Raw genomic sequence first — 110,694 nt, 5'->3', positions numbered from 1 at the left:
GCAATTGGCCTTCCTGCAAATGCAACCACTACGCAACAAGACAATGCCATGAACAGGGCGGTAGCTCTTCGGCAAACCGGAACCGGTGGTTATGATCCTGGTGCTGCATTTGTGCTGCATCTGGCAAATACCTCTGGTAAAAAAAATATACAGTTAGCGTTTGAATGGCAATCGCTCGATCAGAATAGTACCCGAACCTCTAATTGGGTAATTGAATATGCTTTGGGTGAAAATCCAACCATATTTAATACAATTACCTCAACCGGATCGCTTCAGTCAGGTAATGGTCAGTTTGGATCACAGCCTATTCAGGTAAATTTTGGTTCGCTGCTCAACAATATTCCTACAGAAGTTTGGATACGAGTTGTTTCTAAAACGGCCACTTCGGGTACAGGAAGCAGACCGGTAACAGCATTAGATGATCTGAAATTGAGTTGGGAATAAATGCTAATGCTTGTCAGCTTGTCAGTTCAACCTCTTTTGGTATTTAATTTGTCTACATTAAACAGGCTTTTATTTTCGATGGAAACAGGTGATGCATCTTCCATTTAGAACGCAAAAGCCTGTCAAAATTTCAATTCCAAAGTTTTCAAATACAATTGTTATGCAAAAAGGACAAATTAGGGTACAAACCGAAAACATCTTCCCAATTATTAAGAAATTTCTTTACAGTGATCATGAAATTTTTCTTCGGGAATTGGTAAGTAATGCAGTTGATGCCGTTCAAAAGTTAAAAACACTGGCCTCTATCGGAGAATTTAAAGGTGAATTGGGCGATTTGAAAATAGAAGTTGAACTGGATGCAAAAGAAAAAACCATTACCATTACCGATACTGGTGTGGGTATGACCAAAGAAGAAGTAGATAAATACCTGAATCAGGTAGCTTTTAGCGGCGCGGAAGAATTTTTGGCTAAATATAAAGATGCCAACATTATTGGACATTTTGGTTTGGGTTTTTACAGCTCATTTATGGTGGCTGAAAAAGTAGAATTGTTAACCCAAAGCTATACTGCCGAAGCGCCAACCGTTTATTGGAGTTGTGATGGTAGCCCGGAATTTGAATTGTATGAAGTTGAAAAAAGGAATCGGGGAACAAAAATTATATTACATGTAGGGGAAGATAGTAAAGAATTTTTGGATGCATACAGGTTAAAAGGAATACTTGAAAAATTCTGTAAATTTTTACCGGTACCCATTTATTTTAATGATGTTGCTGCCGAAAAGAAAGAAGATGAGGAAATAAAACCTATTAATAATACAGCACCTATTTGGACCAAAAAGCCAAATGAATTAAATAAAGAAGATTACGAAAAATTTTATAAGGAATTATATCCTTTTGGTGAAACGCCATTGTTCTGGATACACCTGAATGTAGATTATCCGTTTAATTTAACCGGCATTTTATACTTTCCGAAAATTAAGCAGAGTTACGAAATACAAAAAGACAAAATACAGTTGTATAGCAATCAGGTATTTGTAACCGATGAGGTGAAAGATATTGTTCCCGAATTTTTAATGTTACTGCATGGTGTAATTGATAGCCCGGATATTCCATTAAACGTAAGCCGCAGTTATTTACAAGGCGATCCGAATGTTCGAAAAATAAACAACCACATTACCAAGAAAGTGGCCGATAAGTTAGAAGAAATTTTTAATAATGATCGTGCTTCATTTGAAGAGAAGTGGGAAAGCCTTGGCTTATTTGTGAAGTATGGTATGATGACGGATGATAAGTTTTTAGAGAAGGCCAATCGTTTCCTCATTATGGAAGAGGCAGTGTTAGAAGATACCGCAAAAAGCGAAGCAGAAAAAACAAAAGCTAAATTTTATACTTTAGAGGAATACAAGAATGCAACGAATGCATTACAAAAAAATAAAGATGGTAAAAATGTAATTTTATACACTACCCAACCGGTACAGCAACACGCTTTTATTAAAGCCTGTGCAGATAAAGGCTATGTAGTAGTTAAAATGGAAACATTGGTAGATGCGGCTTTCATTAATACAATGGAAATGAAATGGGAAAATGTACATTTTGTGAGAGTGGACGCAGATATTGTAGATAATTTGATTGATAAACAGGAACACAATGAAATGGTACTTTCAAAAGATGAGCAGGAAAATCTGAAAAATCTCTTTAGTTTTCCCATCAACGATTTACATGTTACAGTAGAGCTAAAAGGGTTAAGTCCACAAAGTAAACCCGTTGTAGCTACCAGGCCCGAATTTATGCGTCGTATGAAAGATATGGGTGCTGTTGGCGGTGGTATGGCATCATTCTATGCGCAAATGCCCGATGAAGTTACACTTACCGTTAATGGTAATCATCCAATTTTTCAACATATTTTGAAGTTGGATGATAAAGAAAAACAGGAAAAGCAGGTAAGAAATCTGGCAGATTTAGCGCTATTATCGCAAGGCTTGTTAAAAGGAAATTATTTAACCGGATTTATTGATCGTAATATTGAACTCATGCATCAGCAGACAGAGGCTTCTGCATAAAACTTTGTATTTTTTTCAGGGAGGCTGTATCAAAAGTGCTATGCAGCCTCTTTTTATTCGGTAAGGGGATGGAGAAAATTTTCGTTTATGCAAATCTCAGCCCCTTCTTTTTGCTTTAGATACATCCTCTTTTTTTAGAATACTGATTTCCATATATTTCTGAATTCGTTGATGGAATGTTTCAGTATACCCTTTTTCAAGAAATAAATTTTTGTGCATGGGGGTTATGTAGATAACTTCAATAGATCGTGGATGTTCGAGCAGACTTTTATCGATATTCAAAACAACCTGCTGCATAATCATTTTATCAAAAGGATTGTAAAAGAATAAGCAATTTGCGGTAGATGGGATTGGAGTGTAAAAGGCATCGTTATTTATCAAATGAAAATTTACATGCGGAAACAAATGTTGCGTTACGGCAATATTATTTTGCGCATCCTTATACAATTGCGGTGATAGTTCAATTCCGGTAATGTTGTTGAAACCAAAATGAGCTGCAACACATAAGGCTCTTCCTTTGCCACATCCAAAATCTATGAAATGCAAATGTGGTAACTGTAATTGTTGAAATCCGGTTTCTAAAAGTGTAAAATCGGCGGGCATATAAATACTTGCGTGCTCTATGTCTACATCAGTAAGTGCTAAATGTTTTAATTCATCATAGCCGGTTGAATGAATGCTATATTTTTTTTCTCCGCGCCGTTCGTTTCTAACAATATACCAGGCAATTCTAGTATTCCAGTTAATGGCAATGTACCAGAAATAAGATATGTATTGCAATATTTTCATCTGCAAATATTTTTGGTGTGAACACAGGAACAATGCTGTTTTTGAATAAAGTTTCTCAAATGTTCTATTTAAAATTGTGAAAAAATAATACTACTTTTTTACTGCGATGTACAATTTATTTTGACGGTCTAATATCCATTACCCGTAATTGTAATTTTTTTTCTCCCATATATTCATTCAGGTCAATTGTGCAAACAACATCTATAGGCTGTTGTGCTTCTAATAAAGAAAAAAAATGCGCCATATTAAAGCCAATGCCGGTAATAGTACTATTATTTTGTTTTAATACAAAGCGAATGTGTTCCTCTTTTATAATTTTAGAGTAGCCGGTATCAGTAAGTTTTTCTATCATAAAAACAGGTTGCATGTTTTCCGGTCCAAAAGGCTCCATTTGGCAAATGATATTATAGAACCCCATTGTAATATCATTGAGTGTAATCACCGCATCAACTATAATTTCGGGGGTAAGCAGATCTGGATCAATGGTTTCATTTACAATGGCTTCAAATGCATTGCTGAATGTAATTAAGTTTTCGGGTTTTAAAGTTAATCCTGCAGCGGCAAAATGGCCGCCATAACCAATTAAATAATCCCTGCAGGCATGAATGGCTTCATACAGGTTAAAACCGGCCACACTTCTTGCACTGCCGGTAAGGTATTCGCCACTTTTGGTTAGTACAATTGTGGGGCGATAATGTTTTTCAATTAATCTGCTTGCCACAATGCCTACTACTCCTTTATGCCAGTGTTCCTGATATACTACGGTCGTTTTTTTATGTGTGTGATTTGCATCATCCTGAATTAATGCCAGTGCTTCTGCTGTAATAGTGGTATCTGCTTCTTTTCGGTCAGTATTGTCGTTGTGCAACATTTCTGCTAATTGCAATGCTGCTTGCATATCCTGTTCAATGAATAACTGAACGGCTTTTTTAGCATCATCCATTCTACCGGCTGCATTTACTCTTGGAGCAATAATGAAAACAAGATTATTAATATGTAGTTCTTTTTGCATGCCGGCAAGTTGCAACAGGGCTTTAACGCCTATACAAGGGTTTTCATTTACTTTTTTTAATCCAAAATAAGCCAGTGTTCTGTTTTCCCCTGTAAGGGGCACAATATCTGCAGCAATGGCACAGGCAACCAAATCAATATATTGAAATGGTATTGTATCAGATAATCCGAGTTTTTCAGCCAATGCTGTAATTAATTTAAACCCTACTCCGCAACCACACAGTTCTTTGTAGGGATAAGCACAATTTTTTTGTTTCGGATTAAGGATGGCAACCGCAGGGGGTAGTTGTTTGTCTGGTAAATGGTGGTCGCAAACAATAAAATCTATTGATAGATCTTTTGCATATTGAATAAGTTCTATGCTTTTTATACCACAGTCTAATGAAATAATTAATGAAAATCCATGCTCTTGGGCATAATGAATGCCTTGTTGACTAACTCCATATCCTTCCCTGTAACGATGGGGAATATAAAAAGCCACATTCGGATAAACAGATTGTAAGAATCGGAACATGCAGGCAACAGAAGTGGTGCCATCTACATCGTAATCGCCATACACTAAAATTTTTTCGTTTTGTTGAAAAGCATTCAGAATACGCTGTACAGCCTTATCCATATCTTTCATTAGCCAGGGGCTGTGTAAATCGGTTAATTGTGGGCGAAAAAATTGTTTGGCTTTCTCAAAATTATCAATACCTCTTTGAACCAAAATTTGGCAGATAACCTGATTTACTTTTAAAGAAGATTGTAATTGCAAAACAGCATTGGCATCCCAAACGGGCATTTTCCATCGTTTCTCCATATTTAAATTACTTCATTGGTACAACAAACAATGGGAATGAAGATATCATTTAATTTTATACAATCCATTTTCAGGCTCTGGCTTTTCAATGAATAAAAAAAACAGTTACTGCATGAAGAACCAATGTATATGCTGATGTTTCTGAAAATGATTAGGTAAAAAATAAGTGAGGTACTAATATTTTCTGTCTGTAGTAAAACGAACCAATTCTTCTAATGCACTGCGTACTTCTGATTCAGGAAATTGGTGTAAAATTTTTAAAGCTTCATCCCTGTATTGATTCATGATTTCAATGGTGTATTGAATACCGCCGTGTTTCATGACTTCTTGAATCACCTGTTGCACTTTTACCTTATTTTTATTTTCGTTTTTCAGTATGTACATCAAAGCTTTCCTTTCCTTTATAGGTATATTATTCAAGGTATAAATGAGTGGTAAGGTTAATTTTTTTTCTTTTATATCATTGCCGGTTGGTTTGCCTATATTATAAGTGCCATAATCAAAAAGGTCGTCTTTTATTTGGAACGCCATGCCTACTTTTTCGCCAAACAAACGCATTTGTTCAATTTGCTCCGGATTATTGAATGTGGTAGAGGCACCCGCTGCACAGGCAGAGGCTAATAATGAGGCAGTTTTTCCTTTAATAATGTTAAAATAAATGGCCTCATTTATATTCAGGTTTCGCGATTTTTCCATTTGCAACAATTCGCCTTCACTCATTTGTTTAACTGCCTCTGACATAATTTGTAAAACGCCAAAATCATGATTGCTCAGCGAAAGCAATAAACCTTTTGATAAAAGGTAATCGCCTACTAAAACGGCAACTTTATTTTTCCATAAGGCATTGATGGAAAAAAAACCACGTCTTTCCATTGATTCATCCACCACATCATCATGTACCAAAGTGGCCGTATGCAATAATTCTACCAAAGAAGCGGCCCTATATGTACTTTTATTTACCGGTGCCCCTAGTTTGGCGCTGAGTAAAACAAACATAGGCCGCAATTGCTTTCCTTTTCTTTTAACAATATAATGCATAATCCGATCTAACAGCGGTACCCTGCTTTGTACAGCCTCTTTAAAGTGCTTTTCAAATTCATCCAACTCGTCTTTTATTACCTGAAGGGCTAATTTCATAGCTTTTTGTATAGTGGTGCAATATAATAATTATGTGCAGCAGAATGATATAGTGTGTTAAATAACCCAAGTTGCTAGTTATAAAATAAAAAAGGTGAGCATGGATAAGGATTATTTTTGAGTTACCACACTTAAAAACAATTTACCATTATGCTCACCGAAGATAAGATTATAAGGATTTATTGTATTGTAGATGATATTTTAAAATCCATTGGCCATGTAGAAGATATCAGACGAAAGGTTTAGTGACAGCGAGATAATAACAACGGCGATTGTTTCAGCTCTTTATTTTGGAGGACATTTAGATAATGCCCGAGGTTTTATGAAGATGACAAAATTAGTTCCGGGTATGCTTGACAAAAGTTGTTTTAACCGGCGGCTGCATGATTTAGGTGAGTTTCTTTTCTCTATGTTTTATCAAATTGGCCACTATCTGAAAAGCATGGCAGGTGCATCAGAATATGTTATTGATTCATTTCCTGTAGCAGTTTGTGATAACATTCCTATCAGCCGTTGTAAGCTGTTAAAAGGGAAACAATGGAGAGGTAAACAAAGCAGTATGCGAAGGTATTTTTATGGTGTTAAAGTACAGGTTTTGGTCAATAGCCACGGCATTCCGGTTGAATTTGGGTTTGTTCCGGGTTGTGAAAGCGATGTACAGGCATTAAAGAAATTACCATTGGCTGTAGCAGCTGAGAGCAAGAAATATGGAGATGCAGCTTACACAGATTATCAGGCCGAAGATGATATGAGAGAAGTAGAATTAATAGACCTGATGATTCAGCGAAAAAGTAATTCTTTGAGAAAAGATGAGCCATGGATAAGGTTTATAAAAGAACAAATGAGAAAAGGGATAGAAACCTGTTTTAGTGAAATCAAAGCTTTGTTCTTGAGAAAAATACATGCAGTAACCTTTAAAGGATTTCTGCTCAAACTGGTGATGTTTATTTTGGCATTTACGCTAAATAAAATCACTAATTAACTAGCAACTTAAATTAATTAGCCATAACTTACAATAATTTTGCAGATGCAACGTTTTTCAGAAATAAACTGTCTTTTTCAGGCAGTTCTGTAAAAACATAATATAAAATTTGATTGTTCATTCCGATTACAATACTTTTGTCGGGAATTTTATCATCAACATTAAACATAAGCTATGGCAAGCAAAAAGTACATTTCGTTATTTGCAGCAATGTTTGTTCTGTTTCAGAGCATTGGATTTGCGCAAACATCAACTGATTGGGGTTGGGACTGGAAAGACAGTTCTAAAGTTCCTACTAAAAGGATACCTCAGTACAATGAGTTTCTAAACAACCAATACCCTTACCCGGCTAAGCCCCGCGATCAGTGGGAGTTAGGTTTAAGTGCCGGTAGTTCATTCATTTTAGGTGACCGGGCCATTTTAACTGGCGGATACAATGGTGGTATTGTAGGTGGAATTTCTCTTCGTAAATCCATCAGTCATGTATTCTCGATTAGAGGTGCTTACAATGGTTCCATTGTTTCTATTCCCAGCAGTAAAGCTACCGTATGGGCTAAAAACTACACCCACATGGGTTCTATTGATGCCATCGCGTCTTTAAACTCTATAAGTCATTACAGAGGCAATCCAAAATGGGATGTTTATGTTTTTGGAGGTTATTCTTTAATTTATACCAGAGTAATGACCAACCAAGGTGGTTCACTGCATAACTTGTATTATCCACAAACTAATTTAATTGGTACCTCTAATTTTCCCAATGATGTACCTCCTGTAAATGGCAGACATACCTGGGCTTTAATGCATGGCTTAAGCTATGGTGGTGGTGTATCTTATAAAATCAGCAACCGTGTAAATATCGGAATTGAACAAAGATTCACTGTTCCCATGTTCGGTAATGATTATTTAGATGGTAACAAAGTAGGTAATTCAGGAGACCAATACAGCTTCTCAACTGCTCATTTAAACATTAACTTAGGTAAAACTGCCAAAAGAGTACAACCCTTATGGTGGATTAACCCTTACAATTATGAGTACAATGAGCTGAATAGCCCCAAGCATATGAAAATGCCAAAGGTTATATTGCCTGATGCCGATGGCGATGGTGTAACTGATCAATTCGACTTAGAACCCAATACACCAGCCGGTGCACCTGTTGATAGCCATGGTAGAGCAAAAGATACTGATGGTGATGGCGTTCCTGACTACAGAGATAAAGAAATTTTAACACCACAAAGTTGTTTCCCGGTAAATGCAGATGGTGTTGGTACTTGTCCTGAACCAGCTTGTTGCAAAGAGTTAAGAGATATGATTGCAAACATGCAAAAAGCACCGGTTTGTAACATTAGTAGCTTACCTAGCGTACAATTTAAAAGAGGTGATAAATTAACCAAAGAAGCAATGCAATTATTGGATGCTGCCGCCGCAAGCATTAAAGCAAACCCAGATTGTAAAGTAAAAGTAATTGGTCACCCCGCTGCCAGCAAAGCTGCTCAGCAAATGGCATGGGAAAGAGTAAATGCCGTAATTAAATATCTGGTTGATAAACAAGGTATTTCTGAAAGCAGATTTATTTTCTCTTACGATGGCGGTTCTGGTGATGCTAATACCATTGATTTACAAGGTACTACTGAAGAAGGACCAAATACTGTTCCTGCTCCACATCCAAATTTAAGAAGCAGAAACTAAATTAAAAGTCATATTTTTAAAAAAGCCCCATTTTTGGGGCTTTTTTAATGTTTAGAAATAATATGGAAACGCTTTTATTCTATCACCTATAATAAATTTATTTTCCTGTAAATGGGGGATGTGTTTCAAGAATATTAACGTATGTTTTAAACCTGCGTACTTATATTGCCAAAATTATTTACCTTTGCAAACTTGTATGAAGAAACTTGTATTGTTTTCATTAATCATTTTAGGATTTGCTGCTTGTTCCAGAAAAGGAGTGAAGCTTCAAAAAAGTCACCGATTCTCGCAGATTTTGAAGAGCAAGGATATTGACTATAAATTCAAAATGGCGGAGCAATATTACGTAAACAAAAAATATAATTTTGCTCAACAGCTTTTTGAAGATTTGTTCCCTTATGTAAAAGGAACCGATCGGTATGAAGATATGTACTACAAACTGGCTTATTGTTATTATTATCAAAAAGATTATTTGAACGCTGAAAATTATTTTAAAACATTCACTGAAACGTTTCCTTCTAGTGCAAAAAGCGAAGAGTGTGAGTACATGCGGGCATATACTTATTATAAGCAATCGCCCAAACCGGAATTAGATCAAACAAATACCAATAAGGCAATCGGTTTAATGCAGGCATTCATTAACATGCACCCCGGTTCACCTAAAATAAAAGAGGCAAATAATATTATTGATTTATGTCGGGAAAAATTAGAAACAAAAGATTTTTTAAATGCCCAGCTCTATTATAATTTAGGTTATTTTAAGGCAGCTGCTATAACATTTTCAGGAGTTTTAGATAATTATCCCGATTCAAAAAATGGTGATTTATATAAATATCAGTCAGTACGTTCATATTTTAAATATGCCGAAATGAGTTATCCTGATAAACAATTGGAAAGATTTGAAAAAGTAAAAGCCGATTGTTCAGATTTTTTGGATCGTTTTCAGGGAAGTAAATACACTACAGAAATTACAAAAATTAATACAGAAACAAATAATTTAATTAAAAACCTACAAAATGAGCAAACTAAGAAGACAGCTCAGCGCTAATATACCTAGCTCTGTTGAACCTAAAAGTTTGAAAGATATTAAAGATATCACCGGTAATCTTTATGAGTCTATTGCAATTGTTGCCAGAAGGGCCAATCAAATTAACATTACCATTCGGGAAGAGTTGCATAATAAATTAGATGAATTTGCCAGCCATACCGACAGTCTGGAAGAAATTCATGAAAATAAAGAACAAATAGAGATTTCTCGTGCCTACGAGAAAATGCCCAATCCGGCAATTCTTGCTTTAAATGAATTTATGGAAGGAAAAATTTACTACCGTTTAAACAACGATAACGATTTATTCAGATAAATCAACAAATTGTATTAAAATTGATAAAAGGGCAGTATATATACTGCCTTTTTTGTTATTTGCACTTTAATTAAAATACCATGTTGAAGGGGAAAAAAATATTAATAGGTATTACCGGTAGTATTGCTGCCTATAAAATAATTTATTTGGTTCGGTTGCTGGTAAAATCCGGTGCAGAAGTAAAGGTTATTATGACTGCATCTGCAAAAAATTTTGTGAGTCCGTTGGTATTAGAAACACTCAGTAAAAATGCGGTATTAGAAAATTTAACCGAATCGTCAACCTGGGCAAACCATGTGGCGTTAGGCCGTTGGGCCGATGTATTTTTAATTGCACCACTCAGTGCAAATAGTCTTGCAAAAATTGCCAACGGAATATGCGATAATTTATTGATGGCCGTTTATCTTTCTGCTACTTGTCCGGTTGTAGCGGCTCCTGCTATGGACGAAGACATGTGGTTACATCCTGCTACAAAACGAAATATTCAACATGCAGCATCAGATGGCGTTCATTTTATTCCTATTGAAAATGGTGAGTTGGCCAGTGGCTTAGTAGGTGAGGGCCGAATGGCTGAACCTGAAACCATTGTAAACTTTTTAATTAGTCAGTTTTTTAGAGGTACATTATTAAAAAACAAAACTGTTCTAGTAACTGCCGGTCCTACTTATGAACCAATAGACCCTGTTCGATTTATTGGAAATCATTCTTCCGGAAAAATGGGTTTCGCCATAGCTGAAGCCTGTTATCTGGAAGGTGCCAACGTTGTTTTAATAACCGGCCCCACTGCATTGTATTCTTCATTCAAAGAAATTAAGTTGGTTCATATTACTACTGCCAATGAATTGTTGGAACAATGCATGATAGAAGCGCCGCAAGCACAAATTATTATCATGAATGCAGCTGTGGCAGATTATACACCACTAAAAAAAGCACCTCAAAAAATTAAAAAGGATAAAAACGAATCGGAATGGCTTCTTCCATTGGTTAAAACTATTGATATCCTTGCATTGCTCGGAAAGCAGAAAACTGCGCATCAATACATTATGGGTTTTGCCTTAGAAACAGAGCAAGAACTTAAAAATTCCTTAGAAAAATTAAATGTAAAAAAACTTGATAGTATTGTACTAAATTCACTCAATGATGCACAAGCCGGTTTTGGATATGACACCAATCAAATTACCATTATTTCAAAAAATGGCAGAACAGAAAAGATGGCATTAAAGTCTAAAACAGAACTGGCAAAAGACATTGTTTTATACATAAGTGAAGAATTAGATGCGTAGCATATTTATCATATTTTTATTGCTTTGCTTGGGTGTAAGTACTGGCATTACAGCACAGGAATTACAGGCCAAAGTAACCATTAATGCAAGCAGGGTAAATACTACCATCGATAAAAAAATATTCAATACACTTCAATCGCAATTAACCAATTTTTTAAATAGCAGGAAGTGGACAGATGATCAATTTAATCCTGCTGAAAAAATTGGTTGCAGTTTTTTATTCAATATTGAATCAATGCCACAAACCAATGTATTTAGTGCATCATTGATTATTCAGGCAGCAAGGCCGGTATACAATAGTACCTATCAGGCAGCATTGGTAAATTTTCAAGATCCGGATGTAACATTCAAGTACATAGAATTTCAACCCATAGAATTTAATGATAGCAGAATACAGGGCAATGACCCTTTGGTAGCTAACTTAACTGCTGTGCTGGCTTATTATGCCTATGTAATCATTGGATTGGATTATGATTCATTTGCTCCCAAAGCAGGACAACCCTATTTTTTAAAAGCACAAAATATAGTAAACAATGCACCTGAAGATGCCAGCATTAACGGATGGCGTGCATTTGATGGATTGAGAAACAGATATTGGCTGGTAGATAATTTAACCAACAATGCCAACAATATTATTCATACTGTAATTTATGATTATTACCGATTGGGACTTGATAATATGTATGATAATGAATCGCAGGCACGCTCCGGAATTTTACAGGCTTTGAATTTATTACAATCATTTAACAGAGAACATCCCAATACCATGTTTGTTCAATTTTTTATGCAAACAAAAGTGCAGGAATTAATTGGCCTTTTTGTAAAAGCAAATCCCGATGACAAACTAAAAGCGCTGGATGTTTTTACCAATTTAGATGTTGGAAATGCAACAAAATATAAAGAACAATTACAATAATATAATTTAAAATGTATTGATAAAAAATAAAATAACTAAAGCTTATAAAATTTTGCCAAACACCTGCATGAATAGATAGAATGAAGAAGATATTAATGATAATTTGTTTAATAATTTGCCTGATGGCCTGTAATAACCATAAATCAGAAATGCCTGTACTGAATTTTGATACCATGAAAGTGGTAATGTGGGATTTGCTGAATGTAAATGAATGGAATAATATGAAAGCCGGGCAGGATACCGTTTTTAAAAAAATTAGAGACGACCGTAAACAATTTGAACAGGTTTTCTATTGGCATCATATTACCAAAAGCAGTTTTTATCATAGCCTTTCATATTATGAACAACATCCTGATAAAATGAAAAAACTAGTGGACTCACTTTCTGCATATGGTAGAAGAGTTACACTTAAATCTGTTGATACCCAACCTACTCATAAATAGCCACAGATTAATTTTTTATAGAACATCACGTTTTATGGCTTAATTATTTGCCTTATCTTGCATAAGAACGGTTATAATCAAATGCATCATACCATCTAAGCAGATGTTCAATTTTTTTTCGAATGATGCATGCATTGCTGTAATAAATATTTTAAAAATGGTAAGGTATGAATAAGGTTGTTTCAAATGCACAAGAAGCCATCAAAGATATTCATGACGGTGTCACCATTATGTTGGGTGGTTTTGGCTTAAATGGTATTCCTGAAAATAGTATTGCTGCCCTTGTACAAAAGGGTATTCGAAATTTAACCTGTATTTCCAATAATGCAGGAGTAGATGATTTTGGTTTAGGCCTTCTGCTGCAAAAAAAACAAATAAAAAAAATGATTAGCAGTTATGTAGGCGAGAATGCAGAGTTCGAAAGGCAATTATTGCAAGGAGAATTAGAAGTTGATTTAATTCCGCAAGGTACACTTGCCACAAGAATACAAATGGCAGCCATGGGAATACCTGCATTTTATACTCCTGCAGGTTTTGGTACTGAAGTAGCAGCTGGTAAAGAAGTGCGTTATTTTAATCAGAAACCTTATTTAATGGAATTGGCGCTCCACGCCGATTTTGCAATTGTAAAAGCCTGGAAGGGAGATGCATTGGGTAATCTTGTATTTAGAAAAACCACCCGTAATTTTTCCACTTCAATGGCCAAGGCAGGTACTATTACTATAGCAGAAGTAGAAGAACTGGTACCTCCCGGCGAAATAGATCCTGATCATGTACATGTTGCCGGCATCTATGTGCATAGAATATTTCAAGGGCAGCAGTACCAAAAAAGAATAGAAAAAAGAACAGTAAGAATGGGGTAACAAATATTTTTTCAACTTTCACAAATCATGATTAAATAATTTTTTATGGCATTAGATAAATATGGAATCGCCAAAAGAATTGCCCGGGAACTGCAAGACGGCATGTATGTTAATTTAGGTATTGGCATACCAACACTGGTTGCCAATTATGTTCCCGAAGCAATTACAGTGATTTTTCAATCAGAAAATGGTATTTTAGGTATGGGGCCTTATCCTGCCGAAGCTGAAATAGATCCTGATTTAATTAATGCCGGAAAAGAAACCGTAACACTCATTAAAGGTGCCGCTTTGTTTGATAGTGCAGAAAGTTTTGGCATGATTCGGGCAGGTAAAATAGATTTAACCGTGTTGGGTGCCATGGAAGTGAGTGAAAATGGAGATATTGCCAATTGGAAAATACCGGGTAAAATGGTGAAAGGAATGGGAGGAGCCATGGATTTAGTGGCCAGTGCCAAAAATATTATTGTAGCAATGATGCATACCAATCCAAAAGGTGAGAGCAAACTCTTGCCTGCGTGTACTTTGCCCCTTACCGGACTACGATGCGTGAAGAAAATTGTAACCGATTTAGCAGTATTAGAAATTACACCCAAAGGTTTTTTATTAAAAGAAAAGGCTCCGGGCGTATCTGTTGAAGAAATTAAAGCCAAAACATTGGGCAGGTTAGTTTGCCCGGCTAATGTTCCGGATATGCATATTTAACTTTCTGAGTAAACTCTTTTTATCTGGTATATCCGGTAAATAAGTTAAAAGCATGATAATAACCAACAGATTGTTTCATATTTCTTGTCAGGGTTTTATATTTGAAATACATGATGAAGAAAACATTACCGCTTATTGTTGTTTTGATATCTCTTTCCCTTTTCGGGCTTTTTCTTCTACAAGCATCCTGGTTAAAAAATTTACTGGCAGTAAGACAGGAACAGTTACAGCGAAATGTAAAAGAAGCTTGTGTAAATGTGGCCATTGATTTAAGTAAGAGTATGCATTATACCCCCTCGCTTCGTTTTCCAAAACGTCCCGGTTATAGAATTGCCAATGATTTTTTAAGTTTAATAAAACCACCTGCCATCAGCGATCGTTTTTCTCAACAAGATGTTGATCATAAATTACGCAGTGCATTTCACAAAGCCAATATTAAAGATTTGAATTTTGAATTTGCCATTACCAATAATAATGATGAAATAGAAATGAAATCAGCCGGTTTTGAAAAAGAGTTTTGGGATACCTTACACAACAGAAGAATTTTTGTGCCGGTAGTTCCGGAAACCGGCAGCGATTTAGAAGGGATTGGACCTTATGAAAATTTAATTATCATTGTTCCTGATTTTCAAAAACAGGTTTGGGATTCGCTGAAATGGATCATTGCCGGTGCTGCAGTTTTCATGCTTATAATTATTGCTGCTTTCTTTGTTACACTGCGAACACTTTTAAATCAAAAAAAATTGAGCGAAATTAAGAGTGATTTTATTAATAATATGACGCATGAGTTTAAAACACCATTGGCTACCATATCCTTGGCGGTTGATGCTATCAGAAATGAAAAAGTGCAGAGTGATAGAGAAAAGCTGAATTATTTCAGTGGCATTATCAAAGAAGAAAATAAAAGAATGAATAAGCATGTTGAAACCATATTGCAGGCTGCTATTACAGAAAAACAGGAGCTGCAATTAAAAAAGGTACAACTGCATTTGCATGAACTGATACGTAAAATAGTAGAAAATTATCAATTACAACTGAAGGAAAAAGAAGCCAAAGTAGTATTACAACTCAATGCAAAAAATGATATGCTGGTGGCCGATGAAGTTCATTTTTCCAACTTATTATCGAACCTGATTGATAATGCCATTAAATATTCAAAAAATAATCTTGAAATAAAAATTACAACACACAGTACCAATAAATATATTGTTATTATGATAGAAGATAATGGTATAGGGATGAGTAAGGAAACCATGAAGCGTGTCTTCGAAAAATTTTACAGGGCCCATACCGGTAATGTGCACAATGTAAAAGGGTTCGGCTTAGGCATGAGTTATGTTAAAACCGTAATTGATGCGCACAAGGGTAAAATAAGAGTGGATAGTACCCTTGGTAAGGGAACAACCTTTACTATAGAAATGCCTGTTGGTGTAACTGCTTAAATCCTCCAAAGCAAACTGCCATCACCATAACTTAAAAATCTGAAAGAATTGTTCAGTGCATAATCATAAACACGCTTCCAGTCATCACCAATCATCGCTGCAATTAATAACAGTAAAGTAGATTGTGGTTGATGAAAATTAGTAATAATACCTTTTGCTAATTTAAAATCATACCCTGGAACAATAATGATACTTGTTTTTGTAATGAGCCTTTCTTTACCCTGAACATCCATCCATTGTAGAATATAGTTAAGTGCCCGATTTATAGAAATATTTTCCTGTTGTTGATAGGGTAGCCATTGCTCTACCGTGATATCCTGTAAAGAATTGAGTGTTTTGTTTTTTTGGTAATACTGATGAATTTTTATACCAATCCAATAAAGCGATTCCAGGGTTCTTAATGAAGTGGTACCTACTGCAACAATTGGATGATTCAATTGTGTTTGTATATGTTGTATAAACTGTTTTGAAACATCTATAAACTCAGCATGCATTTCATGTGCGGCTAAATAAGCAGCTTTCACGGGTTTAAAGGTTCCGGCGCCAACATGTAATGTTACATAATCGGTTTGTATTCCTTTTTGTTTCAATGCATCCATTAATTCTGGTGTAAAATGAAGCCCTGCAGTAGGTGCTGCTACCGAACCATCTTTCTCAGCATAAATAGTCTGATACCGAATAGCATCTTCTTGTTCCGTTGCTCTGTTCAAGTAGGGGGGTAATGGTATAATACCGGCAAAATGCAATATTTCAGCGAAGCTGACATTTGCATCATTCCAATTAAATTCTACCAAATAAGTTCCTGCCTCGTCTAATACCTCTTTTTTTGCTGCTTGCAGCAATAGCGTACCGTTAGGCATTGTAATTACTTTTTCCAATATGGTTTCTTTCCATTTTTTTGCACCACCAACCAGGCATTTCCATTGCACACTACCGGTTTGTTGCATGGCTATTGTAATATCTTTATGCGTATCAAAAGGTTCTAAACAAAATATTTCAATAGTGCTGCCGGTTGATTTAGTGAATAACAATCTCGCTTCTACCACCTTTGTATTGTTGAAAATCAAAATACTATCTTCAGGTAAAAAATCAGGTAAATGCTGGTAGGTTGAGGTATGTATAGTTGATTGTTTGTATACTAATAATTTACTTTCATCACGTTTGGCTAACGGATATTTAGCAATCGCATTTTCCGGTAATTCATACTGGTATTCCTGAATAGCAATTTGTTGTGGATTAATAGATTTCTGCATAACAACAATAATATTTTACAACTGGTGTTTTGAAGGATTAATGTTCAATAAAGTATCCATTCATCCTTTTTTACTCAAGGTATAGCCATTTCGGCAAATACTGTTTTGGGTGGTTTTTATCATTTAAATTTTCAAAAATAAGTTTTGTAAACGCCTGTATTCACAGCATTTTTGCAGTTTATCCACACTAATTCACATCGAATTCACCTTAATTTCCATCAAAAATCGCTGAAAGCCAATGCAGGTAAGGATTTTGCTCTGTTATTTTCTGTGGATAAATAGAAGTACCTAAAATTTGCATTTAAAGTGGGGAAAAGTGTTATTTTGTGTAAATAAATGGTAATTTTAAACCACAATTTTAAAAATGAACGGATTCCACGGCGAATATGAGGCTACAGTTGATGCGAAAGGTCGCTTTCTGTTGCCCGGTGGCTTGAAAAAGCAGTTGCCGGAAGGGGAATCACGTTTTATCCTCAGTCGTGGTTTTGAAAAATGCCTAACACTATATCCTTTTAAAAGCTGGGAAGTCATTATTGCTAAGATTAATCGGTTGAATGATTTTGACCCAAAAGTACGTCAATTCCGTCGCCAGTTTTTAGGAGGTGCTACTGAAGTAGAATTAGATAGCGCTGGCCGTATGTTATTACCGGCATCTTTAAAGGAGTATGCAGGATTGCAAAAAGATATTGTATTAGCGGCAGCTATTGATCGTTTTGAAATTTGGGATGCAGGTAAATACAAACAGCTCTTTGAAGATTTTTCACCGGAAGCTTTTAGCGATTTAGCCAAAGAAGTAATGTTGGGTTTAGAAGGTGGTATATAATCATGGTTTTACATTTTTAATTGCGCTACAATGGATAATACTTACCATATACCAGTACTTCTTACAGAAACAATTGATATGCTGGCCATTCAACCCAATGGCATTTATGTTGATTGCACTTTTGGAGGAGGTGGACATTCTGCTGCAATTTTAAAGCACCTGAATGCGGAGGGTAGGTTATTTGCTTTTGATCAGGATGCAGATGCTTTTCAAAATTTTCCGCATGATGCACGTATGGTATTTGTTCCTGAAAATTTCAGACACATTCAACGATTTTTAAAATTGCATGGTGTGTTTCAGGTAGATGGTATCCTAGCCGATTTAGGTGTAAGCAGTCATCAGTTCAATGAAGCATCAAGGGGGTTTTCAATACGATTCGATGGGCCTTTAGATATGCGTATGGACGGTCGTTCTGAATTAACTGCTGAAAAAATTATTGCTACTTATTCTGAACACCAATTACACAAGTTATTTGAAAAATACGGTGAGGTTACCAATGCTAAAACTTTAGCCAAGCATATTGTTCAATACCGTCAACATACCTCCGTAAGCAATGTTGCACAGTTTAAAGCAGCTTTGGTAGAGATGGTAAAGGGTAATCCTAATAAGTATTTTGCTCAGGTTTTTCAGGCGCTGCGTATTGAGGTAAATGATGAATTGGGCGCATTGAATGATTTGTTAACACAATTGCCCAATGTGTTAAAAACAGGTGGCCGTGCGGCTTTTATTACTTTTCATTCATTAGAAGACAGGCTGGTGAAAAATTATTTTAAAGGAACAACAGTTGAAGATGAAAACCCTTTCATTTCAACACCCAAAAAACAGGAGTTTAAACTGATATCCAAAAAACCAATTGTGCCTTCTGAGAGTGAAATAAAAATGAATTCAAGAAGCAGAAGTGCCAAGCTAAGAGTAGCTGAAAAATTATAAAAGCATGATTCAATACCATGAATACGAATAATAAAACAGAAAATAAAAACGGAAAGCCATTGCAAAGGCTTTTTAATTCTGAATGGATTACCAATAATCTGCTTTTTATTTTATTCATTAGTTTTTTGGCAGTTTTGTATATCGCTAATGGCCATGTTGCTGATAAAACAATTCGAGATATCAGTAAAACAAAAAATGATATCAAAGATTTACAATATCAATACAAAACACTGAAAAGTGAAGTGATGTTTAAAACTGAAGAAACAGAAATTTTAAAAAAAGTTGAACCAATGGGTATTCAGATTAACAAAGAATTACCAGTTAAATTATATACTAAAAAAAATTAGTATAAAATGGATGTAAAACGCGACATATTATGGAGAGTATATCTAACCTACATTTTAATTGTAGCGGTTGGTATTACCATATTTGCCAAAGCCGTTTATATTCAGCAGGTACAGGGAAAATACTGGCAAAGTTTAAGCGACAGTTTGCATGAACGTTATGTAGAAACCGATGCAGAGCGAGGTACCATTTATAGTGAGGATGGCGAAATGTTAAGTACCAGTATTCCGCAATTTGATATATATGTAGATTTTGGCGCTGATGGATTACGTGAAAAAAATGGAAAAAGGTTCAGAGAAAATATTGATTCGCTCAGCATTTCACTCGCCAATCTTTTTAAAGATGAATCTGCCGCAGGTTATAAAAGAATTTTACTGAAAGGTTACAGAGCGAAGTTTCGTTATTTTTTATTAAAAAGAAGTATTACCTATCAGCAATACACAACACTAAAAAACTTTCCATTGGTTCGTTTGGGAAAAAATAAAAGCGGATTTATTGCTGATGATAAAAGTATCCGGCTCAATCCATATAAAATGCTGGCTTTTAGAACCATCGGCTTAGATCGGGATTCATTTAAAGTGGGATTGGAATTAAGTTATGATAGTATTTTACGTGGCAAATCAGGAAGCCGCCTTGTTCGATACATTGCAGGTGGAGTGGGAGTTCCGGTAGATGACGGTTACGAAACAGAAGCAATAAACGGAAAAGATATAATTACAAATATTGATGTGTTGATTCAGGAAGTTACCGAAAATGCACTCATGAAAATGTTGGTACAAAACGATGCACAACATGGTTGCGCCATTGTAATGGAAACAGCTACCGGTAAAATTAAAGCAATGGCCAACCTGGGTAAAGGTACTGATGGTAATTATTATGAAAATTATAACTATGCCATCAATGCATCAGAGCCTGGATCAACTTTTAAACTGGCAACATTAATGGCTTTATTAGAAGATAAAAAAATTACATTAGGTCAAACTGTAAACCTGCATGGCGGTACATTAAAAATTGCCGATAGAACCATTTATGATGCAGAACAACATGGACATTTTGAAGTTACTGCAAAACATGCATTTGAACTCAGTTCAAATGTTGGGATGGCCGAAATGGCGTTGGATGCCTATAAAAATAATCCACGATCATTCATTAAAAAATTACATGATTTTAGATTGGATGAAACTACCGGAATTGATTTGGTTGGAGAAAGAAATTCTACCATCATTAAACCCGGAAGCAGAAGTTGGAGTGCTACTACATTACCTTGGATGGCATTTGGATACAATGTGGAGGTTACGCCCTTGCAAACACTCACATTATACAATGCTATTGCCAACAACGGTGTAATGATGAAACCCTATTTGGTCAACGCAATTGTAGAAGAAGGTAATGTATTAAAGAAAATTGAACCAGTAACACTTATTGATAAAGTTTGCAGTAATACTACTTTAAAACAAGTTCAATCATGTTTGGAAGGCGTATGTACAAATGGTACTGCTAAAGAGCTTTTTAAAAATACACCCTATACTGTTGCAGGTAAAACCGGTACCGCTTTGGTAGCAGATGCAAATAAAGGATATGCAGATAAAGTTTATCAATCTTCATTTGCAGGTTATTTCCCCGCCAACAACCCGCAGTATACCTGCATTGTAGTAATCAAAAATAAGCCTTTTGCAAAAGTTTTTTATGGTGCAGCAGTGGCTGGTGTTGTGTTTAAAGAAATTGCAGACAGACTTTATACGCTTTATGTTAAACAGAGCAGCACCCGTTTTGCTGCTACTAAAAACGATAGCACCCATTTTAATTATGTAGGTTATAAAAATGATTTGTTGCGTATTACAAAATCACTCAAAATAAAAACAACTGATTCGGTTTCTGTTATAGACGATTGGGCTGGCATTGCCGGAACATCTGGTAGCGCAATTCTTTACAGTAAAAAAATTCAACCCTATCGCATGCCTTCATTAAAGGGTATGGGATTAAAAGATGTAATGTATTTATGCGGAAATATGGGGCTAAAAGTAAATGCAAAAGGAGTAGGTAAAGTAACTGATCAGTCTATTATGCCGGGTGAAACCATTTCAAAAGGGCAAACCTTAACTGTAGCATTAAATTAAACAGCATGAAGCTATTGCAGGACATATTATATAAAGTGCGTTTGCAGGAAGTATATGGTAATACCGATATGGAAATATCTGGTTTATATATTGATTCCCGCAAAGTAATAAGCAATGCTGTGTTTATTGCCATTAAAGGCGAACAGGCAGATGGCCATTTATTTATTGAGGCGGCTATTGCTAACGGTGCAATTGTTATTGTTGCTGAAGTATTACCACTTCAATTTGAAAAAGATATTACTTACATTAAAGTAAATAGTTCTCATGAAGCGGTAGCATTTATGGCTCATAATTTTTATGATTGTCCATCTGAAAAATTAACATTGGTGGGTGTAACCGGTACCAACGGAAAAACAACGGTAGCTACCTTGCTGTATAAACTTTTTTCAGGGTTGGGTTATTCATGCGGATTAATTAGTACTGTTCAGAATCAAATCAATCAAAACATTATTCCTGCCACACATACCACACCAGATGCCATCAGCTTAAATGCATTATTGCAAAGAATGGTTACTGAAAATTGTTCGCATGTGTTTATGGAATGCAGCAGTCATGCCATTCATCAACATAGAATAACCGGTCTGCAGTTCAAAGGCGCAATATTTACGAATATAACACTCGATCATTTAGATTATCACAAAACATTTGAAGAATATATCCGAGTTAAAAAAAGCTTTTTTGATAATTTAACAGAAAATGCTTTTGCACTTTCTAATAAAGATGATAAACGTGGTGAATTAATGTTGCAAAACACCAGAGCTGTAAAATATTATTACAGTTTAAAAGCCTCATCTGATTTTAAAGGAAAAATTTTAGATAATGCTTTAACGGGTTTACAAATGCTTATCAATAAGCAAGAGGTTCATTTCAGGCTTATTGGTGAATTTAATGCATACAATTTATTGGCTGTATATGGTACTGCATTATGTTTAAAAGAAGATTCCGAAAAAATATTAACTGTTCTCAGTGGTATAACCGGAGCAGAGGGAAGGTTTGATTACATTATAAGTAAAAATCAGGTTATAGGAATTGTTGATTATGCGCATACACCAGATGCTTTAGAAAATGTATTAACTACACTGATAAAATTAAAAAAAGATTTTCAGCAAATCATAACGGTAGTGGGTTGCGGTGGTGATAGGGATAAAACCAAAAGACCCATTATGGCGCAAGCAGCCTGCGATTTAAGCAGTAAAGCCATTTTTACCAGCGATAACCCAAGAACAGAAAATCCATTAGATATACTTGCTGATATGGAGAAAGGCTTAACCACTGCTGCAAAAAAAAAATATGTAACCATACCTGATAGAAAACAAGCGATTGAACAAGCCGTTAAAATGGCTAATTCAGGTGATATTATTCTGATTGCAGGAAAAGGTCACGAAAAATACCAGGAAATTAATGGCGTAAAATATCCGTTTGATGATAAACAAGTGTTACAGGAAATGTTTTCAAAATCTGAATGAATTAATATTTGACTGATAATAATATAGAATATGTTATACGAATTATTTAGCTGGCTTAAACAACACTTCAACATAATGGGGGCAGGTGTATTTCAATACCTCACCTTCAGAGCAGCTATGGCTATATTATTATCGTTAATTATTACTACAGTTTATGGTAAAAGGATAATTATTTTTTTGAAGAATAAACAAATTGGTGAAACGGTGCGTGATTTGGGTTTGGCAGGAGAGCAACAGAAAAAGGGAACTCCTACTATGGGGGGTATAATTATTTTATTGGCGATTATAATTCCAACTTTGTTATTTGCCGATTTAAGTAAGGTTTACATACGCCTCATGTTGCTTTGTACAGTATGGCTTGGAATAATTGGTTTTTTAGATGATTATTTTAAAATTAAAGCAAGAAGGCTAGCAGGTAAACGGGGTGAACAATACAAAAAGAAAGACAGTGATGGTTTGGCCGGAGTCAGTAAAGTTATTGGGCAGGTTGGCTTGGGTATTATTATTGGCGCCACTTTATATTTTAATAGTAATGTAACGGTTGAACGAGAAATTATTACGAAAGAAGTAAACAAATCGTTGCATCCCGGTGAAATGGTAGCAAGAGGCTCTAATGTTGTTACCAAAAATATTGAAGGCGAGAGCAGAAGATTTGTTGAAGTAAAAACACCCATTACCACCATTCCATTTACCAAAAATCATGAATTTAATTATAGCAAATTAATTAGTTGGATGGGTAACAGAGCCGAGGCTTATACCTGGATTATTTATATATTAATTGTAACATTCATCATTGCTGCTGTTTCAAACGGTGCAAATATAACAGACGGTTTAGATGGACTGGCAGCAGGTGTAAGTGCCATTATTGGTGCAGGATTGGGCATATTCGTTTATGTGAGTGGTAATTTCAAGTTTGCTGAATATTTAAATATCATGTATATCCCCAATTTGGGCGAACTCTCCATTTTTGTTGGTGCATTTGTTGGCGCCTGTATTGGATTTTTATGGTACAATGCGTATCCTGCACAAGTTTTTATGGGCGATACCGGCAGCCTTGCGTTAGGCGGAATTATTGCCTCATTGGCAATTATTGTTCGGAAAGAATTATTGATACCAATTTTTTGTGGTGTGTTTTTAATTGAAGAATTAAGTGTAATTATTCAGGTGGTTTATTTTAAATACACCAAGAAAAAGTTTGGCGAAGGCAGGCGAATTTTTCTCATGAGTCCTTTGCATCATCATTATCAGAAAAAAGGTTTTCATGAAAGTAAAATTGCTGTACGATTTTGGATTATAACCATCTTTTGTGTGCTGTTGTCAATTGTAACCTTAAAAATTAGATAGTATCATACCATGCATCCAGATGTATTTAAACATATTGATTTTAAAAACCCTGCTAATCGAAAGTTAGTAGTATTAGGTGCTGGCGAAAGTGGTGTTGGTGCTGCTATTCTTGCAAAGCAGAAAGGGTTTTCAGTCTTTGTATCTGATGGTAATACGATTGCTGAAAAATACAAACTCGAGTTGCAACAATTTGGAATTGAGTTTGAAGAGCAATTACATTCAATTCATAAAATAGAAGAAGCAGCTATTGTTGTAAAAAGTCCGGGAATAGCCGATAAAAATGAAATAATAAAAAAAGTTAAACAAAAAGACATACCCGTTATCAGTGAAGTGGAATTGGCATACCGGTATTGTGGCGAAAGCAAGATCATTGCAATAACCGGTAGTAATGGTAAAAGTACTACCACAGCATTAACGTATCATATTCTGGATAAGGCAGGAATGGATTGTGCAATGGTAGGTAATATTGGTATTTCATTTGCGAAACAGGTTGCATTAGCTTCTAAGCAATGGTATGTTGCCGAAATCAGTTCTTTTCAATTAGATGATATTATTGCCTTTAAGCCACATGTTGCTGTACTGCTCAATATTACAGAAGATCATTTAGACAGATACGAATATAATTTTCAAAACTACATCAACAGTAAGTTTAGGATTATTGAAAATCAAACTACCGATGATTATTTTATTTATTGCGATGATGACAATGTTATTAAAAAAGAATTAAACAAAATTTCAATCACTCATACTAACCCCTTACCATTCTCTATGAAACACGAAATTAAAAACGGAGCTTACCTAAAAGGAGATCAAATGATGTTACGCATTCAGGAAGAACGCGTAAGCATGAGCATTTATGATTTTGCTTTAAAAGGGAAGCATAACACTTACAACACAATGGCTGCGTGTATTGCTGCTACAACAGTAGGAATCAGAAAAGAAAAAATTAGAGAGGCTGTGAATGATTTTCAAAGCCTTGCGCATCGAATGGAGTTTGTAGCAACCGTTCGCGGTGTTGAATTTATTAATGATAGTAAGGCAACCAATGTAAACAGTACCTGGTTTGCTTTGGAGAGTATGAACAAGCCTACTATTCTTATCCTGGGCGGTGTTGATAAAGGAAACGATTATAGCCTGATTACCGACCTGGTGAGAGAAAAGGTAAAAGCAATTGTTTGCATGGGTACCGACAATAAAAAAATTGTTACTGCTTTTAAAAATGTTGTTCCGGTAATCATCGAAACAGCTTCCGCAAAAGATGCAGTAGAACAATCTTTTAAATTGGCAACAAAGGGCGATGTTGTCTTATTAAGCCCTGCCTGTGCCAGCTTTGACCTGTTTAAAAATTTTGAAGACAGGGGTAATCAATTTAAAGTTGCTGTAAAAGATTTATAAAAAATGAGTCAGGCAAATAGCGATACACTTTTTACACAAATATCTTCAATAGAAGGTATGAAGGGACAACTCTTGCAAAAAACAAGAGGTGATAAATACATATGGGGTATCGTTATTTTACTGGCTTTAATATCAGTACTTGTGGTATATAGTGCAACCGGTTCACTTGCTTATAAAATGAATAAAGGCAATAATGAGATTTATTTATTTAAGCAACTGGCTTTTATGGTAATGGGTATGCTGATTATTTATTTCTTGCACAGAGTTAATTATACCATTTTTTCAAGAGTAGCAACAATATTGTTTCTGATTTCCATTCCATTATTGTTATATACTTTATTATTTGGTACCCGAATTAATGAGGGAAGCAGATGGATTCGACTGCCCATTATTAACATGACTTTTCAAACCAGTGATTTTGCCAAGCTGGCTTTGTTTATGTATTTATCTAAAATGCTGAGTAAAAAACAACGGGTAATCAAAGATTTTAAAGAAGGGTTCATCCCCATTGTTATTCCGGTTATTCTGGTTTGTGCTTTCATTATGCCTGCTAATTTGTCAAATGCATTATTAACAGGTGCCACTTCTTTATTACTCATGTTTATTGGCCGTGTAAGTATTAAACACATTCTTTTATTATTGATGGTGGCTTCCATTCCGGTTATGATCATTATTACCATTGCTATTACTACTTACAAACCGGTAAAAGCTGACAATAACTTTAAAACAGAAAACATAGAAAAACTAAGCTCATATGGTCGGGTATCTACCTGGGTAAAAAGGGTACAGGATTTTATTTATTCCAACAATGCAGAAGTACCTTATCAGGTACAGCAGGCTAAAATTGCCATTGCCAATGGAGGTGTTTTATTGGGATTAGGTCCTGGTAATAGCAGACAACGGAATTATTTACCGCAGGCTTATAATGATTTTATTTATGCCATCATTATTGAAGAGTATGGCCTGTTAGGAGGCGGGTTTGTTATTTTTATTTACTTACTTTTTTTATTCAGATGTATCAGTATTTTCAGAAGATGCCCTTATGCATTTGGTGCATTTTTAGCGCTGGCACTCAGCTTTACCTTTGTTATACAGGCCATGGCAAATATGGCAGTGAATGTAAATATGGTACCCGTTACCGGCGTTACACTACCCTTAATTAGTATGGGGGGAAGCTCTTTCTTATTTACTTGCGCATCGATAGGTATTATTCTAAGTGTAGCAAGAAATGTTGAACAGTTAGAAGGTAAAACCAATGAAGACGAGAAACAAAATATAAATGAAAAGTTAGTTCAGGCACCATTACAAAACGCTTGATTCTAAATTGTATAATATTATGATACAACAATTAATAACGAATGCTTAAAATTTTGATTGCCGGAGGAGGAACCGGCGGACATATTTTTCCGGCATTGGCCATAGCAAAAGCACTTGAAAAAAAAGCTGCTGTTTCGTTATTGTTTGTTGGTGCGAAGGGAAAAATGGAAATGGAAAAAATACCACAGGCGGGTTATAAAATTAATGGAATTGATATTGCCGGATATAACAGAGCCAATCTCTTTAAAAACTTTTCCTTGCCCTTTAAATTGATTAAAAGTTTTTGGCAAGTGAATCAAATACTGAACAATTTTAAACCTGATGCTGTGATTGGTGTAGGCGGATACTCCAGTTTCCCGGTATTGCGAACAGCACAGCGTAAGGGTATTCCAACATTTATACATGAAAGTAATTCCTTAGCCGGTAAATCTAATCAGCTTCTGGCAAAGAAAGTACAATACGTATTTGTTGCTTTTGAGGACATGCAAAAATATTTTCCTCAAGAAAAAATTATTATTTCAGGTAATCCTGTACGTGATGAAATCATCAATAACAAAATTTCAAAAGATGAAGCGCTGAAATATTTTGGGTTATTGAACAACAAAAAAACAATTTTAATTCTGGGTGGAAGCCTTGGTGCCAAAAGTATTAATAATGCAATCGCAAAAAATATTGCATCGTTTTCCGACAATGGATTACAGCTAATTTGGCAAACCGGGCAACATACCTATCAACAATATAAGCATTTGGCAGAAGGAACAAATTCATTTTGGATTCAAGCTTTTATTGAAAAAATGAATATGGTTTATGCTGCTGCCGATGTGGTGGTTTCAAGAGCAGGAGCCCTGTCTGTTGCTGAGTTGTGTGTAGTGAAAAAACCTGTTGTATTTGTACCTTATCCATATGCAGCAGAAGATCATCAAACCGTTAACGCACAATATCTGGTTCAAAAAAATGCTGCACGGTTGGTAAAAGACAATGAGGCTGATACTGGCTTAGTGCCTGCTATTCTTGATTTAATTCAAAATGTGGCATTGCAGGAAACACTGAGTAAAAATATTGCATCACTGGCTAAGTTGAATGCCGCAGATATGATTGCTGAAAAAATTTTAGAAACGATTCAATGATTGAATTAAAAAACATACAGACTGTTTATTTTATTGGCATTGGCGGCATTGGCATGAGCGCTTTGGCAAGATATTTTCATGCTAAAGGTGCGCATGTAAGTGGATACGACAGAACCGAAACCGCATTGACGAAACAATTAGAACTTGAAGGTATTGCTGTACATTATCAAGAAAATACCAAACTTATTCCTGCTGAAACAGATGTGGTGGTATATACACCTGCAATACCTGCAAACAATAAAGAATTAGTGTTTTGTGCCGAAAAAAAATATTTGATTGTAAAACGGAGCGATGTGCTGCAATGGATTACCCTTCATTCTTTTAATATTTGTATTAGTGGTACCCATGGTAAAACTACTACCAGTACCATGATTGCGCACATTCTCAGACATTCAGGCTATGGTTGTAATGCATTTTTAGGTGGTATTTCTACTAACTATCAATCTAATTTCTGGAGCAGTGAAAATAATGTAGTGGTGGTAGAGGCCGATGAATATGATAGAAGCTTTTTAAAACTTTTGCCCAATATTGCTATTGTTACTGCAATTGATCCAGACCATTTAGATATTTATGGTACAGCTGAAGCAGTAGAAGATGCTTTTATTGCTTTTACCAAAAAAATTAAAAAAGATGGAGCTTTAATTTATCATTCTACAATACCATGTGCAGACAAATTAAATAAAACAGTAGCGCACTACAATTATGCTTTATCAACTCCCGACGCCGATGTGCATGCTTCACAAATTCAAATTCAGGAGGGTGGTTATGTATTTACGGTTCAGGCAAAATACTGGCAATTAACATCCGTTCAATTAAATATGGGTGGTTTGCATAATGTTGAAAATGCCCTGGCTGCTATTCTCGTAGCCAAACAATTAGGTATTGCCGACCATTTAATCAAAGAAAGCATAAGCACATTTAAAGGAGTTAAAAGAAGATTTGAATTCATTTTAAAAACAGCTCAACATGTTTTTATAGATGATTATGCACATCATCCTGCTGAATTGGATGCACTTATTCATGGTGTACGCAGTCTTTATCCAAATAAAAAAATGGTCTTGGTTTTTCAACCACACTTATATAGTAGAACAAAAGATTTTGCGGATGCTTTTGCAAAAAGTTTACAAAATGCAGATCAGGTAATTCTACTGCCAATTTATCCGGCACGAGAATTACCCATTCCAGGCGTTGATGCTGCATTGTTGATAGAAAAAATGAATAGTACGAATGTGTTATTACTATCGAAAGATGAACTAATACATTGGGTAGCAACGAACCGGCCCGAGCTACTGATAACAGCCGGTGCAGGAGATATTGATAAAATGGTAGAATCTTTAAAAGAAAAACTAATAGAATAAAAATGGCCGTACTTACTCATATTCGTTTCAAACAATTATTCAGCAGAAAAGGCATTGCCAATCTGTTTTGGATAATTTTTGGTATGGGTATGATTGTTTTATTGTCAGCTGCCATTAAAAGGCAAAACCAGCAGGTGTGTAATGGCGTAAGTGTTGAATTAGATAAAAATTTTCAGGATGTTTTTATAGATGAAAAAGATGTTATAGCGTTATTGAATACGAATGGAAAAATTACACAGCATTCGCTCCAAAGTATTTATTTAAAAAGTTTTGAAATGCTGGTTGAAAAGAATACATGGGTTAAAAATGCAGCCTTGTATTTTGATAATAAAAATATTTTACACGTAAAAATTAAAGAACGAACTCCTGTTGCAATGGTATTGGGTAATAATGAAGATGCATTTTATATAGATAGTGCGGCAATGCGTTTACCACAAAGTGATAAGTTTGCGGTTCGTGTACCGGTGTTTACTGGTTATCCCGGCAGTATGTCAGCTAAAATTTCTAAACCAGATAGTTTGCTGTTACGGCAAATGGTTCGGATGGCATCTTTTATACAAGCCGATAGTTTTTGGATGGCACAAATTGCACAAATCAACATACAATCAAATGCTGAATTTGAACTGGTGCCTACGGTTGGCAGCCATTTAATCAATTTTGGTACAGCTGATAGTCTGGAAAAAAAGTTTAATAATCTTTATGCTTTTTATCAACAGATATTTACCCGTACAAGCATGAATGCTTATAAAACAATTGATCTTCGATTTAACAATCAGGTTGTAGCTGTTAAAAGTGAATATAAAAATAATGGCCTTGATTCTGTAAAAGCTAAACAAGACGCTGCTATATCATGGATGTCTGATACTGCAGTTGTTCAGCATAATTTATCTGTACAAAATAGTGTGAATAAAACGAATAACCTACCTGTAGAAAAAGAGCAGCAAAAGGTGCAAAAACAAATAAATTTTAAACAAAATAAAATAAACAATCACACGTTATCAGATAATCAGAAGTTGGGTTTAAAAACGAATTCAAATAAGAATAAAAAAGCGCCCAAAGCAGTCATGAAAAAACAAAATTAAATATTATCATTTTTAAAGTACCCTATACAAAACAAAATCAGTATGATGCAACAAGATAAGCCAAATATGAATCAATCATCTGTTCAAAACGAAGCAATAGTTGGAATGAATGAGTCGCCAATTATTGTAGGGTTAGATATTGGCACTACCAAAATTGCTGTGATAGCAGGCAGAAAAAATGAGCAAGGTAAATTAGAAATACTTGGTTTTGGAAAAGCCAACAGCAATGGTGTGCTTCATGGCCAGGTGCTGAATATTGATCAGGCAATCAAATCTATTCAACAGGCTTTGGAAAATTGTGCCAAAAGTAATCCGGAACTGTTGATTGAAGATGTGTATGTAGGAATTGCCGGTTATCATATTAAAAGTTTACAAACAAGAGGTGATATTGTACGCCAGGATCCTGAAATTGAAATTCAGCAAAAAGAAATTGATCAACTAATTGCCGATCAACGGAAAACTTTTATTCCTGCAGGAGACGAAATTATTGATGTAATTCCTCAGGATTTTAAGGTAGATAACATTCAAAATATAAAAGACCCTGTTGGATACAATGGCGTAAAAGTCGGAGCTAATTTTCATATTATTACCGGCGATAAAAATGCCATCAGAAATATTAACAGAGCGGTATTGAGAAGTGGACTTCATACAAAAGATCTGGTATTGCAGCCTTTGGCCAGTGCCAGTGCAGTAATGAGTGAGATTGATTTAGAAGCCGGAGTTGCTATTTTAGATATTGGTGGCGGAACCAGCGATTTGGCAATTTTTTATGAAGGTATTTTAAAACAAACAGCAGTTATTCCGTTTGGTGGTGAAAATATTACCAACGATATACGGATGGGCCTTGGTGTATTAAAACAACAGGCTGAAGCATTAAAAGTTCAATTCGGTTGTGCTATTGCCGATGAGGCCAAAGCCAATACTTATATTACCATACCGGGATTAAAAGGTTTGCCTGCAAAAGAAATCAGCATGCGTAATCTGGCGCAAATTATACAGGCAAGAATGAGTGAAATTTTAGATTTTGTAACCTACCATTTAAAACAGGTTGGTTTAGATAATAATGCTTTAAATGGAGGTATTATTCTTACCGGCGGCGGTTCTCAGTTAACACACTTAATTCAGTTAACCGAATATATTACCGGTTTAAATGCCCGAATTGGTTATCCTAATGAGCATTTGGCACCCAATCATATTGCAGAATTAAAACAGCCCATGTATGCAACCTGCCTGGGGTTAATTCTGAAAGGTTATAATGATTACGAATCAAAATCCAAAGATTTTTCAAAACAATTTAAACATATTCAGGTGCCACATCAGTTAAAAGAACAAACCAAAATTGTAGAAACGTCAATGGTTCAACCAACTGAAAAAATTGGAACTGCTCCCAAATTGAATGCACGTTTTTGGGATAAGTTTAAAAATGGCATCATTGAATTGTTTAAAGAAGAAGAAGATCAAATTATAAGATAAATTTTTTACCACTATCCTGTAAATACCGTTTATTCTACTTACTAACTATTAAACCGTACGTTATGATTCATTTCGATTTGCCCAAACAAAAATCATCCATCATCAAAGTGCTTGGTGTTGGTGGTGGAGGTAGTAATGCCGTAAACTTCATGCATGAACAAAACATTGAAGGCGTAGATTTTATTATATGTAATACCGATGCCAAAGCGCTTGAACAAAGTAAAGTGCCCAATAAAATTCAACTAGGCCCACATTTAACACAGGGTCTTGGTGCAGGTGCGAATCCTGAAGTTGGAAAAAAAGCAACAGAAGAATCGTTGCAGGAAATTAAAAGTATTTTAGAAGTAAATACCAAAATGGCATTTATAACGGCCGGTATGGGTGGAGGAACCGGAACAGGAGGTGGCCCCATTGTTGCCCAGGTATGTAAAGAATTAGGTATTTTAACGGTTGGTATTGTAACCACTCCTTTTGGTTTTGAAGGCCCACGAAGAATGGCTCAGGCGGAAGAAGGTATTATGCAATTAAAACCATACGTAGACACATTGCTTGTAATTAGCAATGATAAATTACGGATGCAATATGGAAATTTAAAAATGAAAGAAGCATTTAGTAAAGCTGATAATGTGTTGGCAACTGCTGCTAAATGCATTACAGATATTATTAATAGCCGCGGCCATATTATTGTTGACTTTGCAGATGTTTGCACTGTTATGAAAAATGGAGGCGTTGCTATCTTAGGAAAAGCTGAGGTAGAAGGTGAAGACCGGGCACAAAGAGCGATTGAAGAAGCATTAAACTCACCTTTATTAAATGACAATGATATTAAAGGTGCCAAATGGATTTTAATCAACATCAATAGCGCGGAAGGAGATCATGAATGCACGATGGATGAAATTGAAGTGATTAATAATTACTTGCGCTTGCAGGCAGGAGAAAATACCGATGTTATTGTAGGAATGGGTTATGATAATACTTTGGATAAAAAAATTGGTATTACCATGATTGCAACCGGATTTGAGCATAAAAATCCATTTGAAAAACAAGCTGCTCCTAAAATGGAAGCACCAAAACCTGAAAAAATTGTAATGACGCTGGGTTTGGATGAACATCAGCATACAGATGTACAACCGGCTTCAAATACTACTGATGCAAATGATAAAGCTATTGCAGATCCATTTGCACCACATATTAAAAATGAAACGGAAAATAATACTGCTAAATTTTCCATGTATACTCCTGTGGAAAGAGAAGCTGTGTTAGATGTGCGTGAAACTGAGATTTTGCAATTTGAATTGAGTACTGAAATAACAACTCCTGTAACTCCTCAGCAGGAAGTAAAAATGGAAGCAGAACTGCCCAATGCCATTGAGGAAAATATTGCAGGCATGAAATTAGCGGAGAAAGCTGAAACACCTTCTATTCTTTCTAAACCTTTTAAGATTTATGCTGAACCGGAAATACCCGAAGTTACTGGCAATAGTTTACCGGTTCAGCCTGCTGAAATAAAAGAAGAAACTAAGAAAGAAGAAATACCACTTCAATTTTATACCAATGAAAAGAAAGAAGAACCTGAAGTAAAACACCATTACCACGAACGTACACAGGTTGAGCAGCCTTCTTTGTTTCAATACAATAGTGATTTGGATGAAGTAGAAGAACAACGTCGCAGGGCTACTGAGCGCTTACATCGGTTAAGAAATTTATCTTATAACATGAATTCTAATGATCCGAATAATGAATTTGATACAGTGCCTGCTTATGTGCGCCGTAAAATGGAATTATTTGGAAATAACCAATTGGCATCAGTAGAAAACTTTTATAGTAAAATAACAGTTGAAAAAGATGAAAACAACAAAACTCAGATTTCTAGTCTGAACAGTTTTTTAGATGGTAAAAAACCTGATTAATTTTTCGGTTTAGTTGGTAGAATAAAAAATAACCCTTCGTTTCGTAGCGAAGGGTTTATTTTTGATAACAATTGATATATTTTCTTGTTTAAATAAAAACTTTATTCATTCAATTACTATTGTAAATCATTTTTATGAAAACTGTCGTTATAACAGGTGGCACAGGAATGGTAGGGAAACATTTAACTGCTATGCTGCTAAACAATGGTTATAGGGTAATTGTGCTGAGTAGAAATCCGCCTGAAAATAGTCATCACAACGCACTTTCCTATGCAAAGTGGGATGTAGATAATCAGTTGATTGATCTTGAAGCGCTGGCTTCAGCAGATGCCATTGTGCATTTGGCCGGAGCGGGTGTTGCAGATAAACGATGGTCGGCTAAAAGAAAATTAGCAATACAGGAAAGCAGAACCAAAAGCAGTGCACTGCTTGTTCATTCATTGCAAACTATGAATAGTTTTAATGTTAAAACAATTGTAAGTGCATCTGCCATTGGATGGTATGGTCCGGATAACGATACAAGCAAAATAAACGGCTTTATTGAAAGTACACCGCCAGCAAAGGATTTTTTAGGAGAGACTTGTAGACTTTGGGAGGAAAGCATTACACCTGTTTCAAACTTAGGAATACGATTGGTAAAATATAGAATTGGTATTGTTTTAAGTAATACCGGTGGTGCACTTCAGGCATTTAAACAACCATTACGGGGAGGGATTGCCACCATATTAGGATCCGGAAACCAAATGATAAGCTGGATTCATATTGACGATTTATGCCGGCTTTTTATGAATGCCCTCGAAAATAATCAGCTCAATAGCGTTTATAATGCTGTAGCCAATCAACCTGTTACTAACAAAAAATTGACACTGACATTAGCCAAAATTCAACGTGGAAAATGGTTTATACCCGTTTATGTTCCATCATTCCTTTTAAAAATAATAATGGGCGAAATGAGCATTGAAGTACTGAAAAGCACTACCGTTAACAATACCAAAATAAGAACAGCAGGGTTTACATTTTTATATCCGGAAATTGAGCATGCCTTACAACAATTGAAAGCTTCGGAATAATAACATTTATAAATCTGCCTTCCTGAATGTTTTATAACAAAGCCACCAGATAAAGCCTGTAAAAATTAGTGTATACAAAATATGCAAATTAATATCTGATAAACTTTGTAAATAGGCCTGATTGGATGCTTCATCAATTTTTCCTAAAAAGTTTGGTCTGGGTACCAATCTGTTTGATAATTCAAATGGTAAATAGGCATTAATGGGTATGCTTTTGAAACTGAAATAGGCTTTCATTATATTTTCAATAACGAGCATATAAAAAAAGAAAATGCCCAACGCAATAAATGCTTTTTTAATAATAAATCCTGTAAAAAATGCAATACTGAGTTGTGCAAATGTCATTAAGAAAAAAAGTGGAATAAAATACAGCTCCTCACTCCATCTGTGTTGACCCACCGCATCAGAATAATAAAATCCTAAAAATGCAGCTACCAAAGTATACATTACCGTAACAATTACAGCCACAATCAATACATCTAAAAGTTTAGCAGTAATAAATTCATCCCGAATCCATCCGTCAATAATATTTTGCCGGTGCGTTTTATATTGATACTCGTTGGTGATGAGCATAATAATTAAAATAGCAGGAACCAGCAAAAACCAGGAAGAAAAGTAAGCAACAGAATGCCAGGCATCGGGAAAAGCAAAAGGATTGCCTAATAAAAATCTTGCAGCATTACCGGCCATATCTTTTCTGGAGGTAATATTTTCGTATACGTTGTGGAATAGTAGATTGATAGCCGGATAAGTAAAAGTTACAATGCCCAGCATCCACCAGAATGCAGGATATTTTTTTATTTTCAGCCATTCTATTTGTAATAGTTGTTTCATGATGCAGTATAAATATTTTTAAAATATAATTTTAATTTCCTGTTAATTCAAAGAATTTTTCTTCCAAACTTTTTTTCTTTACTTCTAAATGCGATAAAATAACACCTTTGTTGTAACAATGGGCATTAATATCCTCCGGTAGAATAGCGTTTGCAGAACAGTGTATTTGACAAAAATCTTTTTCTTCAGTTAAATGCGTATATCCTGGGATGGATAATAAAACCTGCTTTAATTGGTTGAGATCGCTTGAACGAAGAATGATAACATCTTCATTACTCAAAATTTCTTTTACCGGTCCGTTTACCAATAAATTGCCCTGTTTTAAAATGCAGAAATGGGTACAAACCTTTTCTACCTCATCTAACAAATGGCTGGCCATAATAATTGTTTTTCCCTGTTGGCCCAATTCTATTATCAATGTTCTTATTTCTGCTATTCCAACCGGGTCTAAACCATTCGTGGGTTCATCTAAAACCAATACATCCGGATTGCCTAATAATGCTGCTGCAATGGCTAACCGTTGTTTCATACCCAAACTGTATGTGCTGAATTTATCGTTCTTTCTGCTTTGTAACCGAACAGTTTCTAATACAGCATCAATTTCTGTTTTATTACCCCGGCTACTGATGGCTTGTGTAATTTTTAAATTATCAAATGCAGATAAATAATGATAAAAGTTGGGCGTTTCCAATAAGGTACCAATTTTTTTTCTGTAATGCTTGTCGGTGCTATTGTTGAACCAACTATAATGTCCACTGTCTGCTTTTAATACATCCAATAAAATACTGAGGGTAGTAGTTTTGCCACTTCCATTGGGTCCTAATATGCCAAAAATAGCTCCTTTCGGAACCTCAAAAGTCAGATTGTTCAATGCTTTAACAGGCCCGTAGCTTTTAGAAATATTATCGGTGGAGAGAATATTTTCCATACTGTAATTTGAAGTAATATACTATTTTTTTTCATTTAAAAAATTATACTTTGCTTGTAGCATTCTGTTTTTACCCTGCAAATCTTTTCTTAAAAAAGTTGTATAGCCCAATTCCTGTAATGCCTGTTTTGTTTCATGTGCCAGATTTTCATTCACTTCCAGAAAAAGCAAACCATTCGGGTTTAAATGGTTTTTTGAAAACTGGGCTATTGTTTTATAAAATAGCAATGGATCATTATCCGGTACAAACAAGGCTTCGTGTGGTTCAAATTCAACCACTTGTTTTGCCATTGATTTTTTTTCTGACCATCCAATATAGGGTGGATTACTGATAATAAAATTATACCTATCCAATAATGACCAGTTGTAGGTATTTAAAATATCAATTGTTTTAAAATTAATATTAGTTTGATGTATTACTGCATTCTGCTTAGCAACTGATAATGCTTTTTCACTAATGTCAACGCCGGTTACATTGAAATCGGGGCGTTGATGTTTTATAGTAATGGCTATACAACCACTTCCACAGCCAATGTCTAAAACTGAAGTTGGAAGTTCTATATTCTTTGCTTCTTGCAGCAACCATGCAACCAGTTCTTCTGTTTCTGGCCTTGGAATTAATACCGATTCATTTACAAAAAATGGCAAACCAAAAAACCAGGCTTTTTTCAGTATATATTGAACTGGTTTATATTGTGCCAGCTCATCTGAATATTGCTGCAATATAGCCTTTTGTACCTGATTCAGTGTTATTTCCGGATGCACTATCCGGTTAATTTTATTGAAACCGGTTATTGCTTCAATGACCATATCGGCAATGTTTGCAGCTTCTCTGTCATTGTACAATTCAAACAAAGCCAATAGTAGTTGTTGATATGCAGTTTTTATAGTCATACTGCAAAATAGCACCAATTCAGCTACTTTTGTAAAATTGGCAGGTGTAATATGGAAAGAGATCAGTTTTATATGCAACGTTGTATTCAATTGGCAAAAATGGCTGTTGGGTACACCCAACCTAACCCAATGGTGGGTGCTGTTTTGGTATATAATGACAAAATAATTGGAGAGGGGTATCATCAACAATTTGGTGGCCCGCATGCAGAAGTGAATTGCATGAAGAGCGTTTCTGATGCAAACCGGCAACTCATTTCAAAATCTACTTTATATGTTTCATTGGAGCCCTGTGCACATTTTGGTAAAACACCACCATGTAGTTTGCTGATTCTACAGCATAAAATACCGCGGGTAGTTATTGGTACCCTTGATCCTTTTGAGGCAGTAAACGGTAAGGGTATTGATCAATTAAAAGCAGCAGGGGTTGAAGTAGTTACCGGCCTTCTGGAAAAGGAGTGTAAAGAATTAAATAAACGATTTTTTACGTTTCATACAAAAAAAAGACCCTATATTATTTTAAAATGGGCACAAACCGCCGATGCGTTTACTGCGAATCATTCAACAGAACGTTTGTTCATAACAAACGCTTATACCAATCGACTGGTACACAAATGGCGGAGTGAGGAAGCAGCCATTTTTATTGGAAAAAATACAGCTTTGCAGGATAATCCACTTTTAAACAATCGATATTGGCCCAATGGTGCGCAACCTCTGCGAATGGTGATTGATGCCAATTGTGAGCTTCCTGAGCGCTTACATATTTTATCAGATGGAAATCCTACCCTTATCTGGAATCGAAAAATAAACCGTACAACAGGAAGTGTTGAATACATACAATGGAATCAATCAATATCAGCAATCCCTGCTATTGTGCAATCTTGTTATGAAAAAAATATTCAAAGCATTTTGGTCGAAGGGGGTACAACTTTGTTGCAGTGTTTTATTGATGCCGGTTTATGGGATGATGCAAGGGTAATTACCAATACAACAATGTGGATGAACCGTGGCTTACCCGCACCCAAATTACTTGGAGCGCAATTACAATGTTCAGAAAATTTACAAAACGATTTTATTCAATATTTTATTCCTGCTGAATATGAGTGAAACACCTGATTTTTTCTTCACCATTCAACAACCAGCATTTGCAGAATATAAAGACAGAGGCAGTAAATTTCTGGCTTATGCTTATCCCTTAACTTCAAAAGATCAGGTAAAACAATATTTGTCTGATTTAAAAAAAGAACATCCCAAAGCAGTGCATCATTGTTTTGCTTACCGGTTGGGAATGGATAAAACAGATTTTAGAGTGAGTGATGATGGCGAACCTTCCGGAACTGCCGGCAGACCTATTCTTGGACAAATAGACAGCAGGCAGTTAACCAATGTATTAATTATTGTGGTTCGACATTTTGGAGGCACTTTATTAGGCGTTCCAGGATTGATCAATGCATACAAATCTGCAGCAGCGCTTGCTTTGCAAATGGTTCCGGTGGTTCAATGTCCTGTAGCCTTGTTGTATGATTTGCATTTCAATTATAACGCAATGAATGATGTAATGATGATAATTAAACAATACAATTGTTCTATTACTTATCAGGATACGCAGTTGTTTTGTTATATGAAAATTGGAATACCCAAGGCAAGATTGAATGAAGTTTTGTTTAAACTAAATGATTTACGATCAGTTGAAATAAAAGCGTTGTAGTTACAATTTATTGGTAATGCGGTACACAGCAAATCCAATCATTTCCTTGAATAGTTCCTGCCAGTTATAGAAGTTACAAAAATTTGGAATGATAAAATCATACCAATTATTTTTTCGGTTGGGTAAAACGTTGTAATGAACGGGGTAGGGTATTACAGGAATACCTGCTTTCTGAAAAACAGCAAATGCACGGCGCATATGTTCTGCAGATGTTATTAATAAAAAGGGTGGTTTAAGATGATCGGCTTCTATCAGTTTTTTGGTATACAATGCGTTTTCGTAAGTATTGCGTGATTGGTCTTCTACCAAAATATCATTTTCCGGAACAGCAGCTTTCAAAAACTGTTGTTGTAAAAATTTGGCTTCTTTATCAACGGTATCCAACAACAATCCTGAACCTCCACTTACAATAATTTTGTGAATGGCGCCAACGCTATACAACTGCAAAGCGGCAGTGTACCTTTCGGCTGCGCCATTAAAAAAGCCTTCATGGTTTTTATTAAAACTAATTAATCCACCCAATACTATGGCTGCCTCGCTATGCTGATTAAATTGAACAGGATTGGTTTGCCATCGGCTTTCTGCACTGTTGTACAAATAAGTATTACTGAATAAAATGAAAAGGCCAATACCCAATATTTTAAAGACTTTTTTTGACTTTGAAAAATAATATGCTATCCCCAAAATAACACACCAGGTAAGGGGCGAAAGTAAAAAGAATAATAGTTTAGAAAGCACAAAAAACATGATGCAGATAGTTCAAACTTAAAAAAGAAAAATTGCCGTTGTGGTAAATTTAAGTGATTGATCTCAGGTTAGAAGCACTGTAATATTTAATGCCTGAATCGGTTACTTACAATCAATTCCTTATTGCCGGCAGTATAAGTATAAAATCCTTCTCCGGATTTTACGCCTAATTTTCCTGCAGTAACCATGTTGATCAATAACGGACAGGGTGCATACTTTGGATTACCCAGCCCTTTATGCAGCACCTCTAAAATACTGAGGCAAACATCTAACCCAATAAAATCGGCCAGTTGAAGGGGCCCCATTGGATGGGCCATACCCAATTTCATGATGGTATCAATGGCTTCAACATTGGCAACACCTTCATATAAACTGTAAATAGCTTCATTAATCATGGGCATTAAAATTCTGTTGGCAATAAAACCCGGGTAATCATTTACCACACATGGAATTTTCCCTAATTGGATGCTTAGTGCTATAATGGTATTGCTAACATCGGGATGTGTATCATAACCATTGATAATTTCAACTAACTTCATTACAGGCACGGGATTCATAAAGTGCATTCCAATTACCCGGTTGGGCCGTTTAGTAACTGAGGCAATTTTTGTAATGGAAATCGATGATGTATTAGAAGCTAATATGGCATTGGCAGGCGCAAATGCGTCTAATTGCTGAAATAATTGCAATTTTATATCTATGTTTTCAGTAGCTGCTTCTACAACAAGGGCAGCCTGTTGTACTCCATTTTCAATGGTAGTATGTGTAACAATATTTTGCAGTGTTTTAATTTTTTTTTCTTCTGTAATCATTCCTTTCCCAACCTGTCGTTCTAAATTTTTTGCAATGGTAGCCATTGCTTTGTCTAATTGAGGTGGGTGTACATCTATTAAAGACACTTTAAATCCATTCTGTGCAAATACATGTGCAATACCATTACCCATAGTGCCTGCGCCAACAATTGAAACATATTCCATAAATAAATTATTTAAATAAGCTAAATTGCAATATAGGCTCACTAATATCCACCGGAACCGGAGGAAGACGATTTTTTGCTTTTAAAATCACCTCTTTTCCAGGCTTTAATAAAATCGGCCTAGGCAAGTGGGTTAAAAATATTTTGAGGAGGTAATTGCCCTTGATAGTAGTATCGGTTTGCCTGTTGTCTTAACTGATAATTTACTGCTTCACGGCCGTCGGCAGGTAATGCAGCCAATAGCGCTCTGCGTTTCGATTCGTCGGTATTTTGTCGGGCAATTTCATATTGATCATCCGGAATTTGCGTATTCACAAAATCTCTTTCAAATTGTTCGCGGGTAGGCCTGGGTTTTAAAATGGCGGCAGGCAAATAGTTAGTATCGCTCACCAATAATACAATTAAACTATATTGGTTATCGGTTAAATGGGTAGGAATTTCATAGGTTTTATCTTTATAACCAATAGATGAAAAGGTAATTTTATCGCCTTTTAAAACTGCAATAGAAAAGATGCCATCATAATTTGTAATGGTACCCCTGCCTTTGCCATCTACAATTACACTGGTAGAAGGAATGGCCTTTAAACTATCAGAAGTCATTACCACTCCATATAACTGAATTACAGAATCTTTGGATGCTTTACTGATTTGTGCCTGAAGTTTTGGCGCAAACAGAAAAAGAACAATGGCAGGCAAAAAATATTGTAGAATTTGTTTCATTCGTTATTTGATAAAATATTTTTTTGCAACTAACTGAAAACCGAATTGCAATTTAGGGTAAAATCTCTGTCTATATATGTACATACCAATTTCAGTGATTAAAAATATGGCTTTATACACAATGAGAAACAAAGGTTTTCTATAAATGTTGATTACTGCTAATTTCGTAACAAAGTAAGAGGGAAGGGGATTAACTTTGCGAAAATTTACTTTTTTTAACAAAAACTTGCGTGATGACTGAAGCTGATATTTTAAAAGCACTCAGCAATGTACAGGAACCGGATTTGGGCAAAGATCTTGTTACATTGAATATGGTAAAAGATATTGTTATCGATGATAATGAAGTTAGCTTCACTATTGTTTTAACCACTCCGGCTTGTCCGTTGAAAGAAATAATTGGAAAAGCTAGTGAAAATGCCATTCATACATTCGTGAATAAAAACGCAAAAGTGAATATCAATTTTACTGCCCATACAACCACCAATAGAAAAGATGCCCTTCAACTTTTGACCGGCGTAAAAAATATTATTGCAGTGGTAAGCGGAAAGGGTGGAGTAGGAAAAAGTACCGTTGCCGCAAATCTGGCCTTGGCATTGGCCGAGGGTGGCGCTCATGTAGGTTTAATGGATGCAGATATTTACGGACCCAGCGTTCCTATTATGTTTGGCGTACGCGGACAACGCCCCATGATGCGTGAAATGAATGGCAAAGGGATCATTATTCCTTTAGAAAAATACCACATTAAATTGATGAGCATTGGCTTGCTGGTTGATGAAAAAAATGCAGTAGTATGGCGCGGCCCTATGGCCAGCAGTGCCATAAAACAGTTTGTAACAGAAGTTGACTGGGGTGAATTGGATTATCTGGTAATCGATATGCCTCCCGGAACCGGCGATATTCATTTAACACTAATGCAAACTGTACCTGTAACAGGTGTAGTTATTGTAACAACACCACAACCGGTGGCTTTGGCTGATGCCAAGAAGGGAATTGCCATGTTTGGACAGGCACAAATTAATGTGCCCATCATCGGTCTGGTTGAAAATATGGCTTATTTTACTCCTGCAGAATTGCCCAACAATAAATATTACCTGTTTGGAAAAGAAGGAGGCAAAAAATTAGCTGAGGAGTATGAATTGCCATTTCTGGGGCAAATTCCCATTGTGCAAAGCATACGTGAAGGGGGAGATACCGGTGTTCCTGCAATGGCGGGAGATGATGTTATTTCGCAGGAAGCATTTAGAACTATTACCAATATTGCGGTAAGGAATATTGCCATGCGGAATGCGAATATGATCAATACCCAACCGGTAGCCGTTCCATCTTAAAAAAAGGATAGCCTGGAAAACGGATAGGCTCTGTTCCAATTCATTACGAACCGGGCATTAGAAATGGACATCGGTTGAATCCCAAAATTGCGAACATGTATCATTTGCCACATTTCAAAGCCAATTATCCCAACGATGTATTTGCATTTATGCAGGCACATCCTTTCATTACTTTATGTGGATGTTCGCCTGAGGGCTGGCCTGTGGCAACACATATTCCTGTACTGATTGAAAAAAGAAATGAAACTATTTTTCTTACAGGTCATGTTATGCGCAATCAATTACACACACTGGCTTATGAAGCAAATAACAAGGTATTGGCAATTTTTCAGGGGCCGGAAAGTTATGTTAGCGCAGCTTGGTACAGCCCGCCCGCAGTGGCCAGTACCTGGAATTATATGGCGGTACATGCATCAGGAATCATCAGGTTTTTAGATGATGCAGAATTGTATCAATTATTAGTACGGCAAACCCGTTATTTTGAAGGTACAGCAAACAGTACTGTAGATGTTGAAAAGATGCCCGCTGATTATGTAAAAGAAAACATGAAAGCCATTGTAGCTTTTGAAATAGAAGTTACACAATGCAACCATGTGTTTAAACTCAGTCAGAATAAAGATGAAGAAAGTTTTCAGTCTGTTGTGGGGCATTTAAAAACCGGCAATGCATCACAACAGGCTTTGGCCAATGAAATGTTGAAAATAAAAATTCAATCAGCCAAATGAAAAAATATAGTATTTTATTTTTATTGATGATGTCTTGTACCACTGCTAAAATACAACAAGCCACCCAACCCGGTTTTTTTGATAAAGAAGGCCATAGGGGTTGCAGGGGGTTGATGCCTGAAAATACAATTCCTGCATTTTTAAAAGCAATTGAGTTAGGGGTAACTACACTTGAAATGGATGCAGTGATTACAAAAGATAGTCAGGTACTAATTAGTCACGATCCTTATATTAATCAAGAATTTTCTTTACATCATGATGGAACACCGGTAACAGCTGCAGAAGAAAAAACTTTGAATATTTATCAGATGACGTATGCTGAAACACAGCAATATGATGTGGGTATGAAATTTTATCCGCGATTTCCCAATCAGCAAAAAATTGCGATACATAAGCCCAAACTTAGTGCAGTGATTGATGCGGTAGAAGCCTATACCCATTTGCACCATTTACCACCGGTTCAATACAACATTGAAACAAAAAGTACCGATTCTACCGACGGTATTTTCCATCCTGATCCTGCCTCTTTTGTTCGTTTAATTATGAATATAGTTGAAGCGAAAGGTATTGCTTCAAGAGTTATTATTCAATCATTTGATATCAGAACATTGCAATACCTGCATCATCATTATCCTGCAATTAAAACTGCTTTATTGGTAGAACCCCCAATGCAATTGAATTTCGCGGCACAGTTAAAGCAACTCGGATTTATCCCTACCATTTATTCGCCCGATTATAGTATGGTTACGCCTTTGCTGGTAAAACAATGCCGGGATTTGGGTATTGCATTAATACCCTGGACGGTGGATGATTTGCCAACCATGGAGCGTTTAAAAAAGATGGGTGTAAACGGCTTAATCAGCGATTATCCTGATTTGTATAAAAAATTAAAGTGAGTTACCGCTAACAAGAATAGACGGAACTAATATTTCTTTGAATGTTTTATCACCATGCAAACATTCCATCATTCTTTTGAAAGCATATTTTCCTAATTTTTTCCCACTGGTTTCAATGTATGTGATATTGGGTTGAAATAAAGTAGGAATAAATCCATTACTGATGCTGATAACAGCAGTTTGTTCAGGAATTTTTATTTTTTTTTCATATAATGCCTGCATGACACCCATTAAAATTTGATCGCCCATACAAAAAATAGCATCGGGTATGTTTTTGGAATTTAAAAAATGTAAGGTTTCTTTTTTAGCAGCTTTTGTTTGATCAGGAAACCGGCAATTTACAATTGCAGCAGGAGCAAATGTTTGAAAAGTATGTATGAATGCTTCCAATCTTTTTTCAGTGATGGATAGGTTCGGATAACCAAATAAAGCCAGAACATTTTTTTTCTGATGCTCAATAAGTGCATATGCAGCTAAGGTTGCACTTTCTGTATCTGCCAAACAAATTTTATTACAGTTTTCATGATGCGGAACCCTATCAATATACACCACCGGTATGTTCTGTTCTTCTAATTTTTCAAATGCTGATATGTCGTTATTTTCTTTAGTAACCGATACAAATAATCCCGAAACCCTGTTTTTTTTCAACAATTTTAAATTGTTTTGTTCCACTTCACTGCTTTCGCCCGATTGCATAATTAATAAAGAATAACCGGCCTTTCTTGCTTCTTCTTCAACAGATGCAATAAAGGTATCATAAAAAAAATTTGTAATAGTAGGTATCATAATACCCAGTACGTTGCTAACGTTGGTTCGCAATTGAATGGCATATGCATTAGGTTCATATTCTAAAGATGCTGCCAATTCTCTTACTTTTTGTTTGGTTTTTTCGGCAATATCCGGATGATTTTTTAACGCTCTGGAAACGGTAGAAATGCTCATGTTTAATATTTGAGCCAATTGCTTTAAAGTGCTGGTTTGTTGCATTGCGTATATTTTTCAAAAAATTAATCATCATTTTTCAAGGCCAGAAAAATACCGTTGGTCCACCCAAAACCATCTTGGGTAGGATATTCACCACCACCCGCATGTATGCAGGATGTTTCAACATTGTATTTCTCCATTAATTTTCCTGTATTTTTGTACACTGTTTCATTGAGTAACAGCCAGTTCTCTTTTAACTGATGGGCTAAATGATTTTCCTGATAATTTTTGAGACCTTTATAAGTTATCCATTGCAGAGGTGCCCATCCATTCGGTGCATCCCATTGCTGGCCTGAATGCAATGTAGTAGTAATGGCACCGCCTTGTTGTAAAAATTTTTCAGCCGTAATGGCTGCAACTTTAGCTGCATCTTCTTTCGATGTAATTGAAAAAAATAAGGGATATAATGCTGCCAGTGAATAAACTGTTTTTTGTTGCTTTTTAATAAACTGATAATCAAAATAAAAACCCTTCTCTTCATTCCAGCAAAACTGCCGAATGGCTTCCTTGCGTTGTGTACTTTTTTGGATAAATAAGTTTGCTTTGTTAGTATGGCCGGTACCATTATAAATATTGGCAAGCGTTTCTTCGATAAATAAAAGCAAACAATTCAAATCAACCGGAATAATATGGGTGGTTTCAATTGTGGCCATGTTTTGTGCATCAGTAAACCAGCGGCTCGAAAAATCCCAGCCCGATTCTGCTGCAGCTCTGATATGGCGGTATATTTCATTAGCAGTAGCCCCTGCTACCTGTTGAGCCAAGTGTGTATCTTCCTTATAGGCTTCCGGCCTGGGTGTATCAGCATCATCCCAGTATCTGTTTAAAACAGCACCATTTTCTAATAAAACAACTCTTCTGTAGGTTGTTTGGGTTTCAGATAACTGGTCAGCTCCATCCATCCAGTAAGCATATTCTTTTTCAATTGCAGGTAAATAATCCAATAAAATATGGGTCCCTTTTTTTGCAGCCAGTAATTCCACCATTAAACAAAAAAATGGCGGTTGTGAGCGGCTAAGATAATAGGTTCTGTTACCATTGGGAATATGGCCGAACGTATTAATTAAATAGGAAAAATTTTTAATCATATTTTCAATGATATCCCATCTTCTATCCACACTTAACCCAAGCATTGTAAAATAGCTATCCCAATAGTAAATTTCTCTGAAACGTCCGCCGGGTATAATATAAGGGTAGGGTAGTGGAATCAATGTGCCACCCTTTTCTCCGGGTTGCCGGGTTAATACTTCCCATAAATCCTGAATATTGGTAGTAATATCTTTATTGTCTGAATGATAATGAAGTGTACTGTCACTTGGCAGTTTAAAATGCGTTTCAATAAACGATAACAAATTAAAATCGGTTGAATTTTTTTGTGACTGATAGGAATGAATAATTTGTTCAACGGAATGAACAGGAATGGCATCTACAAAAAATTTAGAATCAGAAAATAAATTACTTTGTTGGATGGTAACATATAATTCTCCAAAATCTTCAATATTTAATAAGTTATCAAATGTTTGCATATAGAATAAAATGAAATTGATTGAATGTTTACACTTGTGAATGTTGTTGTTTGTATTTGAGTTGTAATTTTCTGAAAATAAACAAACAAAGCGCCAAAATAGTGATTGGTATCAATGAAAAGTAGAATGCCTGAGTACCCCCATAATATTGAAAAATATTGCCGGTAATTAAAGAGCCTGTTGTACCGCCCAATGCGGAAAAAATAATAATTAATCCAGACATAACACCTTGCTTTTCTACCGAAAGTGTACTTAAAATAACTGAATTAATGGCCGGATAAATAGGTGCAATTAATAATCCAATCATAGGGAAAATGAATGCTGCAATGGGAACAGTAGCCCAACCGGTAATGGGTTGCCCCGTTGTTTTTTCTGCTAACGGTATGGCCACTAACACTAAAATGGTTGCCAGAATCAAACATAAAAACAGTGTTGTAAACCAATTTAATTTTTTTAGTACCAGGCCGGCTAAAAAGCGGCCCGCTGCAGTAGAGCCGGCTAAAATACTGGCCATTTCTATACTTAGTGTGGTTGGTAATTTTAAAACCTGGCTATTAAAAGTGGGCAGCCAGCTCATAATACTTTGTTCAATTAATACATAAAAAAATGCACAGGCAATAAAAATAACTACAATTGGAGAAACAATTAATTGAAACATTTCTCCAACACTTTTCGCTAATGAAATTTTCTGAACTTGCTGTTGTGCTTTTGATTCATCGAGTCGTGCACTCAATAATAAAATAAAAGCAAATGTAGTGCAGGCCCCCAACCAAACATACACTTTCAGCCAGGCGGTAGAATGTGGATCTTTATCGTTTACAAAATAGCTGAATATAAAATAGCCTGCTAAAATACCCACCATAAAAAATGATTCTACAAAATTCATGAGGCTGATATGTTCTTTTTCAGAGCGAGTAACTAATCCAATGGTACTGTACACTGATATTTTAATTAATGCAAAACTGGAACCTATAGCCGCAAATAAAAGCTTGGTGGCAAAAAAGCTATTGGTATAAGGCATTGAAAAACACACCAATGAAATAAATGCAAGTGCAATGAGCATCGATTTTTTATAGCCTATTTTAGTAATAAAAGAAGATATAATAAATGAAACGATGGCAATACTTAAATCTTTAAAGGGCTCCAAAACGGCTGCAGCACCTTGTGTTACACCATAATTATTTTGAACTTGCAGAATAACCGTGCCTACACTATTTAATAAAATAGCAAACACGAAATAATTAATGAATATCGAGAGTTTAATTCTCCATTGATGCATGGCAAATCATTTAAGATGAAGTTTAAAGGTTGAATTTAATTACTTATTGGCATACCGGGATACAAAAAAAATCAGAAATACAAAACCGAATTGATTCCGCCCTCGTAACTATTGTACAAAACATTTAAAAACAAATACAAAAAACACTATGAAAAGAATTTTTTTAATGATGACAGCGGCTTTGGTAATGAATGCAACTATGGCTCAAAAAGAAAAAACTGTTGAAGTTGGCGGAGCGCCAATGTATCCCAGTAAAAACATTGTGCAAAATGCAGTAAATTCAAAAGATCATACCACACTGGTAGCTGCAGTAAAAGCCGCCGGATTGGTTGAAACTTTACAAAGTGCCGGTCCGTTTACGGTTTTTGCACCCACCAATGAAGCCTTCAATAAATTACCAGCCGGAACTGTTGATAATTTGGTAAAACCGGAAAACAAGGCTTTATTAACTAAAATTTTGACTTATCATGTAGTGGCAGGAAAATACAATGCCAAAGACATTGCGAAATTAATTAAAGAAGGCCATGGTAAAGCAACTTTAAAAACAGTAGAGGGTGGTACATTAACCGCTACAATAGAAGGCAAAAAACTAGTATTAACCGATGCCAAAGGAGGTAAAAGCTATGTTACTATTGCCGATGTAAATCAAAGTAACGGAGTAATACATGTTATTGATACCGTATTAATGCCAGGTGCATAAAAATGAAGGAGGGAGAATACTTTAGCATCTAATATCCAATATAATTCAGCATCCAATACTTTTAAAAAACCGCAAATCCAATACAATCTTTTAAAAACAATCAGGGTAACAGGAAACAGAGAGACGTATCAGTAATAGGATCGTCTCTCTGTATTTCAAATACTAGCGAAGCATATCTTTTATTTCGTTCAACTTCATCAGCGCCTCAACCGGCGTAAGTCGGTTAATGTCAATGGCAGCCAGTATTTTACGAATGTTTTCAAAAGTTTCGGTATGTGCATCAAAAATAGATAACTGAACTTGTGGCGCTTTTATCAATTTTCCTGATTTTATTTTCGGCAAATGTGTTGTTGTATCAGGTTCATCATCATTATGTTGATGTTGTAATTCTTTTCCTTCCAATTGCAGTAAAATTTGGTTGGCCCGTTCAATTAATTCAGGCGGCATGCCGGCCATTTTAGCAACATGAATACCAAAACTATGTGTGCTGCCACCCGGCGCCAGTTTTCGCAGAAAAATAACTTTATTACTTGTTTCTTTATTGGTAATATGAAAATTTTTTACCCGTGACAATTGGTTTTCCAGTGCATTTAATTCGTGGTAATGGGTAGCAAATAATGTTTTTGGCGTAAATGGCGAATCGTGCAAGTATTCTACCATACTCCATGCAATGGAAATACCATCATAGGTTGAGGTACCTCTTCCTATTTCATCTAATAAAATTAAACTCCGTTCTGAAAGGTTGTTAATAATGCTGGCTGTTTCATTCATTTCTACCATAAAAGTAGATTCACCCCCACTTAAATTATCGCTGGCACCAACACGGGTAAAAATTTTATCGGTTAATGGAATAGAGGCATTTGCAGCAGGTACAAAACTGCCCATGTGAGCCATGAGCGTAATTAAGGCAGTTTGACGTAATATGGCGCTTTTACCACTCATGTTTGGTCCGGTTAAAATAATAATTTGCTGGGTTAAAGGATCCAATGAAATATCATTAGCAATATATGCTTCACCTGAAGGCATATTTCGTTCAATGACCGGATGCCGGCTTTCTTTTAAATGCAATGCTAACCCATCGTGTATTTCAGGTTTTCTGTATTCAAATTTCAACGCATTTTCAGCGAAACAGATTAAACAATCCATAATGGCTAACGTACTGCCATTTACCTGTATGGGTGCAATATAATCTTGCAGCGCAGTTAACAGTGCATCATATAAACCGGACTCTAGTGCAAGAATTTTTTCTTCAGCACCCATTATTTTTTCTTCATATTCTTTTAACTCAGGCGTAATGTATCGCTCAGCATTGGTTAAAGTTTGCTTCCTTATCCAGTGTGTGGGTACTTTATTTTTATGAGCGTTGGTAACTTCCAGGTAATAACCAAATACATTGTTGAAACTAATCTTCAATGATGTTATTCCGGTGGCTTCGGATTCTTTTTGTTGGATATTGAGTAAGTATGATTTACCTCCTGAAGCAATTTTTCTTAATTCATCTAAGTTTGCATCCACCCCAACTTGTATAACATCTCCTTTCTGTGCAGAAACCGGGGGTGGATCTTTTAGCTCTTTAATAATTTTTTCTGTAATTACGCTGCAATTATTTAACGCATCAGATAAACGTTGTAAATAAATATTGTTACAATTGGCAAATGCGCTTTTTATGGCAGCGGTTTGCTGTAATCCTTTGGCAATTTGCAATACTTCGCGGGGATTAATTTTTTTTGTGGGAATTTTACTCAGTAAGCGTTCAATATCACCACACTGCTTAATGGCATGGGCAGTTTTGCTGCGTAATTCAGGTTCCTTAATTAAATAAGCAACCGCATCTAATCTTTCCTGAATCGCAATTTTATTTTTAAGTGGAAAAACCATCCAGCGTTGCAATAAACGGGCGCCCATTGGGTTTATGGTATTGTCTAAAATTTGTAATAATCCGTTGCCTTCATTATGGCCGCTACCCAATAATTCTAAGTTGCGAATGGTGAAACGATCCATCCATAAAAAATCTTCTTTTTCAATCCGTTTTATTGCTGTAATATGTTGTAGGTTAGGATGTTCTGTTTCTTTCAGATAATGCAGAATAGCTCCGGCTGCTACTATTCCGGCTTTTAAATGTTCAATGCCAAAACCTTTTAATGAATGCGATTGAAAATGCTTGAGCAAGCTTTCATTGGCAAACAATTCATCAAAAATCCATGACTCTAGTGTGTAGGTATAAAACTTGTTACCAAATAATTCTTTGAATTGTTTTTGGTGGTTGCGTTGAAAGATTACCTCTGCCGGTTTTAAACTTTGCAGTAATTTATCAGCATATTCTATATTGCCTTCTGCAATAAAAAACTCACCGGTTGAAATATCCAAAAAAGCAATTCCTGTAATAGTTTCTGTAAAATGAACGGCAGCTAAAAAATTATTGCTGTTATGTTCCAGTAATTTATCATTGGTGGCAATACCCGGGGTAACCAATTCGGTTACACCTCTTTTTACAATGCCTTTGGCCTGTTTTGGATCTTCTAACTGGTCGCAAATGGCCACCCGATAACCGGCTTTTACTAATTTGTGTAAATATGTTTCTAAGGCATGGTGCGGAAAACCGGCCAGCTCAGATGCAGCAGCAGCGCCATTATTTCTCTTGGTTAGGGTAATACCTAAAACGGATGATGCAACAATAGCATCGGCACCAAAAGTTTCATAAAAATCGCCTACCCGAAATAACAGAATGGCATCAGGGTATTTTTGCTTGATTGCATTATGCTGTTGCATTAAGGGGGTTTCTGAAACTGATTTTTGCATGACAACAAATATAATTATTGCTGCAAAGCTTACCCATTCCTTTTTTTAAAGGGGAAAATTTAGTTTGGAAGCTAACTTTTACCGGAACAATTACAAGTTTTAGTATCTTGACCGCGCTAATGAAACAACTGCAATTCCTTCTTTTTTTGCTGTTATGCAGCATGGGTTTGTTTGCCCAAACATTGGGCGGAAATACTGTATATAATTTTGTTACACAGCCTAATACAGCCCAATTGTCTGCATTGGGAGGGGTAAATATTTCCAATATTAGCAATGATGTGGGTATGGCTTTTCAAAATCCGGCACTGTTAAGGCCTGCTATGCAGCAGCAACTCAATACTGCTTTCAATAATTTTATTGCAGGCATTAAAAATTATAGCTTAACCACTGCATGGTATTTGAATCAATCAAAAACCAATGTAGCCATTGGTATTAATTATTTTGATTATGGCATTTTAACTCAAACAGATGCTGCCGGCAATGTTTTCGGAACATTTAAACCTGTAGATTATGTGGCGCAGCTCCTATTTTCGCATGCTTATCACAACAATTGGTGGGTGGGTGGTACTTTTAAATTCATGAATAGCCATTATGCCCAATATAAAAGCAGCGGAATAGCAATAGATATTGGATTAAATTATTATGATTCCGCTCGGGGTTTTCAGGCCGGATTGGTTGTTAAAAATATGGGATCGCAATTAAAAACTTATACCCATGGCATAAGAGAAGAATTGCCTTTTGATGTGCAAATGGGCTTTACTAAAAGATTAGAAAAGGCACCTTTGCAATTTTCATTAACGGCGCATCATTTACAAACCTTTAATACCTTGTATAATGATACTGCTTTTAATGCAGCTTATAGTAATACAAGCAATAATGCTAATTTTATAAATCAATTGGTAACCCATTTGGTTGCTTCTGTACAATTGTTGATTGATCATAAAGTAGAAGTTACCGTAGGCTATAATTTTTTACGCCGTCACGATTTAAATGCTTATGCTACGGCCAATGGTTTAAATGGATTTACGTTGGGTGCAGGTGTGCTATTTAAAAAAATACACATTCGTTATGCAACCGGTTTTTATCAGCAAAACATGTTTCACCAGGTTAGTTTAAATTTTAACTGGAAGGGTGATGGCCTTTAGAATAAATGAATTGTTGAGCCGCTATACCATTTCACTCAAATGTTGTTTTTCTTCTTTAAAAGATTCTCTTGGTACCAAACCCAGTAATTCAAACATAACATTGTCTTCTTCAAAACTGGGGTTGGGAGTGGTTAATAATTTATCTCCGGCAAAAATTGAGTTGGCACCTGCCAGAAAGCATAGTGCTTGCTCTGCAATAGTCATACTGGTTCTTCCGGCACTCAGGCGTACCATGGTTGCAGGCATAATAATTCTTGCTGTGGCAATCATTCTCACCATATCCCATACATCTACTTTTTTATTATGTGCCAAAGGGGTTCCGGCAATGGGTACCAGTGCATTAATGGGTACACTTTCCGGGTGTTGGGGCATTGTTGCCAGTGTATGTAGCATTTTTATTCTGTCTTCATGTGTTTCGCCTAATCCAATAATACCGCCGCAACAAACCGTAACACCAGCTTTTCTTACATTTTCTAAAGTATTTAATCTGTCGTTGTATGTTCTGGTAGTAATGATTTCGTGATAGTGTTCCTCACTGGTATCTAAATTATGGTTGTAGGCATATAAACCGGCATCTGCTAATTTTTTTGCCTGATCTTCAGTCAGCATACCCAGTGTACAGCAAACTTCCATGCCCATTTCATTTACGCCTTTTACCATTTCCAATACCCGGTCAAAATCTCTGTTATCGCGTACTTCACGCCAGGCTGCACCCATACAAAAACGGGTACTGCCAGCATCTTTTGCTTTTTTTGCATAAGCCAGTACTTCTTCTTTTTGCATTAAAGCCTGAACATTTACATCGGTATTATAACGTGCTGCCTGTGGGCAATAGGCACAATCTTCGGTACAACCTCCGGTTTTAATACTCAGTAAAGTACAAACCTGTACTTCTGCAGTGTTATTGTATTTTTTATGCAGGGTTGCTGCATTGAATATTAATTCCAATAAAGGTGAGCGGTATATATTTTCAATTTCTAAAAGGGTCCAGTTACTTCTGATATCTGTTTGCATATAATTGATTTCTACTTTTTCAGCGACAAATATAGGAATACCTGTAAAACTTTGCGATTAATCCGGTTGAGGTGCCGCTAAAAAGAAATAAACTTTTTCATGAATGAAAAAATGGTTGAATTGGGCATAAGTAAGTGGTTCTTTTTGTTGTAGCCATCCGCTTAAAGTAAAAATGTTATAGCGCAGTGTTTGGTTAAATAAGGCAAACATTTTTCTGGAAGGAATACCATATACACCGGCACCGGTTTTACCAAATTCAAACAAAACTATGGGCTTACAGCGTTGTATGGTTTGCATAGCGCCTTCTAATACTAAAAACTCTGCCCCTTCCACATCTATTTTAATTAGCTGTATTTGGATGGATGAAGGAATAACTGCATCTAACGTATTTAAGTTAACAGGTATGTAGTCATCTAATTCATGCCGGTCATAAGGCCTTTTTCGTATACTACTGTATGCCATATTGGTTGTAACCAGATTAAAGGTTGAAATGCCTGTACTATTACTCAATGCATAAGGATACACCTTTACTTTTTCATTAAATTTTTTTTCTAAATGTTTAAACAATTGTGGGATGGGCTCAAAAGCATAGTGTTGTTGGCGGGGTGATGCCGCTACCATCATTGCTGTAATTTTTCCTTTGTGAGCACCTACATCTACACCAATGCCTTCATTTTGTAAAACTTTTTTTATAACGCGGTGGGTTTGACGATCTATTCGTTCATTCTTTGTGAGTGCAATGGGAGCATGCAGTACGCATTGTTTCAACAAATTTCTGATGAAGTGGTAAACTGTCAATCTGTTATGTTTTTGTGTTGAATATAGTTTCTCCATTTTTCAATTACCTGTGCCATATCGGTCGGTAAATCAGATTCAAATAATACCTCTTTGCCCGTAACCGGATGCACAAAGCCCAGCGTTTTTGCGTGTAATGCACATCTGTTACAAACAGTAAAACAATTCTCAACAAATTGTTTGTAACGGGTGTAAATGGTTCCCTTTAAAATTTTATCGCCACCATATTCAAAATCATTAAACAGGGCATGGCCTAAATATTTCATATGTACCCTTATTTGGTGGGTTCTTCCGGTTTCTAACACACATTCAACTAATGTCACATAATTAAATCGTTCCAACACACGGTAATGTGTAATGGCATGCTTGCCAATTTCACCATCGGGATATGCGGCAAACATTTTTCTATATTGCTGGTGCCGGGCAATATGTGCATCAATGGTACCTTCATCTGCTTCTATATTTCCCCACACCAATGCCACATATTTTCGTTTAACGGTATGATGAAAAAATTGTTTGGCCAAATGTGCGGCTGCATCGGCAGTTTTAGCCAACACAATTAAACCGGTTGTATTTTTATCAATACGATGTACCAGGCCATAACGCGGCAATTCATCTTCATTTAAAGCAGCGTTTTGTTGCAGTAAATGATATTTTACACCATTCAGTAATGTGCCGGTATAATTACCTATTCCCGGATGCACCACCATATTGGCTGTTTTATTAATGACCATAATGGCATCATCTTCAAACACTATGTTTAAAGGAATGGGTTCAGCTTTAACTTCGGTATATTCAGGATTATTGAAACTGAGTAATACAATTTCATCGCCGGGTTTAATTCTGTAATTGCTCTTTACAATTTTTCCATTTACGGTTAAGAAACCTGCTTCAATACCTTTCTGAATTTTGTTGCGTGTGGTATTTTCCAATCGCATTTGTAACCATTTGTCAATACGAATGGGTTCCTGATTTTTATCAATTGAAAACGCTTTGCGTTCATAAAGGTTTTCATTGTTTTCTTCAGCAGGTATTTGAATGTCTTCCATATTCATTATTGCAAATATAGGTGCAGGCCATAAAAATGTATTATTTTCAACGGCCTGCTTTTGTAACTTTGCCAAATTACTTTGAAGAAATACTTTGAAAAGTGCTGCTGAAATTTATATTCAATTTTAATTTATTCAGTTATGGAGCGGTTGGTTTATTTTGAAGATTTAGGTTTAAAAGATTATAAAAGTGTATGGGATTTTCAGGAGCAACTGCTTGCAACCAATGTAGCCTTAAAATCGAATGAAGTTACCCGGAAACAAACCAAAAATTATTTGCTTTTTGTTGAACATACACCCGTTTATACATTGGGTAAAAGCGGAAAACGCGAACATATTTTGATTTCAGAAGCTGAAATGAAGGAAAAAAGTATTGATTTTTTTCATATTAACAGAGGCGGTGATATTACTTTTCATGGTCCGCAACAAATTGTTGGTTATCCTATTCTTGATTTAGATAAATTTAAAACTGATTTAGGCTGGTACCTGCGCAGTTTGGAAGAAGTTATCATTCAAACATTGGCAATTTATGGTATAAAAGGCAGCCGCAGTGAGGGCGAAACCGGTGTTTGGATTGATCCGGATAAAAAGGGTTTTGAACGTAAAATTTGTGCTATGGGTATTAAATGCAGCAGGTGGATTACCATGCATGGTTTTGCTTTCAACATCAATACCGATTTAAATTATTTCAACAATATTATACCCTGTGGTATTCAAAATAAACAGGTTACCTCGCTGCAAAAAGAGTTGGGAATGCCTATTCCCATGGATGAGGTAAAACAACACGTAAAAGAAAACTTTGCAAAGGTGTTTGAGGTGGGATGGGCAGTTTAAAAATCTTTTTCTATATAAAACTTGTTTTTTTCTTTCAGGTGGTGGTCTTCATACAGTTCAAAATAAAACCAGCCTGCATGTAAAAAATTAGATTTATCTACTACCAGATATGGATCTTTTATCCCATTCATCTGAAATAGCAATTCATTCTTGTCATTAAAAAACTTTACATTGTAATCATGTGCTTTTGCATTGGGTAAAGCAATGGTTACATAGCCTTTATTATTGGTAAAAACAAATACAGATGGCTTCCACACCATTTTTGGAATATACCTTCTTAATATAATTTCATTTTCTGCTACTATACTTAGCGTGTCTTTGGTTTTTGTAGCAATTGAATCTTTAAAATGCCTGTAATCTTTGGGTTCCAGCATATACAATAACGAATCGCGCTCTTTATTAAAGATGCGGAACATGATAACCGTTTCATTATTTTGCGTAGGTTGACCCGATAATAAAATCTGGTTATTTTTTTGGGCATCTGCCATAACTTTTAAATTATCCGGCGATTGGGAAGCAGTAAAAAAATATTTACCTCCTTGCAGTACATAAAAAATACGATAATACACTGTAACTCCCGGTGTAATCTGATTGTCTACAAATCCGTTTTGCACCAATTCTGGCGATTGGGCCGAAAAAATACTGGTAAAAAATTTTAAACTATCGTAAGAGCGCTGCACAACTAATTGATTGCAATCTGGATGTGGATTGATCCAACTGATTTGATTTTTATTTTTAGTGAGCGCATGCACCGAAAAATTGGGCAAGGTATCGTTTTGCTGTGCAAGTGCAGGCAATTGACCACAAACTAGAAAAACAACGGCAAGGAAATAAATACGTTTCATTCAGACAAATATAGCGGTGATGCTGTTATGAAAACTTCAAAATATGCGGTAACAAGGATGCATTACCCTGTAAACCGCCACTATGAACAGCTACAATATTACTTCCTGAAGGGAAATAATTTTTTTCTATTAAATCGAAAACAGCCCACATAAGTTTTGCTGTATAAACTTTATCGGTAGGTAAGCGGTATAATTGCCACCATTCATTCATTTGTTGCAGTAGCTGATTGTTGTGTTTTGCATAGCCCCCAAAATGATAGGTATTCAACCAAACCATTTGTTTCATTTTTTCCTGTTCTTTTACCAGTAGTGCAATATCCTGCTGTATATTTTCGGCGCCTTTTAAAACGGGAATTCCTAAAATAGTTTGGTGTGGTACTGCACCCTTTAGTAATCCTGCCAGCATGGTACCTGTGCCAACAGCCCCGGCAATATGGGTGGTTTGCGAAGGAATAAACCGGTGTATGGTTGCTGCACCTGCTGCACCCGGTTCACCATAACCGCCTTCCTGCACCCAATAATAACCGGATTGATGAAATTGCTGCTGCAGCAGGGTTTTATTCCGATAATCTGTTCTGCTGATAAAATGCAATTCCATATCGGCGTTGGCAGCAGCTTTCAGTGTAGGGGTAATTTTTTCTTCACCTCTTATAAAGCCAATACAAGGCATGCCTGCCATTTTACAGGCTACAGCTGTTGCTAAAATATGATTGGAATATGCACCCCCAAAAGTAGCAATATGGCTGCTTTTTTTTTGAAAAGCTTCATTTAAATAAAATTGTAATTTAAACCATTTGTTACCACTTACTTCAGGATGAATAACATCTAATCGCAAAACAGTGAGTGTTATGTTTTGGTTAACAACTGCATAAGTTAGTGGAATGGCTTGCAAATAGGGCATTTTATCAAAAGGTAATGTAAACATGCAGCATGTATTTGTAATAAAACTATTGGATGTTTTAAACTTATCTTTTAGCTTCGCAAAGATTCAAATTTACAATTATGCAACCAACACTCGTTATTTTAGCAGCAGGTATGGCCAGCAGGTATGGTTCTATGAAACAAACAGAAGCTTTTGGTCCCGGTGGCGAAACCATTATGGAATATTCTATTTTTGATGCCATTAGAAGTGGGTTTTCGAAAGTAGTTTTTATAATTCGTGAAGAATTTGCAGATGCCTTTAAAGCACAATTTGAGCCCCGTTTAAATGGTAAAATTGAAATAGATTATGTGTACCAGCACATACATGATTTTGTGGGAAGCCACACTGTTCCTTCTGATAGGGTAAAACCCTGGGGTACAGCCCATGCATTATTATGCTGTAAAGAGAAAATAACTGAACCATTTGCCATCATCAATGCAGATGATTTTTATGGAAGAGAAGCTTTTGAAAAAGCTGCTAAATTTTTGCAGCAGGAATGCAATGAAACAACCTATGCCATTATGGGTTATGAATTATCGAAAACACTGAGTGGCAATGGAAGTGTAAGCCGCGGTGTTTGTTCTGTAAATGAAGCACAACAATTGGTGAATATCAAGGAAAGAACAAAAATTTATAGAGATCATACATCCGGAAAAATTATATTTGAAGAGGAAAACGGGAATGGTACTTTGCCAGATAATACCCCTGTCAGTATGAATTTCTTCGGTTTTCATCCCAACATTATTGCGCTGGCAGAAAAATTGTTTGGTGAATTTCTCGATAAGCATATCAAAAATATTAAATCAGAATTTTTTATTCCTTTAGTGGTTGATGAATTTGTGAAAAGAAATTTAGGCGTGGTAAAAGTATTGCCTACATCTGCCCAATGGTTTGGGGTTACTTATAAAGAAGATGCGCCGGAAGTGAAAAAAAGCATTGAAGCATTGGTACAATCAGGAGCATATCCTGAATATTTGTGGAAATAATGGGTTCATTCCATTGTTTAAAACAGAAAAGCCACCCGATTTAATGAGGTGGCTTTTTTAATGTTATAAAACTTTACTTAGTTATTGTAAGCCTTCACCAAAAACACACAATCTTCCATTTTCTTCACCTGTTCTTCTCTGTTGTTATTGGCAATATATGATTTTAAGGGGAGTTTAATTTTTGTGCTATTTTTTTCCGAATCATTGTTGTTTAAGTGGTTCACTAAGCTGTAAATATTTTTGCTTTTGATAGCAAAAGTAATACCATCGGCATGGGTTTGGCGTGTACTTAAAATACCAATTACTTCACCTTTTTTGTTTAAAACAGGGCCTCCGCTATTACCGGGATTAGAATTCATTTGAATTTGTGTACTTAAAGTATCTCCATCAAAACCTGTTTTTGCACTTAAATAACCCTGCGTGTAAACAATTTCATTTCTGGGATAGCCCAGAGTAAAAATTTCTTCCCCTAAATCGCCGCTTTTTTTAGCAATGCTGTAAGGCAAAAATTTCAGTGGCTGATAATCTTTATCATTAATTTTTAAAATAGCCAAATCAATAGCAGGGTCAATATTTACTATACTGGCAGTAAATTCCTGTCCTTTGTTATTTACAACAATAGCACCGGAGCCTCTTAAAACGTGGGCGTTGGTAACAAGATAGCCTTTGGTATCAATTAAAAAACCGGTACCGCCGCTAATTAAACGGGCATTTTCAGGCAATTTGCTTTTCACTTCATTAATTAATGAGCCTTGTACTTGTTGGTTACGTTTAATTACCTCAATATCTTTGCTCAACTGTTGCAACTGACTAACATTAACTGCTGGGCTAAAATAAGCAAACATAGCACTGGTTATAATGGCAATAGCGCCTGCAACGCTGGCAGCAATGGAGGTAACTTTTTTGTACCGGTTCCAAAGCATGATGATTTTGCCTTTGGTATGGATGGCCGAACCTTCGTTAATTTCACCTTTTTCCATCAGTTTTTGATGGCTTTGGTGCAATGCCTGTTTAAATTGCTGGCGGTCGGCAAATGCATCCATTTGTGCTAAAAACATGCTATGTTCAACCACCATTTGATCAATTTCGGGCGTATTTTTTCGCAACTGTTCAAAATAGGCTTTTTCGGCAGGTAACATGGTACCATCCAGGTAACGCTCAATTGCTTGTATTAAAAGAATGTCTTCCATTGTATTTATTCTCCAATATTATATTGTGCAAAGAATAGTTTTTTCAATCGGGTTAAACATTTATACTTCTGGTTTTTGGCATTATCTGCATTGGTGTACCCAAACGATTTGGCCAGTTCCTGCATATCTAATTTTTTCAAATAATAGCCTTCCAATAAACTTTTACAGGGTTCACCTAAACTATTGAGTGCCCTTTCCATTATTGCAAACTCGGCGTTGCGTTTTTCATGAATCTCAAGGTCATCTTCCACCTGAACAGTCTCTTCAAAGCCATCAATTTGTTGAACAAATCTGCCCATTTGTTGTAATCGTTTAAGCCATAATCTCCTGCATATGGAATATACATACGTGCTAATTTTAGAGGTTAAAACAAATGATTCGCTTTTTGCTTTTTCATATAGCGCAATCATAGCTTCCTGAAAAATATCTCTGGCATCATCGTAAGTACCATTGTTATTGAGAATAAAAGACTGTACCATATTAAAGTTTTCTTTATATATGATTTCAATAACTCTGGTATCGTTGCTTGCCAAACCTTTCAGTAATTCCTGTTCGTTAAACTCAGCTTTCACGCGATGTACTTTTAATACTTGAAGGAGGGTAAAAGTAACCCAAAAATTACTTAAAATATTATTTCAAAAAAAATCTTGTGGCAGGGTTACCTTTTATTACAGTGTGGTATTAATAGAAAATTCATTCACAAAAAAAGCTCACAACAATGAAAAAATTATTAGCCGTTTTAGCAGTAGCCGGTGTTATGGCAGCCTGCAACAATGCAAAATCTGATGAAGCAAAAACTGATTCAACAACTGCCGTTAAAGTAGATAGCGCTGCTGCAAAAGTAGATACTGCTGCTGCAAAAGTAGATAGCGCTGCTGCAAAAGTAGATAGCGCTGCTAAAAAATAATTGCAATAAGCAAACATACTTACTTCAAAAGGCAGCCTGCAGCCGAAGTAAAGTATAGAAGAGTTTTTCATATGGCAAGCAATCGTTAGAGGCCATTCCGTTTCCACGGAAGGGCTTTTTTCTTTCGGTAAAGTCAGAGTATTTTTAACAATTTGTACCCTTTTTTAGATCATTTCATATCAATACCTCATGTAATATAATTAGTATATAAATTATAAATAATTAAAAACTAAAGCATGTTAGTTTTTAAAAATATTTAAAATTTTTTTTGTGGTGATTTTTGAATGCCTTATTTTTGAGGCATTATGAAACAAATTACAGCAAATACCGGTTTCTGTTTTTTCTTTTATTACTACTTTATTCAATAGTAGCCGGGTGTAATTTGCCAATGTTTAATTTTAAAACAACCAATATAACACCCGGCCTAAAGCCGGGATTTTTTATTTTATGAAAAAAAAAATAGCAATTCAGGGTTATGAAGGCAGTTTTCATCACATGGCTGCCATCGAATACTTCGGTAAAAATGTAGAAATTATAGCATGTGCCACATTTAAAGATCTGGTAAAAATAGCCGGCACCAAAAAGGAAAGTAATGGTGGTATAATGGCTATTGAAAATTCTATTGTGGGTAGCATATTACCCAATTACGGATTATTGCAGAAAGGTAATCTGCAAATTACCGGAGAAGTGTATTTGCCGGTTAAGCAACACCTTATGGTTGATCCGGGTGTTCGGTTAGAAGATATTAAAGAAGTGCATTCACATCCCATGGCTATTCAGCAATGTTTGGAGTTTTTAGAAAAACATAACTGGAAATTGGTTGAAACGGAAGATACTGCATTAAGCGCACAGATTTTAAGTACACAACATAAAAAAGCGATTGCAGCTATTGCCAGTTCATTGGCAGCAGAATTGTATGAATTGGATATCATTGCCCCCAATATTCAAACACAGAAAAATAATTACACCCGTTTCCTGGTAGTAGAACGTACAGAGGATGCAACCGAGGCTGCCGATGCAAACAAAGCAACCGTTCACTTTGCAACCGATCATACAAAAGGAAGTCTGGCTAAAGTGCTCACCATTATTGCCGATAATGGCATCAATTTAAGTAAGCTGCAAAGTATGCCTATTGCCGGTACTAATTTTAAGTACAGCTTTTATGCTGATATGGAATTTGAAAATGTAAACGAATTGAATAAAGTATTAAAACTTTTGAAGCCTCATATCGATATGTTTAAAAATTTCGGTATTTATAAAAATGGAAATATTTAATATGATACCCATTGCAGACAGATTACAGGGAGTGGGAGAATATTATTTTTCCGGTAAACTCAGAGAAATAGATACTTTGAACCGCGAAGGGAAGCAAATTATTAATTTGGGTATTGGCAGTCCTGATATGCCTCCGCATCCAGATGTAATTGCTGCATTGCAACAAAATGCAGTTTTGCCCAATGTACATGGCTATCAATCATACAAGGGCTCACCGGTATTGCAAAAGGCAATTGCCGACTGGTATAAGGTATGGTATCGGGTTGATTTAGATTCCGAGACGGAAATTTTACCACTAATAGGCAGCAAAGAGGGGTTAATGCATATTTGCATGACCTATCTGAACCCGGGAGATGAAGTTTTGGTTCCTAATCCTGGTTATCCAACCTACAGCAGTGCAGTTACGTTAGCAGGTGGTATTTGCAGAAATTATGAAATGAAGGAACAAGCAAACTGGGCACCAGATTTCAACGCATTGGCGCAAGAAGACTTGTCGAAGGTGAAGTTAATGTTTGTAAACTACCCGCACATGCCTACAGGTCAGAACGGGCATTTGGCCTTATTTGAAAAAATGGTAGTATTTGCACACCGGCATCAAATTTTAATTGTTCACGATAATCCCTACAGTTTTATTTTGAATGAACATCCGGTTAGTATGCTACAGGTGAATGGGGCCAAAGATGTAGTGATAGAATTAAATTCATTAAGCAAAAGCCATAATATGGCCGGGTGGCGTGTGGGAATGTTGTGTGGCAGGAAAGAAAGAATTGATGAAGTATTGCGCTTTAAAAGTAATATGGATAGTGGCATGTTTTTGCCATTACAATTAGCCGCTGCAAAAGCACTTTCATTAGGGAAAGATTGGTTTATGGAGTTGAATAAAGTTTATACCAAACGCAGGGAGAAGGTTTTTGAATTACTCGATTTATTGCAATGCACCTATCAAAAAAATCAGGTGGGGTTATTTGTTTGGGCAGCTGTTCCTAAGCATGTAAAAGATGGTTTTGATTTAAGTGATTTCGTTTTATACAATGCCGGAATTTTTATTACACCGGGAGGTATTTTTGGAACAGCAGGTAATCAATATGTACGGATAAGCCTTTGTGCAACAGAAGAAAAATTAATGGAAGCCATTCATCGAATTAAGTAAATGAACTCATGTTTAACAATGTAACAATAGTAGGTGTTGGATTAATCAGCGGATCTTTTGCCATTGCCTTAAAAGAAAAGGGTATGGCCAAACATATTATTGGCGTTAGCAGAACCAGGGAAAGTGAACAAAAAGCGCTTCAATTAGGATTGATAGATGAGGCACTTCCTTTAAAAGAGGCAATCCAAAAAAGCGATTTAATTTATGTGGCCATCCCGGTGGATGTTACCATTCCTGTTGTTGTGGATATTTTAGATCAAATCAATGATCAACAAATTGTTGCCGATGCAGGCTCCACCAAAATGGCACTTTGTAAAGCAGTGCAAGAGCATCCCATGCGGCGCAGACTGGTGGCAACACATCCTATGTGGGGTACAGAATACAGTGGCCCCGAGGCAGCTGTACACGATGCTTTTGCAGGCCGGTCCTGTGTTATATGTGAAAAAGAATTGTCAGATGGTTTAGCTGTGCAAAAAATGGAAGGGGTGTACAAAGCATTAGGAATGCATTTGGTGTATATGGCTCCCGATGCACACGATGTGCATGCGGCTTATGTAAGTCATATCTCACACATCACCTCATTTGCATTGGCAAATACTGTGTTGGAAAAAGAAAAAGAAGAAGATGCCATTTTTGATTTGGCCGGTGGTGGTTTTGAAAGTACAGTTCGGTTGGCTAAAAGTAATCCCGCTATGTGGGGGCCCATATTTATGCAAAACAGAGAAAATGTGCTGGATGTACTGAATGAGCATATTGTACAATTGAGAAAATTTAAAGCCTGTCTGGAAAAAGAAAATTATACCTATTTAATAGAATTAATGGAGAATGCTAATAAAATAAAACGCATTCTTCAATAAAAACGGAAGGCACAAAACGCTTTAAAAATGAAATAGCGCACTGTGCAAGTTACATAAACAAAACAAAGCAAGGGGATAATATAATCTACCTTTGCACAAAATTTAAGAATACATGATAACATTTGAAGCGTTAGGATTAGAAGAAAATTTAGTAAAGGCTACTGAATCATTAGGATTCGTGAATCCTACAGCCATACAGGAAAAAGCAATTCCGGTTTTATTGAGTGGAACAAAAGATTTAATTGGATTGGCACAAACCGGAACCGGTAAAACTGCAGCATTTGGATTGCCCTTACTTCAGTTAATTAACGAAAATCAGAAATACCCCCAGGCATTGGTTGTATGCCCTACAAGAGAACTTTGCCTGCAAATTGTAAGCGAAATTCAATTGTTTAAAAAATTTAAACAAAACATTCAGGTAGTGGCAGTATATGGAGGCGCCTCCATTGGCTTGCAAATTCGCGACCTGAAAAAAGGTGTGCACATAGTAGTTGCAACACCTGGCCGTTTAATCGATTTAATTGAAAGAAAAGCCATTAACTTAGAACAAATCAGTTATGTGGTATTAGATGAAGCCGATGAAATGTTGAACATGGGCTTTAAAGATGATATTGAGTTCATTCTGGAAAATACACCCAAAAGAGAATCTACCTGGTTGTTTAGCGCTACCATGCCTCCCGAAATTAAAAAGGTTAGTAAACGCTACATGAAAGAACCTTTTGAAATTACCGTGGGTAAAGTAAATACAACCAATAAAAATATCGACCATCAGTATTATGTGGTAAATGCACATCACAAATATGAAGCATTGAAAAGGTTAATTGATTTTAATCCCGGTATTTACGGCATCATTTTTACCAGAACCAAAGCCGAAGCACAATCTATCTCTGAAAAATTAACCCGTGACGGGTATGATATTGATGCCTTGCATGGCGATTTATCACAACAACAACGCGATAAAGTAATGGGCGAATTCAGAGAAAAGGCATTACAGTTATTAGTAGCCACCGATGTGGCAGCAAGGGGAATTGATGTAAAAGAAATTACCCATGTTATTAACTACGATTTGCCTGATGATATTGAAGTATATACCCACCGTAGTGGTAGAACCGGCCGTGCAGGAAGTACCGGTATTTGCATGAGTTTAATACATGTAAAGGAAGTATACAAAATACGTTCAATTGAGAAATTGGTACAAACAACTTTCCATAAATTAGAATTACCCACCGGTAAAGATGTTTGCCGTAAACAATTTTATGCCTTCATGGATAAATTGTTGCAAACCGATGTATCAAACGACAGGTATGCATCCTATTTACCCATGCTGCGTGAAAAATTTGCCGACATAACAAAAGAAGAAGTTTTAACCCGAATTGCAGCATTAGAGTTTGACCGTTTCCTTAAATATTATGAAAACGCAGAAGATTTAAACTTAAGAGAAGCTAAACGAGAAAGAAGGGAACCAGTAGGGCGCAATGCTGTAACCGGTAATAACGAAAATGGCAGAAGAGGTGCTTCAGACAGGCATAGTAATTTGTCTGGTGCAGATACCACTCGCTTATTCATTAATCTGGGAAGTAAAGATGGCTTTTATAAAGCCAGTTTTCTTCAGTTTATTTTAGATATGAGCGATTTGAAAAAAGATGTTTTAGGCAGAATTGATTTAAGAGATATGAACAGCTGGATTGAAATTGAAAAAAAATCTGCTGCTAAAATGATCAAAGCCATTGATGGTAAAAACTATCGTGGCCGCAAAATCAGAATGAATGAAGCCAATGAGCGATAAATTTTTTTGCAAATAAATAGATTAGTGCGGTCAACAATTATTCTATTTTTTGCTGTAACAACCAATTAATCATCACTTACAATTTGAATGAAGATGGAGCAGGCAACCCAACAAACAAAAAACATCATGGATGTGTGGCAAAAGCGCCCACTCATTATTAGTGGCCCATGTAGCGCTGAAACAGAACAACAGGTATTAGAAACCGCAACCCGTTTGGCCGCAACGGGAAAGGTAGATATGTTAAGGGCTGGAATTTGGAAGCCCCGTACACGTCCCGGACAATTTGAAGGAATTGGCGTAAAGGGATTGCCGTGGTTATTACAAGCTAAAAAAATTACCGGATTATTTACCACGGTGGAAGTAGCTACTGCCAAACAGGTAGAAGATGCGCTTAATTTTGATGTAGATGTACTCTGGATTGGTGCACGTACAACCGTTAATCCTTTTAGTGTACAGGAAGTTGCTGATGCATTGCGCGGTGTTGATATTCCGGTATTAATTAAAAATCCAATTAATCCCGATCTGGAATTATGGACAGGGGCAGTAGAACGCATTGCCAAAGCCGGTATTCAAAATATTGGATTAATACATCGTGGTTTTAGTTCTTATGGTAATACAGAATATAGAAATGCACCCATGTGGCATTTGGCTATTGAAATGAAAAGAAGAAATCCCGGCATGTTAATGATTAATGATCCTTCTCATATCTCCGGCAGGCGCGATATTTTACAGGATGTTGCGCAAACTGCTATTGATTTGGATTATGATGGGTTAATTATTGAAAGCCACATTGATCCTGATAATGCATGGAGTGATGCCAAACAGCAAATAACCCCCGAACGGTTGGGAGAAATGATTGGCAATATTAACTGGAGAAAAGAAGATGTACCATCTGAAGAATACCATGCAGCATTAGAAAAATTGCGTCAACAAATTAATCATCTGGATGATGAACTGATGCAAATTCTGGGTCAACGTATGAAGGCAGCCGAAAAAATTGGCCTTTACAAAAAAGAAAACAATATCACCATTCTTCAAACCAACAGATGGAATGCAATATTAGAAAGAGCTTATGCAAAAGGCGAAAAATTAGGCCTCAGCAAAGAATTTATTACCCGTTATTTTGATGCAGTACACATGGAAAGTATTAACCATCAAAATAAAATCATGAATTCTTAAATTAATGGCAGCCAATAACATCAATTGTTATTGGCTGTTTTGTATAATAGCCATATTTGTTGTTCACCTTTGGTGTAATATGTTCCATTTTTAATGAATAAACACATTCTCATCTTGTTTGTTTTTTTTACATTTAATAAACTAATTATATATGCTGCATCAATCTGTTCGATTCAATCAGCAACATACTGATTTTTATTTCGATGCATCATTCCGGCAATTGAAGCAAATGCTGAAACCTGCAAACACTTTTATTATTACCGACACCAACATCTTTCCATTACATACAACCTATTTTAAAGGTTGGAAAACCATTGTTATACCTGCAGGTGAGGCCCACAAAAACATAGCAACAGTTCAATACATTATTGAACAATTAATTCAGTTGCAGGCCGACCGTACAGCAACATTGGTTGGTGTAGGGGGTGGCGTTGTTACCGATATTACAGGCTTTGTTGCAGCCATTTATATGCGTGGTGTGGCTTTTGGTTTTGTACCAACTACTTTACTGGCAATGGTAGATGCCTCTATCGGTGGAAAAAATGGGATTGATATTGGATTGTACAAAAATTTAATGGGCACCATTCGTCAACCTGCATTTTTATTGTATGATACACATTTTCTAAAAACTCTTCCTGATGCAGAATGGCAGAACGGTTTTGCAGAAATTATTAAACATGCCTGTATTAAAAATGCAGCCATGTTCAGAAATTTAGAAAAATTATCACCTGCTTTACTCAAGAAAAACAAACAAAAATTGAATGAGCTGATACAAAAAAATGTACAGCTAAAAATGTTGGTTGTAAAAGCCGATGAATTTGAAAAAGGGGAAAGAAAATTACTCAATCTGGGGCATACACTCGGTCATGCCATTGAAAACCAATATAGCCTTTCACATGGTCATGCAGTAGCAATTGGCATTCACTATGCAGCCATTTTATCTCAACAAATATTGGGTTTTAAACAGCCCGAACGTATATCGGCATTGTTAACCCAATATGGTCTGCCTACTCATTTTGTATTTGATACAAAAAAGGTAATGAATATGCTGCAAATGGATAAAAAACGGCAGCAAGAGTTTGTTCACTATATTCTGATTGAAAAAATTGGAAAGGGTATTATTTTACCCATTCCATTGAAAGATCTTGAAAAAATTTATAAAATAATTTAGTTTAATTTGATTCAATGATTGCAACGATTCATCCTTCTGAAATAAAAGGCACTCTTCAGGCACCTGCTTCTAAAAGTTCTATGCAAAGAGCATGTGCTGCAGCATTAGTGAGAACGGGTACCAGTATTATAAATAACCCTGGCTATTCAAATGATGACAGAGCGGCACTGCAGGTAATTCAGCAGCTTGGGGCTACTATTCAAAATGAAAACAACCGTTTAATTATTGCTTCAAAAGGAATACATGCCAATACCCATCAAATGAATTGTGGAGAAAGTGGGTTAGGTATCAGAATGTTTACACCTTTAATAGCTCTCAATACTACTGCCATTTCTATTACCGGTGAAGGCAGCTTATTACAGCGCCCCATGAATTTTTTTCATGAAATATTACCACAGTTAAATGTAAAAGTACAAACCAATCAGGGCAAGTTACCTATACAGGTCACAGGCCCATTAACACCGGCCAATATTACAATTGATGGTACCCTCAGCTCGCAGTTTTTAACGGGCTTATTAATGGCATATGCTGCTGCCGATGCTAAAGATGTAAGCATTTCCGTAAATAATTTAAAAAGTAAACCTTATATTGATTTAACGTTAAAAGTAATGGAACACTTTGGTTTAAAAACACCAAAGAATAACGGATATACTTCTTTTTATTTTGATAAAGCATGGCATGCTACTTCACAAAATAATATTGTAGAATATGAAGTAGAAGGCGATTGGAGTGGGGCGGCTTTTTTATTGGTGGCCGGTGCAATAGCGGGAAATATTACTGTTAAGGGATTAGATATTCATTCAACACAGGCCGATAAAGCTATATTGCAGGCACTGATAGATACCGGTTGCCTTATTTCTATTGAACCCAATCAAATTCACATTCAGAAAAGCAACCTTCAGGCATTTCATTTTAATGCAACAGATTGTCCGGATTTATTTCCGCCATTGGTTGCTCTGGCAGCTTATTGCAAAGGCACTACCGTTATTGAGGGTACTGAACGGCTTACACATAAAGAAAGTAACAGAGCGCTTACTTTGCAGGAAGAGTTTTGGAAAATGGGTGTACACATTCAATTGCAGGGGAATTTAATGTTAATAGAGGGTGGGAATGATTTACTTGCTTCAACCGTTTCTTCGTGGCATGATCATCGTATTGCAATGGCATGTGCCCTGGCTGCCTTAAAGGCAACAGGTCCGGTAGTGATTCAATCTGCAGAAGCTATTAACAAATCTTACCCCGATTTTTATCACCATATTTCTGCATTAGGCGCAGTTGTATCTTTACATCATTAACAATTAAAATTACAGGCTTTGAACGCATTTGGCAGAATTTTCAGGGTACAAATATTTGGCGAATCGCATGGCGAAAGTGCGGGTGTATGTATAGATGGGATACCGGCAGGATTACCACTTCGGGTAGAGGATTTTTTAGAAGATATTGAAAGAAGAAAGGGTGGAGTACAAAAGGGAACCACTCCGCGTCAGGAATCTGATTTGCCCATCATTAAAAGCGGCGTTTTTAATGATTTTACCACAGGGGCACCCTTAACGATTTTATTTGAAAATAATAATACACGTAGTACGGATTATGCTAAACAAAGAGCCATTCCCAGGCCCGGTCATGCTGATTTTGTGGCACATCAAAAATTTGGTGGTTTTGAAGATTATCGTGGCGGCGGACATTTTAGTGGTCGCTTAACAGTTTGTCTGGTTGCGGCAGGTGTTATTGCAAAAAAATTATTGCAGCATATATCAGTAAAGGCTACCATTACCGAAATTGGCGGCCTTTCATCCATCGAAGCAGGGTTAGAAAAAGCGATAGCAGCCAAAGATTCTGTAGGCGGAATTGTAGAATGTGTGGTAACCGGTTTGCCTTTGGGGCTTGGCGAGCCTTTTTTTGATTCAGTAGAATCGTTATTAGCGCATGCTGTTTTTGCCATTCCTGCCGTACGTGGTATTGAATTTGGAACCGGTTTTGCTGCGGCTAAAATGTTTGGTTCTGAACACAATGATACCATCATTGCAGAAGATGGAACAACAAAAACCAATCATGCAGGAGGTGTGGTTGGGGGTATTACGAATAATAATCCGCTCATATTTAGAGTAGCTGTTAAACCAACTTCTTCTACACCTAAGGAGCAGGAATCACTCAACTGGGAAACCAATACTGTTGAGCCATTTTCTATAAAAGGCCGTCACGATTTGTGTATTGCACTTCGTGTGCCGGTAGTATTAGAAGCTGTAACAGCAATGGTGCTGGCCGATTTAATGCTGTTGAATCAAGCGATACAACGTGTTTGGAAATAATGGATCTCTGATGAAAATTATGTTATAAAATAATGTCACCAATAATTTATCATATCACTACAAAACAACAATGGGCTGTTGCGCTGCAATTGGGCTATTATACGGCCCCTTCGTTGCAATCTGAAGGGTTTATTCATTGTTGTTCCTATAAGCAAATTGCCGGCGTGCTAGAACGTTATTATGCCAGTGAAATTAATTTACTTCAATTAACCATTGATACCCTTCAATTAAATGTTCCTTTAAAATACGAATCATCTCCAACCTTACAGGATCAGTTTCCTCATGTTTATGGAACTATTTCTTTGAATGCAATTGTAAATATTTTTGAAATATAAAATTTATATTATGCATCAATTCATAGTTAATGCGTCCATTCAAATTATGCCAATTGTTACAGATAAGCATCCCTACGAGTGGGTAGATGAAGCCATTGCAATTATTCAACAGTCGGGTATTGATTATGAAGTTGGGCCTTTTGCTACTGTAATTGAAGGAAAATATGATGCGGTGATGCAGGTAATACAAGCCATTAATGAGCATTTATACCAACGTGGCTGCGCCGAATGGATTCAGAATATTCAGCTTCAGATAAGAAGTAGTATGGATATTACAGGGATTGAAAAAACACAAAAATTTCTTCAGTAATTCCATTCCTACAAATTATTGTACTATTTTTTTCATCTTTTTAAAAGGAATATTCAGAACAGGAAAATTTGCTGCATTGATCCAACTAAAATGCCACCACTCAGTAGGCAAAGCCTTGAACCCGTGTGTTGTCATTATATCCTGCAATAGTTTTCGATTCGCCAATATTTGCGATGGAAATTGACTAAAATTACCATGCGCACTATCCGTAAAATTATCGAAATCAGTACCCATGTCTAATGGCATACCGTTATGTAATTGAACCAAAGTAACATCTACTGCAATACCTCTGTTATGGCCACTGCCATTAGCAGGATTGGCTACATATCGTTCATCATGCACCCTTTTCCAAAATGCCACAGTAACTGCATAAGGTCGGTAGGCATCCCAAATTTTTAAGGATAATCCTTTTGCATTCAATGCTTCTTGTACTGCTTTTAAAGCTTCAGCTACCGGTTTTCTGGCATAGGCAATAGCCGTATGGAAAGGATACATAGGGGTATGCATAAAATTATCATTTCCGGCATAACGCAAGTCAATGTAAATGTTAGGTACAAATTCATTCAGGTTTATCATATGCAAACAATCAAATGCAGCATCAAAATGTTTAAAATTGTGTAGATTTTCTGATATGAATGCTGTATTTTCATTTTTTGGCACAGTACTTGGGTGAAAGGCACAGCCAAACATTGCACAAAAGCAAATACAATAAAACCAATATCCTTTATGTAGTTTACAATGAATGTACTTTGGAGTTGAGTTTGTTAATATTTCAGGTATCATCCTGCTAAAATGTCGCATTTTCGGTTAAATTAGATTGTTGCGATAACAACTTTTTTATACACACTAATATATACAGTATATAGAAATTATTTATTGCAAGATGCTTATAATGGTATATAAGATCTTGTTAATCAATACTTAACTCCATTTTGGATGAAAGTAAGTAACCGCTGGCCGATATGTTCATATAGAATAATAATGAACCGGCGGTAGTTTTTTAAACTAAATAATAGCAAATGAAAATTTTTTTACTTAACTTTTTGTTTTTTTTAAGCCTTGCTGTAATTGGAAAGTGCCAGGATAGCATGGATTCCATAGCTGTAAAAAAGCCCAAAACGGTAACTGGTATTGCCAGTTTTTACAGTTTAAATTTAACTGGTACCAAAACCGCAACCGGAGAGCGTTTTGATAACAAAAATATGACAGCAGCCAGCAACAGCTTTAAATTGAATACCTGGGTAAGGGTAACTAACCTGAGAAATGATAAATCGGTGATTGTGCGGATTAATGACAGAATGAGCAAGCACATGGCCAAAAAAGGGAGGGTAATTGATTTAAGCAGAACTGCTGCCCGAAAACTGCAATTTATGAAGCGTGGACTGGTGAAAGTAAGGGTAGAAGAGGTAGATAAAGACACGTTGGAATGAGGATGTTAACATTAACTGAATATTAAAATTGTAATAATTTTATTAAAATTGAATAACCCCTTTATTTTTGCTACAATAAAATTAACATTATGAAGAAAACCCTACTACTTTTAATCAGTATTGGCGGTATGCTTTCTGTATTCGGCCAGGAAGCAACACAGCTGATAAAAAGGCCTTCTTTGAGTATCAATTTCTTTCTCAAGGATTTTAAAACCCCCGATTTAATTGGCAGCAGTTCAATTACTACTGTTTTTGAGAATCGCCAATGGACAAAAATGAAGGATATGTCGCCGGGGTTAAATGTGCAGTATTTTCAAGGTTTAACAGATCATTTAGATTTTATGGCGGGTATTGGAGGTTCATTCTTAAAATATCCATTCCTATACAAGAGTGGTGTACAAGCACCATTTCAGGATAAATTTTTATTGGAAGCCGATGCCAGTGTAAATTTAAAATTATTAACAGATAAGTATTTTATGGTGCCTTATTTATCTGCCGGAGTTGGTGCATCCATGTATGCCGGCACTTATTTTGGAGCCTATATTCCAGTTGGAACAGGTTTGCAATTTAATTTGGGCGAAGGCAATTTTATTAATCTGCAATATTCCTATCATTTGGGGATTTCAGATTTAACCAACTATAATTTTCAATATAGTTTAGGTTTTGCCTCACCCATTGCTCCCGGCAAAAAACAGGTAAAATTGGCTGCGCCACCACCACCTGTAAAGGAAGTACCAAAAGATACTGATGATGATGGTATTACTGATGATAAAGACCAATGCCCCACAGTACCCGGTGTTGCAAAATACAATGGATGTCCTGTGCCTGATACAGATGGTGATGGCGTTACTGATGATAATGATAAATGCCCTACCGTTCCGGGTTTGCCCAAATATAATGGTTGCCCCATTCCTGATACAGATGGGGATGGCATTAATGATGATGAAGACAAATGTCCGAATGTGGCAGGAGTTGCACGTTATCAGGGTTGCCCGGTGCCAGACTCAGATGGGGATGGCATTAATGATGAAGAAGATAAATGCCCCAATGTTTTTGGTGTAAAAGAAAACTTTGGTTGCCCTGTTGTAAAAGAAGAGGTAATTGTGAGAGTGAATAGCATTGCCAAAAACATCTTTTTCTCAACAGGTAGTTCACAATTAATTGCGAATTCTTACAAGCCATTAAGTGAATTGGTAAAAATTTTACAAGATGATCCTAATTTAAAATTAGATATTGAAGGTTATACAGATAACGTAGGTAGTGAAGCTGTAAACCAGGCTTTAAGTGTTAAACGTGCCAATGCGGTAATGCAATACTTTGTTGATAAAGGTGGTATTAGTGCCGATCGGTTGCATGCAACCGGTTATGGTTCTAAAAAACCTGTTGCTGATAATAAAACTGCCAAAGGCAGAGCCATGAACAGGAGGGTAGAATTAAAACTCAGATATTACTAATTGGTTTTAATCATCATTTTTAAAAAAGCCCTTTACTTTATTTGTAAGGAGCTTTTTTTGTTTATTTAAGTGATGAACTGTTCGTGCTTGTGGGTTTAAAACAAAACCGCTGGTTCCATCCAAAAAAACCTGCTGTATTGATAGGAACAGCAGATTTTTATTTTTATTATAAATATAAATTATTTGTACATTAACTCGTAATACTCATGTGCCATTCTATTGCTATCAAATTGAAAACGCACATCACGCATTCCATTTTTCATAATTTGGCGCCAGGTTTCAAAATTTTTATAATAAAGTGGCACAATTTGTTGTTCTAAAATTTCATACATCTTATTCAGGTCATAATTGTCCTGATCGTGTATACTTAAGTTTTCATAATCTGCCTTGGGCACTACAAAACCATTATTGCCATGATTTACAAATTCCGGAATCCAGCCATCATCTGTTGAAAAATTAACTGCTCCATTCATAGCTGCCGTCATGCCACTGGTGCCGGATGCTTCTCTGGGCACACGGGGGTTGTTTAACCAAACATCTGCCGCCTGTTTTAACCTTTTGCTTAATGTAAGTTCATATCCAATTAATACAGCTACATTTTTATAATTTTTACTTAAATGCACCAAATTATTAAATTGGCTGATGGCAGGATAATCAACCGGATAAGGTTTCCCGGCCCAAATAATTTGTACCGGCTGGTCAGAGCTATTGATCAGTTTTTCAAATCTTTCTAAATCCTGTGTAAGAAAGTCGGCACGTTTATACCCTGCAAATCTTCTGGCCCAAACAATGGTTAATACATTAGGGTCAAATAATTTACCGGTCTGGTCAGCTACAATTTCAAATGCTCTTTTCTTCAAATAGTTTTTTCTGTCATCAAAAGCAAGATCATTGCCCTCTTCCATGGCTTTGTACAACTGTTTATCTGCCCAGTAACGCCAGTTTTGTGCATTGGTAATGTGAATAATCTCACAAATGCCGATGTAATGACTCCACATTTTTCTGCTTACTTCACCGTGCAGCCGGCTAACGCCATTGGCTTTACGTGCAAAACGCAGGGCTGCTAATGAATGGTTGAATAAATCATCTGTAATACCGGTTAAACGTCTTACTTCATCAATGCTAATACCACAGAAATAACTCATTTTCTGACAGAGATAAATATCGTGTTTTTCATTGCCTGCTTCCTCTGGTGTATGGGTAGTAAATACCAGATGTTCTTTTACTTTTTCAACACTTTTAAATTTATTCATTAAATAAAAAGCAGCCGATACACCATGTGCTTCATTTAAATGATATACATCCGGATTAAATCCAAGTTCATCCATTAATTTGGCCCCGCCTATACCCAATAGCATAAATTGGGCAATTTTGGTAGATACATTGGCATCGTACAACCGGTGTGAAATGGTTTGCGATACATAATCATTTTCCGGCAAGTCGGTAGTTAATAAAAACAGAGGTGCTGATTTAAAAGTTTCAGGATTCAAATACATGGCCTTTACCCATACCGGATGATCATGTATAATAATTTGAAATTTAATGCCCGTATCTTCTAAAAATGAATATATTTTTTCCATCCAGGTGGGTTGCAGGGTTTGATCCTGATTTCTGGTTTGGTCGTAATAGCCATATTTCCACAAAATTCCAATACCTATCATATTCTGTCTTAATTCATAAGCACTTCGCAAGTGCGAACCTGCTAAAAATCCTAAGCCGCCACTATATATTTTAAGTGGCTGATGAATCGCAAATTCCATTGAAAAATAGGCTGCTCTTTTATTGTATTGTTCGCTTACAACATATGGCACATGATAACTTCGGAAGTTCATAAATTACTTTTTCTTGATTGGTTATTTGAATTGGGCTTGCAATATAAAGGGTTTTATTTAAAATGTATTTTTTACACATTAATTAGACCTAAAAAGTGAAACTATGTTAAAAGCTTCAATTATAGCACATAAAAGTTTAAATTTTATAAACCGCAATCGATTGAAACAAGTGCCCTACCCAATGAATAGAAAATTTCAGGTTCTTTTTTTCTTAATGATCTTATGTGATTTTTGTTTAGGATAGGTATCATCAAAATAGCATTGTATGCCGCGTTTATTGCCGCATTTGCCATTTTCTTTAAAAGTAATTTCGTTGTTTTTAAATGTAAATTCTATACTGCAGGGTTCCCCAATTTCTTTATATACGGCTTTATCTTCACCCACCATTTTCATCATTCCCTTTAATTCGCCGTTACAATTATCTTTGTTTTCAAAGTGAATAAAAAAATGATATAATTTGGGGGTTTTACCATCCCTTATTGCAATAAAATTTTTTGAGTTTTTTGCATAATTGCCACTGTGTTTATTTTTTTCGGGCAAAGTATCAATAGGATTAATGATGGTATTGTTTTTTAATTCATCTTCATTGCCATCATTCATAGCTACCATAAAGGCATTTCCGCTGTTATACACCCAGCCTGTACGGGTATATAACAACTTTTTATCAGCACTGTATTTTTCCCGGCTAATTAAAAAAGTAGGTTCTTTATTAATATATACACTGTGTACATAACCATCATTTTGTTTTGATTGAACCAAATTTTTTGCAGCCAGAAATTCATTCTTTTCGTTAAACACAAATACCCCAAGTATGGTATTATTTTTATAGCTGAAGTTAGCCAAAAGGTATTTCTCTTTTAATTTCTGAATACTTCCTACGGGATGTATAATGGCTTTTTTATTGAGATGGAAATGATTTAAAATACTATCGGGTATAAACTGAGACATGGCTTTTATACCTATTACAGTAGTGTCGGCAAATGAATTGATGTTGGTATCGACAATGGTAATGGGCAACCCAATGGGAGGGAAGGCAGCAAAAAAATCGTTGCTGCTAACTGGTTTTGTACCACTTAAGTCGCCAGAATGTGTTTGGCAGCCGACTAAAAAAATGAAGATGAGTATAAACGTAATAAGCTGTTGAATACTTTTCATGGCGTTTATTTCAGGCACTAAAGTAATACATCTGTGGTAAGTTTTATAGTTTAAGGAAGATTAACCATTATTTTTGTAAGTAATATTTATGGATAGATTGGTGCAACGTAACGAACATTCTTTAAGCGAAGTACACGAAAGTGTAGATACACTGCAACCCAGAAAAGGCTGGCGCAGAATACTGGCTTATATTGGGCCTGCCTATTTGGTGAGTGTAGGTTATATGGATCCCGGAAACTGGGCTACCGATTTGCAGGGTGGCGCTCAATTTGGTTACAGCCTTATATGGGTATTATTAATGAGTAATTTAATGGCTTTGTTATTGCAAAGTTTAAGTGCTCGATTAGGAATTGTAAGAAGAAGAGATTTGGCCCAGGCCAACAGAGAAATATATCCTAAATTTGTAAATTTTTGTTTATATATTCTTGCTGAAATTGCCATTGCTGCCTGCGATTTAGCCGAAGTGCTGGGTATGGCATTGGGTATTAATTTATTGACCGGATTGCCTTTAATATGGGGTGTTTCATTAACAGTGTTGGATACGCTGCTATTACTTTGGTTACAAAATTTTGGTATTCGCAAATTAGAAGCCTTTATTATAGCATTAGTAGCCATTATTGGCGTATCCTTCTTAATTGAAATTATTCTGGCGCATCCCGTTTTAAATCAGGTAATGTATGGTTTTGTGCCCCATCATTTAAATAAAGAAGCATTATATATTGCTGTAGGAATAATAGGTGCTACGGTAATGCCGCATAATTTATATCTGCACTCCGCATTAGTACAAACGCGAAAAATAAAAACAGATGATGAGGGTATTAAAAGAGCCATCCGTTACAATAATATTGATAGTGCTATTGCGTTGAATGCCGCATTTTTTGTAAATGCTGCTATTTTGGTTTTGGCTGCTTCTGTTTTTTTTACCACCGGTAATACAGGTGTAGCAAAAATTGAAGATGCACATCGTTTATTAGAACCATTGCTGGGTTCTAAACTGGCCCCTTTGTTATTTGCCATTGCCTTAATTGCTGCCGGCCAAAGCTCTACCATTACCGGCACTTATGCCGGGCAAATTGTGATGGAGGGTTACATCAGCCTCCGCATTAATCCATGGTTACGCAGATTAATTACAAGGCTTTTGGCTATTATTCCCGCTGTAATTACGATTTTAATTTATGGTGATGACAGGATAGACGCCTTACTTATTTTAAGTCAGGTAATACTGAGCGTGCAATTAGGGTTTGCCATGATTCCGCTCATACATTTTGTGAGCGATAAGGAAACCATGGGCAAATTTACCATTTCATTGCCCATTAAATTATTATCATGGTTAGTAGCCATTATATTAATTTATTTGAATGTAAAAATGGTGATAGAAGAAGTAGCTGTTTTATATCAGGAACCGGGAAATTATATATGGAAAATACTTGTTGGTATAGGAGCAGTTTTTTTATCGTGGTTGTTTTTAACGACCACATTCTTACCCCTTGCCATTCAACGCAAGATGCGTAAGAGTATTAAATTACATGGTGAAACCCCTCAATTACATGCTTTGCGTTTAGAAGAAAATAATAGAATTGCCATTGCTTTAGATTTTACTGCTAAAGATGAAAAATTAATTGCTTATGCCTTGGCACAGGGTAATAAAGCTTCTGTTTTTATTTTAATACATGTGGTGGAAAGTGTATCGGCTCTTTTTTTAGGAAAAGAAAGTGATGATGATGAAACCCGGAAAGATAAAGACCGGCTTAAAAATTATGCCATGCAATTACAACAATTGGGCTATGAGGCAATATATGAGCTGGGTTATCGTAACCGAAAAAAAGAAATTGTGCGTATTGTTGAAAAAAACAAAGCTAATTTATTGGTAATGGGGGCACACCAACACCGGGGTATTAAAGATTATTTATTTGGCGAAACTATTGAATCGGTCAGGCACCATGTGCATATTCCCGTGTTGGTTGTGAATGTTTAGTTTAAATATATACATGTAAGCTTTTTTCATAACAGATGTGCTGTTGATGATTTTATTACCTAATGCTTTCATCTTTTCTATTCAAAATAGCAAAAACCCTACTTTTGTATCCCTTTAAAAACAAAAATTAGCAATATGGAACAAAAAATTAAAGTAACAAATCCGGTAGTAGAACTGGATGGCGATGAAATGACACGAATTATCTGGAAATATATTAAAGACAAACTGATTCTGCCTTATATAGATGTTGATATTCAATATTTTGATTTGGGTATTGAACACCGCGATGCCACCAATGATCAGGTAACCATTGATGCTGCCAATGCCATCAAAAAAGCAGGTGTTGGTATTAAATGCGCTACTATTACACCTGATGAAGCTCGTGTAAAAGAATTCAACTTAAAACAAATGTGGAAAAGCCCCAATGGTACCATCCGCAATATTTTAGATGGAACTGTATTTCGTGAACCCATTGTTTGCAAAAATGTACCACGATTGGTACCTAACTGGACTGCCCCTATTTGCATTGGCCGCCATGCTTTTGGCGATCAATACCGCGCTACCGATTTTGTAACCAAAGGGAAAGGAAAACTAACCATTAAGTTTGAAGGTGATGATGGTTCTGTTCAGGAATTTGAAGTATATAATTTTAAAGGGGATGGTGTTGCTCTGGCTATGTATAATACCGATGAAAGCATTAAAGGTTTTGCACGTGCCTGCTTTAATCAGGCATTGAGCAAAAAATGGCCCCTTTATCTATCTACTAAAAACACCATCCTGAAAAAATACGATGGCCGTTTCAAAGATATTTTTGAAGAAATTTATCAAAATGAATTTAAAGCCAAATATGATGCAGCCGGCATTACTTACGAACATCGCTTAATTGATGATATGGTGGCTTCTGCTTTAAAATGGAATGGCAACTTTGTTTGGGCTTGTAAAAATTATGATGGCGATGTCCAAAGCGATACCGTTGCCCAGGGTTTTGGTTCATTGGGCTTAATGACCTCTACTTTAATTACACCGGATGGTACTGTAATGGAAGCAGAAGCTGCACATGGTACGGTTACCCGCCACTATCGTGAATATCAAAAAGGGAATCCAACTTCTACCAATCCCATTGCTTCTATTTTTGCCTGGACAAGAGGCCTGGAATTTCGCGGTAAATTAGATAATAATGAGGCATTGATTCATTTCTGCCATGCTTTGGAAACCGTTTGTGTTGAAACTGTTGAGAGTGGAAAAATGACGAAAGATTTGGCTGTTTGCATTTATGGCAATAAAGTAAATCACGGTGAGCATTATTTATATACAGAAGCGTTTTTAGAAGCATTAAATCAAAACCTTCAGGCTAAACTGACAAAATAAAGTTTGGCTCAAACAAAAACATCCTAAAAATTAAAAAGCAGTGTTCCGTTTTGGAAGCACTGCTTTTTTAGTAATGTGAAGTGAGTTTATTGGTAAACTTCTGTAATGGGTTTTCCGATGCAACCACTAGGCATTTGAATTTTTAATAAGGCGGCTACAGTTGCTGAAATATCAGTCATGTAGGTAGTTTTGTTGGTATGGCCTTTTTGTATGCCCCATCCAAACCATAACAAAGGAATATGGGTATCATAAGTATAAGAAACGCCATGGCTCATACCGGTTTTTCCTGCATCTATAACGCCGGATTTCATCACTATCTGTAAATCGCCACTTCTTTTGGGTGTATATCCATTTACAATCATTTCTCTGATACTGACAGGTAATGAAGCAGTTGCAGCAGTGATTTTGTTTACAACAGTTAACACTCGGTTATCTGTTTGTAAATATTGTGCAATACTTTTTTCAATAGCAGCCTGATTCAGTTGCAGTGAATCTATTAAACCATGATTTAAATAAACATCAAATTCCCAAATAGCATGAATTAAATTGGGTTGGTGAAATTGTGCTGCTAAATGTTGATTCAATTCTTTCATTAAATCACGATCATCAGCCCTGCCGCCGGGAATATTGTGTTTGGTTAAAAATTCAGGAATTTGTGCACCGGCATGGTCGGCAGTTAAAAACAGAGTGTATTGATTTTTACCAACGGTTTTATCTAAATAATCCAATAATTTACCCAATGTTTTATCTAAACGGGCGTAGGTATCTAATAATTCCCAGCTATTGGGTCCAAATGTATGGCCAATATAATCGGTGCTTGAAAAACTTACTGCCAAAAAATCTGTTTCATTGCCTTTCCCCATTTGCTCGTTGGCAATGGTGGTTTCGGCTAAGTTTTCTAACAAATCATTGGCATAAGGTGTACTGGCAATTTTGCTGTAATCTTTTCCTTTGAATTTTGACAAATCATACGGCAATCTTTTCTCATCTTTTCCAAAAGGCTTGCCTTCATAACTGTTTTCATCAACATCACACAGTTGCTGATAGGTTGATTGCGGTAAAATGGGCGACCATTTTTTTTCATAATAAGTATTTACCCATTTTTTATTATTAAAATTGGTTAACCATTCAGGTAATTGATTCATGTAATAGGTACTGGTTATAAAATTGCCTGTTTGGTAATCGTACCAGTAAGCTGCATTGGCGGCATGTCCTGCAGGCAAAATGGCTCCTCTGTCTTTAATGGAAATACCAATTGTTTTACTTTTAAAATTAGAAGCGAGGCGTAATTCATCGGTTATGGTAGTAACCCATAAATTGCGTGGGCTCATTTCACCGGCTGCTTTGGTAATGCTGCCAACCGTAGCAACACTGGCGTCATCAGTACAATACACGTTTTTTAAAGTGTTGTTATCAAACCAGTTATTGCCCGTAATGCCTGTTAAAGCAGGTACACTGCCGGTATACACACAAGTATGGCCCACCGCCGTAACCGTTGGCACATAAGGCATTAAAGTATTATCACAGGAAAATCCCTGATGCAACAATCTTTTAAAACCGCCATTGGGCTCATATACATTATAAAAACGGTACAAATAATCCCACCGCATTTGGTCTACAATAATTCCTACTACTAATTTTGGCCTTGCAATAGTTGCCGTTTGCGTATTGTTCATCTTTGGCTGTGCTTGCAACTGCGGAATGGATAACACCATAAATCCCAGAGCAATTAATAAACTTTTTCTATTCATTTTTTCCATATTTAAGGTGTTAAAGATAAGTTGCCTGATTTTTTGCAGCTATTAATTTATTGTATAAATCGGTGCATATGGTAATTAAAAAATCTTTTTTATTCCTTCATCTTACCAATTTATTAATTTTGCAGCCGAATATATTTCAGTGTTGTAGCAAATATGTTGGGTTTTTGTTTACCAACCAATCAATCAATATTGCTTTGTTGGCAACCTCCTGAAGCATTCCTCATTTAAAATAAAAATTAGGCATGGCAGACATTTTTGAAAGATTAGTAAAACATTATGGCCCTCTTGGCCAGCATCGGGAAAGAGCACATGGTTATTTTGCATTTCCTAAATTAGATGGAGAAATAAGCAATAGAATGCAATTTCGTGGTAAAGAAATGATTGTTTGGAGCCTGAATAATTACTTAGGTTTAGCCAATCATCCTGAAATCAGAAAAACTGATGCTGAAGCTGCCAAACAATTTGGACTGGCTGCACCAATGGGCGCAAGAATGATGAGTGGTAACAGCAATTACCATGAACAGTTAGAGAAAGAATTAGCAGCGTTTGAGCAGAAAGAAGATGCCATTTTAATGAATTATGGGTATCAGGGTATTATGAGTGCAATTGATGCGCTTTGCAGCAGACATGATGTAATTGTGTATGATGCAGAAAGCCATGCCTGTATTATTGATGGTTTGCGTTTACATACCGGCCACCGTTATGTTTACAAACACAATGATATTGAAGATTTAGTGAAGCAATTGGTGAGGGCTACTGCTTTAATTGAAAAGCAAAATGCCGGCGGTATTTTAGTAATTACAGAAGGTGTATTTGGAATGGCCGGCGATCAGGGAAAATTAAAAGAAATTGCTGCACTTAAAAAACAATTTGAGTTTAGATTGCTGGTAGATGATGCCCACGGTTTTGGTACCTTGGGTAAAACTGGAGCCGGTGCGGGAGAAGAACAGGGTTGTCAGGATGCAATTGATTTATATTTTTCAACTTTTGCCAAATCAATGGCTTCTATTGGTGCTTTTATGGCAGGGCCTAAAGCAATTATAGATTATATCCGCTATAATATCCGTTCTCAAATTTTTGCCAAAAGTGTACCAATGCCTATTGTAATTGGTAATTTGAAGCGTTTGGAAATGTTAAGAAATATGCCTGAAATGAAGGCAAAATTGTGGAGTAATGCCATTCAATTGCAAAAGGGATTAAAAGAAAGAGGTTTTGATATTGGGAATACCGATTCAGTAGTTACTCCCGTTTACATGAAAGGTGGGGTAGAAGAGGCAACTGCAATGGTAATGGACTTACGTGAAAACTATCACATTTTCTGTTCTATTGTGGTGTATCCTGTTATTCCTAAAGGACACATCATTTACCGGTTAATACCTACTGCTGCGCATACCGATGCAGATATTCAGGAAACTTTACAAGCATTTAGCGAAACCAAAGCTAAGTTAGATGCAGGTGCTTATAAAGTAGATGCTATTCCTGATATGGCAGAAGTGCATTAAGTTTTCCTATAGCTTAAAAAAATAAAAGCTGCTGTTTCAAATAAGTGACAGCAGCTTTTTTATGGGTAAATGAACGCTTAATAATGCATTAACCTTAATTATAATGATTTCAACAACATATTGGCACCACGCACATAATCATCATTTTTGGCTTTGGTGGCCAATTGCATGCATTTTTCAGCATCAGCTTTAGCACTGGCTTTATCGCCAATGGCTTTTTCAACTTTTGCTTTTAATAAAAACATATAATAGGCTGTAGGATTATTTTCAGTTGCTTTGGTAACGTTGGTTAAAGCTTTATTGTAATCTTTGGCTATATCGTAATAAAAATTAGCTGCTGCAAAATAGAGATTGGGGTTAACATTATCTGCTTGCAGCGCCTGCTCAAACTGTGCATTCAGCCGGCTTACAATATGCGTAATAATGGGCACTTTTACTGCCACATTACCCCACATTAAATGCAGCTCACAACTTTCGGGTTGTATGTTGGTAAATTGCATGGTAAAAGTTTCCATCGTTTCTTTCATGTTTTCTGCAGGAACCATAAACCGGAATATATCATCGGCCTGCGCATAATCTGTTCCCCAATTCTTTGAGTCTTTATTGATGATAATGGTCCATTTTTTTTTACCCGGGATGGTAAAAATGGCGTAGGTACCTGAATCCAATTTGTTACCGGCCAAATCAATTTCGTCGGTTACTTTTAATTTGGTAGAAGCATTGGCACCTGTACGCCAAACTTTCCCCAATGGTGCTAATTCACTGTTTTCTTTAAAAACACTTCTACCTCTTAAATTGGGTCTTGAGTACGTTAATTCTAATCTGCCCATACCAAAATCCTGGATAATGGTTTCTGTAGGGCTTGCTGCGGGTACTTTTATTTGGCTAAAACCAAATTGTACAGTCAGTAAAGCAAGGGCTGCAAACAATATTTTTTTCATATAACAGTGTTTAATGTGCTGCAAACCTATTAAACGTTTGTTGAATATACCAGCTTTTGTTGTTAATTTTTAAAGGCAGGATGAAAAGCCTGTAAAGTGGTTCTTAAAAAATTACGATCTAAGTGGGTATATATTTCTGTTGTGGTAATGCTTTCATGCCCCAGCATTTCCTGAATGGCCCTTAAATCGGCTCCTCCTTCAATTAAATGTGTGGCAAAAGAATGGCGGAAAGTATGAGGTGAAATATTTTTTTGAATTCCTGCTTTTAAAACCAGATCTTTTATAATATAAAAAATCATGATTCTACTTAGGCTCTTGCCTCTTCTGTTTAAAAATAAAACATCTTCAAAACCTTTTTGAATGGGAAGGTGTTTGCGGATGGTTTCCATATATAATTGAATGTACCGTAAAGCAGGTGCACCAATAGGCACAAGGCGTTCTTTATTGCCTTTTCCGGTAACACGTATAAATTCAACATCAAAATAAATATGGCTGATGGTTAAATTAATTACTTCACTTACTCTTAATCCGCAACTATACATGGTTTCTATTATAGCTTTATTGCGGGTACCCTCTGGTGTACTTAAGTCAATTTGAGCAATAATGCTTTCAATTTCTTCAAAGCTGAGTACATCAGGTAAACTTCTTTTTGTTTTAGGTGCCTCTAAAAGTGTGGAAGGATCTGTAATTACAATTTGTTCAGTTAAGCAGTATTTATAAAATTGTTTAATGCCTGAAATAATTCTGGCCTGCGATGTGGCCAGCATTCCTAAATTGCCAATCCATTCCAAAAAATGTTGCAGGTCATTTAATTGAATGTCGGCCGGGGTTTTAGGTGTTGATTGTAATTGAATGTATTGAGTTAATTTATCAACATCACGCAAATACGCCTCAACCGAATGTTCACTTAATGAGCGCTCTAATTGTAAATAGGTTTTAAATCCTTTTTTATATGCTTCCCACATAACATTTCATTGTTGCATCATGGCAGGTTATAACCCATAAAAATACAATATTTTTTACCTGTTTAGTATTTGATATCATTTTTAGAAGATGAAGCAGTAAAGTGGAGATAGTAGTGACTTTTTAAGCAGGGTCAATTCCATCAATCTTGTAATATTTATTTCAGCAATTGCTCAATCCACAATATTTTTACCGTTAATACTTTTAAAACAATTTATTTCACATTTATGCAACCTGTTAATCTCCGTTCATTTAAACAAAAAGTTCGTTATCATAAATCTGCTTTTAAAAAATATTTAGGTAAAATAGAAAAAAAGGCACCCACATCTTTAAATAAATTGGTGGTAATGTTAGATAAAGCTGTGTGGAATGAAATTGATTGCCTTAGCTGTGCCAATTGTTGTAAAACAATGACACCTACTTTTACAACTGCCGACATGAAGCGAATTGCTGCTTATTTAAATATAAGCGTTGCAGAAATGAAAGATTATTGGTTGCATTTTGATAAAAAAGACAAAGATTGGGTGAATAACAAACAACCCTGCCAGTTTTTAAATTTAAAAGATAATAAGTGCAGTATATATCCTGTACGTCCACAAAGTTGTGCCGGTTTTCCGCATTTGGCCAAAAAGCCGGTGGTACAATATATTCATGTACATCAACAAAATGTTGCTTATTGTCCGGCTACTTATAAAATGGTTGAAAAAATGATGGAGCAGTTGCCCTCCTGATGTTTGCTTGTTTAAGACTTATCGTTCCTTTTTAAAATTTAAAGAAAGTGAATGTATTTCTTAAATTTAAGAAAAATTGCCCCAAAGTTTAAATTTAAAAGAAGTGATGCTTTCAATTGAACTTAAAAAAACACATCTTCTATCCAATAAATTTCAATCACCTGCTGTTGCTGAAGGGTAATGGCAATTACATCGAACTGAAGCTGTTCCCATTGTGGATGTTGTTCCATAAATGCCGAGGCAGCCTTTTTCAGAGCATCCATTTTTGGTTGCTGAATACTATCTTCCGGAAACCCAAAAGGCGATTGTTGCCTGGTTTTTACCTCTATAAAGTGAATGGTATTATTTTTTAAAGCAATGATATCTACTTCCCAATATTTATACCTCCAGTTTTGATACAATAACTGAAAACCATTTTCAAGAATATACCTGATTGCTAAATTTTCTCCAAGATTTCCTATTTCTTTTTGATGGCTCATGTGAATAAAATTATTTTTATAAACAGATGGAAAGCATAGATTAGCATTTGATGAAACAGCGTTAATTGAAAAATATTTTAGGATGCAAAAGTGTAAAATCGGCTTCTGCTTCTTTCAAAGAAAAAAACGAACAAATGCAAGATAATATTTATAAATTAAAAGGTAAAATTCAGCATTATGCCTGGGGCGGCTATACATATATTCCGAAACTGCTCGGAATTGAAAATACCAATGGTGAACCCTATGCCGAATATTGGCTGGGTGCACATCCCAGTGCCGCTGCAGAAATTATTTTGGATGATGGCGCATCGGTTAGTTTGTTACAATTCATACAACAGGATCCAAACAGAGTGTTAACCCCGGCCATTCAGGCTAAATTTGGCGAGTTACCCTATTTATTGAAAGTTTTGGATGTAAGAGAAATGCTTTCCATTCAGGTGCATCCTACAAAAGAAAATGCTATCAAAGGATTTGAATCAGAAGAACAGGCAGGCATTCCCATTCATGCGCCGCATCGGAATTATAAAGACAAAAACCACAAGCCTGAAGTGATGGTTGCACTCAGCGAAACATTTTGGTTGTTGCATGGCTTTAAAAGTGCTGCAGCAATCGAATCTGTTTTGGCCAATACATTTGAGTTAAGCGTTTTATTGCCCCTGTTTAAAAAGCAGGGCTACAAAGCATTATATCAGTTAGTGATGGAAATGGAACAAACAGACATTAATAATAAGTTAAATACATTGGTTCGAAAAGAACTGCATAAAAAAGCAGAAGGCCTTCTTACCAAAAACGATCCGGGTTGGTGGGTAGCTAAATTATATGAAGGAAAAGAAGCAATTGAAAATATTGACCGTGGCATTTTTTCTATCTACTTTTTTAATATCGTACAATTAAAAAAAGGGGAGGGAATATTCCAAAAAGCAGGTATTCCACATGCTTATTTAGAGGGGCAAAATGTAGAACTAATGGCCAATAGCGATAATGTTTTGCGGGCAGGTTTAACACCTAAACATATAGATGTGCCGGAATTATTGAAGCATACCATTTTTCAACCCGTTATACCGGAAATTTTAACTGGAAAGCAAATTGAAAGAAACGTACTTGAATTCAATTATCCATGCCCGGTGCCTGATTTTGGCATTCATAAAATAGAATGGGAAGGAGCCAATCAATACACAGCTTATGCAGCCTCTCCCGAAATTATTATTGCGGTAGAAGGTGGTTTTATTATCAGCAGCACCAATGGAAAAAATAAAGTAATTAAACAGGGCGAAGCCTGTTTCATAATTCCCAATACAGAATATTCCATATCCAGTAGTGGCAGGGTATTATTGTTTAAAGCATTTGTTCCTATTTAGGAGTATCAATTTTATAGTTAAAAAGCGTATAAAACCTTCAAATTGCTTATTTTTGTTTTTGTTGAATGGGCAAAATTATCAACTGTGTGTATGCTGGAGCTGATTGCCTGTTTTTTATGCTATTTTATATGAACCTTTAAATCAGCAATATGCAATTTTCAAAAAAGAATATGATTTATGCAGGAATTGTTTTATTGTTAACAGTATTCTGCAAAATTATTTTTGCCAATAATATTCAATGGAGCGGCTTTTCGCCAATTATGGCTGTTGCCCTTGTATCTGGTATGATGGTGCATCAAAAACATTTCACTTTTATTTTTCCATTATTCGCTTTATTGGGCAGTGATATCATGATTCAGCTTTTGTATGTAACCGGACAGTTTCCTTTTCCTGGTTTTTATAGTTATCAATTGCTGAATTATTTGTTTTTAAGTGTTTTGGTATTGGCAGGTTGGATGTTGAAAGGCAAAAAATATGCTACCCTTGTTTTGGGCGCATTGGTAGGACCCACAATTTATTTTCTGCTTTCTAATTGTACTGTTTGGGTTACACATGGAGGCTATAACCGGCCTATGAACGCCACCGGATTATGGATGTGTATGGCAGATGGTTTGCCTTTTTATAAAAATTCATTAATGGCAACACTGTTATTTTTACCGGTATTATTAATGTTTTATCATGGTTTGCTAAGAAAGCAATTGGCCATTAAAATGCAGTAAATTTCAAAGATATTATTGCTGATACATATCATAATATATTAAAATATTGAAAAATAAAAATCCGGCTTCTGTATGTGGAGGCCGGTATTTTATTGAAGTTCAATTATATAAATTGTTGTAATTGTTGAATCACTTCATCAATCTCTTCTTTTGAGTTGTGCCGGCTAAAAGAAAACCGAACGGCGACTTTATTTGGATTATTATTAAATGCCCTGATAACATGGCTTCCCTGATCGGTGCCGCTGGTGCAGGCGCTGCCACCACTGGCACAGATGTGATGAATATCTAAATTAAATAACAGCATCTCACTTTTTTCAGTTTTCGGAAAGCTTACATTTAAAACGGTGTACAGACTTTCATCAGAAGTATCACCATTAAAACTGATGCCCTTGATATGCTGTTGTAGCTGCTGCATCATATACTGCTTTAGCCCTCTGATGTATTTACTTTGGGTTGGATAATTTTCCGTAGCAATTTCCAATGCTTTTGCAAACCCTACAATACCATACACATTTTCAGTTCCTGCACGCATATTTCTTTCTTGTGCACCACCTTGTATAAAGGGGTTTATTTTTATATTTTCATTAATGTAAAGTAAACCAACCCCTTTGGGCCCATGAAATTTATGAGCCGCGCCGGTAATAAAATGAACGGGTAATTCTCTTAAATTAAATGGAAAATGACCAACGGTTTGCACGGTATCACTATGAAATATTGCATTGTATTTTTTGCAAATATTTCCTATCCATGCAATATTGGTGATATTTCCAATTTCATTGTTGGCATGCATCAGCGTAACTAAACATTTTTCGGTTGAACTGGTTAAAATTTGCTCTAAGTGTTGCAAATCAACATGGCCGTTTTCCAGAATATTTACATAGCTCAGTTTTATTTTATGTTGATGGTGTAATTTTTCAACAGTATGCAAAGTAGCATGGTGTTCAATAGGCGATGTAATAATATGTGTACATCCTAAATCGTATACTGCGGCATTAATAGCAGTGTTGCTGCTTTCAGTACCCCCGCTTGTAAAAAATATTTCTGCAGGATGGGCATTTAAAATTTTTGCTACCAATTTTCGGGCATTTTCTATTGCCATGCGTGTTTCTCTGCCATAGCTGTATATTGAAGAGGGATTTCCAAAATGTTCAGTTAAATAAGGCATCATTGCCGCTAAAACCTCGGGATCAATAGGGGTAGTGGCTGCATTATCTAAATAAATTCTTTTACTCATCGGGTAATCGTTGTTCAGTTAAACAGTAAAGGTATATACTGTACAGTTTCTTACAAAAAAACCTCTTATCACAGTGTTGATAAGAGCTTTTACAAGCATTTGAAGTTGTATTACATTACTTCACGGATGTCCTGCATCATTCTTTTGGCAATATTATCGGCAGTAGTTTTAAAGTTGCTTTCCGCATAAATGCGAATAATGGGTTCTGTATTGCTGGTTCTAAGGTGCACCCAGTCATTTTCAAATTCAATTTTTAAACCATCTTCTGTATTGATGGGATATTCTTTATATTTCTTTGTAATCTGTTCAAATATTTTTTTAATATCAAATCCTTTTTCAAGCTCAATTTTATTTTTACTGATAAAATAGTCGGGATAAATATTGCGTAATTGTTTTACACTTTTCTTTTCTTTAGCCAAATAAGTTAAAAATAAAGCAATGCCAATTAAAGCATCGCGGCCATAATGCAAATCGGGCACTATTACGCCGCCATTGCCTTCACCCCCAATTACGGCATTTACTGCTTTCATTTTTGTAACTACATTTACCTCGCCAACAGCAGAAGGGTAGTACATGCCACCATGTTTTAATGTAACATCTTTCAATGCTTTGGTGCTCGACATGTTGCTAACGGTATTGCCTTTCCTGTTCTTTAATACATAATCTGCAATGGCTACCAATGTATATTCTTCGCCAAATAAACTGCCATCTTCACATACAAATGAAAGTCTATCTACATCAGGATCTACTGCTATACCAATATCAGCCTTGTGTTTGTTTACTGCATTACATAATTCCTGCAAATGTTGTGGTAATGGCTCTGGATTATGTGCAAATTTTCCGTTCACTTCTTTATTTAATACTATAATATCGGCTTCTTTAATACCTAAAGCCTGTAATAAAGCGGGCACTGCAATAGCGCCGGTACTGTTAATGGCATCAATTACTATTTTAAATTTTCTTTTTTTAATAGCAGCTACATCTACTAATGGATAATCAATAATTGCTTGTATATGCTGTGCTATAAAGTTTGTATGAATGGTTTTATTACCTAATTTATCTACCTGTGCAAATACAAATTCATTTTTTTCTGCAATGGATAAAACAATAGCACCATCGTTTGCCGAAATAAATTCACCTTGATGATTGAATAGTTTTAAAGCATTCCACTCTTTGGGATTGTGGCTGGCGCTGATGATCATTCCACCGGCTGCGTTTTCAAACTGAATCGCCATTTCAATGGTAGGGGTAGTGCTTAAACCTGCATCTACAACATCTATACCCAATGCCATGAGTGTAGCCATAGCCAATTCCTGAACCATTGCACCGCTAATTCTTCCATCGCGGCCAATTACTACTTTTTTATTTGAATGATTTTGTTGCAATAGCCATGTACCAAATGCTGCAGTAAATTTTACAACATCTAAAGGGCTAAGATTCTCTTCCGATTTGCCACCGATGGTGCCACGAATGCCTGAAATACTTTTGATTAATGCCATATTTTATTCGGTTATTTTCTCTGCAGGGGGAATGCAAATTTAAGTAATTGATTCATATTTTTTTCATTAATTTAATTATAGTGGCCTTATTGTTTACAAACATTTGTTTTACATCATTACCAACTTTCTATTTGTAATTTCGCAGCTTCATTAATAGCAATTATTGGATGCCTTTAAGAAATTGGTATAAAGACTGGTTTAATTCGCCATATTATCATTTAATATATCAAAACAGAAATGAAGATGAGGCCAATGAATGGATTATTCATTTGCTGCAATATTTAAAATCGGCTATTTCATCTACTATTTTAGATGTTGCCTGCGGAAAAGGGCGTCATAGTAAAATATTTGCCGAAAAAGGATTTGATGTAACCGGCATTGCTTTGGCACCAGAAAATATAGTAGAAGCTAAGCAATTTGAAAATGACAGGTTACATTTTTTTGTGCATGATATGCGGCTGCCCTTTTATGTAAATTATTTTGATTTTGCATTTAATTTTTTTACCAGTTTTGGTTTTTTTAGAACGTTGAGAGAACATAATAATGCTATCCGTACCATTGCTCAAAGCCTAAAACCGAATGGTGTTTTTGTTTTAGATTATATGAATGTTCAGTATGTAGAAAGTTATTTAAAAAAATAGAACAAATTGAAATCAATCACCTCGTTTTTTATATTACACTTTGGCAGGATCCAGAACATTTTTACAAACAAATTTAGGTAACTGAAAAAGGCAAAGGCAATATTACCTTAAAGCATTTATTTACCGAAAAAGTTGCAAAGTTTACATTGGGTGATTTTACTGAAATGATGGCCTACCAACATTTGCAAATTCAGGAAGTTTTTGGGAATTATGCACTGGAGCCATTTCACCTGAAGCAATCGCCCCGTTTAATTGTCATTGCAAAAAAAATCAGTAACCCAAGCATTACGGCATAATGCTTGCTATTTTTACTGAAATAAAATGGAGCAATACAGTGATATTTGTGTTTTATTTTGATATTTCTGTAACTATTTAACTGTATTTTGCAACCAAATGATTTATTTGTAATGGTGGATTAAGGCAGCAGGTATGTTGAAAAAAAATGTTGTATTATTTGTAATAGGTTTATGCATCTTTACTTATATATTGGGAATGTTTTTAATTCCGCTAATGGATATTGATGCGGCGCAATATGCATCCATTTCCCGAGAAATGTTTGCCCGCAAAAGCTATCTGCAAGTATATGATTTAGGCCACGATTATTTAGATAAACCACCCATGCTTTTCTGGCTATCCGGATTAAGTATGTATATTTTCGGTGTTCATGATTGGGCTTATCGCTTACCATCTGTTTTATTTTCTATTGTAGCTATTTATGCTACTTACCGGCTGGCATTGCTTTATTATAAGAAAGAAATAGCCATGCTGAGTGCTATGGTGCTGGCAGCCAGTCAGGCACTCTTCCTCATGAATCATGATGTAAGAGCCGATACCATGTTAATGGGTTGGGTTATTTTCAGTATCTGGCAATTGGCAGAATGGTATACAAACAAAAAGTATATTCATTTTGTGTTGGGCTTTATAGCTATTGCTGGTGGTATGCTTACAAAAGGGCCTATAGCATTATTTGTACCGGTTTTTGCATTTCTGCCCCATTTTATTTTACGTAGGGAATGGAAGCAGTTCTATCGTTGGGAATACATTTCGGGCCTACTAATCATAACAATACTATTATTGCCAATGAGTATAGGATTGTACCAACAGTTTGATATGCATCCCGGTAAAATGGTAGGCGGAAATTATATCACATCAGGATTGAGGTTTTATTACTGGACGCAAAGTTTTGGCCGTTATACCGGCGAGAATGCCAACCGAGAAATGAATCAGTTTACCTTTTTACTGCAAAATATGTTGTGGAGCTTTTTGCCATGGATTATTTTTTTTCTGGTTGGACTGTTTTTAGAAATAAAAACAGTAATAAAACAAAAAGGTAAACTTACTGAACAACAGGAGTGGATTACCACCGGTGGCTTCATTATTACCTATTGCGTGTTAGCCAGAAGCCAGGCACAATTGCCACACTATATTTTTGTAGCATTCCCTTTCGCAGCAATTGTAACTGCAAAGTTTTTATATGCTTTGTTTTTTGAACATAAATGGAGGCATTTACGGCGAATACTGGTTTTATTACACCTTCTTATTTTTACTGCGCTTTGGATGGCATTAATTGTATTAATGGCATTTCCTTTTTCAGATATACCCAAATTTGTAGCAACATTATCTGCATTATGTTTATTATTAATGTACTCGCTTTTTTATTCTAAAAAATTACATTTTCACCGGTTACCTGTTATTGCATTCTTTACCATTATCGGCATCAATGTGTTTTTAAATACTGCATTCTATCCTGCTTTATTGCAATACCAAATGGGCAATACTGCGGCCGGGTTTATCAACGCCAAACATATTGACAAGTCGAAAGTGATTGTTGCAGGCATACATCCGGGCTATCCATTTTATTTTTATGGACAATATATTTTTCCTGACACCACCATAAATGGATTAAAAGAAGGCGAAGTTGCTGTAACCAATGCTGATAGTGTTGCTATAATTGAAAAGAAATTTCCCTATGCCAAAGTGTTGCACCGGGGCGATAATTTTCATGTAACACAATTGAGTTTTGACTTTCTTAATCCGGAAACCAGGCCGGAAGAATTGCAACACTATGCCATTGTGGATTTAACACCACCCCTCAAAAAAACGGTTAAAAAATAAAACTTACAGCGTTTTGCGGGTTATCTAACTTGTAACTTTTATCTTCACCATTGCAGTTTACATGAAAAATATTTACTTGTGTTGGCTGGTAATCATACAATAGCGTTGATGTTATATCCATTTTTTTGATGGATGGAATATTGTCTATCTCAAAGTAACTCCACACACTTTCTTTTTGAATTTCGTAACCAATATATTTTAAATGAACCCTTGCATTATTAATGGTAACATTCATTTTCTGCGATATATATTGTTGTATCATATTATCTACTTCCGCTTTATTGGCCGGAAGCGTTAAATCTACATTTTTATTAAAATGTTTTTTTAAAACCTGCTCCAGATCATCCGTAAAAATTCTAATACTTACTTCCACCATTTTTTCTTTTGCATTGTGATGCAAATCAATAACCGAAACATAAAACGGGTGCATGGCAGTAATGTAGGTAATCCATATCCATTTATACAGTAAAGCAACCATTTATCTTAATTTTTTGGTGGTTACAAATGTCGGTATTATATTGAACGCCATGAGCGATTTTAATTTGTATTTTACATTAGGGCGTGAACATATTGCCAATATCACTGCATTAGACCATATTTTGTTTATTGCAGCTTTATGCACCCGATATCAATTTGCAGATTGGAAAAAAATTTTAATTTTAGTAACCGCATTTACCATTGGCCATTCTATTACCCTTGCTTTAAGTGTTTTGAATGTAGTGCATTTTTCAACACGATGGATTGAGTTTTTAATTCCTGTTACCATTTTAATTACAGCCATTAGTAATTTATTTGTGAAAAAATTTGTGTTCAAATCAAAGTTTTCGGTTATTTATTTTTTTGCATTATTTTTTGGATTAATTCATGGGTTGGGTTTTAGTAATTATTTAAAGAGTTTATTGGGGAAAGACCAGCGGATCATCTGGCAATTATTTGCCTTTAATTGTGGCTTAGAAGTAGGCCAATTAATCATTGTACTAATCATTCTTATCATTGCTTTTATACTGGTAAGTATTATGAAGGTAAGTCGCAGGGATTATTTGCTGTTTTTGTCGGCAGCCATTATTGCCTTATCTTTAGAAATGTGTTTGCAAAGAGTGCCTTTTCATATTTAAACAATAACACATCTGCTATGAGAAAGTTGCTGTTTTTTATTTTGTTATTGTTGGGTTGGAATATTTTACCTGCCCAAAATATTCAAAACAATCCGGGTTCCAACCATGGTAACAAATTTGAACAATTGGGAACCATTTTACCTACTCCTAATGAGTATAGAACAGCTAGTGGCGCCCCGGGGCCTAAATACTGGCAACAACGCTGTGATTATGATATTCAGTGTTCGTTAGATGAAAAAAAATTGCTTTTAACTGGAACTGAAACCATTTCCTATCACAACAATTCACCCGATGTGCTTACTTATTTATGGATTCAGTTAGATGAAAATGAACACAATAACCTGCACAATGCCAATTATCAGGACGCCAGTTACCTGAATAACCAAATGACCAACACCATAATAAATAGATTGGAAACTTCGAACGAAGACAATGGTTATGGCGATAAAATTTATGCAGTTATCAATATAGCAAACGGAAAAGCTTTGCCCTATACCATCAATAAAACCATGATGCGCATTGATTTACCTCATCCCTTAAAACCAGGCCAGCAATTTAATTTTAAAATAAACTGGAGTTATAAAATTTCCGACAGAATGCAAATGGGAGGCCGTGGTGGTTATGAATACTTTCCTGAAGATGGAAATTATTTATTTACTATTACGCAATGGTATCCCCGTTTGTGTGTGTACAGCGATTTTCAAGGATGGCAAAACCATCAGTTTACCGGCAGAGGCGAGTTTGCATTAACTTTTGGAAATTTTAAAGTACAAATAACAGTGCCTGCCGATCATATTGTAATGGCAACCGGCACCTGCCAAAACTACAATCAGGTTTTGTCGCCCAATCAATTAGCACGTTGGAACAAAGCACAAACTGCCAAAGAACCGATTGAAATAGTAACCTTAGATGAGGCAAAAAAGGCTGAAACAGGGAAAATATCTGTAACCAAAACCTGGATATTTTCAGCCGATAATGTACGCGATTTTGCATGGACATCATCCCGAAAATTTATTTGGGATGCTATGCCTGCTTATATAGATGGTAAAAAAGTTATGTGTATGAGCGCTTACGGTAAAGAAGCATATGGATTATACCGAAAATTTTCAACCAAGGTAGTAGCACATACCATTAAAACGTATTCAAAATTCTCTATCCCCTATCCTTATCCCGTAGCACAAAGTATTGAAGCCAGTAATGGTATGGAATATCCTATGATTTGTTTTAATTATGGAAGAACCGAAAAAGATGGCACTTACAGCGAAGCCGTTAAGAATGGCATGTTAGGTGTGATAATTCATGAAGTGGGGCATAATTTCTTCCCAATGATAGTAAATAGTGATGAACGCCAATGGACCTGGATGGATGAAGGCCTGAACAGTTTTGTTGAATACCTCACCGAAGAATTGTATGACAATAAATTCCCATCCCGTAAAGGAGCCGCCTGGACAATAACCGATTACATGCGTTTGCCTAAAGATCAGTTAGAACCTATTATGACCAATAGTGAAAATATTGTTCAGTTTGGCCCTAATGCATATACCAAACCGGCTACCGGATTAAATATATTACGCGAAACCATTATGGGTCGTGAGTTGTTTGATTTTGCATTCCGGGAATATGCACGCCGGTGGGCATTCAAACATCCAACACCTGCCGATTTATTTAGGACAATGGAAGATGCAAGCGGTGAAGATTTAGACTGGTTTTGGAGAGGTTGGTTTTACAGTACCGATCCCTGCGATATTGCCATTGATTCAGTAAAACATGCTGTAGTCGATGCTGCTTTAATAGGTGCCATGCCTCAGCGAAATGGTGTTCGTACAATGCCATTAGCCAAACCTGCCGTTCCTCAGTTTGATGATATTTCTAAAATAAGGAACAGGGAAAATAATTCCATTACTTTTCTTACCGATGCAGATACCTCTCTCCGCGATTTTTACTGGAAATATGACCGCGGTATCATTCCGTACGATTCAACGATTCATGTAACACTTCCTGCAAGCGTTACTGCAGAAAAGTTTACGCAGGATGAATTAAAGCCTTATCTGGGTAAACACTTGTATGAAATAACTTTTAAAAATAAAGGCGGTTTGGTAATGCCCATCATTCTTCAATTCACATTTGAAGATGGCACCACAGCTATGGAAAGAATACCTGCTCAAATTTGGAGAAAAAATGAAAATGAGGTAACCAAAGTATTTGTTACCAATCAGGTAGTAAAATCCATGCAATTAGACCCATTACGCGAAACTGCAGATATTGATGAAAGTAATAATTCGTGGCCAAAAGTAAGTTCGCCTACTAAATTTGAATTATTTAAAGCAGGTTTAATCAATAGAAGAAACCCTGTTACACCACCTAATCCAATGCAGGAAATTAAAGTATCTTCCAAAAATTGATTGCATAATAAATTAAAACAAAAAATCGAAGCACTATCAATACTTCGGTTTTTTATTGCAATAAAAAACCCCGGAAATATTTACCGGGGCTTATTTTTGGTTGGGTTACTAGGATTCGAACCTAGACAGACAGAACCAAAATCTGTAGTGCTACCGTTACACCATAACCCAATCCTATCACCAATTTTTACATTGGGGTGCAAAAATAGGGGAGCCTTTGGTTTGTTCCAAAAAATTTTATCACAATAAAAGGAAATTTTCTGGTTACAACTTCAATAAGGCTTCAATCTTTCAAATAATCAGTTTGTTTTGCGGGTGGTTTTATGATAATCGTTCTTTCTATTACCGCTGCATCGTAATCAATTAAAATAGTAACAACAACTTCATCATTTTGCTGGGGAAGTGCAGTTCCATTTTCTGAAACTGCAAATGTTGAAATGATAGCCGGATTGATACCAATTTGCATTAAATATTTTTTAATATTATTGGCTCTTTTAACAGCAAGGTTTGTATTTTTTTCTTTAGAAAGTGCATTACCATAAATTCTAATTCTGGTTAAAGTAATACTTGAATCGCCGGGCGGTACATCATTTAAAATTAATTTTGCAGCAGGTGTTAAATCGGGTTTATTGAATTGAAAATATACCCTGGCACTGGTGGTATCTGGTTCGGCAGCTTTTGCCAAAAGTCCTGAAAAAATGATACCCAGTAAGAAAAGTGTTTTTTTTAACATGTATCAATTTTAGTGTTGAATATAAAAGAAACACTAAGTTCCTCTATTTATTTTGTATGGAATAGATTTTATGGTTAAAAAATGATTTCACATCCTTTTTATTTCCGTTGCAACAGGTTATCTTTAATTCATCCCTGATGGGTATCCAAATGGAAAGTAAACTAATTTTATTGGCATTATTTGTAATTGCAATGTTGCTTATGTCACACACAGTTTCAAAAAAAACAAAAACAATTCTATTTTTCGGCGATTCAATTACCGAATTTAGCACGTTGCCCGGTGGTTATTTGCAGTTGTTAAATGAAAAAATAGTACAAAATGGCTTAGCTCAGCTAACTTGTTTGGGAGCTGGTATTAGTGGCAATAAAATTTACGATTTATACCTTCGGTTAGAAGATGATGTTTTGAATAAAAATCCTGCTTTGGTAGTTATTTTAATTGGTGTAAATGATGTATGGCATAAAGTATCGCACGGAACAGGTACCGATGCCGATAAGTTTGAAAAATTTTACAAAGCCATTTTAAATAAACTTCAGGCGTCCAATATTCCTGTGGTTTTATGCACCATTATATCCATTGGCGAAAAATTACAAGGTCAAAACCGGCAAGATGATGATATTGATGTATACAATGGTATTATCAGAAATCTTTCCACCACTTACCAGGTACCACTTTGTGATTTGCGAAAAGCGGCATTTGATTGTATTGCAGCACAAAATCATACCAATGCCGACAGGGGGTTTTTAACCAAAGATGGGGTTCATTTAAATGAAACCGGCAATAGGGTGGTAGCAGAAAATATTTGGCAAACCATAGCTCAAATTCCCGGGTTTTTATAAAACAAAAAGACAGTTTGTTTGAAAGTAAACTGTCTTTTTTACATAATTTAGATGAATACAAAATTGAGTAAGCCCACTCAAATCCTAATCATTTACAACTACTAAATAGTAATTTTTTTTTCCTTTTTGAATGAGGATGTATTTGTTCTGCAAAAGGTCTTGTTTTGTAATCTGCACATAATCGGTTTCAATTTTCTTTTTATTGATGCGGATACCACCATTCTGCCACATTTTTCTGGCTTCGCCTTTACTGGGGAAAATATTGGTTTCAGTTAAAAAGTTTAATAAATCATAACCGCTTTCAATTTGTGATTTTGAAATGGTGATGGTAGGCACACCTTCCAAAGCCTGTAATAGTTGCTTTTCACTTAAACTGGCCAGTATATCAGCAGTTTCATTATTAAATAATATTTCAGAAGCCTGCACTGCAAAATCATAATCTGCTTTGCTATGCACAAAAATGGTTAATGATTCGGCTAATTTTTTTTGTAAAATCCTTTCATATGGTGCTTTATCGTGTGCTTCCAATAAGCTTTCAATGGTTTCTTTTGGTAGCAGCGTAAATATTTTAATCCATTTTTTTGCATCTTCATCACTGGCATTCAGCCAAAATTGATAAAATTGATAGGGAGAAGTTTTTTGCGCATCTAACCAAACATTGCCTTTTTCAGTTTTACCAAACTTACCGCCATCTGCTTTGGTTATCAGCGGGCAGGTAAATGCAAAGGCTTCGCCGCCTGCTTTTTTTCTGATAATTTCAGTTCCGGTTACAATATTGCCCCACTGATCGCTGCCACCCATTTGCAGTTTGCAGTTTTTGTGTGTATAAAGCCAGTAAAAATCATAGCCCTGTACCAACTGATAGGTAAATTCGGTAAAACTCATTCCGTTTTCATTTTCTATCCGTTTTTTTACACTATCCTTGGCCAACATATAGTTTACGGTAATATACTTTCCTACATCTCTGATAAAATGCAGAAAACTCATGTCTTTAAACCAGTCGTAATTATTCACCATTTCGGCGGCATTGGGCTTTGTAGTATCAAAGTCTAAAAATTTTTCTAACTGTTTTTTTACGCATTGCACATTGTGCTGTAAAACATCTTCACTCAGCAAATTTCTTTCTTCACTTTTTCCGCTCGGATCGCCCACCATGCCAGTTGCACCACCTACTAAAGCAAAGGGTTTATGCCCTGCTTTTTGCAAATGAACCAATAATAAAATGGGCACCAGACTGCCAATATGTAAACTATCTGCAGTAGGATCAAAACCAATATAGGCCGAGGTCATTTCCTTATTCAATTGTTCAATGGTTCCGGGCATTATATCCTGAATTAATCCACGCCATTGCAATTCTTCCATTAGATTTAGATTCATACAAAATTCAATTTGCGCAAAAGTAATTACTTTGATGTTCGGAATAAATGTAATTGTTGCGTTATGTTTGCAAATGAATCAGCTAATGCTGTTCAATAATTCAGGAAGATGCCACAATGGGAAGTTCTATCATAAAAATAATAACAATATGCAAATAGTAGGTTTTGGCACCCGGGTGCTTAATTTTCTGGTAGATTTAATTCTTGTGTTTTCAATCGCATATTTATTGAATAAAGTATGGGATTGGTATGTTGTTTTTTATGAATACACGCCTTATAATTTTGGTGAAATATTTGGATTGGTAGTGTTCATATATTATTTTTTGTTTGAATGGATCTTTGCACGTACACCGGGAAAATGGTTTTCACGAAGTAAGGTGGTAACCCAATCGGGAGGTAAACCCGGTATATGGCCTATATTTATGCGCAGTATTATCCGGTTAACTATTATAGATGCTTTTTTTATTCCTTTTTTAGAAATGCCATTGCATGATTATTTAAGTAAAACCAGGGTAGTAGAAGCTTAATTTTTTTGGAAGGACATCACTGTATGTTTTTTAAATTGAAAAATCACCAACTATTTTCAGCGCATTACCTTAAAGTAAAGATTTTGTAAAGATTTTATAAGATGTTTTTGTAAAAGAAAAATGATTTAAGAAAATTTTTTCAACGTTTCCATTCTTAAGATATATTTTCCAATTATATCAAATTCAAGATTCACCTCAGTTTTTATTGTTACAGATGACATATTGGTATGTTCAAATGTATAAGGAATAATGGCTACTTTAAAACTGTTTTCCGTAACATTAAAACAGGTTAAACTAATACCATTTAAACAAATAGAACCCTTTTCAATAATCAATGGGGCAAAGGCTGCTGGAAACTGAAACGTATACTCCCAGCTTCCGACTAAGGTTTTTACTTCCATACAGGTTGCAGTACAATCTACATGACCCTGCACCAAATGCCCGTCTATACGTCCGTTCATAACCATACAGCGTTCAATATTCACGATATCGCCCGGTTGTAAATGGTTTAAATTGGTTTTTTGTAAGGTTTCTTCAATAGCAGTTACTCGATGCGAGTTACCTTCAGCCACCTCAATAGTAAGGCAAACGCCATTATGCGATACACTTTGGTCGGCTTTTAAAGCATTGCTAAGTGGCGATGAGATCCAAAATATGGTATTTGTACCACTTTTTTCAATCTTTTCAACATAGCCAGTACATTCAATAATTCCTGTAAACATACCTGCAATTTAAATGGAAAAGACACAAAAATAATTTTGATATTTGGAATTTTACCGGAACCTATTATCTTTGCAGCCCATTCATTCAAAAAAGGAGATATTTTATTATGCTTATTATCGATTCAAAAGATTGCGAAAACATTGACAAGGCGCTGAAAAAGTATAAGAAAAAGTTTGAAAAAAGCAAAACACTGCTTAAATTAAGAGAGCGTCAAACTTTTACAAAGCCCTCTGTTAAACGCAGAGAAACTGTGTTAAAAGCAATCTACAAGCAAAAAATTGCCAGTGGAAAAATAGAAGCATAAAATGCTTTTATACCCAAAATATATTTAGTAGCCTGAGATAGTTAATTTTAGGCTACTTTTTTATGTCTATTATTGAAACATATCCTGAATTACAACAATTTATTGCGTATCTCAGTTTTGAGAAGCGATATTCAAAATATACCGTTACAGCTTATCAAAAGGATTTGGAACAATTTCTTCATTTCCAAATTAATCAGTTTAATTCTCCGGCTATCAACGATATTCAGCCCACATTTATTAAAAGTTGGCTTGCATTTTTAAAAGAACAGGGACTTGAGTCCAAGAGCATCAATCGAAAAATTTCTACTTTAAAATCATTTTTCAAGCATCTTCAAAAATTGGGATTGTTGCGGCAATCGCCCATGGCAACCATTATTTCTCCAAAAGCCAAAAAAAGGCTGCCTGCATTTGTAGATGAATCCAAAATGGAATTATTGTTACAAACAGCTATTGATACCACCAATTGGGATGAAAAAACAAATTTTCTGGTTTTGCAGTTATTTTATTTTACAGGCATTCGTTTAAGTGAGTTAATACATTTAAAAGAAATGCAAATTGATGCTGCCAACCAACAAATAAAAGTAATAGGGAAGGGGAACAAAGAACGAATCATACCCATTCATGATACCTTATTGACTCAGTTAAAAGGGTATCTGAAGGAAAAGCATCATCAGTTTGGAACTATTGAACCCTGTGTATTTGTGAATAAAAAAAATAAACCATTGCAACCCAGACAGGTGTATCAAAACATTAAAAATTTATTGGGTACAGTAACAACCATGCAAAAGAAGAGTCCGCATGTGCTACGCCATACTTTTGCAACCCATCTCTTAAACAATGGTGCAGATTTAAATGCCGTAAAAGAACTATTGGGGCACAGCAGTTTAGCCGCAACACAGGTATATACCCACACCACCATCGAAAAGCTAAAAGACATTCACAAAAAAGCTCATCCTAAAGCCTGAAATTTTATGGCACCAGCAATAGGAAAATTTTTTAAGAAAAACAATAACGAATTAGCTTTATTTTATAAAATGAAAGCTGTAGATTTATCATGAAATGATGATGTATAAAAACACATCATTTAAAACAGTTCTTTACATTATTTTTTCACCATTAAACGTGTGTTGCTATGAACATCAACATTCAAACTGTGCATTTTGAAGCAGATTTTAAACTGTTAGATTATGTAACTAAAAAAACGGAAAAATTAAACACTTTTCATGATCAGGTTTTAAAAGTAGATGTCTTTCTTAAATTGGATAATGTAGTTCATAAAATTAAAGACAAGATTGTTGAAATCCGCGTTCATGTTCCCAAACACGATTTTTTTGTAAAAGCCTCTTCAAAATCATTCGAAGAGTCTTTTGATATGGCATTTGATTCCATGATCAATCAAATTAAACGAAAAAAAGAAAAGCTAACCATTGCTTAACAAATTTTACCGGCCCTCTGCAAAGAGGGCTTTTTTTTTGCTATTGTGGCATTCGATTTTTAAATTAATTGCTCAGTAATAGCAGTACTTTTGCAGAAATGTTGAAAACTGATTAAAAATTTTTGTAGAAGAATTTTGTTGAAATAAGTTTTCCATTACCTTTGCCATCCCGAAAAAAACGGTAGTTCTTTGTGTAAGCCGAAGTAGCTCAGTTGGTAGAGCAGCTGATTTGTAATCAGCAGGTCGTGGGTTCGACTCCCTTCTTCGGCTCAAAAAATGTATTGGGCAGGTTCCAGAGCGGCCAAATGGGGCGGACTGTAAATCCGCTGTCTTTCGACTTCAGTGGTTCGAATCCACTCCTGCCCACAATTATTCTTTTTTTGGGGAGAGTAAAATAGTTCTTTAAATCGAAAAAGTATCGGCTCAGTGGCTGTTACAATTTCAAGCGGGAGTAGCTCATTTGGTAGAGCGATAGCCTTCCAAGCTATAGGTGGCGAGTTCGAGCCTCGTCTCCCGCTCTTTGCCTGAAATAACGGAAATAAAAAAAATAGGTTCATGACTTTTTGAATTGGAATGGATACTATTAATAAGTAAAACCGATTTTTTTTATCAGGCCGTTGTAGCTCAGGGGTAGAGCACTTCCTTGGTAAGGAAGAGGTCGTGAGTTCAATTCTCATCAACGGCTCCATTTATAATGGAAAAGAATGTGCAGTTGGAAATAGTGGTACTAATTTGAATAACAGGATTTGAAAAATCAAGAAAATAAAAACTAAAACAAGGCAGAGGCCTTAAATTTTTACACACAACTAAAAACAAATAAAATGGCAAAAGAAAGCTTCTTGAGGGATAAACCCCACGTTAACGTTGGAACAATTGGTCACGTGGATCATGGTAAAACCACCTTGACTGCGGCCATAACTACAATCTTATCTAAAAAAGGAATGGGTAATGTGGCTAGGAAATATGATGAGATTGATGGTGCACCTGAAGAAAAAGAGCGTGGTATTACCATTAATACTGCACACGTGGAATATCAAACTGCTAACCGTCACTATGCACACGTTGACTGTCCTGGTCACGCCGACTATGTTAAAAACATGATTACCGGTGCTGCACAAATGGATGGAGCTATTCTGGTGGTTGCTGCCACAGATGGTCCAATGCCTCAAACCAAAGAACACATTCTTTTGGCCCGTCAGGTAGGTGTACCACGTATTGTAGTATTTATGAACAAAGTTGACTTAGTTGACGATCCTGAATTATTAGAATTAGTGGAAATGGAAATCCGTGAGTTATTAAACTCATATGGTTTTGATGGTGATAATACTCCTATTATTCAGGGTTCTGCAACCGGCGCCTTGGCTGAAGATCCAAAATGGGTTGGTAAAATTGATGAATTAATGGATGCTGTTGATAGTTATATTCCATTACCTCCCCGCCCAATTGATCAACCATTCCTGATGAGTGTGGAAGATGTATTCTCTATCACAGGTCGTGGTACAGTAGCTACTGGTCGTATTGAACGGGGTGTGATAAAAGTTGGTGAATCAGTTGAAATTGTTGGTTTAATGGAAGCGCCGCTTTCCTCAACTGTAACTGGTGTGGAAATGTTCAAGAAATTATTAGATGAAGGTCAGGCTGGTGATAATGCTGGTTTATTATTACGTGGTATTGAAAAGAAAGATATTCGTCGTGGTATGGTAATTTGCAAACCCAAAAGCATTACCCCACATACAGAATTTAAAGGTGAGGTTTACGTATTAAGCAAAGAAGAAGGTGGCCGTCATACTCCATTCTTCAATAAATACCGTCCTCAGTTCTATTTCCGCACTACCGATGTAACCGGTGAAGTTTCCTTACCTGAAGGAACAGAAATGGTAATGCCTGGTGATAATATTAACTTAACTGTAAAATTAATCCAACCCATCGCAATGGAAAAAGGTTTGAAATTTGCGATTAGAGAAGGTGGTAGAACAGTAGGAGCAGGACAGGTTACTGAAATTTTGAAATAGGCTCTTTATTTTAATAAATCCTTTGTTGTAATTTTCCTATATTTGCAACAGAAAATTTCTTAAAGGCTGTCCCGACAACATCGGGATAGCTTTTAAGTTTATACGGGTATCGTACAACGGTTAGTATAGAGGTCTCCAAAACCTTCGATCTGGGTTCGAATCCTAGTACCCGTGCTATTGTGGTTTTATTTTAACGGGGGTTTACACATGCCTTATGCAACGAACTGAATATTAGCAGTGCTGCAACAAATGTGTTTGCCATCATAATATCAAAAATAAAATGAATAAAGTTACTACCTATTTTAGAGACAGCTACCGCGAGTTAGTTGAAAAAGTAACCTGGCCAACCTGGCAAGAGTTGCAACAAAGCACCGTAATTGTTTTGGTAGCAACCATCATTATTACAGGTATTGTATGGTTAATGGATTTTAGCTCCAACCAGGTACTAAAATTAATTTATTCATTGTTCAAGTAATTTTTATTCCATGGAGATTTCTTCAGAAGTAATAGATGCCATTACTACACCACAACCAGAAACCAAATGGTATGTGTTACGGGTAGTGAGTGGAAAAGAGCGAAAAGTAAAAGAATATCTGGATAAAGATATTCAGCGCAGTGGTTGGGTTGATATTATTAAACAGGTTTTTTTACCAATGGAAAAAGTGTACAAAGTGCAGAATGGTAAAAAAATAATGCGGGAAAAAAACTATTTTCCAGGTTATGTAATGATAGAAGTAGCTGATGGTAAATTAAACGATGAAATTGTTCAGCACATTAGCAATATTAGCAATGTAATGCATTTTCTTACTGATGGCAAGGGTTCTAAAGGCAATATCATTTCACTTCGTAAAAGTGAAGTAAATAAAATGCTTGGAAAAGTGGATGAAATGAATGATCAGGGTATCAGCATCAGCGAGCCTTTTATTGTTGGTGAAACCATTAAAATTATTGAAGGGCCATTTAACGATTTTAATGGTATTATTGAAGAAGTGAATGACGAGAAGAAAAAACTAAAAGTTACCGTTAAAATTTTCGGAAGATCAACTCCGGTAGAGTTAAATTATATGCAGGTTGAAAAGATAGGCTAATGGTAATCCAGAAAATATTTTCTAAAAAATCTCCCATTCAGGAGATTTTTTAGTTGGAAGGTTAAATGAATCAAAAATTCTATTACCTTTGCCGTCCCAAAATAGTTCTTATTCTTAATGATGGAGCTTGGGAGTTTTGTTTAAAACAAAACGTTATTACCAATCAAATCGTAAAATTATGGCAAAAGAAATCTCCGGCTTTGTAAAGCTGCAGGTAAAAGGTGGTCAGGCCAACCCCGCACCACCTGTAGGTCCTGCCCTTGGTTCCAAGGGAATTAATATTATGGAGTTCTGCAAACAATTCAATGCAAGAACTCAGGATAAAATGGGAAAAGTTGTTCCCGTTTTAATTACAGTGTATTCCGACAAGTCTTTCGACTTTGTTATTAAAACCGCACCGGCTGCCGTTCAATTAATGGAAGCAGCAAAAATTCAAAAAGGCAGTAAAGAACCCAACCGTGCTAAGGTTGGAAAAGTAACATGGGAACAAATTGAAGGCATTGCAAAAGATAAAATGCCCGATATGAACTGTTTTACTTTAGAAAGCGCCATGAAAATGGTTGCAGGTACTGCACGTAGTTTAGGACTTAATATTGAGGGGGATGCTCCCTGGAAAAACTAATTATTCACCTTAAATAACTTTATAAAATGGCACTGACTAAAAAAAGAAAAGTAGCAGAAAGTAAGGTGGATAAAAACAAAGTTTATTCCCTTAAAGAAGCCGCTGCATTAGTAAAAGAAATTAATTGCACCAAATTCGATAGTTCTGTAGATATACATATTCGCTTAGGTGTTGATCCTAAAAAAGCCGATCAGCAAGTACGCGGTACTGTAAGTTTACCACATGGTACTGGTAAAACCAAAAGAGTACTGGTTTTATGTACACCTGATAAAGAAGATGCTGCAAAACAGGCTGGCGCTGACTATGTTGGGTTGGATGAATTCATTCAAAAAATAGAATCAGGCTGGGTTGATGTAGACGTAATTATTGCAACCCCATCAGTAATGCCTAAAATTGGTAAATTAGGTAAAGTATTGGGTCCTCGTAACTTAATGCCCAACCCCAAAACCGGTACCGTTACCAACGATGTAGCCGCTGCAGTGAATGAAGTAAAAGGTGGTAAAATTGCATTTAAAGTGGATAAAGCAGGTATTGTTCATGCTTCCATTGGCCGTGTTTCTTTCGATGCCAATAAAATTGCAGAAAATACCACTGAATTAATTAATGCTATTTTAAAATTAAAACCCGCAACTGCAAAGGGTACTTATTTAAAAGGCGTTAATATGGCCAGCACTATGAGCCCCGGTATTACATTAGATGCAAAATCATTAGCAAACTAAGTCCTGGTGATTCGGAATTCCGAATATGACCCGGGTATTTAAAAAATTAGTTATGACCAAAGAACAAAAAAATGAAGTGATTGAACTTTTAAAAGAAAAGTTCTCACAATACAATAACTTTTATGTTACCGATACTGAATCATTAACAGTAGATCAGGTAGGTAAATTACGTAAAGCCTGTTTCGATAAGAATGTAGAGCTGAAAGTAGCCAAAAACACACTGATTAAAAAAGCATTGGAAGCATTAGATGCTGAAAAATATACAGGGGTATATGAATCATTGCACAATGTAACAGCGTTACTTTTTTCGGAAAACCCGAAAGATCCTGCATTGATTATCTCTTCTTTCAGAAAAGCAAGCAATAATGAAAAGCCTCAATTAAAAGCAGCTTTCATTAATGGTGATATTTACACCGGTGATGCTAATCTGGTAACATTAACAAAAATTAAAACAAAAGATGAATTGATAGGTGAAGTAATTGGTTTACTACAATCTCCTGCAAAACGTGTTTTGGCTGCTTTATTGCACCATCACGAAAAACAGGCAGAAACAACCACTGCTGTTGAATAGTTCATTTGTAAAATTTTATAACCAACACCTCTGAGGTAAAAATGGGGTATTTTTCCATAACCTTCCGCCGGAGCAAACGCAATGAAGGCGGTTTTTAAAACTTAAATATTATGGCAGACGTAAAAGCATTAGCCGAAACCCTGGTAGGTTTAACAGTTAAAGAAGTACAAGAATTAGCAGATGTATTAAAAGCAGAATATGGTATTGAGCCAGCCGCTGCCGCAGCTGTAGTAGTTGCAAGTGGTGATGGTGGCGGTGCTGCTGCTGCTGCAGAACAAACTTCATTTGATGTTATTCTGAAAAGTGGTGGAGCCAGCAAATTAAATGTGGTTAAAATTGTAAAAGAATTAACCGGTTTAGGTTTGAAAGAAGCGAAAGATCTGGTTGATGGTGCACCCAAACCAGTAAAAGAAGGTATTTCTAAAGCTGAAGCTGAAGAATTAGCCAATAAGCTGAAAGATGCCGGAGCTGAAGTTGAAATCAAATAACTTTACCGTAAATCATTCATTCATTACCTCCGAAATACTTTCGGGGGTAATTTTTTTAAAGGGAATTTTGGGACTGGGTAATGCATTGGGTTGGTAGTGAACAACCTGACTGATGTACCGGAAGCAAAAACCAGCCAATATTGAAATAAATTTTGTTTTTTCTTTCACCTGCTTTCCGTACTTTTGCCATCCTTATTTTAAGGCATTTAGATTCCGGTGAATTGGGAATGGCCATTAAATCCCTTTCATCTTTGTATAACAAAGCGCCGGGAACCTATCGTTTCCCTATTTATTAGCTAAAACCGGTTTTACAAAATACTATGTCAACAACAACACTGAACAAAAGGATCAACTTTGGCAAAACAAAAAATTTAGCTGAAGCACCTGATTTATTAGACATTCAACTTGAATCATTTCGTGAATTTTTTCAGTTAGAAACTACACCCGATAAAAGGAATGTAGAAGGACTATTCCGTGTATTTAAGGAAAACTTTCCTATTACAGATACACGTAATATTTTCGTGCTGGAATTTTTAGATTATTTTATTGACCCG

General features: G+C 35.9%; 104 protein-coding genes, 6 tRNA genes and 1 pseudogene (1 of these 111 only partly in view). 76 read left to right on the top strand and 35 right to left on the bottom strand.

All coding sequences use genetic code 11. The annotated features are described in order from the left end of the window. Positions 1-444: hypothetical protein (locus tag A0F92_RS13360; protein ID WP_253810470.1), on the top strand; the 444-nt coding region annotated here is incomplete at its 5' end. A 160-nt stretch (positions 445-604) separates the two neighbouring features. Next, positions 605-2,503, top strand: a complete 1,899-nt coding sequence (gene htpG / locus A0F92_RS13355) for a molecular chaperone HtpG (protein WP_068247074.1) — start codon at positions 605-607, stop codon at positions 2,501-2,503. 96 nt (positions 2,504-2,599) lie between these two features. On the opposite strand, the gene A0F92_RS13350 is transcribed toward htpG, so the two are convergent. The 3 genes from A0F92_RS13350 to A0F92_RS13340 all read right to left on the bottom strand — a co-directional run bounded on the left by A0F92_RS13350 (position 2,600) and on the right by A0F92_RS13340 (position 6,242). Further along, positions 2,600-3,292: a methyltransferase domain-containing protein gene (locus tag A0F92_RS13350; RefSeq protein ID WP_068247071.1), complete on the bottom strand. Its 693-nt coding sequence runs from the start codon at positions 3,290-3,292 to the stop codon at positions 2,600-2,602. Between the two features lie 115 nt (positions 3,293-3,407). After that, on the bottom strand, positions 3,408-5,105 hold the full coding sequence (recJ, locus tag A0F92_RS13345; protein WP_068247068.1) for a single-stranded-DNA-specific exonuclease RecJ: 1,698 nt from the start codon (positions 5,103-5,105) through the stop codon (positions 3,408-3,410). 174 nt (positions 5,106-5,279) lie between these two features. Continuing rightward, entirely contained in the window at positions 5,280-6,242 is a 963-nt protein-coding gene (locus A0F92_RS13340; RefSeq protein ID WP_068247066.1) for a polyprenyl synthetase family protein, read from the bottom strand. Positions 6,243-6,392: 150 nt separating this feature from the next. Here A0F92_RS13340 and A0F92_RS13335 point away from each other — a divergent pair. The 10 genes and pseudogenes from A0F92_RS13335 to A0F92_RS13290 all read left to right on the top strand — a co-directional run bounded on the left by A0F92_RS13335 (position 6,393) and on the right by A0F92_RS13290 (position 15,920). Continuing rightward, positions 6,393-7,224: pseudogene (locus A0F92_RS13335) on the top strand (IS982 family transposase). A 174-nt stretch (positions 7,225-7,398) separates the two neighbouring features. Then, positions 7,399-8,910 (top strand): OmpA family protein, encoded by a 1,512-nt coding sequence (locus tag A0F92_RS13330; protein ID WP_068247063.1) that lies wholly within the window; start codon positions 7,399-7,401, stop codon positions 8,908-8,910. 196 nt (positions 8,911-9,106) lie between these two features. After that, positions 9,107-9,958 (top strand): outer membrane protein assembly factor BamD, encoded by an 852-nt coding sequence (locus tag A0F92_RS13325; RefSeq protein ID WP_068247060.1) that lies wholly within the window; start codon positions 9,107-9,109, stop codon positions 9,956-9,958. After that, entirely contained in the window at positions 9,927-10,271 is a 345-nt protein-coding gene (locus A0F92_RS13320) for a DNA-directed RNA polymerase subunit omega (RefSeq protein ID WP_068247057.1), read from the top strand. Before A0F92_RS13325 ends, A0F92_RS13320 begins: the two co-directional genes overlap by 32 nt. Positions 10,272-10,351: 80 nt before the next feature. Continuing rightward, positions 10,352-11,554, top strand: a complete 1,203-nt coding sequence (gene coaBC, locus A0F92_RS13315; protein WP_068247054.1) for a bifunctional phosphopantothenoylcysteine decarboxylase/phosphopantothenate--cysteine ligase CoaBC — start codon at positions 10,352-10,354, stop codon at positions 11,552-11,554. Further along, positions 11,547-12,470 (top strand): type IX secretion system protein PorD, encoded by a 924-nt coding sequence (porD, locus tag A0F92_RS13310; protein WP_068247050.1) that lies wholly within the window; start codon positions 11,547-11,549, stop codon positions 12,468-12,470. Before coaBC ends, porD begins: the two co-directional genes overlap by 8 nt. A 122-nt stretch (positions 12,471-12,592) precedes the next feature. Beyond that, entirely contained in the window at positions 12,593-12,913 is a 321-nt protein-coding gene (locus A0F92_RS13305; protein WP_068247047.1) for a DUF4296 domain-containing protein, read from the top strand. A 167-nt stretch (positions 12,914-13,080) separates the two neighbouring features. Beyond that, positions 13,081-13,776, top strand: a complete 696-nt coding sequence (locus A0F92_RS13300) for a CoA transferase subunit A (RefSeq protein ID WP_068247044.1) — start codon at positions 13,081-13,083, stop codon at positions 13,774-13,776. A 45-nt stretch (positions 13,777-13,821) separates the two neighbouring features. After that, complete coding sequence (locus A0F92_RS13295; protein WP_068247041.1) at positions 13,822-14,478, top strand: CoA transferase subunit B; 657 nt, start codon at positions 13,822-13,824, stop codon at positions 14,476-14,478. Positions 14,479-14,588: 110 nt separating this feature from the next. Further along, entirely contained in the window at positions 14,589-15,920 is a 1,332-nt protein-coding gene (locus tag A0F92_RS13290; RefSeq protein WP_253810466.1) for a sensor histidine kinase, read from the top strand. Here A0F92_RS13290 and A0F92_RS13285 read toward each other — a convergent pair. Continuing rightward, positions 15,917-17,173: an S-adenosylmethionine:tRNA ribosyltransferase-isomerase gene (locus A0F92_RS13285; protein WP_068247039.1), complete on the bottom strand. Its 1,257-nt coding sequence runs from the start codon at positions 17,171-17,173 to the stop codon at positions 15,917-15,919. The genes A0F92_RS13290 and A0F92_RS13285 overlap by 4 nt on opposite strands. A gap of 364 nt (positions 17,174-17,537) precedes the next feature. On the opposite strand from A0F92_RS13285, the gene mraZ reads away from it, so the two are divergent. The 14 genes from mraZ (at position 17,538) to A0F92_RS13215 (ending at position 34,930) form a co-directional block, all read left to right on the top strand. Further along, on the top strand, positions 17,538-17,996 hold the full coding sequence (gene mraZ / locus A0F92_RS13280; RefSeq protein WP_068247036.1) for a division/cell wall cluster transcriptional repressor MraZ: 459 nt from the start codon (positions 17,538-17,540) through the stop codon (positions 17,994-17,996). A gap of 30 nt (positions 17,997-18,026) precedes the next feature. Beyond that, a complete protein-coding gene (gene rsmH / locus A0F92_RS13275) occupies positions 18,027-18,926 on the top strand; it encodes a 16S rRNA (cytosine(1402)-N(4))-methyltransferase RsmH (RefSeq protein WP_068247033.1) in 900 nt (299 codons plus the stop codon). 17 nt (positions 18,927-18,943) lie between these two features. Beyond that, the gene (locus A0F92_RS13270) at positions 18,944-19,273 is read left to right on the top strand and encodes an FtsL-like putative cell division protein (RefSeq protein WP_068247030.1); all 330 of its coding nucleotides are present in this window, start codon (positions 18,944-18,946) and stop codon (positions 19,271-19,273) included. Between the two features lie 6 nt (positions 19,274-19,279). After that, positions 19,280-21,388 carry a penicillin-binding protein gene (locus tag A0F92_RS13265; RefSeq protein WP_068247027.1) on the top strand — a complete coding sequence of 703 codons (2,109 nt, stop codon included), beginning with the start codon at positions 19,280-19,282 and terminating at the stop codon, positions 21,386-21,388. A 5-nt stretch (positions 21,389-21,393) separates the two neighbouring features. Further along, positions 21,394-22,854 carry a UDP-N-acetylmuramoyl-L-alanyl-D-glutamate--2,6-diaminopimelate ligase gene (locus tag A0F92_RS13260; protein ID WP_068247024.1) on the top strand — a complete coding sequence of 487 codons (1,461 nt, stop codon included), beginning with the start codon at positions 21,394-21,396 and terminating at the stop codon, positions 22,852-22,854. 30 nt (positions 22,855-22,884) lie between these two features. Next, positions 22,885-24,198, top strand: a complete 1,314-nt coding sequence (gene mraY, locus A0F92_RS13255; RefSeq protein ID WP_068247021.1) for a phospho-N-acetylmuramoyl-pentapeptide-transferase — start codon at positions 22,885-22,887, stop codon at positions 24,196-24,198. Between the two features lie 9 nt (positions 24,199-24,207). Next, positions 24,208-25,593, top strand: coding sequence for a UDP-N-acetylmuramoyl-L-alanine--D-glutamate ligase (gene murD, locus A0F92_RS13250; RefSeq protein WP_068247018.1), 1,386 nt, complete (start codon positions 24,208-24,210; stop codon positions 25,591-25,593). A gap of 3 nt (positions 25,594-25,596) precedes the next feature. Then, entirely contained in the window at positions 25,597-26,910 is a 1,314-nt protein-coding gene (locus tag A0F92_RS13245; protein ID WP_253810464.1) for an FtsW/RodA/SpoVE family cell cycle protein, read from the top strand. 41 nt (positions 26,911-26,951) lie between these two features. Next, the gene (gene murG / locus A0F92_RS13240; RefSeq protein ID WP_068247015.1) at positions 26,952-28,037 is read left to right on the top strand and encodes an undecaprenyldiphospho-muramoylpentapeptide beta-N-acetylglucosaminyltransferase; all 1,086 of its coding nucleotides are present in this window, start codon (positions 26,952-26,954) and stop codon (positions 28,035-28,037) included. After that, positions 28,034-29,395, top strand: a complete 1,362-nt coding sequence (murC, locus tag A0F92_RS13235) for a UDP-N-acetylmuramate--L-alanine ligase (RefSeq protein ID WP_068247012.1) — start codon at positions 28,034-28,036, stop codon at positions 29,393-29,395. Before murG ends, murC begins: the two co-directional genes overlap by 4 nt. Before the next feature lie 2 nt (positions 29,396-29,397). Next, on the top strand, positions 29,398-30,477 hold the full coding sequence (locus A0F92_RS13230; RefSeq protein ID WP_068247009.1) for a cell division protein FtsQ/DivIB: 1,080 nt from the start codon (positions 29,398-29,400) through the stop codon (positions 30,475-30,477). Between the two features lie 42 nt (positions 30,478-30,519). Beyond that, positions 30,520-31,950: a cell division protein FtsA gene (gene ftsA / locus A0F92_RS13225; protein WP_253810462.1), complete on the top strand. Its 1,431-nt coding sequence runs from the start codon at positions 30,520-30,522 to the stop codon at positions 31,948-31,950. A gap of 62 nt (positions 31,951-32,012) precedes the next feature. Next, a complete protein-coding gene (gene ftsZ, locus A0F92_RS13220; protein WP_068247005.1) occupies positions 32,013-33,860 on the top strand; it encodes a cell division protein FtsZ in 1,848 nt (615 codons plus the stop codon). 134 nt (positions 33,861-33,994) lie between these two features. Next, complete coding sequence (locus tag A0F92_RS13215) at positions 33,995-34,930, top strand: TIGR01777 family oxidoreductase (RefSeq protein WP_068247002.1); 936 nt, start codon at positions 33,995-33,997, stop codon at positions 34,928-34,930. 6 nt (positions 34,931-34,936) lie between these two features. On the opposite strand, the gene A0F92_RS13210 is transcribed toward A0F92_RS13215, so the two are convergent. The 3 genes from A0F92_RS13210 to prmC are packed head-to-tail and all read right to left on the bottom strand — an operon-like array spanning position 34,937 to position 37,586. Beyond that, positions 34,937-35,764: an ABC transporter permease gene (locus tag A0F92_RS13210; RefSeq protein WP_068246998.1), complete on the bottom strand. Its 828-nt coding sequence runs from the start codon at positions 35,762-35,764 to the stop codon at positions 34,937-34,939. A gap of 31 nt (positions 35,765-35,795) precedes the next feature. Continuing rightward, entirely contained in the window at positions 35,796-36,692 is an 897-nt protein-coding gene (locus A0F92_RS13205; RefSeq protein ID WP_068246995.1) for an ABC transporter ATP-binding protein, read from the bottom strand. A 21-nt stretch (positions 36,693-36,713) separates the two neighbouring features. Beyond that, positions 36,714-37,586, bottom strand: coding sequence for a peptide chain release factor N(5)-glutamine methyltransferase (prmC, locus tag A0F92_RS13200; RefSeq protein WP_068246992.1), 873 nt, complete (start codon positions 37,584-37,586; stop codon positions 36,714-36,716). A 51-nt stretch (positions 37,587-37,637) separates the two neighbouring features. Here prmC and ribD point away from each other — a divergent pair, with 51 nt between their 5' ends. Continuing rightward, entirely contained in the window at positions 37,638-38,690 is a 1,053-nt protein-coding gene (gene ribD, locus A0F92_RS13195) for a bifunctional diaminohydroxyphosphoribosylaminopyrimidine deaminase/5-amino-6-(5-phosphoribosylamino)uracil reductase RibD (protein ID WP_167517090.1), read from the top strand. Continuing rightward, positions 38,683-39,291: an IMPACT family protein gene (locus A0F92_RS13190; RefSeq protein WP_068246988.1), complete on the top strand. Its 609-nt coding sequence runs from the start codon at positions 38,683-38,685 to the stop codon at positions 39,289-39,291. Before ribD ends, A0F92_RS13190 begins: the two co-directional genes overlap by 8 nt. On the opposite strand, the gene A0F92_RS13185 is transcribed toward A0F92_RS13190, so the two are convergent. The 3 genes from A0F92_RS13185 to A0F92_RS13175 all read right to left on the bottom strand — a co-directional run bounded on the left by A0F92_RS13185 (position 39,292) and on the right by A0F92_RS13175 (position 41,734). After that, complete coding sequence (locus tag A0F92_RS13185; RefSeq protein ID WP_068246985.1) at positions 39,292-40,038, bottom strand: YdcF family protein; 747 nt, start codon at positions 40,036-40,038, stop codon at positions 39,292-39,294. It abuts the gene before it with no gap. Between the two features lie 86 nt (positions 40,039-40,124). Next, entirely contained in the window at positions 40,125-41,015 is an 891-nt protein-coding gene (locus tag A0F92_RS13180; protein ID WP_068246982.1) for a 3-hydroxyacyl-CoA dehydrogenase family protein, read from the bottom strand. A 119-nt stretch (positions 41,016-41,134) separates the two neighbouring features. Next, positions 41,135-41,734 carry a carboxypeptidase-like regulatory domain-containing protein gene (locus tag A0F92_RS13175; protein WP_068246979.1) on the bottom strand — a complete coding sequence of 200 codons (600 nt, stop codon included), beginning with the start codon at positions 41,732-41,734 and terminating at the stop codon, positions 41,135-41,137. Between the two features lie 233 nt (positions 41,735-41,967). Here A0F92_RS13175 and A0F92_RS13165 point away from each other — a divergent pair, with 233 nt between their 5' ends. From A0F92_RS13165 to A0F92_RS13155, 3 genes are all read left to right on the top strand, one after another. Then, complete coding sequence (locus tag A0F92_RS13165) at positions 41,968-43,062, top strand: Mrp/NBP35 family ATP-binding protein (RefSeq protein WP_068246973.1); 1,095 nt, start codon at positions 41,968-41,970, stop codon at positions 43,060-43,062. Between the two features lie 95 nt (positions 43,063-43,157). Continuing rightward, complete coding sequence (locus A0F92_RS13160) at positions 43,158-43,787, top strand: FMN-binding negative transcriptional regulator (RefSeq protein WP_068246970.1); 630 nt, start codon at positions 43,158-43,160, stop codon at positions 43,785-43,787. Next, positions 43,784-44,683: a glycerophosphodiester phosphodiesterase family protein gene (locus tag A0F92_RS13155; RefSeq protein ID WP_068246967.1), complete on the top strand. Its 900-nt coding sequence runs from the start codon at positions 43,784-43,786 to the stop codon at positions 44,681-44,683. Before A0F92_RS13160 ends, A0F92_RS13155 begins: the two co-directional genes overlap by 4 nt. On the opposite strand, the gene A0F92_RS13150 is transcribed toward A0F92_RS13155, so the two are convergent. Genes A0F92_RS13150 through A0F92_RS13140 form a run of 3 tightly spaced genes read right to left on the bottom strand, consistent with a single transcriptional unit; the run spans position 44,675 to position 48,472 of the window. After that, positions 44,675-45,670, bottom strand: coding sequence for a LacI family DNA-binding transcriptional regulator (locus A0F92_RS13150; protein WP_068246964.1), 996 nt, complete (start codon positions 45,668-45,670; stop codon positions 44,675-44,677). The two genes, A0F92_RS13155 and A0F92_RS13150, sit on opposite strands and share 9 nt — an antisense overlap. Before the next feature lie 20 nt (positions 45,671-45,690). Further along, positions 45,691-47,193, bottom strand: a complete 1,503-nt coding sequence (gene treA / locus A0F92_RS13145) for an alpha,alpha-trehalase TreA (protein ID WP_068246961.1) — start codon at positions 47,191-47,193, stop codon at positions 45,691-45,693. Between the two features lie 28 nt (positions 47,194-47,221). Beyond that, positions 47,222-48,472, bottom strand: a complete 1,251-nt coding sequence (locus A0F92_RS13140) for an MFS transporter (RefSeq protein ID WP_068246958.1) — start codon at positions 48,470-48,472, stop codon at positions 47,222-47,224. Between the two features lie 148 nt (positions 48,473-48,620). Between A0F92_RS13140 and A0F92_RS13135 the strand changes: the two genes are divergently transcribed. Further along, positions 48,621-49,172 carry a fasciclin domain-containing protein gene (locus A0F92_RS13135; protein ID WP_068246955.1) on the top strand — a complete coding sequence of 184 codons (552 nt, stop codon included), beginning with the start codon at positions 48,621-48,623 and terminating at the stop codon, positions 49,170-49,172. 162 nt (positions 49,173-49,334) lie between these two features. Here the strand turns inward: A0F92_RS13135 and mutS are convergent, their stop codons facing one another. Continuing rightward, entirely contained in the window at positions 49,335-51,971 is a 2,637-nt protein-coding gene (mutS, locus tag A0F92_RS13130) for a DNA mismatch repair protein MutS (RefSeq protein WP_068246952.1), read from the bottom strand. Positions 51,972-52,090: 119 nt separating this feature from the next. Here mutS and porQ point away from each other — a divergent pair, with 119 nt between their 5' ends. Further along, positions 52,091-53,116, top strand: a complete 1,026-nt coding sequence (gene porQ / locus A0F92_RS13125) for a type IX secretion system protein PorQ (RefSeq protein WP_167517089.1) — start codon at positions 52,091-52,093, stop codon at positions 53,114-53,116. Between the two features lie 21 nt (positions 53,117-53,137). Here the strand turns inward: porQ and bioB are convergent, their stop codons facing one another. The 3 genes from bioB to A0F92_RS13110 are packed head-to-tail and all read right to left on the bottom strand — an operon-like array spanning position 53,138 to position 55,974. Next, on the bottom strand, positions 53,138-54,130 hold the full coding sequence (gene bioB, locus A0F92_RS13120; protein ID WP_068246945.1) for a biotin synthase BioB: 993 nt from the start codon (positions 54,128-54,130) through the stop codon (positions 53,138-53,140). A gap of 57 nt (positions 54,131-54,187) precedes the next feature. After that, entirely contained in the window at positions 54,188-54,928 is a 741-nt protein-coding gene (locus A0F92_RS13115) for an FkbM family methyltransferase (protein ID WP_167517088.1), read from the bottom strand. Next, positions 54,925-55,974, bottom strand: a complete 1,050-nt coding sequence (locus A0F92_RS13110) for an RluA family pseudouridine synthase (protein ID WP_253810460.1) — start codon at positions 55,972-55,974, stop codon at positions 54,925-54,927. Before A0F92_RS13110 ends, A0F92_RS13115 begins: the two co-directional genes overlap by 4 nt. Before the next feature lie 141 nt (positions 55,975-56,115). Between A0F92_RS13110 and lipB the strand changes: the two genes are divergently transcribed. Beyond that, on the top strand, positions 56,116-56,808 hold the full coding sequence (lipB, locus tag A0F92_RS13105; protein ID WP_068246939.1) for a lipoyl(octanoyl) transferase LipB: 693 nt from the start codon (positions 56,116-56,118) through the stop codon (positions 56,806-56,808). On the opposite strand, the gene A0F92_RS13100 is transcribed toward lipB, so the two are convergent. Next, entirely contained in the window at positions 56,805-57,653 is an 849-nt protein-coding gene (locus A0F92_RS13100; protein WP_068246936.1) for a hypothetical protein, read from the bottom strand. The two genes, lipB and A0F92_RS13100, sit on opposite strands and share 4 nt — an antisense overlap. A 25-nt stretch (positions 57,654-57,678) precedes the next feature. Further along, the gene (locus A0F92_RS13095) at positions 57,679-58,578 is read right to left on the bottom strand and encodes a 1-aminocyclopropane-1-carboxylate deaminase/D-cysteine desulfhydrase (protein WP_167517087.1); all 900 of its coding nucleotides are present in this window, start codon (positions 58,576-58,578) and stop codon (positions 57,679-57,681) included. Positions 58,579-58,655: 77 nt separating this feature from the next. Between A0F92_RS13095 and A0F92_RS13090 the strand changes: the two genes are divergently transcribed. After that, a complete protein-coding gene (locus tag A0F92_RS13090; protein ID WP_068246933.1) occupies positions 58,656-59,561 on the top strand; it encodes a nucleotidyltransferase family protein in 906 nt (301 codons plus the stop codon). A 77-nt stretch (positions 59,562-59,638) separates the two neighbouring features. On the opposite strand, the gene A0F92_RS13085 is transcribed toward A0F92_RS13090, so the two are convergent. Both A0F92_RS13085 and A0F92_RS13080 read right to left on the bottom strand, forming a co-directional pair. Continuing rightward, a complete protein-coding gene (locus tag A0F92_RS13085; RefSeq protein ID WP_068246930.1) occupies positions 59,639-60,751 on the bottom strand; it encodes a S1C family serine protease in 1,113 nt (370 codons plus the stop codon). Between the two features lie 5 nt (positions 60,752-60,756). Next, positions 60,757-61,323, bottom strand: a complete 567-nt coding sequence (locus A0F92_RS13080) for an RNA polymerase sigma factor (protein ID WP_068246927.1) — start codon at positions 61,321-61,323, stop codon at positions 60,757-60,759. A gap of 146 nt (positions 61,324-61,469) precedes the next feature. Between A0F92_RS13080 and A0F92_RS13075 the strand changes: the two genes are divergently transcribed. The 11 genes from A0F92_RS13075 (at position 61,470) to A0F92_RS13025 (ending at position 72,030) form a co-directional block, all read left to right on the top strand. Continuing rightward, complete coding sequence (locus A0F92_RS13075) at positions 61,470-61,658, top strand: hypothetical protein (RefSeq protein ID WP_068246924.1); 189 nt, start codon at positions 61,470-61,472, stop codon at positions 61,656-61,658. 447 nt (positions 61,659-62,105) lie between these two features. Beyond that, a complete protein-coding gene (locus tag A0F92_RS13070) occupies positions 62,106-62,933 on the top strand; it encodes a prephenate dehydratase (RefSeq protein ID WP_068246921.1) in 828 nt (275 codons plus the stop codon). Further along, on the top strand, positions 62,920-64,083 hold the full coding sequence (locus A0F92_RS13065) for a pyridoxal phosphate-dependent aminotransferase (protein WP_253810458.1): 1,164 nt from the start codon (positions 62,920-62,922) through the stop codon (positions 64,081-64,083). The genes A0F92_RS13070 and A0F92_RS13065 overlap by 14 nt, the downstream gene beginning before the upstream one ends. A gap of 8 nt (positions 64,084-64,091) precedes the next feature. Beyond that, positions 64,092-64,940, top strand: a complete 849-nt coding sequence (locus tag A0F92_RS13060; protein WP_068246918.1) for a prephenate dehydrogenase — start codon at positions 64,092-64,094, stop codon at positions 64,938-64,940. Between the two features lie 112 nt (positions 64,941-65,052). Continuing rightward, positions 65,053-66,726 carry a DEAD/DEAH box helicase gene (locus A0F92_RS13055; protein ID WP_068246915.1) on the top strand — a complete coding sequence of 558 codons (1,674 nt, stop codon included), beginning with the start codon at positions 65,053-65,055 and terminating at the stop codon, positions 66,724-66,726. A 93-nt stretch (positions 66,727-66,819) separates the two neighbouring features. Continuing rightward, complete coding sequence (locus A0F92_RS13050; RefSeq protein WP_068247142.1) at positions 66,820-67,905, top strand: chorismate mutase; 1,086 nt, start codon at positions 66,820-66,822, stop codon at positions 67,903-67,905. A 151-nt stretch (positions 67,906-68,056) separates the two neighbouring features. Then, positions 68,057-69,076, top strand: coding sequence for a 3-dehydroquinate synthase (aroB, locus tag A0F92_RS13045; protein WP_068246912.1), 1,020 nt, complete (start codon positions 68,057-68,059; stop codon positions 69,074-69,076). A gap of 14 nt (positions 69,077-69,090) precedes the next feature. Then, entirely contained in the window at positions 69,091-70,371 is a 1,281-nt protein-coding gene (aroA, locus tag A0F92_RS13040) for a 3-phosphoshikimate 1-carboxyvinyltransferase (RefSeq protein WP_068246909.1), read from the top strand. A gap of 18 nt (positions 70,372-70,389) precedes the next feature. Beyond that, on the top strand, positions 70,390-71,385 hold the full coding sequence (locus A0F92_RS13035) for a chorismate synthase (protein ID WP_068246906.1): 996 nt from the start codon (positions 70,390-70,392) through the stop codon (positions 71,383-71,385). Positions 71,386-71,417: 32 nt separating this feature from the next. After that, positions 71,418-71,720 carry a DUF952 domain-containing protein gene (locus A0F92_RS13030; RefSeq protein ID WP_253810456.1) on the top strand — a complete coding sequence of 101 codons (303 nt, stop codon included), beginning with the start codon at positions 71,418-71,420 and terminating at the stop codon, positions 71,718-71,720. A gap of 10 nt (positions 71,721-71,730) precedes the next feature. After that, the gene (locus A0F92_RS13025) at positions 71,731-72,030 is read left to right on the top strand and encodes a thiamine-binding protein (RefSeq protein ID WP_068247138.1); all 300 of its coding nucleotides are present in this window, start codon (positions 71,731-71,733) and stop codon (positions 72,028-72,030) included. A 15-nt stretch (positions 72,031-72,045) separates the two neighbouring features. Here the strand turns inward: A0F92_RS13025 and A0F92_RS13020 are convergent, their stop codons facing one another. Further along, complete coding sequence (locus tag A0F92_RS13020; protein WP_167517085.1) at positions 72,046-72,690, bottom strand: M15 family metallopeptidase; 645 nt, start codon at positions 72,688-72,690, stop codon at positions 72,046-72,048. Positions 72,691-73,049: 359 nt separating this feature from the next. Here A0F92_RS13020 and A0F92_RS13015 point away from each other — a divergent pair, with 359 nt between their 5' ends. Next, the gene (locus A0F92_RS13015; protein WP_068246900.1) at positions 73,050-73,460 is read left to right on the top strand and encodes a septal ring lytic transglycosylase RlpA family protein; all 411 of its coding nucleotides are present in this window, start codon (positions 73,050-73,052) and stop codon (positions 73,458-73,460) included. A gap of 89 nt (positions 73,461-73,549) precedes the next feature. Then, positions 73,550-74,914 (top strand): OmpA family protein, encoded by a 1,365-nt coding sequence (locus A0F92_RS13010; RefSeq protein WP_068246896.1) that lies wholly within the window; start codon positions 73,550-73,552, stop codon positions 74,912-74,914. A 179-nt stretch (positions 74,915-75,093) separates the two neighbouring features. Here the strand turns inward: A0F92_RS13010 and glgP are convergent, their stop codons facing one another. After that, entirely contained in the window at positions 75,094-76,746 is a 1,653-nt protein-coding gene (glgP, locus tag A0F92_RS13005; RefSeq protein WP_068246893.1) for an alpha-glucan family phosphorylase, read from the bottom strand. Positions 76,747-76,941: 195 nt separating this feature from the next. Further along, entirely contained in the window at positions 76,942-77,901 is a 960-nt protein-coding gene (locus A0F92_RS13000) for a hypothetical protein (RefSeq protein ID WP_068246890.1), read from the bottom strand. Positions 77,902-77,989: 88 nt separating this feature from the next. Between A0F92_RS13000 and A0F92_RS12995 the strand changes: the two genes are divergently transcribed. Both A0F92_RS12995 and A0F92_RS12990 read left to right on the top strand, forming a co-directional pair. Beyond that, positions 77,990-79,876, top strand: coding sequence for an Nramp family divalent metal transporter (locus tag A0F92_RS12995; protein WP_068246887.1), 1,887 nt, complete (start codon positions 77,990-77,992; stop codon positions 79,874-79,876). A 135-nt stretch (positions 79,877-80,011) separates the two neighbouring features. Beyond that, a complete protein-coding gene (locus A0F92_RS12990) occupies positions 80,012-81,244 on the top strand; it encodes an NADP-dependent isocitrate dehydrogenase (protein WP_068246883.1) in 1,233 nt (410 codons plus the stop codon). Between the two features lie 86 nt (positions 81,245-81,330). On the opposite strand, the gene pafA is transcribed toward A0F92_RS12990, so the two are convergent. Next, a complete protein-coding gene (gene pafA, locus A0F92_RS12985; protein WP_068247134.1) occupies positions 81,331-82,995 on the bottom strand; it encodes an alkaline phosphatase PafA in 1,665 nt (554 codons plus the stop codon). A 251-nt stretch (positions 82,996-83,246) separates the two neighbouring features. Between pafA and A0F92_RS12980 the strand changes: the two genes are divergently transcribed. Beyond that, entirely contained in the window at positions 83,247-84,506 is a 1,260-nt protein-coding gene (locus A0F92_RS12980) for an aminotransferase class I/II-fold pyridoxal phosphate-dependent enzyme (protein WP_068246880.1), read from the top strand. 98 nt (positions 84,507-84,604) lie between these two features. Here A0F92_RS12980 and A0F92_RS12975 read toward each other — a convergent pair whose 3' ends face one another. Further along, positions 84,605-85,447 carry a DUF2911 domain-containing protein gene (locus A0F92_RS12975; RefSeq protein WP_068246877.1) on the bottom strand — a complete coding sequence of 281 codons (843 nt, stop codon included), beginning with the start codon at positions 85,445-85,447 and terminating at the stop codon, positions 84,605-84,607. Positions 85,448-85,509: 62 nt separating this feature from the next. Next, complete coding sequence (gene xerD, locus A0F92_RS12970; protein WP_068246873.1) at positions 85,510-86,412, bottom strand: site-specific tyrosine recombinase XerD; 903 nt, start codon at positions 86,410-86,412, stop codon at positions 85,510-85,512. A gap of 225 nt (positions 86,413-86,637) precedes the next feature. On the opposite strand from xerD, the gene A0F92_RS12965 reads away from it, so the two are divergent. Continuing rightward, complete coding sequence (locus A0F92_RS12965) at positions 86,638-87,141, top strand: YkgJ family cysteine cluster protein (RefSeq protein ID WP_068246869.1); 504 nt, start codon at positions 86,638-86,640, stop codon at positions 87,139-87,141. Between the two features lie 122 nt (positions 87,142-87,263). On the opposite strand, the gene A0F92_RS12960 is transcribed toward A0F92_RS12965, so the two are convergent. Then, the gene (locus tag A0F92_RS12960) at positions 87,264-87,620 is read right to left on the bottom strand and encodes a YraN family protein (RefSeq protein WP_068246866.1); all 357 of its coding nucleotides are present in this window, start codon (positions 87,618-87,620) and stop codon (positions 87,264-87,266) included. A 65-nt stretch (positions 87,621-87,685) separates the two neighbouring features. On the opposite strand from A0F92_RS12960, the gene manA reads away from it, so the two are divergent. Together manA and A0F92_RS12950 are read left to right on the top strand one after the other, a co-directional pair. Beyond that, a complete protein-coding gene (gene manA, locus A0F92_RS12955) occupies positions 87,686-88,978 on the top strand; it encodes a mannose-6-phosphate isomerase, class I (protein ID WP_253810454.1) in 1,293 nt (430 codons plus the stop codon). Between the two features lie 149 nt (positions 88,979-89,127). After that, positions 89,128-89,697 (top strand): DUF6580 family putative transport protein, encoded by a 570-nt coding sequence (locus A0F92_RS12950; protein ID WP_068246863.1) that lies wholly within the window; start codon positions 89,128-89,130, stop codon positions 89,695-89,697. 103 nt (positions 89,698-89,800) lie between these two features. Here A0F92_RS12950 and A0F92_RS12945 read toward each other — a convergent pair whose 3' ends face one another. Both A0F92_RS12945 and glmM read right to left on the bottom strand, forming a co-directional pair. Then, the gene (locus A0F92_RS12945) at positions 89,801-90,931 is read right to left on the bottom strand and encodes a cysteine desulfurase family protein (protein WP_068246860.1); all 1,131 of its coding nucleotides are present in this window, start codon (positions 90,929-90,931) and stop codon (positions 89,801-89,803) included. 110 nt (positions 90,932-91,041) lie between these two features. Beyond that, positions 91,042-92,430 (bottom strand): phosphoglucosamine mutase, encoded by a 1,389-nt coding sequence (glmM, locus tag A0F92_RS12940; RefSeq protein ID WP_068246856.1) that lies wholly within the window; start codon positions 92,428-92,430, stop codon positions 91,042-91,044. Between the two features lie 167 nt (positions 92,431-92,597). Between glmM and A0F92_RS15890 the strand changes: the two genes are divergently transcribed. Continuing rightward, entirely contained in the window at positions 92,598-93,071 is a 474-nt protein-coding gene (locus A0F92_RS15890) for a class I SAM-dependent methyltransferase (protein WP_253810452.1), read from the top strand. 429 nt (positions 93,072-93,500) lie between these two features. Continuing rightward, entirely contained in the window at positions 93,501-95,186 is a 1,686-nt protein-coding gene (locus A0F92_RS12930; RefSeq protein WP_068246854.1) for a glycosyltransferase family 39 protein, read from the top strand. Here A0F92_RS12930 and A0F92_RS12925 read toward each other — a convergent pair. Continuing rightward, a complete protein-coding gene (locus tag A0F92_RS12925; protein WP_068246852.1) occupies positions 95,176-95,664 on the bottom strand; it encodes a DUF6702 family protein in 489 nt (162 codons plus the stop codon). The genes A0F92_RS12930 and A0F92_RS12925 overlap by 11 nt on opposite strands. A 49-nt stretch (positions 95,665-95,713) precedes the next feature. Between A0F92_RS12925 and A0F92_RS12920 the strand changes: the two genes are divergently transcribed. Next, entirely contained in the window at positions 95,714-96,301 is a 588-nt protein-coding gene (locus A0F92_RS12920) for a HupE/UreJ family protein (RefSeq protein WP_068246849.1), read from the top strand. Between the two features lie 17 nt (positions 96,302-96,318). After that, complete coding sequence (locus tag A0F92_RS12915) at positions 96,319-98,703, top strand: M1 family metallopeptidase (protein ID WP_068246847.1); 2,385 nt, start codon at positions 96,319-96,321, stop codon at positions 98,701-98,703. A gap of 97 nt (positions 98,704-98,800) precedes the next feature. On the opposite strand, the gene A0F92_RS12910 is transcribed toward A0F92_RS12915, so the two are convergent. Next, a tRNA-Gln gene (locus A0F92_RS12910) sits at positions 98,801-98,874 on the bottom strand. 112 nt (positions 98,875-98,986) lie between these two features. After that, on the bottom strand, positions 98,987-99,436 hold the full coding sequence (locus tag A0F92_RS12905; protein ID WP_068246844.1) for an OmpA family protein: 450 nt from the start codon (positions 99,434-99,436) through the stop codon (positions 98,987-98,989). A 200-nt stretch (positions 99,437-99,636) separates the two neighbouring features. On the opposite strand from A0F92_RS12905, the gene A0F92_RS12900 reads away from it, so the two are divergent. Next, positions 99,637-100,275: an SGNH/GDSL hydrolase family protein gene (locus tag A0F92_RS12900; protein WP_253810450.1), complete on the top strand. Its 639-nt coding sequence runs from the start codon at positions 99,637-99,639 to the stop codon at positions 100,273-100,275. 84 nt (positions 100,276-100,359) lie between these two features. Here A0F92_RS12900 and tyrS read toward each other — a convergent pair whose 3' ends face one another. Further along, positions 100,360-101,652: a tyrosine--tRNA ligase gene (gene tyrS, locus A0F92_RS12895; protein ID WP_068246841.1), complete on the bottom strand. Its 1,293-nt coding sequence runs from the start codon at positions 101,650-101,652 to the stop codon at positions 100,360-100,362. Between the two features lie 148 nt (positions 101,653-101,800). Between tyrS and A0F92_RS12890 the strand changes: the two genes are divergently transcribed. Further along, on the top strand, positions 101,801-102,178 hold the full coding sequence (locus A0F92_RS12890; protein ID WP_167517083.1) for an RDD family protein: 378 nt from the start codon (positions 101,801-101,803) through the stop codon (positions 102,176-102,178). Between the two features lie 125 nt (positions 102,179-102,303). Here the strand turns inward: A0F92_RS12890 and A0F92_RS12885 are convergent, their stop codons facing one another. Continuing rightward, the gene (locus tag A0F92_RS12885) at positions 102,304-102,900 is read right to left on the bottom strand and encodes a riboflavin synthase (RefSeq protein ID WP_068246835.1); all 597 of its coding nucleotides are present in this window, start codon (positions 102,898-102,900) and stop codon (positions 102,304-102,306) included. 107 nt (positions 102,901-103,007) lie between these two features. Here A0F92_RS12885 and rpsU point away from each other — a divergent pair, with 107 nt between their 5' ends. From rpsU to rpoB, 16 genes are all read left to right on the top strand, one after another. Beyond that, positions 103,008-103,205 carry a 30S ribosomal protein S21 gene (rpsU, locus tag A0F92_RS12880; RefSeq protein ID WP_068246832.1) on the top strand — a complete coding sequence of 66 codons (198 nt, stop codon included), beginning with the start codon at positions 103,008-103,010 and terminating at the stop codon, positions 103,203-103,205. A 62-nt stretch (positions 103,206-103,267) separates the two neighbouring features. Then, positions 103,268-104,170 (top strand): tyrosine-type recombinase/integrase, encoded by a 903-nt coding sequence (locus A0F92_RS12875; RefSeq protein WP_068246829.1) that lies wholly within the window; start codon positions 103,268-103,270, stop codon positions 104,168-104,170. Positions 104,171-104,337: 167 nt separating this feature from the next. Further along, positions 104,338-104,640, top strand: a complete 303-nt coding sequence (locus A0F92_RS12870; RefSeq protein WP_068246825.1) for an HPF/RaiA family ribosome-associated protein — start codon at positions 104,338-104,340, stop codon at positions 104,638-104,640. Between the two features lie 197 nt (positions 104,641-104,837). Continuing rightward, a tRNA-Thr gene (locus tag A0F92_RS12865) sits at positions 104,838-104,910 on the top strand. Between the two features lie 13 nt (positions 104,911-104,923). After that, positions 104,924-105,006: transfer RNA gene (locus A0F92_RS12860), tRNA-Tyr, on the top strand. A gap of 79 nt (positions 105,007-105,085) precedes the next feature. Next, a tRNA-Gly gene (locus A0F92_RS12855) sits at positions 105,086-105,158 on the top strand. Between the two features lie 95 nt (positions 105,159-105,253). Continuing rightward, positions 105,254-105,328 (top strand) — tRNA-Thr (locus tag A0F92_RS12850). A 133-nt stretch (positions 105,329-105,461) separates the two neighbouring features. Further along, entirely contained in the window at positions 105,462-106,652 is a 1,191-nt protein-coding gene (gene tuf / locus A0F92_RS12845) for an elongation factor Tu (protein ID WP_068246822.1), read from the top strand. A 102-nt stretch (positions 106,653-106,754) separates the two neighbouring features. Further along, positions 106,755-106,826, top strand: a tRNA-Trp gene (locus tag A0F92_RS12840). Positions 106,827-106,932: 106 nt separating this feature from the next. Next, positions 106,933-107,127, top strand: coding sequence for a preprotein translocase subunit SecE (gene secE, locus A0F92_RS12835; protein ID WP_068246819.1), 195 nt, complete (start codon positions 106,933-106,935; stop codon positions 107,125-107,127). A gap of 10 nt (positions 107,128-107,137) precedes the next feature. Continuing rightward, on the top strand, positions 107,138-107,740 hold the full coding sequence (gene nusG, locus A0F92_RS12830) for a transcription termination/antitermination protein NusG (protein WP_068246818.1): 603 nt from the start codon (positions 107,138-107,140) through the stop codon (positions 107,738-107,740). Between the two features lie 178 nt (positions 107,741-107,918). Next, positions 107,919-108,362 (top strand): 50S ribosomal protein L11, encoded by a 444-nt coding sequence (rplK, locus tag A0F92_RS12825; protein ID WP_068247125.1) that lies wholly within the window; start codon positions 107,919-107,921, stop codon positions 108,360-108,362. Positions 108,363-108,388: 26 nt separating this feature from the next. Further along, positions 108,389-109,081, top strand: a complete 693-nt coding sequence (gene rplA, locus A0F92_RS12820; RefSeq protein WP_068246816.1) for a 50S ribosomal protein L1 — start codon at positions 108,389-108,391, stop codon at positions 109,079-109,081. 52 nt (positions 109,082-109,133) lie between these two features. Then, positions 109,134-109,652, top strand: coding sequence for a 50S ribosomal protein L10 (gene rplJ / locus A0F92_RS12815; protein WP_068247122.1), 519 nt, complete (start codon positions 109,134-109,136; stop codon positions 109,650-109,652). A 110-nt stretch (positions 109,653-109,762) separates the two neighbouring features. Continuing rightward, positions 109,763-110,140 carry a 50S ribosomal protein L7/L12 gene (gene rplL, locus A0F92_RS12810; RefSeq protein WP_068246813.1) on the top strand — a complete coding sequence of 126 codons (378 nt, stop codon included), beginning with the start codon at positions 109,763-109,765 and terminating at the stop codon, positions 110,138-110,140. Between the two features lie 320 nt (positions 110,141-110,460). Continuing rightward, positions 110,461-110,694, top strand: partial view of a DNA-directed RNA polymerase subunit beta gene (gene rpoB / locus A0F92_RS12800; RefSeq protein ID WP_068246808.1) — the 5' end (the start) only. The gene runs 3,570 nt beyond the window's last position; 234 of the gene's 3,804 nt are visible here — the first part of the coding sequence; its start codon is at positions 110,461-110,463; its stop codon lies beyond the right edge, outside the window.

Origin of the sequence: Hydrotalea flava (genome assembly GCF_001623405.1) — a bacterium.
Taxonomy (GTDB): domain Bacteria; phylum Bacteroidota; class Bacteroidia; order Chitinophagales; family Chitinophagaceae; genus Hydrotalea; species Hydrotalea flava.
The sequence above is the reverse complement of the archived record's forward strand: the minus strand, read 5'-3'. Positions and strand labels throughout refer to the sequence as shown.

Bases quoted from the DNA above. Each gene is read 5' to 3' on its own strand.
- mutS (WP_068246952.1), bottom strand. From the start codon at position 51,971: ATGCAAAAATCAGTTTCAGAAACCCCCTTAATGCAACAGCATAATGCA.
- A0F92_RS12995 (WP_068246887.1), top strand. From the start codon at position 77,990: ATGGATAGATTGGTGCAACGTAACGAACATTCTTTAAGCGAAGTACAC.
- A0F92_RS13325 (WP_068247060.1), top strand. From the start codon at position 9,107: ATGAAGAAACTTGTATTGTTTTCATTAATCATTTTAGGATTTGCTGCT.
- tyrS (WP_068246841.1), bottom strand. From the start codon at position 101,652: ATGAATCTAAATCTAATGGAAGAATTGCAATGGCGTGGATTAATTCAG.
- rsmH (WP_068247033.1), top strand. From the start codon at position 18,027: ATGGATAATACTTACCATATACCAGTACTTCTTACAGAAACAATTGAT.
- rpsU (WP_068246832.1), top strand. From the start codon at position 103,008: ATGCTTATTATCGATTCAAAAGATTGCGAAAACATTGACAAGGCGCTG.
- A0F92_RS13340 (WP_068247066.1), bottom strand. From the start codon at position 6,242: ATGAAATTAGCCCTTCAGGTAATAAAAGACGAGTTGGATGAATTTGAA.
- recJ (WP_068247068.1), bottom strand. From the start codon at position 5,105: ATGGAGAAACGATGGAAAATGCCCGTTTGGGATGCCAATGCTGTTTTG.
- A0F92_RS12890 (WP_167517083.1), top strand. From the start codon at position 101,801: ATGCAAATAGTAGGTTTTGGCACCCGGGTGCTTAATTTTCTGGTAGAT.
- A0F92_RS13175 (WP_068246979.1), bottom strand. From the start codon at position 41,734: ATGAAACAAATTCTACAATATTTTTTGCCTGCCATTGTTCTTTTTCTG.
- nusG (WP_068246818.1), top strand. From the start codon at position 107,138: ATGGAGATTTCTTCAGAAGTAATAGATGCCATTACTACACCACAACCA.
- A0F92_RS13155 (WP_068246967.1), top strand. From the start codon at position 43,784: ATGAAAAAATATAGTATTTTATTTTTATTGATGATGTCTTGTACCACT.
- rplJ (WP_068247122.1), top strand. From the start codon at position 109,134: ATGACCAAAGAACAAAAAAATGAAGTGATTGAACTTTTAAAAGAAAAG.
- A0F92_RS13010 (WP_068246896.1), top strand. From the start codon at position 73,550: ATGAAGAAAACCCTACTACTTTTAATCAGTATTGGCGGTATGCTTTCT.
- A0F92_RS13215 (WP_068247002.1), top strand. From the start codon at position 33,995: ATGAAAACTGTCGTTATAACAGGTGGCACAGGAATGGTAGGGAAACAT.
- htpG (WP_068247074.1), top strand. From the start codon at position 605: ATGCAAAAAGGACAAATTAGGGTACAAACCGAAAACATCTTCCCAATT.
- A0F92_RS12905 (WP_068246844.1), bottom strand. From the start codon at position 99,436: ATGTTAAAAAAAACACTTTTCTTACTGGGTATCATTTTTTCAGGACTT.
- A0F92_RS13165 (WP_068246973.1), top strand. From the start codon at position 41,968: ATGACTGAAGCTGATATTTTAAAAGCACTCAGCAATGTACAGGAACCG.
- A0F92_RS13015 (WP_068246900.1), top strand. From the start codon at position 73,050: ATGAAAATTTTTTTACTTAACTTTTTGTTTTTTTTAAGCCTTGCTGTA.
- A0F92_RS12885 (WP_068246835.1), bottom strand. From the start codon at position 102,900: ATGTTTACAGGAATTATTGAATGTACTGGCTATGTTGAAAAGATTGAA.
- mraY (WP_068247021.1), top strand. From the start codon at position 22,885: ATGTTATACGAATTATTTAGCTGGCTTAAACAACACTTCAACATAATG.
- A0F92_RS15890 (WP_253810452.1), top strand. From the start codon at position 92,598: ATGCCTTTAAGAAATTGGTATAAAGACTGGTTTAATTCGCCATATTAT.
- A0F92_RS13140 (WP_068246958.1), bottom strand. From the start codon at position 48,472: ATGCATCAATGGAGAATTAAACTCTCGATATTCATTAATTATTTCGTG.
- A0F92_RS13245 (WP_253810464.1), top strand. From the start codon at position 25,597: ATGAGTCAGGCAAATAGCGATACACTTTTTACACAAATATCTTCAATA.
- A0F92_RS13050 (WP_068247142.1), top strand. From the start codon at position 66,820: ATGGAGCAGGCAACCCAACAAACAAAAAACATCATGGATGTGTGGCAA.
- murD (WP_068247018.1), top strand. From the start codon at position 24,208: ATGCATCCAGATGTATTTAAACATATTGATTTTAAAAACCCTGCTAAT.
- A0F92_RS13260 (WP_068247024.1), top strand. From the start codon at position 21,394: ATGAAGCTATTGCAGGACATATTATATAAAGTGCGTTTGCAGGAAGTA.
- A0F92_RS13000 (WP_068246890.1), bottom strand. From the start codon at position 77,901: ATGAAAAGTATTCAACAGCTTATTACGTTTATACTCATCTTCATTTTT.
- A0F92_RS13070 (WP_068246921.1), top strand. From the start codon at position 62,106: ATGAAAAAAAAAATAGCAATTCAGGGTTATGAAGGCAGTTTTCATCAC.
- A0F92_RS13205 (WP_068246995.1), bottom strand. From the start codon at position 36,692: ATGGAAAATATTCTCTCCACCGATAATATTTCTAAAAGCTACGGGCCT.
- A0F92_RS13295 (WP_068247041.1), top strand. From the start codon at position 13,822: ATGGCATTAGATAAATATGGAATCGCCAAAAGAATTGCCCGGGAACTG.
- A0F92_RS13055 (WP_068246915.1), top strand. From the start codon at position 65,053: ATGATAACATTTGAAGCGTTAGGATTAGAAGAAAATTTAGTAAAGGCT.
- A0F92_RS13025 (WP_068247138.1), top strand. From the start codon at position 71,731: ATGCATCAATTCATAGTTAATGCGTCCATTCAAATTATGCCAATTGTT.
- A0F92_RS12965 (WP_068246869.1), top strand. From the start codon at position 86,638: ATGCAACCTGTTAATCTCCGTTCATTTAAACAAAAAGTTCGTTATCAT.
- A0F92_RS13290 (WP_253810466.1), top strand. From the start codon at position 14,589: ATGATGAAGAAAACATTACCGCTTATTGTTGTTTTGATATCTCTTTCC.
- lipB (WP_068246939.1), top strand. From the start codon at position 56,116: ATGGAGCGGTTGGTTTATTTTGAAGATTTAGGTTTAAAAGATTATAAA.
- A0F92_RS12960 (WP_068246866.1), bottom strand. From the start codon at position 87,620: ATGAGCCATCAAAAAGAAATAGGAAATCTTGGAGAAAATTTAGCAATC.
- A0F92_RS13160 (WP_068246970.1), top strand. From the start codon at position 43,158: ATGTATCATTTGCCACATTTCAAAGCCAATTATCCCAACGATGTATTT.
- secE (WP_068246819.1), top strand. From the start codon at position 106,933: ATGAATAAAGTTACTACCTATTTTAGAGACAGCTACCGCGAGTTAGTT.
- pafA (WP_068247134.1), bottom strand. From the start codon at position 82,995: ATGAATAGAAAAAGTTTATTAATTGCTCTGGGATTTATGGTGTTATCC.
- A0F92_RS13305 (WP_068247047.1), top strand. From the start codon at position 12,593: ATGGCCTGTAATAACCATAAATCAGAAATGCCTGTACTGAATTTTGAT.
- A0F92_RS12875 (WP_068246829.1), top strand. From the start codon at position 103,268: ATGTCTATTATTGAAACATATCCTGAATTACAACAATTTATTGCGTAT.
- murC (WP_068247012.1), top strand. From the start codon at position 28,034: ATGATTGAATTAAAAAACATACAGACTGTTTATTTTATTGGCATTGGC.
- A0F92_RS12870 (WP_068246825.1), top strand. From the start codon at position 104,338: ATGAACATCAACATTCAAACTGTGCATTTTGAAGCAGATTTTAAACTG.
- tuf (WP_068246822.1), top strand. From the start codon at position 105,462: ATGGCAAAAGAAAGCTTCTTGAGGGATAAACCCCACGTTAACGTTGGA.
- rplA (WP_068246816.1), top strand. From the start codon at position 108,389: ATGGCACTGACTAAAAAAAGAAAAGTAGCAGAAAGTAAGGTGGATAAA.
- A0F92_RS13350 (WP_068247071.1), bottom strand. From the start codon at position 3,292: ATGAAAATATTGCAATACATATCTTATTTCTGGTACATTGCCATTAAC.
- A0F92_RS13100 (WP_068246936.1), bottom strand. From the start codon at position 57,653: ATGAAACGTATTTATTTCCTTGCCGTTGTTTTTCTAGTTTGTGGTCAA.
- glmM (WP_068246856.1), bottom strand. From the start codon at position 92,430: ATGGCATTAATCAAAAGTATTTCAGGCATTCGTGGCACCATCGGTGGC.
- glgP (WP_068246893.1), bottom strand. From the start codon at position 76,746: ATGAACTTCCGAAGTTATCATGTGCCATATGTTGTAAGCGAACAATAC.
- A0F92_RS13190 (WP_068246988.1), top strand. From the start codon at position 38,683: ATGAGTGAAACACCTGATTTTTTCTTCACCATTCAACAACCAGCATTT.
- rplK (WP_068247125.1), top strand. From the start codon at position 107,919: ATGGCAAAAGAAATCTCCGGCTTTGTAAAGCTGCAGGTAAAAGGTGGT.
- ftsA (WP_253810462.1), top strand. From the start codon at position 30,520: ATGATGCAACAAGATAAGCCAAATATGAATCAATCATCTGTTCAAAAC.
- A0F92_RS12930 (WP_068246854.1), top strand. From the start codon at position 93,501: ATGTTGAAAAAAAATGTTGTATTATTTGTAATAGGTTTATGCATCTTT.
- A0F92_RS13030 (WP_253810456.1), top strand. From the start codon at position 71,418: ATGTCACCAATAATTTATCATATCACTACAAAACAACAATGGGCTGTT.
- A0F92_RS13265 (WP_068247027.1), top strand. From the start codon at position 19,280: ATGGATGTAAAACGCGACATATTATGGAGAGTATATCTAACCTACATT.
- porQ (WP_167517089.1), top strand. From the start codon at position 52,091: ATGAAACAACTGCAATTCCTTCTTTTTTTGCTGTTATGCAGCATGGGT.
- A0F92_RS12975 (WP_068246877.1), bottom strand. From the start codon at position 85,447: ATGAAAAAAATATTGTTTGCAGCCCTTGCTTTACTGACTGTACAATTT.
- A0F92_RS13095 (WP_167517087.1), bottom strand. From the start codon at position 58,578: ATGTTTACATTACCTTTTGATAAAATGCCCTATTTGCAAGCCATTCCA.
- A0F92_RS12915 (WP_068246847.1), top strand. From the start codon at position 96,319: ATGAGAAAGTTGCTGTTTTTTATTTTGTTATTGTTGGGTTGGAATATT.
- A0F92_RS13065 (WP_253810458.1), top strand. From the start codon at position 62,920: ATGGAAATATTTAATATGATACCCATTGCAGACAGATTACAGGGAGTG.
- aroB (WP_068246912.1), top strand. From the start codon at position 68,057: ATGCTGCATCAATCTGTTCGATTCAATCAGCAACATACTGATTTTTAT.
- treA (WP_068246961.1), bottom strand. From the start codon at position 47,193: ATGCAAACATTTGATAACTTATTAAATATTGAAGATTTTGGAGAATTA.
- A0F92_RS13230 (WP_068247009.1), top strand. From the start codon at position 29,398: ATGGCCGTACTTACTCATATTCGTTTCAAACAATTATTCAGCAGAAAA.
- A0F92_RS13180 (WP_068246982.1), bottom strand. From the start codon at position 41,015: ATGGAATATGTTTCAATTGTTGGCGCAGGCACTATGGGTAATGGTATT.
- prmC (WP_068246992.1), bottom strand. From the start codon at position 37,586: ATGACTATAAAAACTGCATATCAACAACTACTATTGGCTTTGTTTGAA.
- A0F92_RS12980 (WP_068246880.1), top strand. From the start codon at position 83,247: ATGGCAGACATTTTTGAAAGATTAGTAAAACATTATGGCCCTCTTGGC.
- A0F92_RS13285 (WP_068247039.1), bottom strand. From the start codon at position 17,173: ATGCAGAAATCTATTAATCCACAACAAATTGCTATTCAGGAATACCAG.
- ribD (WP_167517090.1), top strand. From the start codon at position 37,638: ATGGAAAGAGATCAGTTTTATATGCAACGTTGTATTCAATTGGCAAAA.
- A0F92_RS13330 (WP_068247063.1), top strand. From the start codon at position 7,399: ATGGCAAGCAAAAAGTACATTTCGTTATTTGCAGCAATGTTTGTTCTG.
- ftsZ (WP_068247005.1), top strand. From the start codon at position 32,013: ATGATTCATTTCGATTTGCCCAAACAAAAATCATCCATCATCAAAGTG.
- A0F92_RS13090 (WP_068246933.1), top strand. From the start codon at position 58,656: ATGCAACCAACACTCGTTATTTTAGCAGCAGGTATGGCCAGCAGGTAT.
- mraZ (WP_068247036.1), top strand. From the start codon at position 17,538: ATGAACGGATTCCACGGCGAATATGAGGCTACAGTTGATGCGAAAGGT.
- coaBC (WP_068247054.1), top strand. From the start codon at position 10,352: ATGTTGAAGGGGAAAAAAATATTAATAGGTATTACCGGTAGTATTGCT.
- A0F92_RS13110 (WP_253810460.1), bottom strand. From the start codon at position 55,974: ATGGAAGACATTCAAATACCTGCTGAAGAAAACAATGAAAACCTTTAT.
- A0F92_RS12950 (WP_068246863.1), top strand. From the start codon at position 89,128: ATGCAATTTTCAAAAAAGAATATGATTTATGCAGGAATTGTTTTATTG.
- A0F92_RS13185 (WP_068246985.1), bottom strand. From the start codon at position 40,038: ATGTTTTTTGTGCTTTCTAAACTATTATTCTTTTTACTTTCGCCCCTT.
- porD (WP_068247050.1), top strand. From the start codon at position 11,547: ATGCGTAGCATATTTATCATATTTTTATTGCTTTGCTTGGGTGTAAGT.
- A0F92_RS13320 (WP_068247057.1), top strand. From the start codon at position 9,927: ATGAGCAAACTAAGAAGACAGCTCAGCGCTAATATACCTAGCTCTGTT.
- rplL (WP_068246813.1), top strand. From the start codon at position 109,763: ATGGCAGACGTAAAAGCATTAGCCGAAACCCTGGTAGGTTTAACAGTT.
- A0F92_RS13085 (WP_068246930.1), bottom strand. From the start codon at position 60,751: ATGGAAGACATTCTTTTAATACAAGCAATTGAGCGTTACCTGGATGGT.
- A0F92_RS13210 (WP_068246998.1), bottom strand. From the start codon at position 35,764: ATGAAACAACTATTACAAATAGAATGGCTGAAAATAAAAAAATATCCT.
- A0F92_RS13150 (WP_068246964.1), bottom strand. From the start codon at position 45,670: ATGCAACAAACCAGCACTTTAAAGCAATTGGCTCAAATATTAAACATG.
- A0F92_RS13075 (WP_068246924.1), top strand. From the start codon at position 61,470: ATGAAAAAATTATTAGCCGTTTTAGCAGTAGCCGGTGTTATGGCAGCC.
- A0F92_RS13135 (WP_068246955.1), top strand. From the start codon at position 48,621: ATGAAAAGAATTTTTTTAATGATGACAGCGGCTTTGGTAATGAATGCA.
- xerD (WP_068246873.1), bottom strand. From the start codon at position 86,412: ATGTGGGAAGCATATAAAAAAGGATTTAAAACCTATTTACAATTAGAG.
- A0F92_RS12900 (WP_253810450.1), top strand. From the start codon at position 99,637: ATGTCACACACAGTTTCAAAAAAAACAAAAACAATTCTATTTTTCGGC.
- A0F92_RS13270 (WP_068247030.1), top strand. From the start codon at position 18,944: ATGAATACGAATAATAAAACAGAAAATAAAAACGGAAAGCCATTGCAA.
- A0F92_RS12920 (WP_068246849.1), top strand. From the start codon at position 95,714: ATGAGCGATTTTAATTTGTATTTTACATTAGGGCGTGAACATATTGCC.
- A0F92_RS12990 (WP_068246883.1), top strand. From the start codon at position 80,012: ATGGAACAAAAAATTAAAGTAACAAATCCGGTAGTAGAACTGGATGGC.
- bioB (WP_068246945.1), bottom strand. From the start codon at position 54,130: ATGCAAACAGATATCAGAAGTAACTGGACCCTTTTAGAAATTGAAAAT.
- A0F92_RS13300 (WP_068247044.1), top strand. From the start codon at position 13,081: ATGAATAAGGTTGTTTCAAATGCACAAGAAGCCATCAAAGATATTCAT.
- aroA (WP_068246909.1), top strand. From the start codon at position 69,091: ATGATTGCAACGATTCATCCTTCTGAAATAAAAGGCACTCTTCAGGCA.
- murG (WP_068247015.1), top strand. From the start codon at position 26,952: ATGCTTAAAATTTTGATTGCCGGAGGAGGAACCGGCGGACATATTTTT.
- A0F92_RS13060 (WP_068246918.1), top strand. From the start codon at position 64,092: ATGTTTAACAATGTAACAATAGTAGGTGTTGGATTAATCAGCGGATCT.
- A0F92_RS12945 (WP_068246860.1), bottom strand. From the start codon at position 90,931: ATGAGTAAAAGAATTTATTTAGATAATGCAGCCACTACCCCTATTGAT.
- A0F92_RS12925 (WP_068246852.1), bottom strand. From the start codon at position 95,664: ATGGTTGCTTTACTGTATAAATGGATATGGATTACCTACATTACTGCC.